This is a genomic window from Microbacterium sp. I2, assembly GCF_051364985.1.
Lineage (GTDB): Bacteria > Actinomycetota > Actinomycetes > Actinomycetales > Microbacteriaceae > Microbacterium.
Window position 1 is genome coordinate 455,915 of sequence record NZ_JBLWIH010000001.1, and the last position, 113,676, is coordinate 569,590.

Here is a 113,676-nt window from a genome sequence, read left to right on the forward strand (position 1 = left end):
GCTTCCCGGGCCGACCTGGCGCGCGAAGCTCGCCGACTTCGGCATCGCTTTCCTCCTCGACACCACGCGCGTGACGACGCCGGGACTGGTCGTGGGCACGCCGGCGTACATCGCGCCCGAGCAGGCGCAGGGCAAGGCCCCGGCCGCCGCGTCCGATATCTACGCCTTCGGCCTCATGCTCATCGAGGCTTTGACGGGAACGCGTCCGTATGAGGATGCCGAGGGCATCGGCGCGCTGGTGGCGCGACTGATCACGTCCCCTGAGATCCCCGACTCGCTGAGCCCGGAGTGGCAAGGCCTTCTTCGGGGAATGACGGCCACCCGCCCCGACGACCGCCCCACTGCCTTGGAGGTCGCCACGTCGGCGGCTCGTCTCGCCGCCGCGTCCGCGGTCGCGTCGGTCGACCTGCCCACCGAGGCCGCTCCTATTCCGACGAGCCCCACGTCGGTGCTGCCCTCTGCCACGGCCGTCGGGAGCGGAATCGTGGGCACGCACGTGGCGGAGGGCGCCGTGCCGAATGCGCCGACCAAGCCCACGGCGATCGTCCCCATCGAGGAGCCACCGCCGTCAGCTCCGGCATCCGCTTCGCCTCTCGTCACGGCCTCGACGCGGGCGGAGACACGGGAGCGTCGCGCCACGCCCCACCGGCGAAGAGTCGTGGCCGGTATCGTGGCCGCGGCAGTGCTGATCGTCGCGATCGCAGCGTTGGTGTGGGGTTTGGCCGTGGAGGCCGGAACCCCGGACCCCGGGCCTTCGGCGCCGGTCGTCGAGCCGACGCAGCAGCAGCCTAGCCAGACGCCCACGCAGCAGGCTCCGCCGCCCGCGGTGGAGGAAGAGGACGGCGGGGATGACGGGGGCACCGGAAGCGGCAACGAGGGCAACGGCAATCCGGGGAACGGCAACCAGGGCAACGGCAACGGCAACGGCAACCAGGGCAACGGCAACGGCAACGGCAACCAGGGCACGGGCAACCAGGAGACCGGCAACCAAGGCACCGGCAACCAGGGCAACGGCAACGACACCGAGACGGAGACCGGTGGGACAGGAACGGAGACGGACCCCGACACCCCGCCCGGCACCGGCACCGGTGAATCCCCTGCCCCCAGTACCATCCCGAACCCGACGAATAGCGCGCCCGCCGGGTGACATCGCCGCCGGCGCACCGGCGATCGGGACCGCAACAGAACTGAGCAGCGATTCGGGACCCTCACGTAGCCCGGTAGGCTGAAGACGAGGGCCTCTAGCTCAGTCGGTAGAGCATCGGACTTTTAATCCGCGGGTCGTGGGTTCGAGCCCCACGGGGCCCACCAATCAGGAACTGGGACCGTGTGGTGCCGCCGAGAGCCAGTTCAGAAAGCCCGGCGGGACCCGTCGCGCCTCGGGTGGTGTGGCAGTGGTTGGCGCAGTAGCAGCCGTTCATGATGCTTCGAGCCCGATCTCGTAGTGCACGAACCCGGTGTTCTTCGCCACGCGGTCGTAAAGCGCACGGGCGGTGGTGTTCGTCTCCTGCGTCAGCCAGTACACCTTCGTGCAGTCGTTGTCGCCTGCCCATGTGGTCACGTGCGCGATCAGGGCACGCCCGGCGCCCGAACCACGCGCGCCTGGGGCCACGAAGAGGTCCTCGAGATAGCAGTACGGGCGGTCCGACCAGGTCGCCGGGTGCGTCAGCCAATGCACGAAGCCGATCGCCCGGCCTGAAGCATCCGTCGCGATCGCTCCCCAGATCGGGTAGTCCGCAGCGGTGAGATGGCTCCACGTGAGTGCCGTCTGCTCGGCCGAGAGCTCGGCCGCGTAGAACTCGAGATAGCCGCGCCACAGTGCCAGCCAGGCGTCGTGGTCGGCAGGGGCGAGAGCACGGATGTCGGTCACGGTATCCGAGGCTATCGGTCCACCGTCAGGCCAACGCGGTGCATGCGGTCCGACGCGCGTGGGCACTGAGATCGGCACCGCGTCGCGCGAGGAACTGCTCGAGTCTCGCCTGGTCGATTCGCCCGATCTCACGCAGTGCCACGCCCACGCTGGTCTGCACCAGGTGCTCGGGGTCGGCAACGAGAATCTCGCACAGTGCGAGCGGATCGTCGAGGTCTCCGGAGCGGATGATCCAGAAAGCGGCAGTGATCGCTGTGCGTCGATGCCATCTATCGTCGGAACGTGCGAGGTCGAACAATACGTCGCGCGGCTTGTCGAGCAGATACCCGCCGATCACGCGAGGCGCAGCCCTATCGATGTAGTCCCACGTTTCGATGCGGTCGATTCGTCGCATCCACAGCTCGTAGAGGGCTTGCCGATCGGGCTTCTTCGCCCGCGCGGCGAAGTCCAGCACCGAGACGGCGGCCATCCGCATCTCGTATGCGTCGGAGTCGAGCAGCCGGTCGACCTCGGCCAGGGGCATCCGGCTGTTCGCCTTCGCGATATCGAAGACCGTTCCCATGCGTACGCCGATGACCTCGGTGCGTGTGTCGGTCATGCGCCGCTGGATCTTGGCGCGTTCGTCGGCGGATGCCTCGGCCTCGAGCGCCGCGCGGATGCTCTCGGCCGTCGCGTCGCTCACTCGCCGTGCCGCTGGGACGCGTCGCCTGATTCGACGAGTACCGCGCCGGCGTGTGCGATCTCGGCGAGCGCCTTCTCGCTGGAGTCGGGGTGCACCCCGGCGACGAGGTCGGTGAGAACCCGGACGTGGCGGCCCGCGCCGATTGCGTCCAGCGCGGATGCGCGCACGCAGTAGTCGGTGGCGAGGCCGACGATGTCGATGTCGAGGATGCCGTGCTGTTCGAGGAGCTGCAGCGCGGTCGTGCCGTCGTCAGCGACACCCTCGAACAGCGAGTACGCCGGCTTGCCCTGACCCTTCTTGAGGTGGTGGGTGACGGCGGATGTGTCGAACGCTTCGTCATACTCAGCGCCGGAGCTGCCGCCCACGCAGTGAACGGGCCACGTGTCGACGAAGTCGGGCTCGCCCGCGGCGAAGTGGCCGCCGTTGTCGTTGTCGCCGTCATGCCAGTCGCGTGATGCGACGATGATCTCGTACTCCTCGGCGTGCGTCCGGAGGTACGCGGTGATGCGCTCGGCGACCGCATCACCCCCCTCGACACCGAGAGCGCCGCGCTCGGTGAAGTCGTTCTGGACGTCGACGATGAACAGTGCCTTGCTCATGATTCGAGCGTACGCCGGTACTCCTCGCGTGTGAGGGGGTGGCCGTCCTCCGCGACGAGCTCGGACGAGGTGGCGGCGGGAACGCGGACGGGTTCGGAGCCCGCCGTCGCGCCGTCGTGACGCCACATCTTCGAGGGCCACCAGATCGCCCGTCCGATGTCGAATGACAGGGCGGGGACGAGGAGGGATCGCACGACGAACGTGTCGAGCAGCACTCCGAACGCCACGATGAACGCGATCTGCGCGAGGAACAGGATCGGGATGACACCGAGTGCGGCGAACGTGGCCGCGAGCACCAGCCCCGCGGAGGTGATGACACCGCCCGTCGCGACGAGACCTCGCAGGATGCCGCGCCGCGTTCCGTGGACGAGCGACTCCTCCCGCACTCGGGACATCAGGAAGATGTTGTAGTCCACACCGAGTGCGACGAGGAACACGAAGCCGTACAGCGGCACGGCGGGATCGGCGCCCGGGAACCCGAGCACCTCGTTGAAGACGATCGCGCTCACACCCAGCGCGGTGCCGAACGACAGGATGACCGTCGCGATGAGGAGCACAGGCGCGACGATCGACCTCAGCAGCACCATCAGGATCAGCAGGATGACGACGAGGATCACCGGGATGATGACCGTGCGATCCCGCGTCGAGGTGTCGTTCGTGTCGACGTCGGTCGCCGTCTCACCCCCGACGATCGCCGCACCGACGCCCAGCGTCCCGTCGAGATCGGCCCGCAGTGCGCGGACTGTGTCTTCTGCGGCGACGGAGTCCGCGGCATCCGTCAGCGTCCCGATCACGAGCACGTCCCCTTCGGCCACCGTCGGCTCCGGTGCCGGTGTTCCCGGCGGGCCGACCGCCGTGAACACCGGTTCGCCGTCGTCGAGTTCGACCGTCGCCTGACCAGTCGGCGAATCCGCCGCTGCGACGGCGACCGAGTCGACACCGTCCGCCTCGAGGAGAACCTCGACCGCCGTCGTCAGATCGTCCTCGCGCACGATGACGTAGACGGGCGATCCAGACCCGGCCGGGAAGTGCTCCGCGAGCACTTCCTGACCCTCTCGTGCTTCGGATGCCCCGAGCACGAGTTCGCTCGTGGGAACGCCGTCCGCCTTGAGCTGCGTGACGCCGACGGCTCCGGCGAGGAGCACCACTGTGCAGACGATCCACACCGTGCGTGCACGACGGGCGACCAGCCGTGCCACTCGCGGCCACACTCCGGTGACCGGCTGTGTCAGGTCATCGGGGATCGTCGCCAGCGGCGCCTTCGGGATGAAGGGCCAGAATACGGCCCGTCCGAACAGTGCCAGCAGCGCCGGGAGGAACGTCAACGCCGACAGCACTGAGAACGCGATGCCGATGGACGCGATGGGTCCGAGGGCGCGATTGGTCGCGAGGTCGGACAGCAGCAGGCACAGCAGGCCCGCGATCACCGTCCCGCCGGATGCCAGGATCGGCTCGAACGCGCCGCGCCACGCCTGCATGACGGCATCCCACCGTTCCGCGCCCTCCGCGATCGCCTCGCGGAAGCGTGCCACATAGAGCAGGGCGTAGTCGGTCGCGGCGCCGATCACCAGGATGAAGAGGATGCCCTGCACCTGCCCGTTGAGCACGACGATGCCGGCCTTCGCGAGCCACCACACCGTGAGCAGGGCGACGCACAGCGCGAAGACCGACGTCGTGAGCACCAGCACCGGCAGCAGCGGCGACCGGTAGACGATCACGAGGATCACGAATACCGCGATGAGTGCGACGGCAAGCAGAAGCCCGTCGATGCCCAGGAACCCCTCGACGAGGTCGGCCGTGAAACCCGCAGGGCCGGTCACCCAGCCTTCGAGCCCCGGCGGCAGGTTCTGGGCAACGAGGTCTCGCATCGCAGCGACCACCTCACCGACGTCCGCGGACGAGTCGATCGGGACGAACAGCTGCAGCGCCTCTCCATCCTCCGACGCGACCGGCGGCGAGACATCGTCGTGGACGCCGTCGAGCTCTGCGATGTCGTCGGCGAGCGTCTGCACGTCGGCGGCGTCCGACTCCGACAGCTCTCCCTCACCGGTCACGACGACGACGGCCGGGATGCTCTCCTCGCCCTGGAAGTCGGCGAGGCGCTCCCCCGCGCGCGTCGCGTCGGCGTTCTCGGGGAGGAACGATGAGCGGTCGTTCGTCGAGACCTCGTCGACTTTTCCGAAATACGGTCCGCCGATCGAACCCACCGACAGCCAGACCAGGACAAGGAGCGCGGGAATGCCGATCCGGAGCCAGCGGGAAGGCCCACGGCGGGCGTGATGGGGCGGCGTCATATTGCTAGCTTATCTAGCGATAGCTGGTGCGGCGACACCCTAGGCTGACGCACGATGATCTCTGCGGCACTCGCACTCCTCGGCGCCCTCGTCTACGGCTCTGCCGACTTCTTCGGCGGACGCGCCGCCACCCGCCTGCGCTCGATCGTCGTGACCGCGGTGGCCGCCCTGTCGGGCCTCGTCGCGCTCGCGGTGACGCAGCCATTCCTCGGTGGCGTCTGGACCCCGCACGATGTGGCATGGGGCGCACTCGCGGGCGTGATCGGCGTGGTGGCGGTGGCCTTGCTGTATGCCTGCCTCGCGATCGGGCCGATGAGCATCCTCTCGCCGCTGACAGCGGTCGTCTCGGCGATCGCCCCGATGCTGTGGGGGCTGCTGGTCAACGGCGAGGCGCTCGCGCCGATCGGCTACGCCGGCCTCGGCGTGGCACTGGTGGCCGTCGTGCTCGTGGGCTTCCTGCCGGGCGAGGCCGTGGTCCGGCCGCAGCTCAGGGGTGTGGTCATGGCGGTCGGCGCCGGAATCGCGATCGGCGCATTCCTCATCGTGATCGACCAGACGAGCCAGGGCAGCGGCCTCATCCCGCTCGTGACGAGCCGGGCGACGAGCAGTGTCGTCACCGCGATCGTCGTGGGGGTTCTGGCCCTCGCAGCCCTGCGGCGCGGCGCCCGCGCGCGGTCGGTGTTCGACGTCGCCGGGCCACGCCTCGGTGCGACGCCGACCGGCCACGCGGATCTCGAGCACGCTGACGATCCGACGAGCGCCTGGACTGCGGCATCCGGAACCCGTGTCAGCACTCGGCAGGCGTGGTGGCTCGCGATCGTGTGCGGGGTGGCGGATGCCGCGGCCAACGCTCTCATGCTGGTCGCGCTGCGAGCGGGCGAGCTGTCGATCGTGTCGGCGCTGACAGCCCTGTACCCGGCAGGGACGATCCTCCTGGCGGCGATCGTCCTGCGCGAACGCGTCGCCCCGGTCCAATGGGCGGGCCTCGCGCTCGCCCTGCTGGCGGGCGGCATGCTCGCGCTCGCGTGAGCCCGGCTCAGCCGCGCAGGAAGAGCAGGATGAGCGACACGGCGAGCGAGAGCGCGCCGACAGCGATGAGACCACCGGCGAGCAGCGCCACCGCACGCACGGCGGGCGATCCCTGCGTCAGGCGCATACGGTTGCGGGCTCCGCGCCGGTAGAAGACATCGGCCATGTCCTTCTGGCCGATCGCGAGCTCCTGCTCGTGAGTGAGGCCCGATTCGTTCACGCCGCCGTCCTCGTCGAACCAGCGCACGATGTGGCCGTGCTCGGCCTCCTCCACCACGGCGCGCGTGGGGACCCACGTGCCGTCGAGCAGGTACATCACCAGGGCGATGCCGGCGACGAGAGCGCCCAGGCCGAAGCCGACCCACGAGAAGATCTCGGCGATGGCATCGATCGCGTGCTCCGGCACCGTTCACCACCGTCCTTGCGATACGGAAAACGGCCACGCTGCCGTCCCTGAGAACTGCGCGGCCGCTTCCGGTTCAGAGCCACCTAAGGGAATCGAACCCTTGACCTATTCATTACGAGTGAATCGCTCTGCCGACTGAGCTAAGGTGGCGCGCTTCGCTTGCGCGATGCACGATCAACGATCTTACAGGCTCGCGAAGGCGCTCGCGAACCGCGACAGGACAGCACGCGACCGCGGACGCCGTCTCTGCCGCGACGGGACTCGGTGTCGACGTGTTACGTGCGAATTCGGAGCCGTTCGCCGGCGGTCATAGGTTCGTATCCGGTCCGCGATGCAGCGAGCGCGGTCCGAGGATCGCGCCGGCGGTCGACCGCCCACCGTCGCCGGGCCATCGATCCACAGGAGCAGACATGTCCAAGAAGTTCGTATCCGCCGCCGCCCTCGCCCTCCCCCTTGCCCTCATGCTCGCCGGGTGCGCCGGCGGCAACGCCGAAGCGGGCTCGGAATCCGGCGAGGTCGTGCGCATCGGCGTCGTCAACTCCGGCGACGCGTACTGGGAGACGTTCACCGAGACGGCCGCCGACGAAGGCATCGAGGTCGAGATCGTGAACTTCACCGAGTACACGCAGCCGAACCCCGCTCTGTCGGCCGGCGAGCTCGACCTCAACCAGTTCCAGCACGTCATCTACCTCGCGACGTACAACGTCCTGAGCGACGACGATCTGCAGCCCATCGGCTCCACGGCGATCTACCCGCTCGGCCTGTACTCGACGCAGTACGAGTCGGTCGACGACATCCCCGAGGGCTCGACCGTCGCCGTGCCGAACGACGAGTCCAACCAGGCTCGGGGCCTCCTCGTCCTGCAGTCGGCGGGCCTCATCGAACTGGCGGACGGCGGCTCGATCTTCTCCACGGTGGCCGACGTGCTTCCGGAGTCGAAGGTCGAGGTCGAGGCTCTCGAGGCCTCGTTCACCGCGACGTCGCTGCCCGATGTGGCGGCCGCGATCGTCAACAACGACTTCCTCGCCGACGCGGGACTGACCGCTGACGACGCGATCGCGCAGGACGACCCCGCCGACCCCGCGGCGATCCCGTACATCAACATCTTCGCCGCGAAGGCCGAGGACGCCGACAACCCCACCTACCTCAAGCTCGTCGAGATCTATCAGGAGACCCAGGAGATCCTCGATGGCGTGGTCGAGGCGTCCGGGGGGACCGCCGTTCTCGTCCAGACTCCGGTCGAGGACCTCGTCGCCTCGCTCGCCGAGGTCGAGGAAGCCACTCGCGACCACCAGTGATCCCGCTCGTGTGCGGCCCGGTCGGCGACTCACGCGATCGGGCCGCACTCGTGCGTCCTGCCCGAGGAGCAGCAGCATGAGCCTCATCCGCCTCACCGGCGTCAGCAAGGTCTATCCCCCGCCCGCGAAGGGCGCCGACCCCGTCATCGCCGTCGACGACGTGTCGCTGTCGGTGCAGGCCGGCGAAGTCTGCGGCGTCGTCGGCTACTCCGGCGCCGGCAAGAGCACCGTGCTGCGCCTCGTCAACGCCCTCGAGACGCCGACGGCGGGCACCGTCGAGATCGACGGCGTCGACATCACGGGGCTGCGCGAACGAGAGCTGCGGGCTCTGCGCGGTGACATCGGCATGATCTTCCAGCAGTTCAACCTGTTCGACTCGCGCACGGCCGCGGGAAACGTCGCCTACCCGCTCGAGGTCACCGGGCGCCCTCGCGCCGAGATCGCGGCGCGCGTCGACGAGCTGCTCAGCTTCGTCGGGCTCGCCGACAAGGCGCGCAGCTACCCCGAGCAGTTGTCCGGCGGGCAGAAGCAGCGCGTCGGCATCGCGCGAGCGCTCGCCACGAGCCCCCGCATCCTGCTGGCGGACGAGGCGACGAGTGCGCTGGATCCCGACACGACGCAGGAGGTGCTGACCCTCCTGAAGCGCGTCAACCAGGAGCTGGGCATCACGATCCTCGTCATCACCCACGAGATGGATGTCATCCGCACCCTCGCCGACCGGGTCATCGTCATGGAGAGCGGCCGCGTCATCGAGAGCGGCGGGGTGTTCGACGTGCTGTCGGCCCCGCAGCACGCCGCCACGCGCCGTTTCGTCGCGAGCATCATCGAGGACGTGCCGGCCGGCGAGCAGCTGCGCACGCTGCACGACCGGCACCCCGGCCGGATCGTCACCTTCACCGTCCGGGACGGCGACGTCACCCAGGGCGACATCTTCGCGACGCTGTCGTCTCACGGTGTGCGATTCGAGCTGATCCACGGCGGGATCAACGACATCCGCGGGCGCGTCTTCGGGCATCTCACTCTGGCGCTGACGGGAGAGGCGGATGCCGTCCAACAGGCCATCGAAGCGGCCTCGGCGTTCGCTCCGCTGAACGAGGAGGACGTCCGTGGATAGGCTCGTCGACCTGCTGCCGGAGCTGTGGGCGGCCACGACCGAGACTCTGTACGTCGTCTCGTTCAGCCTGCTGCTCGGTGGTCTCGGAGGCCTCCTGGTCGGACTCGCCCTCTATGCCACGCGCTCCGGCAGTCTGTTCCCGAACCGGGTGCTGTTCGCCGTGCTGAACGTCGTCGTCAACTTCTTCCGTCCGATCCCGTTCGTGATCCTGCTCGCCGCGGTCCAGCCGCTCGCGCGCGGTCTCGGCATCCCCGGAATCGGCCCGGAGTTCGGCATCTTCGCCATCACGATCGCCTCGCTGTTCGCCATCAGCCGCATCGTCGAGCAGAACCTGCTCACCGTGCGGCCCGGTGTCATCGAGGCCGCGCGCGCCACCGGCGCGAGCCGCACCCGCATCCTCTTCCGGCTGCTCCCCCGCGAGGCCCTGGGCCCGCTGATCCTCGGCTACACGTTCATCGTCGTCGCACTGGTCGACATGACCGCGATCGCCGGTGCCGTCGCGGCGGGCGGGCTCGGCGAGTTCGCGATCGTCTACGGCTTCAAGCAGTTCAACCCGTGGGTCACGTGGGCAGCGGTCCTCGTGATCATCGTGCTCGTGCAGGCCGTGCAGTTCCTCGGCAACGCGCTCGCGCGTCGCGTGCTGCGCCGCTGATCATCGGACAGACGAGAGGACGGATGCCGCGGCATCCGTCCTCTCCTTCGTCATGGCTACTCGCAGCGCAGGCCGTCCTCGGGCACGGTGCCGTCGATCAGGTAGGACTCGACCGCGCCATCGACGCACGCGTTGCCCTTGTTGTAGCCGGTGTGCCCCTCGCCGACACGCGTGACGAGGACCCCCGACGCGAGCTGCTCCGCGAGCGACACCGACCACTCGTACGGCGTGGCGGGGTCGTTGGTGGTGCCGACCACGACGATGGGCGCCGCGCCCTCGGCCGCGATGGGCTCGCGCACGCCGGTGGCCGGGTACGGCCACACCTCGCACGGGTCGGGCCCGATCCAGTACGGCGCGACCGTGGGCGCCTCGGCAGCGAGCAACGCCTCGGCCGCGGCCTCCTGCTCGGGGGTCGAATCCAGCGGGTAGTCCATGCAGTTGTACGCACGGAACGCCTCGGTCGAGTTGTCGAGGTAGACGCCGTCCTTGCGGTTGTAGTAGAAGTCGGCGAGCTGGAACGCCACGGCCGGGTCGCCGGCGAGCACATCCGTGAGCGCGGCGGTCAGGAAGCTCCAGCTGTCCTGCGAGTACAGGGCCGAGATGATGGCGGTCATGAGCGCATCCGCGCCGAGCATGCGACCGTCGGCGTTCGCGATGGGGTCGCGGTCCACCGAGGCCAAGAGCGTGCCGAGGTCGGCCATGGCGTCATCGACCGACCCGCGGAACGGACATTCGTCGTCCTCCAGGCAGGAAGCCATATACGCCCGCAGCGCGGATTCGAAGCCGATGCCCTGCGTGATGCCGACGTCGAGGCCGGGTACCGCCGGGTCGATCGCGCCGTCGAGCACGAGGCGGCCGACCCGCTCGGGGTACAGCTTCGCGTACGTCGCGCCGAGGAAGGTGCCGTAGGAATAGCCGAGATAGTTCAGCTGCGCATCGCCCAGGACGGCCCGCAACAGGTCCATGTCACGCGCGGCGTTCTCCGTCGTGATGTAGGGCAGGATCCCGTCGCTGCCGGCGTCGCAGGCCTCGGCGAAGTCGGCGTGACCGTCGAGCAGCTCGCCGGCCCAGGTATCCGTCCCCCGCTCACCCTCAGGGATGTCGAACAGATACGCGTCCATGTCAGGCGCGTCGTAGCAGTGCACGGCCGTGGACTCGCCGACACCGCGCGGGTCGAACCCGATGACGTCGAAGCGCTCCCGCACCGCATCGCCGACGGCGAACGACAGCGAGTCGCGGATCAGCCCGACGCCGCTCGCGCCTGGTCCGCCCGGGTTGGTGAGGAGCGAGCCGATCGGCTCGCCGGTCCCCTCGGCGCGGCTGCGGATGACCGAGAGCTCGATCTCGCCGGCACCGGGGTCGGCCCAGTCCAGCGGTGCCCTCACCGTCGTGCAGTCGAAGCCGCCGCACTCCGTCCAGTCCAGGCGCTGCTCGTAGAAGGGCAGCAGCTCGGCGGTCACGCCGTCGGTCTGCGGGGACTTGCTGCTCGTCGGCCGCGGGGCGGATTCGGGGATCAACGTGTACAGGCACCCGCTCAGGACGAGGGATGCCGCGGCGAGGCCCGCGATGAGCGCACCGAGTCGCCCGAATCGGCGGGCACGGGTGTTTCGGCGAGGACGGGTCGGGTTCACGGGGTCCTTCCGCTGGCGACGGTGATGAGCATGCTCTCGAGCGCGAGGATGGGTGCGGCGTTGAGTTCGACGTTCTCGCGCGTCTCGCCGATGCGGTCGACGACGGTGAGGGTGCGCTCGGGGCTCCACGCCGCGGCGAGTGCACGCAGGTCGGCCTCGAGCTCACGGTTGATGATCGTGTCGTCGCGGCCGAACTGCAGCATGAGGACGTCGCGGAACATCGATTCGAGGTCCGTGAGCACGCGGTCGATGCCGTCGCGCAGGCTGCGCGTGGCGCGCCGCTTCTGGTCGTCCTCGAGCGCGGACAGCTGCGAGCGCACCGCGGGGGGTACGGCCGCCCCCTCGGCGATCCCGAGGGTGTGGAGCAGGCTCGACCGCTCGGCCTCGTCGCGCTCCGCGGTGAGGGCCTTGGCGTCCTCGGTCGCCGCCGCCACGATCGCGCCGGCGACCTCGACGGCATCGCCCACGCCGCGCACCCCGAGGACGGCGCGCAGTGTGGCGTCCCGCCTGGCGCGGGCCGCGGCATCCGTCGCCAGTCTCTGCGCCATGCCGATATGACGCTGCGCATGACGAGCGGACTGCTCGGCGACGGCCGGGTCTGCCCCGGTGCGCTGCACGATGAGCCTCGCGACGTCGTCGACGTCGGGCTCGCGCAGGCGCAGCGTGCGCACCCGCGAGCGGATCGTGGGCAGCAGGTCGGCGTCGCTCGGGGCGCACAGCACCCACACGGTGCGTTCGGGCGGCTCTTCGAGCGCCTTGAGCAGAACGTTCGACGTGCGCTCGGCCATGCGGTCGGCGTCTTCCATGACGATCACGCGGTACCGGCCCAGAGAGGGCGAGAAGTACGACCGCTCGACGAGGGCGCGGGCGTCCTTGATCGAGATGATCACGCCCTCCGTGCGCAGCGCCGTCAGGTCGGGGTGCGTGCCCGCGAGCACCTGACGCATGGTCTGGGCCGTGCCGGCGCCGTCGGCCGGGTCGGCGATGAGCGCCGCAGCGAAGGCATAAGCGAGTGTGGAGCGACCAGAGCCGGGCGGGCCGGTGATGAGCCACGCGTGGGTGAGTGATGCCGGATCGGATGCCGCATCCCGCAGCGTCGCGACCGCCTCGTCCTGCCCCCACACGGCGCCCCACGGCAGGGCGTCGGCCTCGATCGCCGCGCCCGAGGCCTCAGCGACAGCGACCGGATCCATGTCGCCCAGCCTAACCGCGGGCCCAGACGCCCGCGTCACGCCCGTGTCGCGCCCGCGTCCTCATCCGCGCGCCCTCCCCGCCCCGCCACCACCGCGAGCCGTCGCAAGTGGCCGCTCGAACACCGCCGGAACGGCAATTCGCGACGGTTCGGCGCGTGCCGAGGGTTCGGCGCGTGCCGAGGGTTCGGCGCGTGCCGACGATCGGCGCCAGGACCGCCGTCGCTTCCCCCGGCCGCGAGCCGTCGCAAATGGCCGCTCGAACACCGCCGGAACGGCAATTCGCGACGGTTCGGCGCGTGTCCACGGTTCGGCGCGTGCCGAGGGTTCGGCGTGTACCGAGGGTTCGGCGCGTACGTGACGCGGGAGCTCAGGCGAGCAGGGCCGCTACCCGGTCCCGCACGGCGGCCGCGAGCTCGGCCGGAGCCTGGGCAGCGTCAAGCACGAGGAAACGCGCCGGCTCGGCCGCGGCGAGGGCCAGGAATTCCTCGCGCACGCGGGCGTGGAACGACTCCTTCTCGGCCTCGAGCCGGTCGAACGGCTTGTCGTCGGCGTCGAGGCGTGCGCGGGCGGTCACCGGGTCGAGGTCGAGCAGCACCGTCAGATCGGGCAGCAGCCCCTCGGTCGCCCACAGCGACAGCTGGCGGACCTCGTCTCGGCCCAGCACGCGCCCCGCGCCCTGGTACGCCACCGACGAGTCGAGGTAGCGGTCCTGGATCACGACGTCGCCGCGCGCGAGCGCGGGACGCACGACCGTCTCGATGTGGTGCGCGCGGTCCGCCGCGTAGAGCAGGGCCTCCGCGTGCGGCGACACCTCGCCGCGGTGGTGCAGCACGATGTCGCGGATCAGCACGCCCACCTCGGTGCCGCCCGGTTCGCGCGTGCGCACGACCGTGCGTCCGGCATCCGTCAGCCACGTCTCGAGCAGACTCGCCTGCGTCGTCTTGCCCACGCCGTCGCCGCCCTCGAACGTGACGAAGATCCCCGGACCTGGCCGATCGGATTGCGGGGCGGTCCCGGTCACTTCTTCGCCGCGGGTTTGCGGGCCGCGGTCTTGCGTGCGGGACGCTTGACCGGCCCCTTTGCGCGCTTGTCGGCCAGCAGCTGCACGGCCCGTTCGAAGGTGACCTCGGTCGCCTCTTCACCGCGCGGGATCGTGGCGTTGGTCTCGCCGTCGGTCACGTACGGGCCGAAGCGGCCGTCCTTCAGCTTGATCGGCTTGCCGCTGGTCGGGTCGTTCTCGAACTCCTTCAGCGCCGAGCTCGCGCCGCGCGCGCCGTACTTGGGCTGCGCGTAGATCGCGAGCGCCTCGTCGAGCGTGATGTCGAAGATCTGCTGCTCGCTCTGCAGCGTGCGCGAGTCCGTGCCCTTCTTGAGGTACGGACCGTAGCGGCCGTTCTGCGCTGTGATCTCGGCACCGGTCTCGGGGTCGGCGCCCACGACCCGCGGAAGGTCGAGCAGGCGCAGGGCCGTCTCGAGGTCGAGGGTGTCGACCGACATCGACTTGAACAGCGACGCGGTGCGGGGCTTCGGCGCGGCGGGCGCCTTCTTCGCGGCGCGCTTCTTCGGTGCGGCCGCCTCAGGCTCGGGCTCCACAGGCACGACTTCGCCGGTGGCCTCGTCGACCGCCTCTTCCGCGGGCGGATCCGTCTCTTGCACGTACGGTCCGAAGCGGCCGTCCTTGACGACCACGAGCTTGCCGTTGGCCGGGTTCTCGCCGAGAACCCGGTCGCCCGCGACGGGCGCGTCGATGAGCTCCTGCGCGCGCTCGGGGGTCAGTTCATCGGGAGCGAGGTCCTCGGGGATGTTGACGCGCCGCGGCTCCGCATCCGGATTCTCCTTGTCGGCCACCTCGAGGTACGGCCCGTACTTGCCGAAGCGCAGCGTCGCGACGTCGCCGATCGGGGTGGAGTTCAGCGCCCGCGCGTCGATCTCGCCGAGGTTGTCGACGATGTTGCGCAGGCCCACCTGCTGGTCGGAGCCGAAGTAGAACTCCTTGAGCCAGTCCTCGCGCTTCTGCTCGCCGCGGGCGATCGCGTCGAGGTCGTCCTCGAGAGCGGCGGTGAAGTCGTAGTCGACGAGGTCGGCGAAGTGCTGCTCGAGCAGTCGCACGACGCTGAACGCCAGCCAACTCGGGATGAGCGCCTGGCCTCGCTTCGTGACGTAGCCGCGGTTGAGGATCACGTCGATGATGCTCGCGAACGTCGACGGGCGTCCGATGCCCTTCTCTTCCAGCGCCTTGACCAGGCTCGCCTCGGTGTAACGCGGCTTGGGGCTCGTCGAGTGGCCCTTCGGCTCGACGTCCTTCAGGCGCAGCACGTCGCCGACCGCCATCGTCGGCAGCGACTGGTCGTCGGCCTTGTCGGAGTCGCCGCGCTTCTCGTCCCGGCCCTCTTCATACGCCTCGAGGAAGCCCTTGAACGTGTAGACGGTTCCGGAGGCCGTGAACTCGACGCGGCGGCCGCCCGCGTTCACCGCGAGGGTCACGGTGGTCGTCTCGTACTTGGCGTCCGACATCTGGCTGGCCATCGTGCGCTTCCAGATGAGGTCGTACAGGCGCAGCTCGTCGCGGTCGAGTTCGTTCGACACGTCGGCCGGGGTGCGGAAGGTCTCGCCGGACGGCCGGATCGCCTCGTGCGCCTCCTGCGCGTTCTTGCTGTTGTTGCGGTACGTGCGGGGGTTCGGCGGCACCGCCTTGTCGCCGTACATCGCGACGGCCTGCTCTCGGGCCGCGTGCACGGCCTGCGTGCTCAGCGCCGTCGAGTCGGTGCGCATATAGGTGATGAAGCCCTTCTCGTAGAGCCGCTGCGCCACGCTCATCGCGTGCTTCGCGCTCATCGAGAGCTTGCGTCCGGCCTCCTGCTGGAGCGTGGAGGTCGTGAACGGGGGCTTGGGGCTGCGCGTGCCGGGCTTGGATTCGAGCGCCGAGACGGATGCCTCGCCCGCAGCCTCGATGGCGGTCGCGAGTTCGCGCACCTGGGCCTCGTCGAGGACGAGCACGGCCTTCTTCAGCTCGCCGCGGTCGTCGAAGTCCGTGCCGCGGGCCAGGGATGCACCGTCGACTCGGGCCAGGCGGGTGGCGAAAGCCTCGTCGATGCCCTGCGGCCGGTTCGGGGCGGCGAGCGCCTCGATGTCCCAGTACGACGCTGAGACGAACGCCATGCGCTCGCGCTCACGGTCGACGACGAGCCGGGTGGCGGCGGACTGCACGCGGCCGGCCGACGTGCCCTGCTGCACCTTGAACCACAGGACGGGGCTCACGTCCCAGCCGTAGAGCCGGTCGAGGATGCGCCGGGTCTCCTGCGCGTCGACGAGAGCCAGATCGAGCTCGCGAGTGTTGCCGACGGCGGCCCGGATGGCGTCCTTGGTGATCTCGTGGAACACCATGCGCTTGACGGGCACCTTGGGCTTCAACGTCTGGAGAAGGTGCCACGCGATGGCCTCGCCCTCGCGGTCCTCATCCGTCGCGAGCAGGAGTTCGTCAGCGCCCTTGAGGGCGCGCTTGAGCTCGGCGACGGTCTTCTTGCCGCGCTCGCTCTCGACGTAGTAGGGGTCGAAGCCGTTCTCGATGTCGATCGAGTACTTCCCGTAGGCCTGCTTCTTGTCGGCCGGGATATCGCGCTTGTCCGCGAGATCGCGGATGTGGCCGACCGAGCTGAGCACCTCGTAGCCGTCGCCGAGATAGCCCTGGATCGACCTCATCTTCGTCGGGGACTCGACGATGACGAGCTTCTTGCCTTGTGACGCTGCCTTTGACACGTGGGGGCGTCCTTTCTTCGACGCAAACCATACACGTCGGTCGCCGGTGTGGTCGCTGTGAGACTGCGTTCACGACGGCGGCCCGGCCCGCGCCGACGCCGTCGCCTCGATCGGGCCGAGTCGGGTGACGACCGTGACCGTGGCGATGAGCCCTTCCACTTCGCACAACGCGATGCGGGCGCCGAACGTTCCCGCCAGCTCCGCCGCACGCTCGCACGGGGTGCCGGTCGAAGCGCCGGATGCGGTGTCGGCGGCGGCGAGCGCCGCGGCGTCGGCGGCTGAGGCGAGGCGCTGGCCGACGACCGCGGCTGATCCGGCCGCCGACAGACCGACTGTCAGCAGGGCGACGCCGGCGACGAGCCCGGCCGCGGCGACGACGCCCGCCATCACAGGCCCCCGGCCAGCGCGCACCCGTCGGCTGTGAGGCGCAATCCCAGGAGGGAGGGAGTGGATGCCGTCACGCAGACGAGGTCACCGCGCTCAGTGATCTCGGCCGTGGCTCCGGGGACGGCCGCCGAGACCGCAGCATGCACCCGCCCTGCCGGTTCGCCGCGCGCGCTCAGGCGCGCGGCATCTGCCACCGCATCCTGCAGGCGCACGTGTCGGGACCCGGCCGTAAGCGCCCCGACGCCCACCACCAGCACCAGCACGACCGCGGGCAGGGCGACCGCGAACTCGGCGACGACCGACCCGCGGTCGCCGCCCAGCCGCGGCCGCATCATGCCACCGTGAGGGCGCGGCGCACGAGGTCGGTGAGGATGCCGCGGACCTCATCGGAGCGCATGATCACGACGAGCAGCCCGGCGAAGGCCACAGCGGCCATCGTCGCGATCGCGTATTCGGCGGTGGCCGCTCCGGTGTCGTCGGGTCCGCCGGCGCGAGGCGTCGCGAACAGCTTGGCGGCGCGGCGGCGGGTGAGGCGCGGGAGCGAGGGGGGTCGGACGGGGTGGGACATGGGATCTCCATTCGGATCAGGGGCACGTGCGGGACGGCGGGTGTCTGTCCGCCGTGGTCTCGTGGGCTGGGTCAGGCCGGCGCGGCAGCGCTCGTACCGGCGTCATGAAGAAAGAGGTACGGCCGACATGACGCTGAGGAGCATCGGCGCAACGCCCAGCAGCAGGAACGCGGGGAGAGTGCACACACCGAGCGGGATCAGCAGGCGCGTCGACAACCGCGCGGCCCGAAGCCTGCCGTCGACCCGAGCCCGGTGCCGGGCGTGCGCTGCCGACGCTCGCAGCAGCTCGACGGCGGGGATGCCGGCCGACCGGGATAGCGCGAGCACATCGGCACCGCCGTCGCCGACGACCCCCGCCTGCCGCACGATGCTCGTCGCGCGGTCGATCGAGACACCGCTGCTCAGTGCGATCGCGAGCAGCTCGGCCTCCAGTCCGGGCACCGCGCCGTCGGCCCGCGCACGGCGGACCAGGCGCGAGCTCCACCGCTGCGCCGCGACGATCAGGGCGGCCCCGAGGAGAAGGCACACGATCCCGAGCGGCTGTCCGAGCAGCACGCCGAACGTGTCGAAGCCCAGCACGGCACCGAGGCCGACGGCCACGAGCGGCAGCCAACCCATGAGACGCGCGGTCGCGGCTGGCTCCGCGAGCGCCACCCGCACGTCGTCCGCGGCCTCCCGCGCATCGCGCAGCGCCGACGCGAGCCCGCGCAGGCTCTCGGCGAGCGGGGCGCCGACGGTGGTGGCCACGCGCCACGCCGCGGCGATATCGCGCCACGCTTCCGCGTCGCCCCGCGCGGCCGGCCGCTCACGACGCGGGAGCAGGCCTCCGAGAGGGATGAGGAGTCGCACCCCCGGGCGTCGGCCCGTGCCGGACGCCCCCGCCACGCGAGCGGCCGCGACTCCCGGATCCGCGGCCGCCGCGATCGCCGCAGCGAACGGCTTCCCGGCCGCCATCGCCTCGACCACGCGCCGAGCGCTTGCGTCGCCGGCATCCGCGAGATACTCCCATGCCCGCGCCGGCGCAATACCCGCCTGCAGCAGCACGGCGAGTCGTAGCACCGTCTCGGCGGCCAAGTTCCCCGCGGCGGCCGGGCGCCCCGCGGGCTCGCCCGTCACCGCGCGTCGCATGGCCGCTCCTCGATCGTGAGTCGGCCCCGCTGGTCTACGGAGGGCCTGCCGATGCCCGCGATCCGGCGCGAGCCGTCCGTCCGGCGCTCGACATGCAGCACGAGATCGATCGCGCTGGCGACCTGCCGTGCGAGGGCGAAGTCATCGAGGCCGGCGAGCGAACCCAATGCCTCCAGCCGCGCCGCCACGTCGCCGAGCCCGTTGGCGTGGACCGTGCCGGCGCCGCCGTCGTGGCCCGTGTTGAGCGCAGAGAGCAGCTCGCGCACCTCTTCGCCACGGCACTCCCCCACCACGAGCCGGTCCGGACGCATGCGCAGGGCTTCGCGCACGAGCCGCGCAAGTCCGACGCCGCCCGCGCCCTCGAGGTTCGGCTGACGTGCTTCGAGTCGCACGTGGTGCGGATGGTCGATCCGCAGCTCGGCGACGTCCTCGATCGTCACGATGCGCTCGTGCCGGGGCGCCTTTCCCAGCATCGCTGCCAGGAGCGTCGTCTTGCCCGCGCCGGCGGCACCCGACACCAGCAGGTTCGACCGGCGCGCGATCGCGTCGTCGAGGATCGCCCGGACGGCGCCGTCGAACATGCCGGTCGCCTGCAGATCGGCGAGCCCGGCGTCGGTCAGCCGCGGAACGCGGATCGAGATCGCCGTGCCACCGGCCGCGATCGGCGGCAGCACCGCGTGCACCCTGATCCCACCCTCCAGCCGGACGTCGACGCACGGCGACGCGTCGTCGATATGGCGCCCGCCGGCTCCGATGAGCGCAACGGCGAGATCGCGCACGTCGTCCTCGGTCGCACGCCACTCAGGGGCCGCTTGCGCTCCTGAGCCGCGATCGACGAAGAGTCCGGCCGATCCGTTGATGAAGAGGTCCGTGACTGCCCCGTCGTCCAGATATGGCGCCAGGGGAAGGAGCACCGGATGCCGGGGCACCGGAACGGCGGCGGGTGTCGCCATCCGGCTCGGGCGAGCATCGGGCTCCCGCTGCTCCGGAAGCCACGCCGTCGGCAGCCGAGCCGGAAGCGGGATCTCGCCCGGCAGCGCGTCGGCTCGGCGGACACCCGGCGGAATGGGTTCGCGGGCGTCTGTCCGTGCGACCGCATCCGGACGGGGCTGGACGACGAAGGGGGCGGACATGCTCCGACGCTAAGAGCGCGGCGCGAGGCGCGACATGCTGTCACCGCGATCCGTGGATGAACGCTTCGCAAGGTGCCCCTGTGGAGGAGCCGATGCACACTCGGGACCGCTCCCACAAAAGAAAGGCGGCATCCCATGGGGGGAATGGGATGCCGCCGTGCGCGGAACCCGATGTCGGGGGGTGATGTCGGGTACCGCAATGCCAGAATCGAATGTTCGGCCGGGGGACAGCATATGCGAGGCAGGTTCCCTCACAAAACAAAAATGAGCGAAAAGGAGAGGATTCTCACTGATATATCGCTCCAGTCGAACAACACGGCGCCACCTACTATCGGGGGTAGTGAGCCTGTCGGCGCCGTCGGTACATTTCGTGACAGACTCGCCGGCCACCCTCCGGCCCTCCGCCAGCCCGCAAAGGAGCGCGCTCAGATGAGCGACCAGACATCCAGCCAGATCGACCACCTCCTGAACGAGGACCGGCGTTTCGCGCCGCCGCCCGAGTTCGCCGCGAACGCGATCGCCACGGAGGAGCTGTATGCCGAGGCATCCGCTGATCGCGAAGGGTTCTGGGCGAAGCAGGCTCGAGCGCTCCACTGGCACAAGCCGTTCACCGAGGTGCTCGACTGGTCGAACCCGCCCTTCGCGCAGTGGTTCGCAGACGGCGAGCTGAACGTCGCGTTCAACTGCCTGGACCGCCACGTCGAGGCCGGCCACGGCGACCGCGTCGCCCTGCTGTGGGAGGGCGAGCCCGGCGACGAGCGCCGCGTCACCTACGCCGAGCTGACCGATGAGGTGAAGCGGCTGGCGAACGTGCTGCAGGGGCTGGGCATCGGCGAGGGAGACCGCGTCGCGATCTATATGCCGATGATCCCCGAGGCCGTCGCCGCGATGCTGGCCGTCGTGCGCATCGGGGCGATCCACTCGGTCGTGTTCGGTGGATTCTCGGCCGACAGCCTGCGCGCGCGCATCGACGACGCCGGCGCCAAGCTCGTCATCACTGCGGACGGCGGCTACCGCAAGGGCAAGGTCTCGCCGCTCAAGCCCGCCGTCGATATGGCTCTGGGCGATCGCAACGGCTCCGGCGTGCAAGAGACCGTCGAGCACGTGCTCGTCGTCAAGCGCGGCGAGAACGAGGTCGACTGGACGGACGGCCGCGACCTCTGGTGGCACGACGTCGTGCCGCAGGCCTCGGCCGATCATGAGGCGAAGGCCTTCCCCGCCGAGAACCCGCTGTTCATCCTCTACACGTCCGGCACCACCGGAAAGCCCAAGGGAATCCTGCACACCACCGGCGGCTACCTGACCCAGTCGGCGTTCACGAACAAGATCGTGCACGACATCCACCCCGAGACCGACGTGTACTGGTGCACCGCCGACATCGGGTGGATCACCGGCCACACATATGTCACGTACGGTCCACTCGCCAACGGCGCCACGCAGGTGCTGTACGAGGGCACCCCCGACACCCCGCACCCGGGTCGCTGGTGGGAGATCGTCCAGAAGTACGGCGTCACCGTCCTCTACACCGCCCCGACGGCCATCCGCTCCTTCATGAAGATCGGCCGCTCGGTGCCGAAGCAGTTCGATCTGTCGTCGCTGCGGCTGCTCGGGTCGGTGGGCGAGCCCATCAACCCCGAGGCGTGGATGTGGTATCGCAAGGTGATCGGCGGCAAGACGGCTCCGATCGTCGACACGTGGTGGCAGACCGAGACCGGCGCGATCATGGTGTCGGCTCTGCCGGGCGTCACCGAGACCAAGCCGGGCTCGGCGCAGGTGCCGCTTCCGGGCATCTCGATCGACGTGGTCGACGAGGACGGCACGCACGTGGGCAGCGGCAACGGCGGTCTGCTGGTCGTCACCGAGCCGTGGCCGTCGATGCTGCGCGGCATCTGGGGCGACCCCGACCGCTTCGTCGAGACCTACTGGGACAAGTTCCGCACGCAGGGCTACTACTTCGCCGGCGACGGCGCGCGCCTCGACGACGACGGCGACGTGTGGTTCCTCGGCCGCGTAGACGACGTCATGAACGTGTCGGGACACCGGCTGTCGACGACCGAGATCGAGTCGGCGCTCGTCGCTCACGAAGCGACCGCCGAGGCCGCCGTGGTCGGCGCATCGGATGAGACCACCGGTCAGGCCGTCGTCGCCTTCGTCATCATCAAGCAGTCGTACCTGAACGAGAACTCCGCGGAAGGTCTCGCCAACACGCTGCGACTGTGGGTCGGCGAGCAGATCGGCCCGATCGCCCGCCCCCGCGACGTCTACATCGTCGGCGAACTGCCCAAGACCCGCTCCGGCAAGATCATGCGCCGCCTGCTGCGTGACGTCGCCGAGGGCCGCGAAGTCGGCGACACGACGACGCTAGCCGACACCGCCGTGATGAGCGTGATCTCGGCGCAGGTCAAGTAGAAGACGAGAGAGCGGATGCCGCGACCCCTGGGGCGCGGCATCCGCTCTCTTCGTGGTTCACGCGGTGGTGAAGACGACCTCGACTTCGACGGGGGCGTCGAGCGGCAGCACCGGCACGCCGACGGCCGACCTCGCGTGACGGCCCGCGTCGCCGAAGATCTCGCCCAGTACGTCGCTGGCGCCGTTGATCACGCCGGGCTGCCCCGTGAACTCGGGAACGGATGCCACGAACCCGGTCACCTTGAGCACGCCCGTGAGCCGGTCCACCCCGCCGGCGGCAGCTGCGGCCGCCGCGATGGCGTTGAGCGCGCACTGGCGCGCATAGTCCTTGGCGTCGCTCGCGGGCACCAGACCCTCGCCGTCGCCGACCTTGCCGGTGGCGGGCAGGGCACCCGAGACCATCGGCAGCTGTCCGGCCGTGTAGACGAGATCGCCGTGTGCCTTCGCGGGGACGTAGGCAGCCACGGGAGGCACGACATCAGGAAGACGGATGCCGAGCTCGGCCAGTCGCTCACTCACGCTCATGGTGATCAGCCCTCGCCGAACTGCTGCGCAGCCTGGGCTGCGGCATCCAGTCCCGCGTTCGCTTGCCCGCCGCCGGACGGACGCTTGAAGTACGCGACCAGCCCGCCCTCGGGGCCGGGCACGATCTGCACGAGCTCCCAGCCCTGCTTGCCCCAGTTGTTGAGGATCGCGGCGGTGTTGTGGATCAGCAAAGGCGTGGTGAGGTACTCCCACGTCGTCATCGAGACTCCTCGAGATGGGCTCGGATCGGCGTGGATCCTCGCGCGGAATAGGGCGGATGGAAGCTGAGAAACACCTTGGCGGGCGCACGTCCGTCAGGGAATCGCCCAGGTATCTCCCTTACGATCAAGCCTATGCCTGATAAGAATCGGACGGCTAGCGGTGTGCTCGGCGGTCTCGCCGGCCTCGTCGGCCTCAGCGCAGTCGCGGGTGTCCTCATCGCCGCGACGGTGACCCCCGCTGTCGCCATCACCGGCACCGCAGCCGAGCGGGCGATCACGATGTTCGACAATCTGCCCAGCGTGCTCGAGATCGAGAAGCTCATGCTTCCGACGACGCTGTGGACCATGAACCACGACACCGGTCAGTACGAGGAGTGGACGAAGTTCTACGACCAGAACCGGTCCCCCGTCGAGTTCGACCAGATCGCTCCCGTCGTCTACGACGCGATCCTCTCCAGTGAGGACCCCCGCTACTACCAGCACGGCGGTGTGGACCTCATCGGTACGACGCGCGCGGTGCTCTCGAACGTGCAGGGCGGCGGCGAGACCCAGGGTGGCTCGTCGATCAGTCAGCAGTACGTCAAGAACATCCTCATCCAGAAGTGTGAGCAGAACGCGGAGGCCGAGTACGAGGTCGACGACAAGGGCGAGCCCGTCCTGAACGAGAGCGGTGCGCCGGTAGAGAAGGTCAGCCGCGATCAGGCGCTGCTGGACTGCTGGACCGACGCGACGACCGCTGAGGGCACCGAGGGCATCCAGCGCAAGCTGCAGGAGATGCGTTACGCGATCTCGCTGGAGCAGAAGTACTCCAAGAACGACATCCTGCTCGGCTATCTGAACATCGCCAACTTCGGCGGCACGACATACGGCATCGACGCCGCGGCCCGTTACTACTTCGGCGTGTCGGCGGCGGAGCTGTCGGTGGCGCAGGCGGCGACGCTCGCAGGTATCGTGCAGAACCCGAACACGTACCGCATCGACAAGACCGGCGGCTCGATCTTCGGAGAGGACGGCACAGCATTCAACAAGGCCCCCGACGGCCTGATCGACGACGTGCGTGCGGGGCAGCTGGCCGGGCTGGACTCGATGCTCGAGGCCGGCAAGATCACGCAGGAGCAGTATCTTGCCGCCGCGGACGGGTACACCTCTACCAAGGGTCGTCAGCTCTACGTGCTGAGCCGCATGCTCGATGACGGCAAGATCACGCAGGAGCAGTACGACGCAGCGGTGATCGAGCCGATCACCCCCAACATCACGCAGCCGAAGACCGGTTGCGCGAACGCTGCGGGCGCGGAGTATTTCTGCCAGTACGTGCGTATGGTGCTCGAGAGGGATCCCGCCTTCGGCGAGACGTCGGATGAGCGCATCAAGAACCTGCGTCAGGGCGGTCTGAACGTCTACTTGACGCTGGATTGGCGCGTCCAGAACCCCGCCCGCGACAGCGTCGCCGAATGGGCACCCAGCTCGATTCCCGGAATGCAGTTCGGTGCAGCTGCGACGAGCGTCGAGGCCACGACGGGCCGCGTGCTCTCGATCGCGCAGAACACGGTCTTCAAGGACGGCGACAATGCCGGCGACCCCAACTATTCGAGCATCGTCTATGCCGGCGACCGGCAGTTCGGCGGATCCATCGGCTTCTCCGTTGGCTCGACGTTCAAGCTGTTCACGCTGATCGACTGGCTCGAGCAGGGCAAGTCGCTGAATGAGACCGTCAACGGCACAGTGCGCCCGCCGAAGCGGATGACGAATAGCTGCACCGGCGACTGGGTCAACCAGGACAACTGGAAGCCGAACAACTTCGGTAGCGGCAACGGCTACGTCGGAACGCCGATGCGCTTCACGCGTGAGTCACTGAACTCGGGCTTCATCGCGATGGCGACCCAGCTCGACCTCTGCGACATCGCCAACGTCGCCACGAAGATGGGCGTGACGAAGGGTACCGGCGAGCCGATCACGATGCCGAATGCGAACAACGTCATCGGTTCCGACGCGGTCTCGCCGCTCGCGATGGCCGGCGCCTACGCCACGGTCGCGAACAACGGCATCTACTGTCAGCCGCAAGTGATCGACAAGGTCACCGACTCCGAGGGGACGGAGCTGCCCAAGCCGCAACGCGCGTGCACGCAGGTGCTCGACCCCGCAGTCGCGGCGACCGCGGCCACAGCCCTGCAGGGTGTGATGAACAACGGCGGCACGGGAAGCAGTGCGCGCCCGCGCGACGGTGTACCCGTGCTCGGAAAGACGGGAACGCACGAGTACTGGCAGACGTGGATGGTCGAGTCGAGCACCAAGGTCGCCACCGCGGTCTGGGTCGGCAACTCCAACGGATCCGTCCGCCTCGACCGCACCTACACTGACCGCAGACGAGCCAACGACCTCCGCTACCCCATCGCCCAGCAGATCCAGGCGGCCGCGAACGCCGTCTACGGCGGCGATCGATTCCCGGATGCCGACGCCAACCTCACGCGTCAGGTGGCCGTCGATCTGCCCAACGTGGTCGGTATGCCGGTCGACCAGGCGTCTCAGACCCTGTCTGATAACGGCTTTGATGTCGTCGTCGGCGCGCCGGTGGACTCGGATCAGGCCGAAGGTCTCGTGGCCGCGCAGAGTCCCGGCGCCGGGAAGGTCGCGGGCGGCACGGCGGTGACGATCAACCCCAGCAACGGGCAGGGCATGGCCGTTCCCAATGTCGGCGGGCAGTCGCTCGAGGACGCCAAGCGCGCCCTGCGCAGCGCCGGGTTCGGGAACGTCACCGACGGCACCTGCACGCCGGATGCAGCCACAGCTCAACCACGCGCGACGGGCACGAGCCCGGCAGCCGGAACCGTCGTGAACCGCAACTCCGCCATCACCGTGGATTACGCCTCTGCGAACTGCGGTGGGGGCGGCGGCCGCGGCAACAACGGCAACGACGACTAGTGCCGCCCCGAGCATCCGGCGGCTCACGCACCGCCCTCACCGCGCTCGGCGCGGTGGGGGCGATCGGCGCCGCCGCGGCGATCTGGGGCATCGGCATCGAGCGCTACCTGTTCACCGTGCGCTTCCACGAGGTGCCGGTGCTTCCGGCCGGCTCCGCGCCCATCCGCGTCCTGCATCTCTCCGACGCGCACATGGCGCCGTGGCAGCGCCGCAAGCAGCGATGGATCGCGGCACTCGCCGAGCTCCAGCCCGACCTCGTAGTGAACACGGGCGACAACCTCGGTCACGCCGAGGGACTGCGCGGCCTGCGCGCGGCGTTCGACCCGCTGCGGGGCGTCCCCGGGGTCTTCGTTCATGGCTCGAACGACCACACGGCTCCGTCGCCCCGTAATCCGCTCAAGTACTTCATGGGCCCCTCGAATGTCAGGCCGACCACAGAGCCGCTCGACGCCGACGCGCTCGACGGCTACCTCCGGGATGAGCTCGGCTGGATCGACCTCAACAACGCGGTGGGTACGGTGGATGCCGGCGGCCTGCGCATCCACGGGTTCGGTGTCAGCGACGCGCACTGCGACTGGGATCGACTCGAAGTCCTCCCAGAACTCGTCGAAGGCATGCGCAACGACCGCACGGCGGACCTCACAATCGGCGTCACGCATGCGCCCTATCGGCGCGTTCTCGATGCGTTCACGGACCTCGGCGCGGACGCCATCTTCGGCGGCCACACACATGGCGGGCAGGTGCGCGTGCCGGGCTTCGGCGCGCTCGTCGCCAACTGCGACATCCCCCTGCGGCAGGCACGTGGCCTCAGCACGTGGACGCATTCCGCACGCACGGTGCCGCTGAACGTCAGCGCGGGTCTCGGGCACTCGATCTACGCGCCAGTGCGCTTCGCGTGCCGGCCCGAGGCATCCCTCCTCACCCTCACCGCCCGCGAATAGGGCCGACCCGCGTCCGCTCCTCCCCAGGAGCGGTTTCGCGCGCGCCGTCCACAGATCGCTCGCATCGCTCTTGGTGGGTTGTCGGCGGCGGTCAGGATCGAGCCGTGCCGATCCGACAAGCCACTCCCCTGCATCCGCTCCACCGCCGTGTTCTCGCGCTGCTGACGACGCTCACCGCCCTGCTCGCTGTGCTCATCGGCGGAGTCGTGGTGGCAGCGCCGGCGCACGCGGCGACCCAGGGAGCCGGGTTCGGCACGTGGGCGCCGATCTCGAGATACGGCTGGCACGGCTCGATGCTCGTCGACGGCGTGCACACCTACTGCATCACGCCGGGCGCGCCTGCGCCGACCGGCGCAAGCACAGATCACGGCATCAGCGGTTCCGCAGCCGGTCTGAGCCCTGAACAGCTCACACGCATCAATCTTCTCGTCACGAAGTACGGCCAGACCTCCGACCCCGTCCAAGCGGCAGCGGTCGGGTGGGCGGTGAAAGCGATCGCGAACTGGGATGAGACGCTCCACGCGTTCGGCTACCCCGGCGACTCCCTGGCGGGTGCGATCCACTGGACCTTCTCGGCCTTGGCACCCGAACACAGTCGCGCCGTGCAGGAACGGGCCGTCGCCTACTACGACGAAGCGATCCACACCACTGCCGGCGTCGCCGCCGCGAGCGGAACTGTCGCTTTCACTACGGATGCCGCGAACCACCGCTCCGGCACGGTCAGGGTCGACGCGACCACGGCGGCCAATGGATCGTTGACCCTCACCGGCGCGGTCTTCGCCGACACGGGCGCACCGACCCGCGAAGGGGTGACGGCCGGCACGGAGTACGCGATCACGACCCAGCCGACCACGCTGGGCCGCCCCTACACCGTGAGTGCGACGGGCCGATTCTCGGCGGGCCATGCCGCCGCCGTCCGCCATTTCACGACGCCCGGCGGACAAGACACGGCCGGTCCGGCGGGGTTACTCGAGTTCGAGGTGGCCGGAGCGGACGCCGCGCCCCGCGTCCCCCCGTTCGCTCCCGCCATCTCGACACGCGTCCCGAGCCGCTACGTGCCCGGCGGGGCCTACGTCGACGAGGTGACCTTCGCGCTCGCCTCGGGAGAATGGCCGCGAGACGACGACGGCTCATTCCTGTCCGTCGCGGCGAGCGCGACCGTGTACCGCACGGATGCTGAGCCGGTGCCGGGCCAGCCGATCGCGCCGGACGGCGAGCCGATCGGCGAGCTTTCTCTCGTGACGGATGCCGCAACCGGCCCGAACGCGCCGTACACGGTGACCTCCACGTGGGACATGGCGGATCCCGGCTTCTACACGGCGGTATGGACGATCAGGGGTGCGGACCAATCGCCTGAGGTGTCAGCGCACACCGGGGCGGACTATGTGTGGGCCGAGGGGTTCGGCGTGCGCAGCCAGGTCGCCGTCGTCCCTGCGATCACGACGACGGCGCAGGCCACGGCAACGACGGGCGGCACGATCACCGACACCATCGACGTCGCCGGTGGCGTGCCCGCGGACGGCCTCCAGGTCACCGCGGCGCTCTACCGCGCCGTCGACGGCATCGCGGCGGCCGACACCTGCGTGCCCGAGAACCTGGTGTGGCAGAGCGAGCCGATCGCAGTGACGGCCATCGGGCGCTACACGGTGACTTCGCCCCCGATCGACCTCCCCGGCACGTACTACTGGCAGGAGCACGCGGTCGATGCGACGGGCGCCTCGGTCCACACCGGCATCTGCGGGATCGAGAACGAGACCTCGCGGCTCGCCGCGCCCCCGGCATCCCCGACCGCCTCACCACCGGCTCTCGCGGCCACCGGAGCGAGCATCGACGCGCTCCGCGGCCCGGCGGGCATCGCGATCGGCCTCCTCACGGCGGGGGCATCGCTCCTCGCGACGAGGCGATCCCGGTTCGGAGTACGCCCCAGCATCAGGTAGACTCGTGGGGTTGTCATCGGGGTGTGGCGCAGCTTGGTAGCGCGCTTCGTTCGGGACGAAGAGGCCGCAGGTTCAAATCCTGTCACCCCGACCACAGAGAGGCTCCGCCACATCGGCGGAGCCTTTCGCATCGAATGACCGAAGGATTCCAGACGATGACAGGCAGCATCCCTCCCCGCCTCGTGGCGTTCGATCTCGACGACACGCTTGCGCCGTCGAAGAGCCCGATCGATCCGCGCATCGGCGAGCTGCTGATCGCGCTGGCGGAGCGCGTCGAGGTCGCGATCATCTCGGGTGGGCAGCTGGCCCAGTTCACCGCGCAGGTCGTCGACCGGCTTCCGGATGCCTCGGCCGCCGTTCTCGAGCGCATGCACCTGCTGCCCACCTGCGGCACCCAGTACTACCGACTGTCGGAAGACGGCGTCGTCACGATCTACAAGCGCTCGCTGACCGACGACCAGAAGTCCCGCGCGCTGGCCGCCGTCGAGGACGAAGCGCGGCGCCTGGGCCTGTGGGAGTCCGAGACCTGGGGCGACATCCTCGAGGACCGCGGCTCGCAGATCACTTTCTCCGCCCTCGGCCAGAAGGCCCCCGTATCGGCCAAGAGCGCGTGGGATCCGACGGGTGAGAAGAAGAACACGCTCCGGGCCGCGGTCGCCGCCCTCCTCCCCGACCTCGAGGTGCGCTCCGGCGGCTCGACGTCTGTCGACATCACCGAGCAGGGCATCGACAAGGCCTACGGCATGCGCCAGCTGTCGGAGCAGACCGGCATCCCGCTCGACGACATGCTGTTCGTCGGCGACCGCCTCGACCCCGACGGCAACGACTACCCCGTGCTCGCGATGGGTGTGGCCTGCCACGCAGTCGAGGGCTGGGAAGACACCGCCGCGTACCTCGAGCAGCTCATCCCCACGCTCCCCGTCCGCGTCTGACGGCTGATCTGGCGCTCGCGCTGCCGGTTTCGGCAACCGCGCCCGAAGCAGGGCGCAGCGAATGCCGGTTCCCATAGCGGGAAGACGGCGGGCTGTCCAGAGACACCACGGCGCAGGCGAATTGCGGCGGATCCATGCTTCGTGCACCGCGCAAGCCCGGTCGGAGCCGCGGGCCTCGGCACGCGAAGCAGCGGGCTTCGCGGAACGCGATGCCGCGGCATCCGTCGTCGCGGAGGCTGCCGCCTTCGTCGCCGAGACGAAACGGGTCAACCCTTCGCGGCAGCCTTGGTGCGCGCGGCCGTGGGCTTCGTGGAACCGGAAGCGACGCCGTTGGCCGTCACTGAGGCCTTCGGAGCCCGTGCCGCCTGGCCCGATACGGCCCGTACGCGCGGCGCTCCCCCGCCCGCAGCCTCTGCGGGAGCACCGGCCAGCGGCAGGAGCCGTGTGAGCTGCGTCACGTGCTTCGGCTCGAGCTCGGCGAGAGACGCGACTCCGAGCAGCTGCATCGTGCGCTCGATCTCGCTGCGGAGAATCGCGATCGTACGGTCGACTCCCTCGCGCCCGCCGGCCATGAGGCCGTAGAGGTAGGCACGGCCGATCAGTGTGAACTTCGCGCCCAGCGCGATCGAGGCGACGATGTCGGCGCCGTTCATGATGCCCGTGTCGACCATGACCGTCGCGTCCTTGCCGACCTCGCGCACGACCTCGGGCAGCAGCCGGAAGGGGATCGGCGCGCGGTCCAGCTGGCGTCCGCCGTGGTTCGACAGGATGATCCCGTCGACCCCGGCGTCGATCAGCCGCTTCGAGTCCTCGACGTTCTGCACGCCCTTGACGACGATCTTGCCCGGCCAGATGTCGCGGATGATCGCGAGGTCGTCGTAGCTGATCGTCGGATCCATCGCCGCGTTGAGCAGCTCGCCGACGGTACCGCCGGTCGTCGACAGCGACGCGAACTCGAGCTTGGGCGTCGTGAGGAAGTCGTACCACCACCACGGCCGGGGAATCGCGTTGATGATCGTGCCGAGGGTCAGCTGGGGAGGGATCGAGAAGCCGTTGCGCTTGTCGCGCAGGCGCGCGCCCGCGACCGGCGTGTCGACAGTGAACTGCAGCGTGTCGAAGCCGGCCTCTGCCGCGCGGCGGGCCAGGCCGTACGAGATCTCGCGATCGCGCATGACGTACAGTTGGAACCAGTTGCGCCCGTTCGGGTTCGCTTTCTTGACGTCCTCGATCGAGGTCGTGCCCAGCGTCGAGAGCGTGAACGGGATGCCGGCGGCACCGGCCGCGGCCGCGCCCGCGCTCTCCCCTTCGGTCTGCATCAGCCGCGTGAATCCGGTGGGTGCGATGCCGAACGGCAGCGCCGACGGACCGCCCAGGATCTCGGTCGACATGTCGACGCGCTCGGCCGGACGCAGGATGCTGGGGTGGAACTCGACGTCCTCGAACGCCTGGCGGGCGCGCGCGAGCGACAGCTCGCCCTCGGCGGCACCGTCGGTGTAGTCGAAGGCCGCCTTGGGCGTACGGCGCTTGGCGATCGCGCGCAGGTCGTAGATCGTGAGCGCCGACTCGAGGCGTCGCTTCTTGGCGTTCAGCTCGGGCTTCTTGAACTGCATGAGCTCGAGCAGCTCTGCGGGCTTGGGCAGCTGACGCGTGACCATGGGTGGTGCCTTTCGGTTTCAGATCTGGGTGCGGGCCAGGCCCGCGTGTGCGTAGTAGCCGGTGATGTGGGCCCGCACGAGGCTGCGGGCGCAGTCGACGTCACCGGCATCGACGGCGTCGAGGATCGCGCGGTGCTCCTGCCGTAGTCGAGAGGCTGTGGCATCCCAGTCGGTGATGCGCTCAGCTCCCGCCTGCACGTACGACTCGATCGCGGTGCGAAGCCCCGCCATCGTCGACGCGATCACGACGTTGCCGGATGCCTCGGCCAGCGCGAGGTGCAGTTGAGCGTCCAGCGACAGGAACTCGGCCGGTGTGAGATCGGACGATTCCATCGCCTCGAGCACGGCACGCGCCTCGGCCGTACCTCGATCGGGGTCGGCGGCGAGCGCCTCGACCACCGCGGACTCGAGCACGAGACGGGTCGCCACGACATCGTCGAGCGGAAAACCCTGCGCGGCGACCTGCAGGCGCAGCAGCGCCGACATGCCGCCCCGCGGAGTCGCGATGATGATCGCCCCGGATGTCGGCCCCGAGCCGGTACCGGTGCGGATGAGGCCCATCACCTCGAGGACGCGCAGCGCTTCGCGCACGCTCGAGCGCCCGACGCCGAGAGTCGCGGCGAGTTCCCGTTCAGGTGGCAGCCGGTCGCCGGGCTGCAGGGCGCCGTCGAGCAGATCGGTCTCGATCTTCTCCAGCACGACGCGCCAGGCGCGCGCGGACGACGCGGCCACTGCGGGCGCCGGCAGGTTCTCGGCCACGGTTCTCCTCATCGATGTGTGGTCTGACCACGATACTCTGTGGTCTGACCACAATCAAACGCTACTCTGGCGACATGGATCCACTCGTGCTCGTCCTCATCGTCGCGGGCGCTGCGAGCGCCTTCTGCTGGATCACGTCGCTGATCACGAACGAGACGTCCTGGGTCGACCGGCTGTGGTCGATCGTGCCGGTCGTCTACGTGTGGATCTTCGCGATCGCGGCACTCGTCGCCGGTGAGGACGCGACCCGCCTGATCGTGATGGCCGTGCTCGTGACTGCGTGGGGCGCGCGACTCACGTACAACTTCGCCCGCAAGGGCGGCTACACCGGCATGGAGGACTATCGCTGGGCGATTCTGCGAGCCCGCATGACCCGGTGGCAGTTCCAGATCTTCAATCTGCTGTTCATCGTGCTGTATCAGAACGCCCTGCTTCTGCTCATCAGCCTGCCCGCGTACATCGCGTGGCAGCATCCCACCGCGTTCAACGGCTGGGACGCCGCGTTCGCCGCCCTGTTCGCCGCCTTCCTGGTGGGCGAGACGGTTGCCGATCAGCAGCAGTGGAGGTTCCATCAGGCCAAGAAGGCCGCCGGCGGGACGCTCGAGCCGGGGTTCCTCACGTCGGGACTGTTCGCGTACAGCCGGCATCCCAACTTCTTCTTCGAGCAGGCGCAGTGGTGGGCCTTCTACGCGATCGGCGCGGTCGCGCTGGTCGCCGACGGCGGCAGCTGGCTCAACTGGACGATCGTCGGAGCCGCCCTGCTGACGCTTCTCTTCATCGGGTCCACGATCTTCACGGAGTCGATCACGGCATCCAAGTACCCCGCGTACGCCGAGTACCAGCGCACCACCTCGATGCTCGTGCCGCTCCCCCACCGCCGGCGCACGAAGGCGCCCGAGACGGCCTGAACCGGCGTGGGTCAGGCGGTCGAGTAGCCGTTCGGGTTCTTCGACTGCCAGTTCCACGAATCGCGGCACGCGTCGTCGATCGTGCGGGTCGCGGTCCAGCCGAGGTCGCGCTGCGCCTTGGAGGGGTCGCAGTATGACGCCGCGACGTCTCCCGCTCGCCGCGGCAGGATCTCGCGCGGAATCTGCTTGCCCGAAGCCCGCTCGAAAGCGGCGATGAGCTCGAGCACGCTCACGGGAGTGCCGGTTCCGAGGTTGTATACCTGGTAGCCCTCACGCGCCCGCTCGAGCGCCGCGACGTGTCCTGCCGCGAGGTCGACGACGTGGATGTAATCGCGCTGACCGGTGCCGTCGGGGGTGTCGTAATCGTCGCCGAACACGCCCACCCGATCGAGCGTGCCGACCGCGACGCGTGCGACATAGGGCATGAGATTGTTCGGGATGCCGGCAGGGTCCTCGCCGATGAGACCGCTGGGGTGCGCGCCTACCGGGTTGAAGTACCGCAGGCTCACCGCGCGCAGACGCGGATCGGCGGCCGCGGCATCCTTCAGGATCTCTTCGATGATGCGCTTGGTCTTGCCGTAGGGATTCGCCAGGTCGATACCGGTCGGCGACTCCTCCGACAAGGGCAGCGACTCGGGCTCGCCGTACACCGTGGCCGAGCTCGAGAACACGATCGTCGGGATCTCCTCGGCCGCCATCACCTTGAGGATCGCCAGGGAAGAGCCGAGGTTGACGTCGTAGTAGCGCACCGGCTCCGCGACGGATTCGCCGACGGCTTTGAGGCCGGCGAGGTGGATCACCGCGTCGACGGGGGCGTGCTCGCGTACGAATGCGGTCAGCGCATCGACGTCGCGTGCGTCGGCGCTCAACAGGGGGACGGCAGCGCCGGTGATCTGCTCCACGCGGGCCACGGCCTCAGCCGACGAGTTCGACAGATCGTCGACGACGAGGACGTCATGCCCGGCTTCGACGAGGGCGACGGCCGTGTGGGCACCGATGTATCCGGCACCGCCGGCGAGGAGAACACGCATGCCTTCAGCCTAGAGCGCAGGCCCAGATCGACCCGACCGCGGGTCGGTCCATCGCGCCTTCGTCACCGCAGGCGTCCGCCTGACTCGCGCAGGTAGTCCTCGGCACACAGCGCCTCGTAGGTGACCCGCTCGGTGCTGAGTTCGTCGATGGCGACCTGGTCTCCTTCGAAGACGAAGCGTCCGCCGACCAGACGGGCGTTGAAGAGCGCCTTGCGGCCGCAGCGGCAGATCGTCTTGAGCTCCTCGAGGCTGTGCGCGAGTTCCATGAGGCGCGCTGATCCGGGGAACGCCTGCGTCTGGAAGTCGGTCCGGATGCCGTAGGCGAGGACCGGCACGCCGTCGAGCACGACGATCCGCAGCAGATCGTCCACCTGCTCGGGGGTGAGGAACTGCGCCTCGTCGATGAGGAGGCACGCGACATCGACCTCGTGCTCGTCGGACTCGGGCACGAGCGCGGCCGCGGCATCCCGTTTCACGCGTGCACGATGCTCGGCGAACAGCGACCGAAGATCGTCGTCGGGCCCGATCAGAAAGTCGACGGAGCGTTTCATGCCCAGTCGGCTGTCGATCTGCTCGGCACCCTTGGTGTCGATCTCGGGCTTGGCCAGCAGCACGTGCTGGCCCCGCTCCTCGTAGTTGTAAGCGGCCTGCAGGAGCGACGTCGACTTGCCGGAATTCATCGCTCCGTAGCGGAAGTAGAGCTTGGCCACCCCGCGAGTCTACGGCGCAGCGCGCTCCCAGGACTCGACGCCGCCTGGCACCTCGATCAGGCTCGGCGACGCGTGCGCGACCTGCGGAAGCCGCGGCAGCCACAGCGGATCGCGCACGACGACCTTGCGCCGCAGGTGCTCGAGCTCGAGGGCGAGCTGGCCGGTGGTAACGGGAATGCCGGGATTCGGGGCCTCCGTCCTCAGGACTCGTGAGGCGTCGAACCGGTACCCCCGCGCCGTCGCCTCGGCGCGCACGCGCATCAGGTAGTGCCCGATCGCGTCGAGCGGGTCATCGACCGCGCGGAATCGTTCCAGCTGGGGGTGGTGGGTGTAGCCGCGTGTGGTGCCGGTGAGCACACGTTGGGCGAGCAGACCCTCACGCCAGCACGCGACGAGCGCGACGCGGTCCAGGACCGACGGATGAAGCGACCACAGCCTCATCGGAGGTGCAGACTCATCGACCGTGGAGCTGAACGGGCGTCTACGCCGTCAGTGCGAGCGCGTCGGCCGTCTCGGACAGCACGTCCTGCGCGGCGTCGGGGCGCGCGTTGAGGGTCTCGCCGTAGCTGGGGATCAGTTCGCGCAGTCGCGGCTCCCACGCTCCGATGCGGTCGGGGAAGCAGGTCTTCAGCAGGCCCAGCATGATCGACGCGGCCGTCGAGGCGCCGGGCGACGCACCCAGCAGTCCCGCGATGGTGCCGTCGGCACCCGTGACCACCTCGGTGCCGAACTGCAGGATGCCGCCCTTCTCGGGGTCCTTCTTCATCACCTGTGCGCGCTGGCCGGCCTGGATGAGCTCCCAGTCCCCGTCCTTCGCGGTCGGAACGAAGGTGCGCAGGCTGTCGACCTTCTTCTTGTGGTTCTTCAGCAGCTCGCCCACGAGGTACGTGATGAGGCTCGGGTTGTCGACGGCGACCTTCAGCATCGGGCCGAGATTGTGCGCACGGACCTGCGTCACGATGTCGAGCATCGAGCCGTTCTTGAGGAACTTCGGACTGAAGGTCGCGAACGGACCGAACAGCAGGGATGCCTCGCCGTCGACGACGCGCGTGTCGAGGTGCGGCACCGACATCGGCGGCGCGCCCACCGACGCCTGCGAGTACACCTTGGCCTTGTGCTGCGCGACGATCGCGGGGTTGGTGGTCTTGAGGAACTGGCCGCCGATCGGGAACACTCCGTACCCCGAGATCTCAGGTATGCCCGAACGCTGCAGCAGCTTGAGCGCCCATCCACCGGCGCCGACGAACACGAACTTCGCGCGGATTTCACCGGGAGTCCGGCCGAGGGTCCGGCGATACTTCACGCGCCATGTGCCGTCGGGAAGACGCTTGAGCTTGCGCACCTCGGTGTTGGTGCGCACGTCGGCGCCGTTCTCTGCGAGGTGCGCGAACAGCTGACGGGTCAAGGCGCCGAAGTCGACGTCGGTGCCCGCCGGCACGCGAGTGGCGGCGAACGGCTCGCCCTTGCGGCGCTTCTGCATCAGCAGCGGCGCCCACTGGTTGATGACACGCGAGTCGTCGCTGTACTCGATGCCCGCGAACAGGGGCTGGTCCTTCAGCGCCTCGTAGCGCTTCTTGAGGAATGCGACATCCTTCTCACCGCGCACGAAGGTCATGTGCGGCGTGGAGTTGATGAACGTCGACGGAGCGTCGAGGACGCCCGCCTCGACGAGCGATGACCACAGCTGACGGCTCTGCTGGAACTGCTCGTTGATCGAGATCGCCTTGGCGGGGTCGACGGAGCCGTCTTCGCCTTCGGGCGTGTAGTTCAGTTCGCAGAGCGCGGCGTGCCCGGTGCCGGCGTTGTTCCACGCGTTCGAGCTCTCCAAGGCGACGTCGCTCAGCCGCTCGAACACCGCGATCTTGAGGTCGGGCTGCAACTCGTGCAGCAGGGTTCCGAGGGTCGCGCTCATGATGCCGCCGCCGATCAGCAGCACGTCGACCGTGCCGGTGGGAAGATCGCTGTCGTCGGGGTGGGGCAGGGCGTCGGAGAGCGTGTCGGTCACGTATCGATTCTATTCGCGCCCGAATCCACCCCTGACCGGGAGTGGGGCTCCCGATGGAAAGTCCCAGGGTTCTTGCGCCGGACGCAAGTGCGGCTACCTCGGCGCGGTGTTGCGGTGCAGCGGCAGCCGTGTCGGGCGTCCGTCGGAGTCGTACTCGGCCGCATCGAGATCCGGAACGTAGCCGGCCGACGAGATGGCCCCGAGCACCGCGTCCGCGAGGGCTTCTGCCAGCCGCTCCCCCGGGCAGCGGTGCGGGCCCGCCCCGAAGGGCAGGCCCGCCGCCCCGATCTCGAGGATGACTTCCTCACCCGCTGTCGCACCGTTCGCGGGCGTCGCGACACGCTTCGTGCGGGGAACGGCGGATGCCGCGGGCCCGCCGCTCGCGTCAGCCACGAGCCGTGTCGTGATCAGCGCGGCGGTCGCGTCGTGGTTCTGGTACAGCACAGAAGCTCCTTCGACGCCGTGTCGCGCGACGAGGTCCGACACGGCATCGTCAGCCTCGGGCGTGACACGCGCGCCGTGGCCGATGACCCCGACCATGGCGCTGACGGCCGCCACGACCTCTTCCCCGCTGGGCCGCGCCCGGCCGTCGGCGAGGGGCAGGCACGACGCCAATGCCGTCGTCGGGACGACCGCGGCGATATCGGCGACGGCATCGACCTCCCCGCGCCCGAGCAGCGCGTGCGTGAGGCGCGCCGCGGCGCGAGCGGCCGCATCCGGATCGATCCGCTCGATTGCGCCCACCACCGCAGCCCGGCGCACGGGATGATCCGCCGGACCGCTGAAACGCGCCATCGACGCGCGCAACTGCAGCGCGGCCCCGGCACCCGGCCGCGGCGGCGGGACGAGAGCGGGGTCTTCGAGCGCGGCGACGATCGCCGGCGCATCCCGGATCACGACGCTCATCGCGCCATCGCCGCATCGAGCTCGGCGTAGGGTGTCGCGTCGGCCTCGAAGCCGAAGGTGCCGTGGGTCTGGACCTCGTCGAGAGCGCGCTGCACTGCGCCGAACGCGACACGGGCGATCGCGCTGCCGAGCGAGATGCGCCGAACGCCCAGGCGTTCCAGCTCGGCGATCGAGGGTGTCGCGCCGCCCAGGCCGGCGACCACGTTCACCGGGCTCTGGACAGCGTCCACCACGGTGCGGATCTCGTTGCGGGTGGGCAGCCCGGGCGCGTAGACCACGTCGGCGCCGGCCGACTCGTATGCCCGCAGCCGTCGGATCGTCTCATCGAGATCGGGCTGCCCGGCCAGGAAGCACTCGCATCGCGCGGTCACGGTGAAAGGGAACGGGAGTGCATGCGCTGCGGCGACGAAGGCCTCGACCCGTTCGACGGCCTCGCCGATCGGATACAGCTCGCCGGACCGCTTCCGGTCCTCGATCGACGCCCCGACGGCGCCCGCGCCCGCGACCGCCTCCACCACCGGGCAGAGCGTGTCCGCGGTCGCGGCGAAACCGTCCTCGAGATCGACGCTGAGCGGCAGAGTGGTGGCCGCCGCCAGGTCGGAGACGTGCAGGAGCAGGGCATCCAGCGACGCGTGACCGTCGGGCATCCCCTGGGAGAACGCGTGACCGGCCGATGTCGTCGCGATGGCGGCGAAGCCGGCGCGCTCCACGAGCCGCGCTGTGCCCGCATCCCACGGGTTGGGCATGACGAACGCGCGCGGGCCGTCGTGAAGTCGACGGAAGATCCGGGCGCGGTCGGCGATGTCAGAACCTGTCATGCTTCCAGCCAACGCGACGGCGACGCATAATGAACGCGCAACTTTCTGACCCTTCCCATGCATGGGACGCATACATATGATCAGCGACGCATTCTCGACGTTCCTGGCCGTTCACGAGGCGGGCACGATCGGCGGTGCTGCCCGCGGACTCCACCTGTCGCAACCCGCTGTGTCGCGGCGCCTGCAGGCCATCGAGACAGAGATCGGCGCCCCGCTCTTCGAACGCACGCGGCGCGGCCTGCGCCTCACATCGGCGGGAGAGGTGCTGCTGCCGCACGCCGAGCGCGTGCGAGCCGCTCACCGCGACGCAGCACAGGCGCTCGCCGATCACGTCGGCGAACCGGGTGGCGCGGTGCGTCTCAGCATCGTGGGATCACTGGCCGGACGATGGTTCAGCACGGTTCTCGCGAACGTGCGCGCGGCGCATCCGCGTGTCGAGCTCATCGTTTCGACGGGGACCTCGCGCCAGGTGAACGCCCACGTCGCCCGCGGCGATGCGGTGGCGGGCATCTCGTATGTGCGGCCGGTCGGCGACGACCTTCGCAGTCGTCGTCTCTTCGACGAGCGACTGGTGCTGGTGTGCCACCCCTCGCATCCCCTGGCGGACGCGCGGGTGACCGAGATCGCCCACTTCACGGGCGAACAATGGCTGCTGTTCCCCGAGCGCGCCGACCAGTCCGAGAGCTCAGACGCGGCGGTTCGGCGGCTGCTGCGGACCCACGCGGTGCCGGAGGACAGCATCCGGCCCATCGACAGCCTCAGCGCGCAGCGGGCGCTGGCCGCGGCAGGATACGGGCTTGCGTTCCTCCCGCCCGAGGCCGCCGCCGACGCCGTCGAGGCAGGGCAGCTGCGCACCATCGCGTGGGCCGGCGAGCCGGTCGGCGCAGCGGTGCATCTGGTGACCCGCCGATCCGGATACCTCGGGCCGGCCGCGCAGGCCGCCATCGAGAGCCTGACCCGGACTCCCCCGCCGGAATGAATCGAGCGGATGCCCCGGGCCGGGGCATCCGCTCGATTCTGTGCTCTTGCGGCTGCGCGTCAGGCACTCTTCTGAACAGCACCGACGCCCAGGCTCGCCGCCACGACCTCCGCGATCTGCACGGCGTTGAGGGCCGCGCCCTTGCGGAGATTGTCGTTCGAGATGAACAGCGCGAGGCCCTTGCCCTCGGGCGCGGACTGGTCGGCGCGGATGCGGCCCACGTAGCTGGGATCATTGCCGGCTGCCTGCAGAGGCGTCGGAACCTCTTCGAGGGAGACACCCGGGGCGGACGCCAGGAGGTCACGGGCGCGCTCGGGGGTGATATCCCGCGCGAACTCCGCGTTGATCGACAGCGAATGTCCGGTGAACACCGGCACGCGCACACAGGTGCCAGCGACGCGGAGGTCGGGCAGTTCGAGGATCTTGCGGCTCTCGTTGCGGAGTTTCTTCTCCTCGTCGGTCTCGTTCCAGCCGTCGTCGACGAGGTTGCCCGCGAACGGGATCACGTCGAACGCGATCGGAGCGACGTACTTCTCCGGCTGCGGGAAGTCCACGGCGGCACCGTCGCGCACGAGGTCGAGCGTGTGGCCCTGCGCGATCACGCCCTCGACCTGGCCGAGCAGCTCCTGCGCGCCCGCCAGCCCCGATCCCGACACCGCCTGGTACGTCGAGACGATCAGACGCTCGAGGCCGGCCTCGGCGTCGAGCACCTTCAGCACCGGCATCGCGGCCATCGTGGTGCAGTTGGGGTTGGCGATGATGCCCTTCTTCGCCTCGGCGATGGCGTGCGGGTTGACTTCGCTCACGACGAGCGGAACGTCGGGGTCCATGCGCCAGGCACTCGAGTTGTCGATCACGATCGCGCCGGCCTCGGCGAAACGCGGCGCGTGCGCACGGCTGCCGGTCGCGCCGGCGGAGAACAGGGCGACGTCGATTCCGGACGGGTCGGCGGTGGCGACATCCTCGATGATCACCGTCTGGCCGGCGAACTCGACCGCCGTGCCCGCCGAGCGGGCGGTCGCGAAGAGCCGCAGCTCGCCGATCGGGAAGTTTCGCTCCGCGAGAATCTCGCGCATGACTGTGCCGACCTGGCCGGTGGCGCCGACGACGGCGACGGAGATTCCTGAATCGGAGATGCGGGTCATGGGTGAGTCCTCAGCGTGGGCACATGCGTGGAACGGACGCGCGGGCACCGTCGGACGCGCGGGATCTGCCCGATTCTACCGCCGCGCCGTGCCGGTCCGGCCCACGGTGACGTCGAACGACCGGATGCTGCGATCACGGTATCCGCAGTCCACACGTCCAGTCGTCACGACGGCACTCCTTGCGCGATCGAATTCGGCGATCGCGCCCGTTTGCTTCGGCCGCGGATGCCGATTCGGGCAGCGTGAGCGAACGTGGCGGGTCGAGTCCGACAGCGGATGCCGATCCGGGCTGCGCGAGCGGGTCAGCGCCCGGTGCCGGCGTAGACCGTCGCTTCGGCGTCGCCGTCGAGGCCGTAGGCGCGGTGGACGACCCGCGCGGCGTCGGCCAGGTCGTCGCCGCGCACCACGACCGAGATGCGGATCTCGGACGTCGAGATCATCTCGATGTTGATGCCGGCGATGCTGAGCGCCTCGAACAGGGTCGCCGAGACCCCCGAGTGCGTGCGCATGCCCGCGCCCACGACCGACAGCTTGCCGATCTGGTCGTCGTGGACCAGGTTCTCGAACCCGATCTCGGGTTGGTCGCCCGCGAGTGCCTTGAGTGCGATCGCGGCATCGGTCTTGGGCAGCGTGAAGGAGATGTCGGTGCGCCCGGTGGTCGCGGCCGACACGTTCTGGACGATCATGTCGACGTTCGCGCCCGACTTGGCGACGACCTTGAAGATCTCGGCTGCCTTGCCCGGAACGTCGGGGACGCCGGTGACGGTGATCTTGGCCTGGCCGAGGTCGGTGGCGACCCCGGCGACGATCGGCTCTTCCATCTCTTCTCCCTCTTCGCCGTCGGGAATGCTCATCCCGGGGCCGAGCACGTAGGTCCCCACGCCCGAACTGAACGTGGAGCGGGCATGGATCAGCACGCCGTGCCGGCGGGCGTACTCGACGGCACGGATGTACAACACTTTGGCGCCGTTCGCCGAAAGCTCGAGCATCTCCTCGCTCGTGACCGCCCTCAGCTTTCGCGCGCGGGGCACGACGCGGGGATCCGCGGTGAAGACACCGTCGACGTCGCTGTAGATCTCGCACGCGTCAGCGTTGAGCGCCGCCGCCAGTGCGACAGCAGTGGTGTCGGTGCCGCCGCGCCCGAGCGTGGTGATGTCGCGGGTGTCGCGGTTGAAGCCCTGGAACCCCGCGACGATGACGATCGCGCCCTCATCGAGCGCCCCGCGCAGTCGCACCGGGGTGACGTCGACGATGCGTGCCGAGCCGTGGTCGGCCGTGGTGATCATGCCGGCCTGACTGCCGGTGAACGACCGGGCCTCGAAGCCCATCGAGTGGATCGCCATCGCGAGGAGCGCCATCGAGATGCGCTCGCCGCTCGAGAGCAGCATGTCGAGCTCGCGCGGAGCAGGGATCGGCGCGACCTGCGCAGCGAGGTCGAGCAGCTCATCGGTGGTGTCGCCCATCGCGCTCACGGCGACGACGACGTCGTGGCCGGCGCGGCGCGTGTCGACGATACGCTTCGCGACCCGCTTGATGCTCTCGGCATCCGCGACCGACGACCCACCGTATTTCTGGACGATCAGCGCCACGATCAAACTCCCGGAGGTGCCGCACGTGCGGCACGCGTGTCTGTGAGGGCCGGCGAGAACGGATGCCGCACCCGACGGTCCATCTTACGGATGAGCTCATGCGCGTCCGGCCATGTGACATATAGGGCCGGGCCGGACCCGCTAGCATCCGAGCGTGGAGCAGATCGAAGCGTGGTCGGGGTTCAACGTCGCCATGGTGGGCGCGACGGCAGCGCTCGCGGGACTCGTGATCGTGGCGGCGAGTGTGAACATCGGCGCCATCATCAAGTCCGCATCACTCACGGCCAGGCTCGCCACCGGTATCGCAGGACTCGTGCTCGCACTCGCCGGATCGGCGCTCGGCCTCGTTCCCGCGATCGGTGCAATGCCCTACGGCCTCGTGCTGATCGTGCTCGCTCTGTGTGCTGCGGTCTTCCAGGTGCAGGCGACGCGCCGGATCTTCCAGAACCGCGATCCCAAGAACCGCCTGAGGCTCGGCAAGTCGGTGGTGGGGTTCGTGGCCCCGCTGGCATATCTCGTGGGCGGCGCCCTCCTCGCGGCGGGCAGCCCGGACGGGCTGATGTGGGTTGCGGCGGGCTGCGTCCTCGCGATCATCGCGGCCCTCGTGGTGTCGTGGATCGTTCTCGTCGAGGTGCTTCGCTGAGCCCGGCCGCGACAGCGCGCGCTGTCGCGGCAGCGCGCGCTGGCAGCGGGCGCTGGCCGCGAGCGCTGAGCCGCACGGAACAGGCCGTGAACGCGCAGGTCAGCCGGGGGCGACCGGAGGCAGGTCGGACTCAGCCGGTCTGCGCTCGCGGAGAGTGCCGCCGGTCGCGGCCAGCCAGCAGCCTGCGATCACGAGCGGGAAGCCCACCAGCAGCCCCGGGGTGAGCGGCTCACCGAGCACGATCAGGCCGAGCACGATCGCGACCACAGGATTGACGTACGTGAACAACGGTGCGCGAACCGGGCCGACGCGGGCGATGAGCGCGAAGAACACGATGAATGCGAGTGCGGTGCACAGCACGGCCAGCGCCACCAGCGCGACCGTGCTCGACACCGTCGGCACCTCGTGCTGCGTGAGGAAGGCGATGGGGGTGTAGAAGATCCCGACCGCGAACAGCGCGAGCGTGATCGAGCCGAGCGCGGGCACATCACGCAGCTTGGTCGCGATCACGAACGGCGCGATCGCGTAGAGCAGTGCTACCAGGAGCACCTCCCCGGCCGCGATGATCCCGCCGCCACCCTCTATGGCCAGGCCCGGGCCGGCGACGATGATCGCGACACCGGCGAACCCGACGAACAGCCCGATCGCCCTGGAGGGCTTGAGAACCGAACGATCGCCGCCGCCGAACGCGATGAGGGCCGCGAACAGCGGAACGGTCGCCACCAGCAGGCCGGTCAGGCCGGACGGCAACGTCTGCTCCGCGTGGCTGAGCAGGAGGAACGGCCCCGCCATCTCGATCGCACCGAACGCGAGCACCCAGCCGATCTTGGCGAACGCCGGTCGGAGTGCCTTGCTGCGCAGCGCGAAGGGCAGCAGGATCACGGCGCCCAGCAACGTGCGGCCCGCCACCACGGCCGCCGGCGAATACGAATCGACGGCCTGCTTGATGAACAGATACGGGATGCCCCACAGCAGTGCCATCGCCGCGAAGAGCAGCCACGCTCGGGCGTCGAAACGCTGCACGGGGTTCATGCCCGGGCCCTCATACCGACCGTCGGCCTTCGAAGGCGCGGCCGAGCGTCACCTCGTCGGCGTACTCGAGGTCACCGCCGACCGGCAGGCCGGAGGCGAGGCGGGTGACCGAGATCTCGAGCGTGTGCAGGAGCCGGCTGAGGTAGGTCGCGGTGGCCTCGCCCTCCAGATTGGGGTTCGTCGCGAGGATCACCTCCTGCACCGTGCCGTCCGCGAGGCGCTGCATCAGCTGCGTGATGCGCAAGTCGTCGGGTCCGACGCCCGCGATCGGGCTGATGGCGCCGCCGAGGACGTGATAGAGGCCGCGGAACTCCCGCGTTCGCTCGATCGCGGCAACGTCCTTGGCGTCCTCCACGACGCAGATGAGGGTCTGATTACGCCGGGGATCGCGGCAGATCGAGCAACGGTCCTGCTCCGTGACGTTGCCGCAAACCTCGCAGAAGCGCACCTTCTCGCGCACGACGCTGAGCAGCTCGGCGAGGTGGGACACGTCGAAGTTCGGGGTCTGGAGTATGTGGAACGCGATGCGCTGCGCCGACTTCGGGCCGATGCCGGGGAGGCGGCCGAACTCGTCGATGAGGTCCTGAACGATGCCGTCGTACATGCTCAGCTGAACCTCGTCGGGGGCTCGTACGGCTCCTCACGCACGAAGGTCGCGTGGAGCATCTGGCGCACCACGGCCTCACCGTACCTCTGCACGCCGTTGGTCCGTGGGGCCGGCGCCGGGCGGGACGAGGCGTCCGTTCCGGTCGCCGCGATCGGGTTCAGAGGCGGGGCGACGGTCGGGGGCACCGGCGCATCGCGCCCGATATCCGCGGGCACGTCGAGGTCTTCCTCGTCATCGCTGTCCTGGGTGATCGACGGCGCGATGTCGGCCTCGCTCAGCACCTCGCCCTCGCGGACGGGCGCGAGAGTCGCCACCCGGACGGAAGCCGACGAGGTCGCATCCTCCGGTTCTTCGTCGACCGCGAACTGGCTGGGCGCGGGCGGAACCGCCGGCCCGCCCGGATCGTCGGGCACCGCGGCCGGGCCGGGGTCGGGCGGCGGAGCGTCGGCATCCGACGGGATGCGTGCGACCGCCCATTCCGTCACGGGCGCCGCTGAGGCGGCCGCGGTCGGGGCCGGCGGTCGCGACGCCGAGGTAGTTGCGCGCGGCGCCGCGGATGCGGGAGCCGCCGAAGTACCACCGGCACGTGCCGACGGCGCCGCGCTCGAGGCAGCGGGCGATGTGCCGGGAGCGGATGCCGCACCCGCCGCATCCACCGTGGTCTTCGCCGGTACCGGTCGGGCACCGGCTCCGCCGTCTCCCGGGCGGACTCCTCCGTCGGGGTCGGGGACACCTCCGCCATGGCCGCCGCCGGCATCGTGGCGGGCGATGTACTTCACGCGGATGCCGAGCACGGCCAGGATCGCCTGGCGGAGGTCTTCGCTCGGGCCCTTGCCGGCCGCCAGCTGCTTGAACTTGCCGACATCGGCCTGGCTGGCGAACGCGAGCGTGAGCACGTCGCCGTCGAGCGAGACGATGCGCGCGCCCGACGCCAGCATCCACGACGACCGGCTGATCTCCTCGAGCCGCGCGAGGATCTGCTGCCACGCCTCGTGCATGCGCTCGAGCGTGACCGGACCCGACGGCACGGGCGTGAATGCAGGTGCCTCGGCAGCGGGCGATTCGTCACGCCGCGGCGCGCCCGTGTCGGGGGCGGTCGCGCGTTCAGTGACCGGGCTCGGGGCCCCGGACGGAGTGGACGCAGCAGCCGGCGCCGGAGCAGGCGCGGGTTGGGGGGGAACCGCTGCGGACCGGGTCTGCGTCGCCGTGGCCGGCGTCGCAGCATCCTGCGCGGACGACATGCCGAGGGCGGCGGCATCCGTCCCCCGCGCGAGCACGCGAGCGACCATCAGTTCGAGCTGCAACCGGGGCGAAGTGGCGCCGGTCATGTCGTCGAGCGTCGCGATCACCAGGTCCGCGATGCGCGAGAGCCGTGCCGTGCCGAACAGGTCTGCCTGGCCCTGCATACGCGCGAGGTCCTCGGCCGAGACACCGCGCAGCACAGCTGCCGCACCCTGACCCGTCGCGGACACGACGATGAGGTCGCGCAGCCGCTCGAGCAGGTCATCGACGAACCGGCGCGGATCCTGACCCGTCTGCACCACGCGGTCGACGGCGGCGAAGGCTGCCGCCGCGTCGGTCGCGGCGAAGGCGTCGACCACCTCGTCGAGCAGCTCGGCGTGCGTGTACCCCAGGAGGGCGACGGCGCGCGCGTATCGCACGATGACGGCGCCCGCCGTCCCGTCGGCGGGCACGACGGCCGAGTCGGAGCCGGCGATCAGCTGATCCAGGAGCGACAGCGTGTCTCGAGGTGAGCCGCCACCGGCGCGCACGACGAGCGGAAGCACGCCGGGCTCGACCTCGACCCGCTCCTGCTCGCACAACTGCTCGACGTATTCGAGCATCGCCGCGGGAGGCACCAGCCGGAACGGGTAGTGGTGGGTGCGCGACCGGATGGTGCCGATGACCTTCTCGGGCTCGGTCGTGGCGAAGATGAACTTGACGTGCTCGGGCGGCTCTTCGACGAGCTTGAGCAGGGCGTTGAACCCCTGCGGCGTCACCATGTGCGCCTCGTCGAGGATGAAGATCTTGAAGCGGTCGCGTGCCGGCGCGAACACGGCTCGCTCGCGCAGGTCGCGGGCGTCGTCGACGCCGTTGTGGCTCGCCGCGTCGATCTCGACGACGTCGAGCGATCCGCCGCCACCGCGCCCGAGCTCGATGCAGCTGTCGCACTTGCCGCACGGGGTGTCGGTCGGCCCTTCGGCGCAGTTGAGGCAACGGGCGAGAATCCGCGCCGACGTGGTCTTTCCGCAGCCACGCGGACCTGAGAACAGGTAAGCGTGGCCGACGCGATCGCTCCGCAATGCGGTCATGAGCGGCTCGGTGACCTGCGACTGGCCGATCATCTCGCCGAACGACTCGGGCCGGTAGCGGCGATAGAGGGCGGTGGTCACCCCCACAGCCTACGGCGTGGCTGTGACATCAGACTCGGCCGTCCGGCCGGCCGCCGGAGTCGTCCGCGACGACCACGGGCATGGCACTCGCTACCCATCGGCGCCGTACTCAGTATCCGCCCCGCCCACGATGATCGGGATGGAGGAGGTGACCGTCGGCACCGACGCGGACAGCAGCGATCCGTCCTCGCGGCGGGCTTCGCCCAGCTCCTGCAGGCTCGGCCGCCCCGCGATGACGGGACCCTGCCCGTCGAGGGCGACCACGACCTCCTCGCCCGGTCCGACGATGTAGCCGATGCCGCGCACGCTGAAGCCCACCGGGTCGCCGTCCGCGTCCGCGCGCAGCCGGAGCTGGTCGCGCGTGATCGTGATCTCGAGCCGGGTGCCGTGCCAGTGCAGCACGTACTCGAGCGACGGCCACGAGACCGGCAGGCGCGGGTCGAACGACAACTCGCCGAAGTGGTCTCGCATGCCGCCGAAGCCCGACACCAGCGCCGTCCACACCCCACCGGCCGATGCGACGTGGACGCCGTCGGCGGCGTTGTGGTGCAGGTCGGCGAGGTCCACGAAGATCGACTGCCGGAAATACGCCAGAGCGAGGTCCTGATACCCCACCTCCGCGGCGAGGATCGCCTGCACCACGGCCGACAGCGTCGAGTCGCCCGTCGTCAGCGCGTCGTAGTACTCGAAGTCGGCGAGCTTGTCCTCGTCCGAGAAGTGGTTGCCCTGCAGGAACAGCGCCAGCACGACGTCGGCCTGCTTGAGCACCTGGTAGCGGTAGATGACCAGCGGGTGGAAATGCAGCAGCAGCGGGCGCTTGTCGGGCGGAGTGTTCTCCAGATCCCAGATCTCGCGCTCGAGGAACACGTGATCCTGCGGATGGATGCCCAGGGCCGGGCTGAACGGGATGTGCATCGCCTCCGCGGCACGCTCCCAGCCCTCTTCCTCACCCGGCTCGAGACCGAGCCGATCCACCATCTCCCGGTAGGCCTCGCCGTCGGCCTCGGCCATGTCGCGGACGGTCCGCGCCGCGAAGCGCAGATTGAACCGGGCCATCACGTTGGTGAACAGGTTGTCGTTGACGACGGTGGTGTACTCGTCGGGACCCGTCACGCCATGAATGTGGAACGATTCGCCCTCGCCGTCGACCACACCGTCGCTGGAGCGCCAGAATCCCAGCGTCGCCCACAGCCGCGCCGTCTCCACGGCGATGTCGACGCCCTCCCGGAAGAGGAACTCGTCATCGCCGGTGGCGCGCACGTACTTCGCGAGCGCATAGCTGACGTCGGCGTTGATGTGGTACTGCGCCGTGCCGGCGGCGTAGTAGGCGGATGCTTCTTCGCCGTTGATCGTGCGCCATGGGAAGAGCGCGCCCGCCTCGTTCAGCTGGAACGCGCGACGGCGGGCGGCCGGCAGCATGAGGTACCGCATCCGCAGCGCGTTGCGCGCCCACAGCGGGGTCGTGTACGCCAGGAACGGGAGCACGTAGATCTCGGTGTCCCAGAAGTAGTGACCCGAGTATCCCGATCCCGTCATGCCCTTCGCCGGGACGCCCATGCCGTCGGCGCGCGCAGTCGCCTGCGCGAGCTGGAAGAGGCACCAGCGCGTCGCCTGCTGCAGGTCGTCGTGGCCGCCGATGCGCACGTCGGAGCGCTTCCAGAAGCCGTCCAGCCACACCCGCTGCCGCTCGTAGAGACGTGCCACGCCCTCGCTCATCGCGCGATCGAGGGTGCGACGACCCCGATCGACGAGCTCGCGAGCGGGCACGCCGCGCGAGGTGTGATAGCTCACCAGCTTCGTGACACGGACGGGCACCCCGGACTTCGCCTGCACTCGGAAGACGTTCTTGGCGATGTCGGGCTCGACCAGGGTGCGCGCGGTGTACTCGTTGTCGGTCTCGACGATGTGATCGGCGACCACCGCGAGCGTCATCCCGGATTCGGTCACCCGGTACGACAACGCCGAACGCAGCTTGTCCTGCCAGTACTCCTGCGGCTGCAGCACCCGCTCCTCCAGCTTCTCCCGCTTGCGCGGATCGAAGCCGGCCTTGCGCGGCACGCTGGGCGTGCCGCCGTAGACGTCCTCACCGTCCTGCCGGTTGATCATCTGGCAGTTGACGGTCACCGGCGCATCGGCATTGAGCACCGTCACCTCCACCGACATCAGCGCGAGGTGCTTCTCCTCGAACGACACCAGGCGCTCGAAATCGATGCGCACATGCTTGCCCGACGGCGTGACCCACAGGATGCGGCGGCGCAGCACGCCATCGCGCATGTCGAGGACCCGCTCGTACTCCCGCACATCCGCGACATCCAGCGACAGCGGCTCGTCGTCCACGTACACGCGCATCACCTTCGCGTCCGGCGCGTTGATGATCGTCTGCCCGACCTCGGCGAACCCGTACGCCTGTTCGGCGTGACGGATCGGGAAGGTCTCGTGGAAGCCGTTGATGAACGTGCCGTGCTCATGCGCGAACCGCCCTTCCGGGTGATTGCCGCGCAACCCGAGATAGCCGTTGCCGACGGCGAACAACGTCTCGGTGACGCCGGCATCGTCCAGACCGAACGACGTCTCGACAAGACGCCACGGGTCGACGGGGAAACGGTCGCGATCGATCATCGTACGAAGTCCTCCAGGTCCTTCACCACCACATGGGCTCCCGCGTCCACGAGATCCTGTTCGCCGACTCCGCGATCGACGCCCACGACGAGCCCGAAACCACCTGCGGCTGCCGAGCGCACGCCGCTGATGGCATCCTCCACCGCCGCGCTGGCCGCCGGATCCACCTGAAGCATGCGCGCCGCCTCGACGAACACGTCCGGCGCCGGCTTGGACGCGAGATGGTCGCGCTCGGCGATCACGCCGTCCATCACGACCGTGAAGCGGTCCCGGATGCCGGCTGCCGCGAGCACCTCCTCCGCGTTCTTCGAACTCGACACGACCGCGACGGGGGTCCCGGCCGCGGCGAGCACGTCGAGCAGGCGGAGCGATCCCGGATACGGCGCGATGCCCTCGGCCCGCAGGACGCGCTCGAACACCGCGTTCTTGCGATTGCCGATGCCGCAGACGGTGTCTGCGGTGAGCGGGTCGGAGGGGTCACCCCAGGGCACCTCGACATCCCGCGAGCGCAGCAGGCTCGCGACGCCGTCGTAGCGCTTCTTGCCGTCGAGATGGTCGAAGTAGTCGCGCTCGGTATAGGGCGGCGCGATGTCCCACGCCGCGAAGAGCTCTTCGAACATCGACTGCCACGCGTGCATGTGCACTTCGGCGGTCGGGGTCAGAACGCCGTCGAGGTCGAACAGCACAGCGTCATACGAGCTGAGATCGGGCAGGGCGTCGGGTGCCACAGAACCTCCGGGGAACGAGTACGGGTCGTGGGTCGGCTCGCCTTCGTGCCGCCAGGCAAGCGTAATGTCATGAGGCGCCGGGTCGACACCCCGCAGCCGGTTACGGGCGTGCGACGCTCAATGTCTGCCGAGCGATCTCGAGCTCCTCCTCGGTCGGGACCACGAGCACCGTCACGGTGGAGGCATCCGTCGAGATGATCCGGATGCCGCGCGCCCGCGCTGCGTTGCGCTCGGGGTCGAGCTGCACGCCGGCGAAGCCCAGCGTCTCGAGCGCGGCGGCACGCACCAGCGGCGCGTTCTCGCCGACGCCGGCGGTGAACGAGATGACGTCGGCGCCGCCGAGCTGCGCGAGGTAGGCGCCCGCATACGCGCGCAGCCGGTGAACGTACACGTCGAACGCGAGCTGTGCGTCCTCGTCGCCTCGATCGATGCCCGCCTGGATGTCGCGCAGGTCGTTGGAGCCGGCGAGCCCCAGCAGCCCGCTGCGCTTGTTGAGCAGGTCGTCGAGATCGTCGATCGACATGCCGGCCCGCCGCGCGAGGTGGAACAGCGCTGCCGGATCGATGTCGCCCGATCGCGTGCCCATCACGAGGCCCTCGAGCGGCGTGAAGCCCATCGAGGTCTCGACCGATCGGCCGCCGTCGACCGCGGTCACCGACGCTCCGTTTCCGAGGTGGAAGACGATCTGCTTCAGCTCATCGAGCGGACGGCCGAGGAAGGCCGCCGCCTCCTCGGCGACGAACTTGTGCGACGTGCCGTGGAATCCGTAGCGGCGGATGCGGTGGGATGCCGCCACCTCGCGATCGATCGCATACGTGTAGGCCGCCGGGGGCAGGGTCTGGTGGTACGCGGTGTCGAACACCGCCACGTGGGGGACGTCGGGGAACGCCTTCTTCGCGGCGACGATGCCAGCGAGGTTCGCCGGATTGTGCAGCGGCGCCAGTACCGACAGCTCGTCGATGTTGATCTCGACGAGCGGGGTGATCAGCGTCGGCTCGAAGAACCGCGCGCCGCCGTGCACCACACGGTGGCCGACGGCGATGGGAGCGTGCTCAGCGAGGGACGGACCGTCGGAGGCGAACGCGTCGAGCATCACCTGAAAGCCGGCGGTGTGGTCGGGGATCGGGAGCTCGCGCGAGCGCGTCGCGTCGAGGAAGGTCGGCGTCGGACCGTCGGAGGGCTGCGCGTACACGGTGTGACTGGCGATGCCGTCCGGGGCGCCGATGCGCTCGACGAGTCCCGACGCGAGGGTCGACGCGGTATCCATGTCGAGCAGCTGGTACTTGAACGACGACGACCCGCTGTTGATCACCAGGACCGGTGTCATACGACGGTCACTCCCCCTGCGCCTGGATCGCCGTGATGGCGATCGTGTTGACGATGTCGTCGACGAGAGCGCCGCGCGACAGGTCGTTGATGGGCTTGTTGAGCCCCTGCAGCACGGGGCCGATCGCCACGGCTCCCGCCGAACGCTGCACCGCCTTGTAGGTGTTGTTGCCGGTGTTGAGGTCGGGGAAGACGAACACCGTCGCGCGCCCTGCGACCTCGGATCCGGGCATCTTCGCCGCGGCCACCGCGGCGTCGGCAGCAGCGTCGTACTGGATCGGCCCCTCGACGAGCAGCTCGGGCGCCCGCGTGCGGACGAGGGCCGTGGCATCCCGCACCTTCTCGACATCGGCGCCGGACCCGGACTCGCCCGTCGAATACGACAGCATCGCGATGCGCGGTTCGATGCCGAACTGAGTCGCCGTCGCCGCCGACGAGACGGCGATGTCGGCGAGCTGGTCGCTCGTCGGGTCGGGGATCACCGCGCAGTCGCCGTACACCAGCACGCGGTCGGCGAGCGCCATGAGGAACACGCTCGAGACGACGGAGACGCCCGGCTTGGTCTTGATGATCTCGAAAGCCGGCCGGATCGTGTGGGCGGTCGTGTGCGCCGCACCCGACACCATGCCGTCCGCGAGTCCGAGGTGCACCATGAGCGTGCCGAAGTACGACCCGTCGGTGACGGTATCGGCCGCCTGGGCGAGGGTCACGCCCTTGTGGGCCCGCAGGCGCGCGTACTCCTCGGCGAACTTGGCGACGTGAACGGCATCCAGTGGCGAGAGCACCTCAGCGGCCTGGATGTCGATGCCGAGCTCGATCGCACGGGCACGCACCTCGAACGGCTCGCCCAGGATCACCAGGTCCGCGATTCCCCGCTTGAGCACCGTGGCGGCGGCACGCAGCACCCGGTCGTCGTCCCCCTCAGGAAGGACGATCTTCTTGCGCTCGGCACGCGCCCGTTCGATGAGCTGGAACTCGAACATGAGCGGGGTCACGACCGTCGCCCGCGCGACGCCGAAAGCCTGCAGCAGCTCGTCGGTGTCGACGCTCTGCTCGAAGAGGGCGAGCGCGGTGTCGTAGCGGCGCTGCGAGTCGGCGGCGAGGCGCCCGCGCGTGCCCATGACACGCACGGCCGTCTCGAACGTGCCCAGATCGGTCGTGATGATGGGCACGTTCGAGCCGAGACCGTCCAGGAGTCGCGTGACGGGCTCGGGAAGCTCGAATCCGCCGTTGAGCACGATGCCGGAGATCGAAGGGAACGTTCCCGAGGCGTTGGCCATGAGCGTTGCGAGGAGCACCTCGGAGCGGTCGGCCGGGATCACCACGACCGCACCCTCGAGCAGGCGCGGCAGCACATTGACCATCGACATGCCGGCGACGACGATCGCCAGCGCCTCGCGCGTCAGCCGGTCGGGGTCGCCCGCGAGGAGCCTGCCGCCGACCGAGCGCATGATGCCGCGGATCGACGGAGCGACGAGGTAACGGTCTTCAGGGATCGCCCAGACCGGAACCGTCGTCTGCGGGCCGGCGGCGGCCACCACGGCGGCGCGGCCGAGCGCGGACTGCACCGAGGCGCGGACCGCGGCGATCGTCTCATCGGCGCGGTCCGGGTCGGCACGGTTGGCGACCACTGCGAACAGCTGCGCGCGGCCGTGCTCCAGCTCGGTGAGAGCGAGATCGGCGATCTGCCCCATCTCGGCCGGCGTGCGCGCCAGCGACGATCCGAGCTGCTCCGGCTGCGTCTGACCCTGAGCCGAGCGACCGCCGAGCACCAGCAGCACGGGCGCCCCGAGGTTGGCAGCGATCCGGGCGTTGTACGCCAGCTCCGCCGGGCTGCCGACATCCGTGTAGTCGCTTCCGACGATCACGACCGCGTCGCACTGGGCCTCGACAGCCTTGTACCGTTCGACGATCGTCGCGAGCGCGGCATCCGGATCCCGCCGCACGTCGTCGTAGGTCACGCCGATGCACTCGTCGTAGGGCAGATCGACGCCATCGTGATCGAGCAGCATCTCGAGGACATAGTCGGGCTCGACCGTCGAGCGGGCGATTGCGCGGAACACCCCGACACGCGCTGCCGCGTGACTCAGGGCGTCCAGCACGCCCAGCGCGACCGTGGACTTGCCGGAGTGACCTTCCGCCGACGTGATGTAGATGCTCCGAGCCACGCACCCAGCCTATGGGCGGGCCGGACGCCGTCACCAGGCCGCCGGTGCTGCACAGCAGATCCATGGGAACCGCGTGGGTACACTCCGGACCATGACAAGCCCCCGTCCCGGCATCGATGTTCCCGACCACCGCGGCCGCACCGGCCTCGATCGTGCCGGACGCGATCTCGACGGCAATCCGGACGTGCGGGTGACCGACGTCGAACTGCTCGCCGCCGGCTGGCATGTGATGCGCCGCACCACCCTGCAGGTCCGGGGGCCGTCTGGCGAGTGGGAGACCCAGCAGCGCGAGACCTACGATCGCGGCAACGGCGCGACAGTCCTCCTCTACGACCCGCGACGACGGACGGTGCTGCTCACGCGCCAGTTCCGCTACCCCGTCTATGTCAACGGCCACCCCGACGGCATGCTGATCGAGACCGCGGCCGGCCTGCTGGACGACGACGACCCCGCCACGGCGATCCGCCGCGAGGCGGCCGAAGAGACCGGCGTCGACATCGGCGAGCTCGAGCACGTCTGGGACGTCTATATGAGCCCCGGATCGGTGACGGAGCGGATCCACTTCTTCGCTGCGCCGTTCGACGGCTCCACACGGCGCGCCGACCATGGCGGCCTGGCAGAAGAAGGCGAGCACATCGAGCTGCTCGAACTCGGCATCGAGGAGGCCCTCGCGATGGCGCGGGACGGTCGCATCCAAGACGCCAAGACGATCATGCTGCTGCAGTGGGCGGTGCTGGACGGCCCGTTCGCCGCGTCAACGGCGGAAAAGTAAGACTCTCCGCGAACCCGGCAGAGCCCGGTTACCCTTGCTACGTTTCCGTCCTGGGGGATTTGGCCTGGATGCCGCCTCGCGGAGAGCTGTGTCTATTCTAACCCGCTCGCGCGGGCGCCGTCGTCCCCAGGGTTCTCCCAGTGCCGCCCTTGCACCGCCGCGGTTAGGATCGAGCCGTGGGGCGAGGAAGCCCCCGCCACCCGCCACCCATCCGCGCGAGCGGGCGGAACAGGAGGCCTCGATGGTCGATACAGCGATGACGGATGCCGAGCCCGGCGTTCCCGAGACGTCGAGGGCGCTCACCGCCGAGAGCTTCGCCCGCGTCACGGACGCGATCCTCGACTCGGTCGGCAAGGTCATCGACGGCAAGCCCGAGGCTGTGCGAAGCGCCCTGGTGTGTCTGCTGGCCGAGGGGCATCTGCTGATCGAGGACGTTCCGGGCGTCGGCAAGACGATGCTCGCGCGGGCGCTGGCCACCTCGGTCGACGCCACGGTGCGCCGCATCCAGTTCACCCCGGATCTCCTGCCGGGCGATGTCACCGGCGTGAGCGTCTTCAATCCCGTCGAGCGCGAGTTCGAGTTCAAGCCCGGCGCGATCTTCGCGAACATCGTCATCGCCGACGAGATCAACCGGTCCTCCCCCAAGACGCAGTCGGCGCTGCTGGAGGCCATGGAGGAGCGCCAGGTCACCGTCGACGGGCGCACCCACTTCGTGCCCGAGCCCTTCCTCGTGGTCGCGACGCAGAACCCGCTCGAGATGGAGGGCACGTACGCGCTGCCCGAGGCCCAGCGCGACCGATTCATGATGCGCATCTCGATGGGCTATCCGGATGCCCGTTCCGAAGCGCTCATGCTGCGCCAGCGCGACACGGTGAACCCGCTGGATCAACTCCGTGCCGTGGTCTCGGCCGAGCAAGTGTCGAACCTCATCGCGTGGGCGCGTGCGGTGCACGTCGCCCCGGCCATCGAGGACTACGCCGTGGCGCTGTCACAGGCCACCCGCGTGCACACCGACCTGCGACTCGGGGCCAGCCCCCGGGCGACCCTGCAGCTGGTGCGCGCCGCCAAAGTCTGGGCCGCACTCGACGGGCGTGCGTTCGTCATCCCCGACGACGTCACCGCACTGCTCGTGCCCGTCTTCGCCCATCGCCTCATCCCGACCCGCTCGGCGGGAGGTGCTCGGGCCCGCACCGCGGCCGACGCGATCACGACGATCCTGGAACGCATCGCGGCGAGCGTCCGCGTGCCCATCGCCGCCCGTCAGTGAGACCGCGATGAGACGACTGTGGCCGCTGACCGTCCGGGGAACGGGCGCGGTCGTGCTCGCGGTGCTCTGCTTCATCGTGGCGAACGAGGTCGGCATCGGCGAGCTGATGTATTTCGGCATCCTGCTGCTCGCCGTCGTGGCCGCGAGTGTCTGCTCGCTGTACGTGGGGCGCCGCTCCGACGTCGTGACCCGTTCGCTGGTGCCCGATGTCGTGGCCGTGGGTCGCGAGACGACCGTATCGGTGCGCGTCGGCGTGCGCACGGCGGTTCCCACCCCGCCCGGTCTCTGGCAGGACACTCTGCCGGCGGGGCTGCGAGGGAGGGCCGAGGGCGCGTTCCCGGCGCTGGGCTCGGGGCTGCGCGGCGGCGAGCGCGTGGTCGATCTCACGTACTCGGTCACGGGGGCGCGGCGCGGCGTGCACCCGCTCGGCCCGTTGACCGTGCGCTCCACCGACCCGTTCGGTCTCGCGCGGCGCACGATGGTGTTCGGCCGGCGGACTCCGGTCACGGTCGCACCGGCCGTCGCCGAGCTGTCGCCGCTGGTCGACTACGCCGGCGCGACGGGTGGCACGCTGCACGCCACGACGAACCATCTCGGCCAGGGCGCCGACAATCTCGTGGCCCGGCCGTACGCCCCCGGCGACTCGATGAGACGTATCCATTGGCGGGCGACGGCGCACCGCGACGCGCTCATGGTGCGCCAGGAGGAGCAGGAGTCCACGCCCGAGGCGACGGTGATCCTCGATCGGGCGGCGCTGCGCTGGTCGATCGACGCGCTGCAGACGCCGGGCGCCGACCCGGGATTCGAGGCGGGTGTCTCGGCGTGCGTGTCCGCAGTCTCCCGGCTCGTCCGCGACGGATACGCCGTCGAGGTGATCGACAGTGATGGGACCCACCTGTACGGCGCGCCCGGGATCGCCGAGCGCATCGACGGCGGCGACATGACCGAGGTCGAGGCGATGCTGGTGCAGTTCGCAACCGTGACGGCGCGACGCGACGACAGCCTGCCGCGCCTGTCGCGCCTGTTCGCGGGAGTGTCCACCGGCCCGATCGTGCTCGTCGTCGGGAGGCTCGACCCGGCCGACGCCGACGCCATCGGTCCCGTCGCCCACCACAGCACGCTCCCGCTGGTGCTCGCCGCGGCGCCGGTCGGCGACGCACTGGACCGCGCCGCGGACCACGGCTGGAACATCGCCGCGATCGACGCCGACGCCGACCTCGGCGTCGCGTGGGCGAACGCCGTCGGGCGAGGAACGCGTCATGTCCTCTCTTAGCACCGGGGCCGTGCGCGCCGTCCGGGCCGACCGCCGCGTGCCTTCCCGGACCAGGCGCGGCGGTGAGCGCCTGCTCGCGTCGGCGGTGCTCGCAGCGCTCCTGGCCGCCCTGCTGCCGGTCACTCGCGTCGTGGAGTCCGGCGCGTGGCTGATCGGAGCCCTCATCCTCTCCGTCCTGGTGCTCGGCGCCGGGTACAACGCACGCCGGTTCCGTCTGCCCGCCGTCGCCGTCACCCTCATCGAGGCGGCCATCTGGGTCGTGTTCATGACGGTGGTGTTCCTGCGCGACACCGCCCTGCTGTGGATCATCCCGAGTCTTGACACCTTCCGCGCCGTCCCGCTGCTGGTCGAGGGCGCGATGCAGGAGATCACGCTCGGCGCCGCGCCGCTCGAGCCGTCGACGTCTCTCGCGTTCGTCGTGGTGGGCGCCATGGGCCTCCTCACGATCGTCATCGACCACGTGGTCGTGACTGCGCGGATGCCGCTGCTCGCGTCTGTCGGCATCGTCGCCGTGTCGCTCATCCCGGCGATCGCGGTGCCCAGCGAGGTGGACCTCATGGGGTTCGTGTTCCTGGCCATCACGATCCTCTTCCTCATCCGCGCCGAGACCCGCTCGCGTGAGAAGCCCGTCGAGCAGGAGGCGGAGCGCAGCGCCGGCGTGCCGGCGACCGCGCTCGGTATCGCCGCGATCGCCATCGTGGTGGCCGTCGTGGCGACCCCCATGCTGCCGCAGCCCGTCGCCCGAGCGGGCTCGGGTGTGGGTCCGGGCCCGGGCATCGACGCGACGCTCCAGCTCGGCGACGACCTGCGCCGCCCGCAGGAGGTCGAGGTGCTGCGGCTGCGCACCGATTCCCCCACGGTGCCCTACCTTCGGGCGACGACCCTGTCGCGGTTCGACGGCGGCACGTGGGAGCCCGACGGCGGCCAGACCGTCGCGCTCGACAGCGATCGTGCCCTCGGCGATGTCGCCGCCGACCCCGACATCCGCATCGCCGAATACACCACCTCGGTCGACGTCGTGAACCTCGAATCGCCCTGGGCGCCGGTTCCGTTCCCCGCGGTGACCATCTCCGGCCTCGATGGCGCGTGGAGCGCGGTGCCCTACAACCGCACCGTCATCGCACGCGCGAGCTCGACCCAGGGCCAGTCGTACGACGTGGTCTCGACCCTTCCGCGACCCACGCTCGAGCAGATCCGGGCGCGCTCCGCCGGCGGCGGCGACCAGGTCCGCGACGAGACGACCGAGCTGCCCCCCGACACTCCGCCGATCATCGCCGAGCTCGCCGCGCAGGTGACCGCGGGGGCGTCGAACGACTACGACCGCCTCACCGCCTTGCAGCGGTGGTTCCGCGGCAGCGACTTCCGTTACTCCCTAGAGGCGCCGGTCGAAGACGGGTTCGATGGCAGCGGCGCCGAAGCGGTCGCCCGCTTCCTCGAGCAGCGCGAGGGATACTGCGTCCACTTCGCCTCGGCGTTCGCCCTCATGGCCCGGACGCTGAACATGCCGTCGCGGATCGTCGTCGGCTACCTTCCGGGCGAGCCGACGACCGACGCCGTCGACTCGCAGCCGGTCTACTCGGTCGGCAGCTCACAGCTGCACGCGTGGCCGGAGGTTCACTTCAACGGAATCGGGTGGGTGGCTTTCGAGCCGACGTCGGGGCTCGGCGTACCGACATCCTTCTCCCCCGCAGCCTCCCTTCCCGGTCAGGCCGACAACCCGGGTGCCACGTCCCCCCAGTCCACGCCCACGCCGTCGACGCCCGCCGGGCTCGAGGAAGAGAGCCCCGAGGCCCGGCGCGGCGGCACAGCGAGCGGGCAGAACGGCTCTCCCGCCGACGCCCTGCCCCTTGCGGGCGTGGCACTGCTGGTCCTGGTCGTGCTGTCACTCCCGCTGCTGTTCCGCGAACTGCGCCGCCGCCAGCTCGACACGGCCGCGCGACGAGGCGATGCCGCCGCGGCGTGGCAATCGGTTCAGGATGCCGCGATCGACGTGGGCATCCCGGTCCCGTCGAGCGAGTCGCCGCGCGCGTTCGCCCAGCGCCTGATCACCGAACACGGTGTGCCGGCGTCCGACATGAACGTGGTCCTCATCGCCATCGAGCGCGTCAGCTATTCGCGTGCGGGCACCCGGTCGTATTGGATCGGGGATGCCGCGGCCGAGGCCGCGGCATCCGTCCGGGTCGCCCTTCTGGCGTCGGTACCGCCCGCCCGCCGGGTGCTGGCGCTGCTCGCGCCGCGCTCGCTCGTGATCCGGCCGGGCAGCGTGTATGCGGGCAATGCGCCCGTGAAGGCGCAGTAGTCGCGTCGGGTAGGATGGTCGCTGGCCCTCCGGGGCTGCTGGAGGATTCGCCTAGTGGCCTATGGCGCACGCTTGGAAAGCGTGTTGGGTGCAAGCCCTCAGGGGTTCGAATCCCCTATCCTCCGCCACTGCGATCCCAATGTTCTCAAGGGATCGCGCGCTGGTATCGATGGCGTGGCGCCCCGATCAGCGGGGATGGCGATGATGACGGATGCTGGAGCCACGCCGCGCGCCTAGGAACCGCTTGACCTTCGAGCGACTTCAATGCCTACCGTCGAGCGCATGACCAAGACGACCTGGGCGCCTGACGCTTGCACACTCCCCACCGTCGACCGCCCGCTCCGGGAACGTGAGTTCGCCGAGCTGTTCCGCGCCGCACTCCGCACCACCGCCCGGCCGACGCCTACGCGGGCCGAGCTGGTCCTCGACGCCCGCAGCGAAGCCATCGCACGCGAGCTCGCCGAACGCGAGACATCCTGCTGCTCGTTCTTCGAGTTCACGTTCACCACCGAGAACGACACCGTGACGATGGCGATCGAGGTGCCTGCCGCGCAGTCCGCCGTGCTTGCTGCCCTTGCCGAGTCCGCACGCCGAGATGCGCGTCTCCCACCGCGGGAGGGTGGCGCATGAGTGCACGCATGAGGACTCGAGCCGCCGGACAGGGCTCGACCTGATCACGTTCGGCGTGCTCGCGCATGGCCTGCTGCGCCGGTCCGCTGATCGCGCTGGTGAGCAGCATCGGCGGGCGGTTCGACCGGTTGGACGACCGAGCCGCCCCCGAGGGCCGCATGGGCGCAGGCGTCCGAACACGTCCCGGTCGGCGCCTCCCCCGCCAGCCGGTGCTCCGTCCGGCGAAGTTCGTCGGCCAGTCCGGTGAGCTCCGCGATCTGCGCTTCGATCTCCTCGAGCCGATGCCGCACGACGGCGCGCATGTCGCCCTGGACGTGCATGCACAGGTCCGACTCCCGCGCGCCTACGAGCTGGCGCATCTCGGGCAGGCTCAAGTGCAGTCGCTTGGCCCCAGCCAGGAAGGTCAGTCGCGCGAGATCGGCCTCCCTGTAGACCCGGTAGCCGTTCGGCTCGCGGACGGCCGGGCTAAGGAGCCCTTCAGCCTCATAGAACCGGATCGTGCTCGTCGGCAGTCCCGACCTCTTCGCCGCCTCGGCGATGCGTATTCCTGACACGCGCCAAGGCTAAACCTTCAAGCCGCTTGAAACTCCAGTCGCACAGGCACGACGTGATGGTCGCCGGGCGGGCAGGTGACGGGAACACCGCCAGGTTCTCAGCGAGCTCGACGGGGAGCCAGAGATCGTGGAGCGCGGGACCGGCGCCCTCGGCGCGGCTTGCCACGATGGAGGGGCCCGGTCGCAGCCGCCAGGGATGCGACGGGAACCACACTGCGGCCATCCACTCAGGGATGGCGCCGACGGGGTGAGGGGACGCGTCACGGACGATCACCCAGTCGCCCCCGGGAACGTCCAGGACTCCGAGGCCGTCGGGCGGCGGTGTGTGAGCGCTTGCCGCGACGCCGCACATGAACTCGAATTCGGTGCCCGCGGCATAGTCGGCGTCGACGCCGGAGCTCACCTGAAGCACGCCGGCCGGCTCGCTTCCACCCAGTCTCATCAACTCGATGTTCTCAGCCGGACGCACCGACTCGATATGCGTCTGCACGTACGGATTGATGAGTCCAGGGACCACGGTCACGCGAGTCGAGTAGCCGATCAATCGAAAAGCCGGGCGGTGTGCGATCCGGATGTCCATTCGTCGTCCTTCCGGTCAGGATGCGGAGTCGAGCGCCCACTGTCGCGGATCGATCCTCACGCTCGCCCGACAATTTCCGTCCGATCTGATCGGGAAGGCACGCGCGGCACAGTGAGAGCCTGAACCGCTTGCTTCGGGACCAAGGAGGCTGCGAGTGGGTACTGACTTGCGCATCTCGCGCCCTAACGCGCGATTCCAGCAGTGGGAGGCCTTGCTTCGCAATCGGAACAAGCGCCGGAGAGCGGGAGAGTTCCTGGTGCAAGGGGTCCGCCCCATCAGCCTCGCGATCGAGCATGGCTGGCGGATAAACGCACTGATCTTCGACTCCGAGCGATCACTCTCACCATGGGCCGCGCGGATGCTGAGGCACGCCGCGGGTGAGCGCGTCGCGATGGCAACGGATCTGGTCCGAGAACTGGGCGAGAAGGAACGTGACGCGCCAGAACTCGTTGCCGTCGTTGCCCTACCGCCCGACGACCTGTCGCGCGTACCGGTCACGCCGGCATTCCTGGGGGTGGTTTTCGACCGCCCCTCGGTGCCCGGGAACATCGGCTCCATCGTGCGGTCGGTGGATGCGTTCGGCGGTGCGGGGCTGATCATCACAGGACATGCTGCTGATCCGTACGATCCCAAGGCAGTGCGCGCGTCCACGGGGTCACTGTTCGCCGTGCCGACGGTTCGAGTGCGCTCGCATCAGGATGTCCTGGCATGGGTGCAATCGAATCGATCGGCAGGCTTTGACCTCACCGTCATCGGGACCGACGAAAACGGTGCCGTCGATATTGCGGATCTCGATCTGACCCGCCCGACGCTTCTCGTCGTCGGCAATGAGACATCCGGCTTGAGTTCGGGTTGGAGAGCGGGATGCGACGCGATTGCCCGCATCCCGATGGGCGGTGCGGCCAGTTCACTGAACGCCGCCAGCGCCGCGACTGTCACTCTCTACGAGGCCGCACGCCAACGCGCCCGCTCCCGGTGAGGTTCCGTGGGATACCGCTTCGCGCTCAGCCGTGAAAATCACGAGGATCTGTCAGCCGGTGGCGTCCTGTTCTCCGCACCGGGCTTCCCCGCATTTCCGGTGCGGCTGGCCAGCGAGATGTTTCTACGTGCGATGACGTCGGTGCCGGACGGCCCGACGATCGTCTGGGATCCGTGTTGCGGCAGCGGCTACCTGCTGACTGTCCTCTCGCTCCTCCACCGAGACCAGATCGCTGGCATCATCGGCTCGGACGTGGACGATGCAGCGCTGGAACTGGCGAGGCAGAACCTGGACCTTCTGAGCGAAAGCGGATTGGCGCTCAGGTCAGCCGAACTTCGTGAACGGGCGCTGCAGCTCGACAAACCCTCGTACGCCTGGGCCGCCGACGCGGCCCAACGACTCGCCGATCAGCTGACAGCACGAGGCGGTCCATTGCCTCATTCGGTCGCCAGAGCAGATGCGTTCGATCTTGATCAGCTCGAAACGGCACTCAACGGTCAGCGTCCCCGGATGGTGATCACCGACATTCCCTACGGTGAACAGACGACGTGGAGGGGCCCGAGCGCGGATCAGGGGCTCACCGGCATGCTTCGTTCTCTCTCCGCCGTGCTGGACGACGACGCGGTGATCGCAGTTGCGACCCGGGGTCGCAAGGTGCTGCTGGATGAACGAGTACCACGACTCACGAGATTCAAGGTCGGCACTCGAGCAGTCACGCTGTTGAACCCCGTCCGATGACATGAGGCCATGACGGCATGGAATCACCGAGCGGGGATCCGTGCCGCACTGACCCAGCGTTGGACTCTTCGGATCTCCCGACCTGAAATCTGGATCGAGTCTGAATTCCCGTGTGCTGTTTCACGGCCGATTTCCAGTGTCGGGCGCTCGCATCTCGTGATGATCGGGCGTAGGTTTCCAGAATCGGTTTGCTCTGGGGTGCACCCGGGTGGATTCGGGCATCCAGGGTGGAGAACGTATGCGACAAGACACCGTCAGGATCGGCAACGACAGGTTCGTGCTCGCGCAGGGCCACAGCATCGACGACGTGAAAGCCGCCACCGTCGCCGCGATGCGCGCGAACGGAGACCTGGTGAACCTAGTGCTCTACGGGAACAAGGAAGTATCGGTGCTCGTCTCGCCGGGCGTGCCGGTGATCTTCACTTCCGAGTTCCTCGACGCAGACGACGAAGACGACCGCAATACCGGAGACGTCAAGAACCCGTTCGACACCATCGCCGACCTCGAGTACATATAACGCCGCCGCGGCAAGGTATACGGTGTGGCTGTCTCCGGAGACCGTGAGGGACAACCCGACCGTCTGGGCTCATCGGTCCTCACGCTGCTCCCTTCAGCGGGCGTCGTGCCGGTGCTCGTCATGATCGCCCTCGTCGTCGAGCAGCATCCCGACGGACGTGGCGCATGCGTCGCCTCGCCAGGCCTCGACGCCTTCCCGGATCGCGAATGCTGCGATCACCAGGCCGGCGACCGCGTCGGCCCACCACCAGCCGAACCCGGTGTTGAGGAGCAGTCCGATGAGGACTGCGGCAGACAGATAGGTGCAGATCAACGTCTGCTTCGAATCGGCGACCGCGGTCGCCGAGCCCAGCTCCCGGCCGGTACGCCGTTCCGCGAGCGAGAGGAACGGCATGACGATGACGCTGATCGCGGTGATGACGATTCCCAGCGTGCTGTGCTCAGCCTCCACACGCCCGGCGAGCGCCAGCACCGAGCCCGCGACCACGTACATGGCGAGGGCGAAGAAGGCGAGGGCGATGACCCGCAGCGTGCCCTTCTCCCAACGTTCCGGGTCGCGGCGGGTGAACTGCCAGGCGACCGCCGCCGCGGAGAGGACTTCGATCGTGGAGTCCAGCCCGAAGGCGATGAGCGCGCCCGAGGATGCGATCGTGCCGGCGGTGATGGCGACGACGGCCTCGATGAGGTTGTAGCCGATGGTGGCGGCGACGATCCACCGGATCCGGCGCTGCAATGTCGCCCGACGCGGCGGGGTGAGTGTCGTCGTCATGCGCAACGGCAGCTCTCGCCCGTGCAGCACTCGGGATCGACCGACAGCACGACCTGAAGGAGCTCGTTCAGGGCGGGCGCCAGGTGCTCGTCGGCGAGACGGTAGGAGGACCGGCGGCCTTCCCGGACGGCCTCGACGAGGCCGCAGCCGCGCAGACAGGCGAGCTGGTTCGACATCACCTGGCGTGAGACACCGAGCGCGTCGGCAAGGTCGGAGGGGTACGCGGGTCCGTTGCGCAGTTCGAGCAGCACGCCAGTGCGGGTGGCGTCCGACAGCGCATAGCCGAGCCTCGCGAGTGCGCCGGTGTGGGTTGCGGTCGCTGTCGTCATGATCGCGATGATACATGATCGCGTGAATTAACCAGATGATGAACCCACGCGGGAGGCGCGATGCCGCACCGGATGCGAGCCACGCAGGCGGTCAGGCGGCGGTCAGTTCGCCCAGAAGCTGTTCGACGCGCTCCCGGATCTCGTCGCGCACGCGCCGCACTCCGTCGAGGTCGAGTTCGGCCGGATCGTCGAGCTGCCAGTCCAGATAGCGCTTGCCGGGGTAGAGGGGGCAGGCGTCACCGCAGCCCATCGTCACGACGGCATCCGCCGCTCGCACCACATCGTCGGTCAGCGGCTTGGGGAACTCGTCGGTGACGTCCAGACCGATCTCGGCGAGTACGAGAGCCACCTCCGGCAGGATGCGTTCACCCGGCTGCGACCCTGCTGATCGCACGTGGACCTGATCGCCCGCGGCCTGGCGAGTGAGGGCGGCTGCCATCTGCGACCTGCCGGAGTTCTGCACGCACACGAAGAGCACCTCGGGCATCTGCTTCACGATCAGACCCTTGGACTGCGCGAGCGCGGTCAGCCGATCTTGCGCGAACTTCTCGGCCAGGCTCGCGAGGTGGGTCTGCACAGCCGCCGTGCGGGCGAGTGCCGTATAGGACTCGAACACGACACGCTCCACGGTCTCTTCGTTGACCATCCCGACGAATTGACGTGCCAGGCGCTCGGCGGCGCGATGAAGAACGGAGTCCGGCGAGAGCAGCGCGCCCTGGCCCATTGGGCTGGTCACGCTGCACCGCGTGTGGGCAGCAGGTCGGCTAGGAGCGCCTCGATGCGCGTGCGGATCTCGTCGCGGATCGGGCGGACGGCTTCGATGCCCTGACCGGCCGGGTCGTCCAGCTCCCAATCCTCGTAGCGCTTGCCCGGGAAGATCGGGCACGCGTCTCCGCAGCCCATCGTGATGACGACATCCGACTCGCGGACCGCGTCGACGGTCAGCACCTTGGGGGTGTTGTCGCCGATGTCGATCCCCTCCTCGGCCATCGCCTCGACCGCGACCGGATTGATCGTGTCTTTCGGCGCGGATCCGGCGGAGAGCACCTCCACGGCATCGCCGCCGAGGGCGCGGAGGTATCCCGCAGCCATCTGCGACCGGCCCGCGTTGTGCACGCACACGAACAATACGGTGGGCTTGTCAGTCATATCCCTCTCACTTCCTGTTGCTCAGAAGCATAGACACACGTCTATGCATTGGCAAACAACACGAAGTGAACACCCGGTGTCATCCTTTCGCCGAGTTCTCCTGCTGCCCCGATACCGCTGTTCTCTCGTCTCGGACCGCGCGCTGTTCAGACCACGTCGACGAAGATCACCTCGACGGCGTTGTTGCCGTAGCCGAGGCGGTTCCACGGTGGGACCTCGGGCTGGATGTTTCCGTTGGCGTCGGTGGCTCTGGCGCGGAGAGTGTGTCGTCCGACGGAGCTCGCGTCCCAGCCGAACGACCACTCCTGCCAGTGGTACGACCCGGTCGGCGGCTCCAGGCGGACCTCGTGCCACTCGCCCTGGCCGGTGAGGCTCACCTCGACGCGCGTCACGGGGCCGGTTCCAGACCAGGCCTTGCCGCGCACGGTGGCCATGCCGGCCGGGATGCTCGAGCCGGCGGCGGGTGCCGTGATGCGCGCCGAGGAGGTGAGTAAGTGCGGGGGCCACCGCGATGCGCGCGTCCGGAGCGAGGCGGCGCGAGGCGGCGCGGCGCGCGCCGCCCCATGTGAGCATGGCTAGGAGTTGATCTGCTCCACCACGTCGTCGGCAGATTCCTGAATTGCCTTCCGCAGCTTGTCGTAGTCGTCCGAGTCGATCGCCTTGCTGATGCGCTTGTCCGCTCGCAGAAGCGCCTTCTCGACCTTGTCTGCCGACTTGTCGTCGACGACCGCGACGACCGCCGACGTCCCGGGCGCGAGGTATTCGTCGACATCCACACCGAGCTTCTTCTCCTCGCGACCTTTCTTGATCGCCCCGAGGACCGCGCCGATGCCGGCGCCGACCGCTGTTGCCGCCAGCAAAGGCGGCGCGAACAGCCCGACCACCACACCCGCACCGGCACCCCAAGCCGCACCGTGACCGACCGACTTGTCGCCGTGCTCCTTGACTCGGACCTTGCCGTTCTCGTCACGGACCAGCACGACGGCACCGATGACTTCATAGCCGCCGGCATCCTGACCGCTCCGCAGCGCCTGGTAATCGTGAGTAGCTGCCACCGCATCGTCATACGAACCGACCACCAGCGCGAGGTTATGCGTGCCCATCGATCTCTCCTTCGATTCATCCGAAGCGATCACCGACCGCTTCGGAGTGCTGCTCCATGACCCATGGATGTGTGCCTCCACCGGGGATGCACCTGCTGGCCCATGGATGGTGCGATTGTCCCAACATTCGCGGGTGCAGCCCTCACCCGCGCTGGGTGAATCGGACCGCGTGAGAACCACGTGTCCTCGCGGACCGCTCGTACGGTTTCACGGCCCGCGGCGGCGCACGCAGATCCGCGCACAGTCACGATTCGCATCACCCTCAGACGATCGACGCGTCCCGGTTCGTCGCGGAATCGGGGTCGGGGAGGCGCCGCATCCGCACAGCGTTTGCAATGCCGCCCAGCGCGGCGACGATGGGCACTGCCAGTGCGACCTGCAAGGCGAACGGCGCAGCCTCGGTGTTGATGCGGACGACCTCGGCCGCGGCAGCTTCCGGTTCGTCGGCGAGGAGTTCCTCCAGTCCGCTGTTCGACATCAGCTGCGCGTCCTCTTCCAGAACGGTCGACACCTCCGTCTTCTGCTCCGCGGACAGCACCGGGCTCGCATCGGAGAGCGCGGTGAACGCGGAAGCGAGGGCGGCGAGCATGATCGCGCCACCGAACGCGAGACCGAATGAGAGGCCGAACGAACCCGCTGCGGAGTTCACGCCGGCGGCTTCACTGACTCGCTCCTCGGAGATGGGAGAAAGCGTGTAGTTGTTCAGCTGCGACACGAGCAGGCCGAGCCCTGATCCGCTGATGATCAGCGGCACAGTCAGGTACCAGCCGCTGTCGGCCACGGGCACCAGCGGAACGAGCACGATCAATCCGACTGTGGCCAGGACGAAGCCGAGCAGGATGAGTGTGGCGGGTCGCCCCTTTGCCCGGCGGCCGGCGAGGAGCGCGATGACGAACATGCTGAGTGAGAGCGGCGCAATCGACAGCCCTGCTTCGAATGCGTCGTATTCGAGCACCATCTGCAGGTAGAGGGGAAGCACGATCATCGTGCCGCCGAGAGTGATCTGCTGCAGCAGCTGACCGGTCGCTCCGGTTCGGAACGGCTTCGACCTCAGGAGATCGGGGTCCAGGAGAGTGGCCCTGCCGCGCCGTTTTCGCGCCACGAGCCAGAAAGCGAGGCCGAGCAGGCAGAGCACACCGATCGCGATGGTCATGCCGACATAGGCCTCGCCTTCCTGCCACAGCAGGATCCCGAGCACGACCCCGCCCATCCCGACGACCGAAAACGCGGCCCCGACGAGATCGACCGAGCGGTCGCCGGTGAAAGGGACGTCCTTGACCAGCGGGGCACCGATGAGCACGACCGCGATGATGAGCGCTTCGAGCAGGAAGCCGACTCGCCACGAGAGGAAGGTGGTGATCGCGCCCCCCAGCAGCGGTCCGACCGCAGCGGCGATGGCGGCCGATGCGCCCACCAGCGCGTAGACGCGCTTCTGATGTGCGCCGGCGAAGTTGCCATGGATGAGCGATTGCATCGCGGGAAGCAGGAGAGACGCCCCCAGTCCCCCGATCACGGCCCAGAAGATGATGACCGCGGTGATGCTCTGCGCGAGAGTCATCGCGACCGCACCGATGGCGTAGCCGACCAGCCCCAAGATGTAGGCGAGCTTGCGGCCGATCAGGTCTCCGGTCTTTCCACCGATGAGGATGAACGCGGCCGAGACCAGCGCCTCGAGGGCGATCGCACTCTGCACATCGCTTGCTGTCGCACCCAGCTCCTGCACCACTGCCGAGATGGAGACGTTCATCAGTGACGTGTCGACCACGAGTACGAACATCGCCATGGCCAACAGGATGGCCAGGCGACCATTGAAGCGCTGGGCCGCATCCCCGCCGGTCATAGCGGAAGCAAAGCACAGAGCGTTCCGGCCCGTCACCGAGCCACCGGCATATCACCTCCGGAGGATGAGGGCGGCGGCCGTACACTGCCGCCATGGACATGCCAGCAGTCACCTTCGGGCAGGCCATCGATACCCACTCGCCTCGCGGAACGGAGTCCGAAGCGGTCTATTGGGCGATGGCGGCCGGTCTCGTTGGCGCGGGCTACGGGTGGGTGGTGTCATTCCTCGCATCCTCGCTCGCGCTCGCGGGCGAGGATCCCTTCGCGGTGTGGGCGGCAGTCGGTGCGGCGGTCGTCGCCGCAATCTCCTCGACCGCGGCCTACTGGCGGGCGCGTGGCAGCGCTGGGCAGGAGTGGCGCCGCCGCCTCCCGGCGTGGGCGTTCACGGTCAACACGATCTCGGTGGTCATCGCCCATACCGTGCTCGCGTTCCTGGCGACCTATGCGCTGTACCGCGTGCTCGCGATGGGGTTCGTGGGGCTGCCGGTCATCGCGTTCTGGTCGGTCGTGCTGATGGCAGTGACTCTCGGACTATCCACCTACCTCACCTTCCTTTCGTCCTCGACGGTGACGACGCAGCGAATGTCGTCGCTGCTCATGGCGTTCATCGTCATCGGCACGCTGACCGCGATGGTCACCACGCCCGATCCCGAGTGGTGGATGGTGCACTTCAGCCAGCTGGGGACGTTCGACGATCTGTCGAGCTGGGTCTTCAACGGCACGCTGATCGCGGGCGGACTGCTCGTCACGACTTTCGCTGTGTACATCGCTAATGACATGACGGCTCTCACCGCATCTGGCGTGCTGGAGGGTCACACAGGGCCACGCGTCGTCCCTGCGTTGTTCGTGGTGATGGGCGTCATGCTCGCGTGCGTCGGCGTCTTCCCTGTGGACGTGAACCTCTTGCTTCACAACGTCTCGGCCTCGGGGATGGCAGCCGTGTTCCTGGTGCTCCTGATCAGCGGGCCGCGCCTTCTGCGGGGGATGCCGAGGAGCTATTTCGTCGCCTCCTGGGTGTTTCTTGCGGCGACGGTGGCCTCCGTCGTCCTCTTCATCGTGAGGTACTTCTCCCTGACAGCGTTCGAGATCCTCGTCTTCGCCCTGATCTTCGGATGGATCGCGGTATTCATCCGGTTCCTTGGTGCGGCCGGCCGACCCACCCGCGCCCGCGGCGCACACGTTCGATCGGCGTGAATCGCCGGGCCGGCCATGCGGCTGGGGGCGGGTCTCCACTTCCCGCGGACGCGTGAAGCGCCCCCTCTCGACGCGTCCTCGTCCAAGTGCGATGATCGGGTCATTCGGGCCCTCGATCACCCGGGGAGGCGGTAGACGTGAAGGAGCCGCGCCGCATTCCCGCCCACGCAATCGATCGGCCGGCCCTTCGTGCGCGGCTCGACGCCGGGCTCGACTCCCCACTGTCCGTGGTCGTCGCCCCGGCAGGGGCGGGAAAGACCGTGTTGCTGGCTCAATGGGCGTTGTCACGTGCGGGCCAGTCAACGGCATGGGTCGACGTGGGCGCCGGCGATGCGGGCGCCGCCGCGCTCGCTGAACGAATCGCCCGTGCGGTCGCGGACGTCGACCCGTCCTTTCGCGCGCCGACGGCGCTGGTCAGCGGAACGAGGGACGCGTGGGGTGAGCCGTACCTCGAAGACCTCACCGCCGCACTTGCCGATGTCAGTCCGATCGTGGTCGTGTTCGATGACCTCGATCGCCTGACGGGATCACCCCTGCTCACCGATCTGTGGCGGATGGTCGACCTGTTGCCGTCGACGGTGCACTTCGTCTTCGCCTCTCGTGTCGATCTGCAGCTGGGGTGGAGCCGGCAGCGCGTGCAGCACGGACTCGTCGAGCTGCGGCAGGAACAGCTCGCGTTCGACGAGCGGACGACCTCGCTCGTCATTCAGGCGATCACCGGCCGACCCGTGTCCGTCGAGACCGCTCAGACGGTCGCGTCCCGCACCGAGGGATGGGCAGCCGGTGTCCAGCTGACCGCGCTGAGCCTGCGCTTCGCAGCGGATCCGTCGCGAGTGGTGGGCGCCCTCAAGGACACGGACCGGCTGGTGGTGGATTACCTCAGCGAAGAGGTGCTCGATGCCCTCGATGAACCCCGCCGCATGGCGCTCAAGCAGCTTGCTGTGCTCGACCAGTTCAGCGCGCCACTCGTCGAGGCGGTTCTTGATGTTCCCGGCATGTCGTTCATCGACGAGCTCGAGCGCGACTCCCTGTTCGTGGTGCCGGTGCCCGGGGAGCCGGGGTGGTATCGATATCATCGATTGTTCCGTGACCTCCTTCTCCTTCGGCTCCGCGCCCACGCGCCCGACGTGGAGGCCACGGTGCTGCGCAGGGCGGCGGTGTGGTGCGCCGCCGCGGACCGCGAGGACGAGGCGATCGAATATCTGCTTCGTGCGCAAGACTTCGAGCAAGCCCTTGATCGGCTGATCTCCCTCGGGCGGGAGGTCTACGAGCAGCGGCGCACGCTCGCCGTCGCCCATTGGCTTGCTGAGATTCCCGAGCACCTGCGACTGCGGCGTCCTGAAGCGGAGATCCTGCTGGCGATGACGAACGGCATGAGCGGTCGCGGGACCGACGCCGTCGACGCGTTACGTGCGCTCATCGCTGAGGGAGAGCTCAGCGTCGGGCAGCGCCAGGTTGCGCTGACCTACCTGGCCGCTTGCGTGCAGCTCCATCCGCACGCCGAGATCTTCCTCGACGTCGGGCGACGCGCGGTCGCCGCATTGAACGACGCGCCCGAAGCCGATCGCCCTTCGCTACTCGGGCTGACGTCCGGGTCGATGCTCCGCGTCGTCGCCCAGGTCTCTCTCGGCAGGGCACATCTCTTCCGCGGTGAGCTCGCTGCGGCCCGCGCGGCGATCACGACCGCACTCCAGCTCGACGGCATCGCCTATCGCCTCTATCGCGTGCACGCGCTCGGCTCGCTGGCGCTCGTAGAAGCGCTTGCCGGGCGCTTGACGGAATCGGCTGCCCTGAGCAATGAGGCCCTCGCGATCGCCCACGAGTTCGGCCTGCTCGATCATCCGGGGCCCGCCGATGCCTTCCTGGCGCGCGCCTTCGTGGCGATACAGCGCGGCGAGCCGGAGATCGGCGCTCTCGCCCTCGCCGAGGGAACGGTGCGCGCATCGTCCAATCAACGAACCCAGCTGATGTGGCTCGCACGACTGGCATCCATGATCATCGATCGCGAGGAAGCTGAGCTGCTTGCCGAGCCGGACGGTCCGCCACCGGAGATCGTGCGCGTCACCGCCACGGCGCTGGCCGTCCGCCGCGCGCGTCTGCTCGGTTCGTCTTCGCCGCCGCCGACGCCGCCGCCGGGCGGAACGTGGTCCGCCCTTGCGTTCGAAGACGTCGCCACCCAGCTGACGCTCGGGCGCCCGGAGGCAGCACGAGCGTGCCTTGCGCGCATCCGCTTCGATCTCGATCCGCTGGCAACGACGACGCTCGTGGAGCGCGACCTGCTGCTGGGCTGGCTCCACGCGCTCGAAGGCCGGCGCGTGCTGTCACGCGAGCACCTGTCGGAAGCCCTGGGCAGGGCGGAGCTGGAGTGGCTTGTGCACCCGTTCGTGCGCGCTGGGCCTCTTGTGGCCGACCTCGTCGACGAGATCCCCGGCCAGGGCGACACCTTCCGACGCGTCGTGGTGAGCAAGGCGAGGGCCGAGGCAGCCCCCGGTCGACACGCCGTCGCCGATGATCTGACGCCACGCGAGCGCGAACTGCTCGCGTACCTGCCGAGCCGCCTCACGATCGCGGAGATCGCGGGAAGGTGCTTCGTGTCCACGAACACCGTCAAGACACATCTGGGGCACATCTACCGGAAGCTCGGTGTGGCGGGCAGGGATGCCGCGATCAGCAGTGCGATCGAGCGGGGGATGCTCGCTGAGCTCGAGGTTGCCCATCCCGTGGGCTGAAGCTCAGGCGCCGAAATACTGATTCCCGAGCGCTTTGCTTTTGAGGGCGTCGAACTCCCCCTGCGTGATGATCCCCGCTTCGAGGAGTTCCTGCGCCTTGGAGATGTCCTCTGCCGGACTCGAAGACGCGGCCGGGCGGTAGTCGTCGCGTTCGGGGACGACGCTTCCCCGCGCCGCCTGCGCGCGCTGAGCCATCCCTCGGCCGCGGGCGATCACGTAGATGAGCGCCGTGAGAAACGGCACGAAGACGAGAGCGATGATCCACAGCGCCTTCAGCCAGCCGTTGAGGTGCTCGTCCCGGAAGAGGTCGGCGATGATGACGATCACCACATACAGGTATGCGACGAAGTAGAAACTCCATAGCAAGAACCAGATGAAGTCGTTGAACAGCATGGTTCACCCCTTCGGTGATGGTTCGCTCAATGTAGCCAGGTGGTGCGTGGCCTCTCCATCACCCCTGCGGGGTGATCTCACGCTCACACCCGGGTGCAGCCGCCCGCCGGCCTGAACATGGCGGCCCAGCGCGGTCGAATCATCCGGGAGGGGTGACGCGGTCGCGAAGGCTAGGCAACAGGCTGACCGCAGTCGACCCGCGCACTGCCGCTCGCCGGCCGTGGAAGGACAGCGGATGGACTCCCAGATCACCGAGATCGTCGTCCAGGGCACGCTCGGGCCCGAGTTCATGGCCGCTCTCCCCGACTACGCGTTCTCGACCGGACGAGGCGGCCGCACCCGCATCGTCGGACCCGTCGCCGATCAGGCGAAGCTCTTCGGCATCCTCGACATGCTCGAGCAATTCCACATCGAGGTGATCTCCGTGAACCCCGTCGACTCCGGATGACCAGCCTCATCCTGATCGGGTGACGACCCACGACTCGAGCGGTGGCACACTCGGCCAATGTCGACGACCTCAGATCGCCCGACGACAGTGGAGGCGTGGACGGCTCCACCGTCGCTGGCCGAGCATCTCGCGCTGGGCCGAGCGGAACGTACCCGCGTGCCGCGGGAGTCGCTCGCCGAGGTAGATCCCGCGGGTCGCGACCCCCTGGCGATCCTCGACGCGCAGGACTCGACGCGAGTGCCGGAACTCGTTCCGCTGCGTGCTGAGCGAATGGCCGCGAGTCCGTTCGCGTTCTATCGAGGCACGGCGGCGCTCATGGCCGCCGATCTCTCCCGCTCACCCGCGACCGGACTGCACGTCGGGTCGTGCGGAGACGCACATGTCTCGAACTTCGGCCTCTATGCCTCGCCGCAGCGCACCCTCGTGTTCGATCTCAATGACTTCGACGAGGCCGCGTGGGCGCCTTGGGAGTGGGATCTCAAACGGCTCGCGACCAGCGTCGTGATCGCCGGGCAATCGACCTCCCGCGACGAGACGGTGGTGAGGGATGCCGCGCTCGGCGCCGTCCGGACGTACGTGCGTGCAATGGGCAGCCGTGCCCGCCGCGACCCGCTCGAGCGGTACTTCGAGCATTTCGACGCCAATGCCACTTCGAAGGCGGAGGACCGGGAGTCGCGCGAGGCGCTGCGCAAGGCGATCAAGGACGCCGAGAAGCGCACCGCGGTCAGGGCAGCGCGCCGACTCACGACGCGGGATGCTCGCGGCCGCGTCAGATTCCTCGATCAGCCGCCGACGATGACTCACGTCGATCCCACGATCGAGGGCCGGATCGCCGAAGTGCTCGAGGGGTACACCCGGTCGGCGAACGTCGACATCCGGGTGCTGCTTCAGAACTACGTCGTGTCGGATGTCGCCCAGCGCGTCGTCGGGGTCGGGAGTGTCGGCACCCGCTGCTACCTGATCGCGATGATGGACGGCGACGGCAACGTGCTCCTTCTCCAGGTCAAGGAGGCCAACGCGAGCGTCCTGATCGAGCACGGCGGCGTGACGCAGCCGGCGAGCGTCTCGCGCTACATCAACGATCACGGCGACGGCGGCCGCGTCGTCGCGATGCAGCGGATCCTCCAGGGCGTCTCGGACCCCTTCCTCGGCCATCTTCGCGGGACGGCCGCCGGCGGCGGAGCCTCCCGAGCGTTCTACCTCCGGCAGTTCCATGACAAGAAGGGCGGGTTCGACACGGACACGCTCGAGGACGCGGCGTTCCGCTGGTATGCCGAGGCCTGCGGGGCGACGCTCGCTCGCGCCCATGGGCAATCCCCCGGAGCGTCCTCCGTCGTGGGATACGTCGGAGGCGGACGCGTCGTCGGCGAGGCGATCCTTGAGTGGGCATACAGCTATGCGGACCTGTCGCGCGGCGACTGGCGGAGCTTCCGCCGGCACCGCGGTATTGATCGCGCCGGCTGACCCGGATCCATCAATCAGGGGAAGTGTGAGCTGAACCCTCGGCCGCCAGTTCACGCAACAGCCCGCGGACCCGCGCTTCGATGTCGTCGCGAATGGCACGCACCTGCTCGATCGGCTTGCCGACCGGATCTTCGAGGTCCCAGTCGAGATACCGGCGCCCCGGATAGATCGGGCACGCATCGCCGCAGCCCATCGTGACGACGACATCCGCGGCCCGGACAGCCTCATCCGTGAGGGGCTTGGGAAACTCTCCGCCCAGCGGCACGCCGATCTCGTCGAGCGCTGAGGTGACCGTCTGACGCACGTCACCCGCCGGTTGCGAGCCGGCGGTCAGCACGCGGACTCGCTCGCCGCCGAGCTGGCGGAGAATCCCCGCGGCCAGCTGTGATCGCCCGGCGTTCTGCACGCAGACGAACAGCACGGTCGGGATGCCGTCGGGCAGGGCCGCGGCCCGGCTCATGGCATCGAGCCGCGTTGCCGCGAACGCCGCAGTCCGGCTCGCGAGCATGGGCGACGCGGACCCCTGCGCGAGGAGTTCGTAACTCTCGACCACCTTCGCACGTATCGACTCAGGGCTGAACGTCCCTCGAAAGCGGACGGCGAGATCGCTCGTGATGCGATCCAGGTCGGGCTCCGCGCCCGAGGCAGGCAGCCCTCCCAAGAGGGCATCGATCCGTTCGAGGTGATCCGGAGCTATCGAGTACCAGACCCGCCGGCCATCGGGCTCACGCACCACGATGCCCTCGTCGTGCAGCGCCTTCATGTGGTGACTGACCGTGGGCTGCCGCAGCTCGAGGGTCTCGGCAAGTCGGCCGACAAGCATCCGCCCATCATCGGACTCGCGGATCAGGCGCAGGATGCGGGCGCGCGTCGGGTCGGCGAGGGTCGTGAGATCCCGCGCAGGAGCCGTCCGATCCATAGACGAAAGCCTATGCCTCGCGTCACGGGGTGCGGCGCTCGATCAGAATCGTGTCTCGCCACTGGCCCGAGTGGGGACCGATCTGGGCCTGCGCGATGCGCTCGCGTCGACCGACGACGCGGAAGCCGACCGCTTCGTGGAGTCTCAGACTGGCGGTGTTCTCGGGGAAGATGCTGGACTGGACGGTCCAGATCTCCGCCGCGTCCGCCGCGGCGATGAACGCGTCCAGGAGGAGCCGGCCGAGGCCCCGGCCGCGCGCTTCTCTGTCGACGTACACCGAATGCTCGACCACGCCCCGGTACGCGGGCCGAGACGACACCGGCGACGCCGCGACCCAGCCGCGCACAGCATCCGATTCATCCACGGCGACGATTCTTCCCACGGGCAGCTTGCCCGCGTCGAAGACCTCCCGCGACGGCGTGGCGATCTCGAACGTCGCCTCGCCGTCCTGGATGCCCTGCGCATAGATCCTCTCGACCGACGGCCAGTCCTCCGGGGTCATCGCACGACGGTGGATCACGAGCAGCAGCCGCCGCCCTGGCCGAGGTTCGTCGAGCACACTCCCGTCGCCGGAAGGACCAGTTCGACGTTCGAGGCCGACGCGGCGTCGCCCGCGAGCCATGCGGTCACCGACCGAACCTGCTCGTAGCCGGTCGCGAGCAAGAATGTCGGCGCCCGTCCGTACGACTTCATGCCGACGATGAAGAACCCCTGCTCAGGATGCTGCAGCTCACGGAACCCGTGAGGCTCGACGGTGCCGCACGAGTGCACGTTCGGATCGATGAGCGGGGCCAGCCGCTTGGGTGCTTCGACGATCTCGTCCAGTTCGAGGCGGATCTCTCGCAGCATGTCGAGGTCAGGGCGGAAGCCGGTCGCATTGACGACGACGTCGGTGCGGTGGGCGACGACGTCACCGCCGCGGTGACCGACCAGTTCGACGCCATCGACGGCGCGGCGGCCGCGAATGATCTCGAATCCGTCGAGTACCGTGATCCGGCCGTCGGCGACGGCGCGGTCCACACGGCTGCCCAAGCGGGCGCGATCGGCCAGCTCGTCATCGGCGGCGGACGAGACGCGCACCGCCTGGGCGTTGCGGATCAGCCACGTCACGGTGGTGCCCTGCTCCTCGCGAGCCAGCTCGACGAGCCCCAGCAGCGTGTTCGCCGCCGAGTGACCGGCGCCGACGACCGTCGTGTGGCGCCCGGCGAATCGTGCGCGGTCGCGGCCCAGCACATCCGGGAGGGCCGGCGCGACGGCATCCGCGATCTCGCTCATCCCCAACAGCTCCAATCCGCTCGAGGAGAGCGAATTCGGGGAGCGAAAGGTCCCCGAGGCATCGATCACGGCGCGCGCGGCGATCTCTTCGATCTCGCCGCCGGAGGTGCGGATCCGCACGGCGAACGGCGTGGTGGCGTGCGCCCGGGTGCGCGTGCGATCCATCCCCTCTCGGGTCACTCCCCCGACTTCGACGCCGAGCCGGAACCGCGCGGCGATCTCTTCGATCTCGCCGCCGGAGGTGCGGATCCGCACGGCGAACGGCGTGGTGGCGCGCGCCCGGGTGCGCGTGCGATCCATCCCCTCTCGGGTCACTCCCACGACTTCGACGCCGAGCCGGACCCGCGCGGCGATCTCTTCCACCTCCGCGAGAGGCGCGACGTAGCGCTCGACGAGCTCGGCGCCCGTCGGTGCGCGCTCGGGTTCAGGCTGGGCCCAGCCGCCCGCTTCGAGAAGCCGACGGGATGCCGGGTCGACGAGGTGCTTCCACGGCGAGAACAGCGTCGTGTGACCCCACGCGCGGACACTGGCCGCTACCTCGTCGCCCGCTTCGAAGACGACGAAGTCGATGCCCCGCTCGACCAGATTCGCGGCCGCGGCGAGCCCGATCGGACCAGCGCCGATGATCGCGACGGGAAGGGTCGACAGACGGTCGGTGGTCACGACACGGGGCGTCAGATCGAGCAAGGTCACAGCATCCTCCGAGCGATATCGATGATCTTCGATGCCTGATTCTGCAACGGTCTATCGACGCCTGTCAATATCTACTACCATCAATATATGACCACGATGCTCGACGTGACCGACATCTCTGCCGGCAGCTGCTGTGCACCGCTCGTTCGCGAGCCGCTGAGCGCCGCGGAGGCGGAGCAACTCGCAACGACCATGAAAGCACTCGCGGACCCGGCGCGGTTGCGTCTGCTGTCCATCGTGGCCGCCTCGGAGGGCGCGGAAGCGTGCGTGTGCGATCTGATCGAGCCGGTCGGCCTGAGCCAGCCGACCGTGTCGCATCACCTGAAGGTCCTGACGAACGCGGGCTTCCTCACCCGCAGCAAGCGCGGGACGTGGGCGTACTTCAAGCTCGTGCCCGGCGCGCTGGACCGGGTCTCGCAGCTCTTCGTCGGCTCGTGAGCCAGACCGTGCGCGCTGCCGCGGGCGAGCTCGTCGGCAGCGCAGGCCTCGCCGCGGTCGTCGTCGGCTCCGGGATCGCCGCGCAGCGTCTCTCCCCTGCCGACACCGGACTGCAGCTCTTCGAGAACGCGTTCGCGACGGCTCTCGGGCTGGCCGTCCTGATCCTGGTCTTCGCCCCCGTCTCGGGCGCGCACTTCAATCCCGTGGTCACGCTCGCCGACATCGCGCTGCATCGCCGCCGGTGGTCGACGGCGGCGATCTACCTGCCCGTCCAGGTGCTCGGGTGCATCGCCGGTGCGGTGCTGGCGAACGCCATGTTCTCCGAGCCGGCCGTGGCCTGGAGCACGACGAATCGCTTCTCGTGGCCACTGCTGCTGTCGGAGGTGGTCGCGACCGCAGGTCTGGTCCTGGTCGTCTTCGCTCTGGTCCGCACCGGCCGGTCCCACCTGGCTGCGCCGGCCGTCGGGGCCTATATCGGCGCCGCCTACTTCTTCACCTCGTCGACGAGCTTCGCCAATCCCGCGATCACGATCGGACGCATGTTCAGCGACACGTTCGCCGGCATCGCCCCGGCATCCGTCTTGCCGTTCATCGCCGCGCAGCTGATCGGTGCCGCACTCGGCTGGGTTGCGGTCCGCTCCTTCTTCCCCGTCGCGGCGCCGGAGCCGGCGGTCATCGGCGGATGACACCGGCGACTGACCCCGCCCTGACTGTAGGACATCACCCGGTGGGGACCGGGGAGACCGACCGCCTGAGTGGCGCTGTGCACAGGCATCGCGAAGCTGGCACCTCGGTGGCCTAGTGTCATGTCATGGCGACGACCGCGACGGCGTACCTCACCGGCTTCGGTCGATATCTCCCCGGCGATCCGGTCGACAACGACGGCATCGCGTCGCGGCTCGGCGGCGACGACGCCGTGACGGAACGAATCCGGCGCCGTGTGCTCGATGCCAACGGCATCCGGCAGCGGCACTACGCACTCGACGAGCACGGCGAGCCGACCGAGCTCAACGAGGAGCTGGCCGTCAAGGCATTGCGGGCGGCGCTGGCGGATCGAGGCATCGACGCCGCGGATCTGCGGATGCTGGCCTGCGCCACGACGATGGGCGACGTGCTCGTGCCCGGGTTCGCCTCGATGGTGCACGGCCGCCTCGGGGGTGGGCCGATGCAGCTGCTGTCGGCGTCCGGAGTGTGCGCCTCGAGTCTTGCCGCACTGGATGCCGCGGTCAGCAAGATCCGTCTGGGGGACCACCCGCGGGCTGCGGTCGTCGGCTCGGAGCTGGCCAGCCGCAGTCTGCGTCAGCGCCACTATGACGGCATCCGTGCGGGTATGGATTCCCACTTCCTCCGCTGGATGCTCTCGGACGGCGCGGGCGCCGTCGTCGTCGAGTTCCAGCCGCATCCGACGAAACCATCGCTGCGCGTCGACTGGGTGCGGCAGGTATCGGTGGCGCACGAGTACGACGTCTGCATGCGGGCCGGGATGAGCGGCGTCGATCCTGTCGTCGGCCGCACGTGGCAGGACGTCGACATCGCCGAGGCGGAGGCTGCGGGCATGTTCCTGCTGCGGCAGGACGTGAGCGTCCTGGACGATCTCGCGGATGCCGGCATCCGTCAGTTCGAGGAGCTCGTCGACATCGGCCTCGTCGACGTCCGCCACCTCGACCACGTCATCTGCCACTACAGCACGAACGCGTTCCGGGACGTCGCGTTCGATGCGCTGCGCCGTCGCGTGCCCACCCTCGACACCGACCGGTGGTTCTCGAACCTCGAGACCCGCGGCAACACCGGGTCGGCGAGCATCTTCATCGCTCTCGAAGAGGCCTGGAGCAGCGGCCGCTTCGCGCCCGGCGACACCGTGCTGCTGGCGGTGCCGGAATCGGGCCGGTTCTCGTTCGCCTTCGCCCACCTGACGGTGGTCGCCCCACCCTCATCGCAAGGAGCCCTCACGTGACGATCAGCTCGAGCACGACCACCGACGACGCCCCGACCTCCGGTGCCGACACGCTGTTCGAGCGGCTCGCCGAGGTCTGGAGCGAGCTCGAGGAACACCTGGACCGCGTGCCGGTGCTGAACCGGCTCGCCGAGGGCACCGTGACCCTCGACGACTACATGCGGCTGCTGTTCAACCTGCGTCAGCAGGTGGTCGACGGCTCGCCATGGATCTCGAGGGCGGCATCCAACTTCGACATCGATCACTTCGAACTCCGCGCGGCAGCCATCCGCCACGCCGAGGAGGAGCACCGCGACTTCCTCATGATCGAGCGCGACTACGTCGCCGTCGGCGGCTCGCTCGACGAGCTGCGCGCCGGCCGCAAGAACATCGGGTCTGAAGCGCTCTCGGGCTTCATGTTCCACTACGCCGACCGGCCCAATCCGGTCGGACTGCTCGGGGCGATGTTCATCATCGAGGGACTGGGCGCTCAGCGCGCGGCGGGATGGGCCGCCCGATTCCAGGAAGTGCTCGGACTCGCCGACAACCAGGTGCATTTCATGACGTACCACCAGGAGGCCGACAGCGCGCACACCGGCGACCTCGAGGCCATCCTGACCTCGGGCCTCATCGACGACGACGCAGCCGACGAGATCGTCCGCTGCGCGCAGGTGGTCGCGCGGCTGTACGCGCTGCAGCTGGAAGAACTGGATCGCTGACATGCCGGCGCCGCGACCGACGGTCCCGGAGTTCGTCCGCTCCGACCCGAGCATGTGGGAGGCGATCTACGCCGATCCATCGGTGCCGCTGGACCGCGCCCTCGTGCGGCAGATCATCGACGACCAGCGACGGATGTCGCGGCGCTGGCTGTATCCGATCGCCCGCGTCTTGTCCCGCGTGCTCGTCGCACTCATCTCGATCGTCAAGCGCGTGCTCCCGTTCCGCTGGATGCCGCTGCCGGTCATGGACCGGCTGTGCGTGTGGTTCCTGCGGCGATTCGTGTCGCCCGATGCCGTCGAGCTGCTGATCCGGCACTTCGTCGTCGAGACGAATCTCGTCAACTTCATCATCCGCAACACCCAGGTCGAGATGGACCCGGTGACGCTGCGCCCCGAGACCCTCGCAGGCCTCGGCGACCAAGCGGTCGTCGAGCACGACGTCAACGTCTACGACGTGCTCATCGCGCTGGACGGCGTGCCGCTGACCCCGCCCGAGACACTCGACTTCGCGCAGCTGGACATCCCCCGGCTGGACGCCGAGCGCGGGCGCCGCAGGCTGCTGCGGCTCGACATCCAGACCGCGCTGTGCTTCATGAACATCCCGTTCTCGATGGCGCTCACCGTCGAGGAGTACCGGCGTGCGGTGCATTCGATCCGGTTCGACGACTCGTTCCTCGAGATCCTCGCCCTCGTGTGCGACGACGACACGTTCCGCCATTGGAAGCTCGCCGGCATGAGCCTGTGGATGGACTCGAACGTCGACGTGCCGCGGATGGTCTACCGCCACGCACTGGTGTGCGAGTACGCCCACGCGCAGCTGGTCAAGCTCGCCGGCGGAGCGTACCCGCGCCACACCAGCGTCGAGTTCGACTGACCGACCGGCGCCCCGCGTCAGGGCTCGAAATCCTCGGGCTCGACGTCATCCAGGAAGCGCTTGAACTCATCGAGCTTCTCGGCGGCATCCGTCTCTGTCAGCACGTCCGGTACGCCCGCCTCGGCCATCACGGCCTCGGCCACCCAGATGCTGGCGCCGACGCGCGAAGCGAGGGCGACGGCATCCGAGGGCCTCGCGTCGACGACGTGGTCGCCGAGCGCGGTGCTCAGCGTGATCTCGGCGAAGAATGTGCCCTGGTCGATGCGGGTCACCTCCACGCGCGTCACCTCGGCTCCGAGAGTCTCGAGGAGTGAGCGCATCAGGTCGTGCGCGAGCGGCCTCGGCACCGGCGCCTTCTCCACGGCGACCAGGATCGAGGTCGCCTCGAGCTGACCGATCCAGATGGGCAGCACCATCCCGTCGCCGGGGATCTCGTCCACGGGCTTCAGGAGCAGCACGTGCTGCCCTGTCGCGTCGAGCGCGACGCCGGCCACGCGAACCTGGACCATCGTGCTCCTCTCGACCGCAGTGCTGCGATTGCCTCTGCTGCCATCGTAAGCACGGCTCGAGGCCACGGGACAGGGGTTGCGCCTACCGCGGGACGATGAGCTCGTAGCGGTGGCACGACACCGTCACCACGCCGCCGTCGACCTGAGCGGCGTAGGCGATGTGCCCGGCATCATGCCAGCCCTCGCGCTCGTAGAAATGCCGCGCCCGCGCGTTGCCCGTCGCGACGGCGAGCCACGGATGCGCGTGCCCGTCCGTGAGAAGCCGCCGCGCTCCCTCGGCAAGGAGCTCGCGCGCGACCCCGGTGCCCCGTGCCGACGCATCGACGAAGAGCTGCTCGAGTTCGTCGCCCTTGAGCGTGACGAACCCGATGACCAGGCCGTCGACCTCGGCGACCACCGTCCGCTCGATCATGTCGGCCGCGCGCGTGCGGAACGAGTCCGAGCCACGATGGGCGACCAGCTCGTCCGGAACGTGTCCGAGGTGCCCGTCCAGCCACGCGGACTCCCACACCTCGGCGATGCGCGGTGCGTCGTGCGGCACAGCCGGCCGGATCGTCGTCACGGCGTCAGACTAGCGGCGGTCGTCTGGGCGAACAGAGGACTCATTCACCGGAATGGATGCCGGGGGCGTACGGTTGCACGCAGGTATGCAGCGCTTCGGAACCCTCTCTTTCGGACACTACGGCCCCTTGGGCGGCGGCCGGCAGCTCACCGCTGCCGATTCGATGCTCCAGGCCATCGATCTGGCCCAGGGCATGGACGAGCTCGGGGTGAACGGTGCGTACTTCCGAGTGCACCACTTCGCGCGTCAGCAGTCCTCGCCGATGCCGCTGCTCGCCGCGATCGCAGCGCGGACCAGGCGGATCGAGGTGGGGACCGGAGTCATCGACATGCGCTACGAGAATCCGCTGTATCTGGCGGAGGAGGCGGCATCCGTCGATCTCATCTCAGGCGGACGGCTCGCGCTCGGCGTCAGCCGTGGCTCACCCGAGTCGGTCGTACGCGGGTTCGAGGCGTTCGGCTACACCGGCTCGCGCGACCCCCGCGGCGCCGACCTGGCCCGTGAGCACTTCGAGCTGTTCCTGCGCGCCGTCGAGGGCGAGGGCCTGGCCGAGCGCGACCTGGCATCCCCGTTCGGCGGCGGCACCGGGCTGCAGCGTGTGGAGCCGCACTCCCCCGGTTTGCGCTCGCGCATCTGGTGGGGCGCGGGCAACCGCGACTCTGCCGAATGGGCCGGTCGCCGCGGCGTGAACCTCATGTCGTCGACACTTCTCACCGAGGCCGACGGCACGCCCTTCGACCTGCTGCAGGCGCAGCAGATCGACGCGTTCCGTGCCGCCTGGCGAGAGGCCGGTCACGACGGTGAGCCCCGCGTGTCGGTGAGCCGCTCGATCTTCCCGATCACGACCGCCGAAGACGAGATGTACTTCGGCGGCCGCCAGGACGGCGATCAGATCGGCGTGATCGACGGCATCCGCTCGACCTTCGGCAAGACGTACGCGGCCGAGCCCGACGTACTCGTGGAGCAGTTGAAGGAGGATGCCGCGATCGCGAGCGCCGACACGCTCATGCTCACGATCCCCAGTCAGCTGGGCGTCGAGTTCAACCTGCGCGTCATCGAGTCCTTTGCCAAGCTCGTGGCCCCGAGCCTCGGGTGGGAGCCGACGGTCGCCTGAGCCCGTCGCGTCAATCCTCCGTCCGGAACATCTCCACATAGCTCTGCGCCTCGGCGCCACGTGAGAAGACCGGGATGCGGTCGAGGGGCGTCGGCACGGTGATCGTCCGGCCGCCGGAGATGCGCTCTGCTGTCCAGACATCCGTCCATTCACCCTTGGGCAGGTACACCGACGACTCCGCCACCCCGGGCTCCAGCACCGGTGCGATCAGCAGGTCGTCGCCGAGCAGCCACTGCGTCTCGCCGGTCCAGACGGCCGGGTCGTCGGGCCACTCGAAGAAGAGTGGACGCATGAGCGGTGCGTCCGTCGCGATCGCGTGGGCCGCAGAGCGCTCGAGATACGGCACGAGGCGCTCGCGCAGCTTGGTGTACCGACGGAACAGCGGGATCACCGACTCGTCGCCGGTGCGCTCGGCGATGTTCCACGGCGTGCGGTCGCGCGACGGCGATCGGTGGTGGTTGAACTCGGAGTGGTACTGCATGATCGGCACGAACGCTGAGGCCTGCGTCGCCCGGATGAACAGCTCGGCCGTCGGGATCTCGCCGGAGAACCCCGCGATGTCCCAGCCCCAGTAGACGATGCCCGAGGCCGCTGCGGTGAGACCGGCGTTCATCGACCAGCGGAACGCCTCCCACGTCGAGTTCTCGTCGCCCGCCCAGAACGCCCCGTGCGCCTGCGAGCCGGTGAAGCCGGCCCGGCTGAAGGTCACGGGCGCCTTGCCCGCCGACTCCAGCAGCCGGCCGTAGGCGTGAGCGTAGGCGACCGGGAAGGTGTTGTTCTTCTCGTCGCCGCGCCGTCCGTCGAGGTACACCAGCTCCGAGCCCCATGCGTGCTCACCGCCGTCGGTCTTGAAGCCGTCGATGCCGACCTCTTCCACGAGGTAGCGGCGCTTCTCGGTCCACCAGGCCGCCGCCCGCTCATCGGTGAGATCCGGCATGAGGCCCAGCGGGAACCACCAGCCGCGATTGCGGTACGGACGCGTGCCGCCCTTGGGGTCGGGCTCTCGGATCAGCACGTCTTCACGGATCGCCGCGCGCGCGTCGGCAGCGACCTGCCCCTGCGGGTGCGGACGCATCTTGACGAGCGGGATCTGCCACAGATGCAGACGGATGCCGCGGGCATGCAGGTCGTCGGTCATGCCCTTGGGATCGGGCCAGGCACCGCCGGCCGGGAAGGTGAAGTCCGAAAGCCGGTGAGGCGAGCCATCTTCGTTCACGCGATACTCCGCGTCGCGGAACACGGTGAAGGTCGACTCGTCGCTCCACGCCTCGATCACGATGGAGCCGAAGGGGATGTCGTGGCGACGGTGAAGCTCGGCCTGTCGCATGACCTCCTGCTGCGTGTTCCACTCGTTGCCGCTGGCCCAGAGCCGGAACACCCACGCCGGCAGCTCGGTCGCGCGGCCGGCACGGTCGAGGAACGCCCCGAGCACCTCGACCGGCGTGCCGTCGAACGTGCGCAGGGCGAGCGGCTCGCCCTCTCCGACCTCGGCCTCGACGGCAAGCCGAGACGGGTCGGACCGGCCCACGTCGAACCAGACGCGCCGGGACGTATCGACGTGGAAGCCCCAGCCCCCGCCACCGATCACATGGGCGAACGGCATCGGCAGGTACGTCTTGCGCTCGGCGCCCTGGCGCTTGTACTGCTCGAACACGACCGAGTCCAGTTCGGCGCCGGTCTGGTCGACGGCGTCGTAGCGCTCGCCGAATCCGGTCACATGCTCGCTCGCGCCCAACGGCAGCGCGAACCGCACGCGCCACGCGCGCCGGCCATCGTGCAGCTGCTCGACCGAGCCCGGAATCACGCGGTCCCGGCCGTGCTCGACGAGCGCCTCGGGAGCGGCTGACCATCGGGCGGCGCGGAACTCGAACCACCGCGTGCGCTCGATCCTGCCGTCGCCGTGGGTGCCGGTGAAGCGGTAGCGGTAGGTGCCGCCGAACCGCAACGACGGCGTCCTCGCCTGCCACCCGCCGACGGCACGCGCCAGTCTGCTCGCCGCCGACGCAAGGTGGCCGCCGTCGGTCACGCGGCCGCGCGAGGTGGTCGCCACTCGGGCGAGCGGCAGCTTGACCGTCTCTGCTTCGGCGGAGGCGGCATCCGGCCGCCATTCGATGGTGCAGCTCGCCGAGACGACATCGGCGTCCGCTCGCAGTCCCAGCGTGGCCGTCCCGCCCTCGAGCGGGACGACGGGCCATCGCTGCTCGGTGTCGACCGAATACGGGTGGCCCGAGCCGGCGGGGCGGTGGCGGATCATCGGCTGAAGCCTTCCTGCGGGCGGGCGGTGGGCGAAGAGAGGTCTTGGGCGCGAAGACGTCCGAGCTCCAGCCCGAGCCGCAAGAACATGGCATGGCTCCACAGGAGGGGGGTCGCGACGGTGCCCCACCGGTCGATCCACGGCTGCTGCATGCGCGGGGCGATGAGGTGGTGCGTCACCTGCTCGGGCAGGTGCAGGTCGGCCGTCGCCGTCCCCGCGACCCAGTCGAAGTACTCGGCTGCACGGTCTCGATCACCGGCGGCGATGTGCGCGAGCCCGAGAAAGCAGGTGAGCAGCGGCCACTGGCCGCCCCCGAAGAACGTGTCGCCCAGGTAGCGGTGCACTCCCCCGTCGACCGCGAGGTGCGCTTCGAGCACGTCGATCGTGGCCCGGCCGAGATCCGTTCCGGCGCCCACGAACCCCAGCGGCGCGATCGCCGCGGCCAGGCTGCCGTCGACGGCCGTGCTGCCGAGCCACTTGATGAGGTGCCCGTCCGCCGTGCCACGAGTGGCCACGAGCTCGCGGATCTCAGCGGTGGTGGAGGCGATGGTCGCCGACCGCGCGTCGTCGACCAGCCCGGCACGCGCGACTGCGTCAAGGCCGGCGGCGATGCAGGCCAGCGTCGAGACGTGCACGTGCTGGGCGTGCTCCTCCCACCAGTCGTAGCAGGGGCGCTGCCAGGAGACGAGCAGGTAGTCGGCCGTGAGCGCCACGGCCTCGCGGTAGCGGTCGCCTTCCAGACCGTGACGCTCGAGGTGCTCCACGAGCGCCCACAGCCACGTGCCGTAGCCGTCGAGCTGGAAGTCCCACCACTCGTCGGCGCCATCCTCGCCCGCGAAGGTGAAGCGCGCCGGCAGCATGTGCTCGGCCGCGGGCGGCCGGCCCTCGCGCGTCTCGGCGACGATCCAGCGGATGTGGTCCGCCCGGCGCATCAGCACGTCGGCGCACCAGTCGTAGAACCGGCTCGCCGAGTCCACCTCACCGGCAGTCGACGCGGCGTCCGCGATGAACGCTCCGTCACGCAGCCAGCTGTACCCGACGTACGCCGAGAACGTGGGGCTGGCAGGGTACGCACCCTCGGGTGTCTGCAGTTCGGTGATGAGGCGGATGCTGCGGGCGGCGAGCTGCTCGACGGTGGCAGGCGCGGAGGGCATCGGCGAGGGCGCGGCGGGAAGTGTGTCAGTCACGGGGGTCCTTCGGAACGGGTCGCGTCCGCGGCGGGAATGCCGCCGCGGACGCGACCGGGGTGCTACGGGAGAAGTGCGCCGACCTCTTCGGCGAGTGCGGCGATGGCCTCGTCGGTGGTCGCGCGTCCCGCCGCGATCTCGCCGAGCGCGTTGGTGACGGCATCCTGGATCTGCTGTGCGTTCGCGCCCAGCTCAGGTGCCACAGCCACCGCTTCGAGCGAGTCGAACACGGCCTGCCGGTTGGCCGGCGGCGTCTTCTCGAGGTACGGCGCGAGCAGCGCCTCGTCGCTGATCGCCGGAAGCTCCCAGCCCGCCTCGAGACGCACGTCGACCATCTCCTTGGAGCTGCTGAGGTACTCGGCCCACTTCTGCGCGGCCTCCTTGTGCTCGGAGTCGCCCGAGACCACGACGGCGTTCGAGAAGGTGGCGCTGGCCTTCTGCGCGTCACCGGGCTCGACGGCGATGTCCCACTCGAACGGCAGCTCGCCGACGAGACCGATCATCCAGATGCCGGTGTGCCACATCGCCAGCTTCCCGTCCTTGAACAGGTTGAGGTCGAAGTCGGGCGTTCCGGCACCGTCGGCGGCGGTCGGCATGACCGTCCCCGACTTGCCCGCGAGCCAGTCCGCGGCGGCGATGCCGGCCTCGGAGTCGAACGCGACGGCGCCGTCCTCGACGAACTGGCCTCCGGCCTGCTGCACCGTCTTGTAGTACTCGTGGTAAGAGATCGGCTGGTAGTCGCCCCACACGCCGGCTGCGGCATCCGTCAGCTGCTCGGCCGCGGCCTGCTCATCGGCCCACGTCCAGTCGGCGGTCGGGTACTCGACGCCGGCCGCGTCGAAGAGCTCCTGGTTGTAGAACAGCACGACGTTCGAGAACGACGTCGGCAGGCCGTACTGCGCGCCGTCGACGTTGTAGGCGTCGAGCACCGACGTGCGGTAGACCGCGTCATCCACGCCCTCCAGCTCGGCGAGCACGCCGCTGGCCTGGATGTTCGCGAAGCTGCCGGCGTCGACGTCGAAGACGTCCGCTGCCGTGCCCGCCGCGAGGTCGGTCTGCAGCTTCGTGAAGTAGTCCGCGTATGCGGAGGTCGTCACATCGACGGTGATGTCGGGGTTCTCCTTCTCGAACGCGTCGACGATCGTCTGCAGGTTCTCCTCGTTCCCGCCGTTGGCGATGAAGTTGGAGTACGTGATGGTGACGCCGTCACCGTCACCGGCGTCGCCCCCGGAGGTCGAGCAGCCGGTGAGGCCGATCGCGGCGAGTGTCGCGACGGTCGTCGTCGCGATGAGTGTCTTCTTCATGTGAGTGCAATCTCCTTCGATCTGTGTGGTGCGGGTCGGGTGTTGAATCAGAGGGCGGATGACGGAGGTCCTACTTGAGTCCGGTGCCCGCGACGCCCTGCACGATGTACTTCTGTGCGAAGACGTAGAGGGCGAACATCGGGATGATGCTGATGACGGAGCCCGCCATGAGCACGTCCCACTCGGTGGAGTACTGGCCTTGCAGGCTGGACAGGGCGACCGGCAGGGTCTGCATGAGCGGGTCGCGCAGGATGATGAGCGGCCACAGGAAGCTGTTCCACGTGTTGAGGAACGCGAAGACGGCGAGGGTGGCGAGCGCCGGCCGCACCAGGGGCAGCACGATCTGGAAGAACACGCGGAAATGTCCTGCGCCGTCCAGCGTCGCGGCCTGGTCGAGGTCGCGGGGCACGGTGTTCATCGCCTGCCTCAGCAGGAAGACGCCGAACGCCGACGCGATGGTGGGGAGGATCGCACCGAGGTAGGTGTTGATGAGCCCGAGCGCCTTCATCTCGGCGAACAGCGGCACGATGAGCACCTGGAACGGGATCATCATCGTCGCCAGGTACAGCACGAAGATCGCGCCACGGCCGGGGAACGGCATCCGGGAGAAGACGTATGCCGCCATCGCGCTCGTCACCAGCTGCAGCACCGTGCTCACGACCGCGATGAGCAGCGAGTTGACGATCACCTGGCCGAACGGCACGCGATCGAACAGTTCGAGGTAGGGGGCGAGCGACGGATTGTCGGGGATGAGCGTGGGCGTCGTCGTGAGTGACGCCCCGGGCGTGATCGAGGTGACGATCGTCCACACGAACGGGAAGACCATGATGAGGGCCCCGACGATGAGCACCGCGTACAGGAGGCCGCGGCGGACGGACGGCCTGCGCGAGACCGCGCCGCGGGAGGTGCGCGTGTCAGTCATAGTTCACCCACCGGCGCTGGCCGTAGAACTGGATGAGCGTGACGACGAGGATCACGAAGAACAGCAGCCACGACAGCGCCGAAGCCATGCCCGCCTGCCCGTAGCGGAAGGTGAGGTCGTACACCTGCTGCACGACGACCTGGCTGGAGTTGTTGGGACCTCCCCCGGTCATCACGAACACCTGGTCGAAGACCTGGAAGCCGTTGATGAGCGACAGCACGATCACGAAGAACGTCGACGGCGAGAGCATCGGCAGCGTGATGCCGAAAAGGCGCCGCCACCATCCCGCGCCGTCGATCTCGGCGGCCTCGTACAGGTCTGGGTTGATCGCCTGCAGCCCGGCGAGCAGGATCACCATGACGAACCCGAGGTCTTTCCACGCCGATGCCAGGATGATCGAGGGCATCGCCCACGCCGGGTCGGCCCACCAGCCGGGACCCTCGATCCCGAACCACGCGAGCACTGTGTTGACCACGCCTGTGCTCGGGTTGAGCAGCCAGCGCCAGACGAGGGCGACCACGACCCAGCTCGTGATCACCGGGAGGAAGTACACGCCGCGCAGGAAGGCGCGCCCGCGCAGTCGCGTGTTCAGCGCCAGCGCGAGAGCAAGTCCGCCGATGTACACCAGCGGCAGGTAGCCGACGATGTAATACACGGTGTGCAGGAACGCCTGGTGCATCGCGGGATCTGTCAGAAGGTGGGCGTAGTTGTCGAGCCCGACCCACTGCATCGGGCCGATGAGGTTCCACGAGTGCAGGCTCGTCCACGCCGCCGAGATCATGGGACCGATGACGAACGCCAGCAGTGGGATGAGGCTCGGAAGCAGGAAGACCGCAACGGTGAGTGCGTAGGCGGTCCGGCGGCGCCGCGAGCGAGGGCGAGGTGCGGGGGCGACGTCGGTGGGCGGGGAGTCGGATGCCTCGGCCACGACGGCGAGCGTCGTCATGGCTTGGCCTCGATCGAGGCCACGAGCCGCTCGCGCACGAGGCGACCCTGATCGCCGGCGACACCCTGCGCGTCGAACGGGGTCGCGAGCACGAGGGCCGCGGCCCCTTGCGCCCACCGGTCGTCCTGCCACCGTTCGACCACGACGGGCGTTCCGCGCTTGCCGGGGACCAGGGCGCTGCGCAGCGCGCGGTCGAACGACGAGGCCCAGTGGTTCCACGCCTCGACGCCTTCGCCGAGCAACACGACGATCTCGGGGTCGAGGAGGTTCACCGCGCCCGCGAGGGCACGGCCCAGCTGGTGCCCGGCGTGCGCGAAGATCTCGCGTGCGTCGGCATTCCCGGCATCCGCGAGGGCGCGCAGCTCGTCGATGCCCTCATCGGCGCCTACGAGACGGATCGACCGGGCGTCGTTGACCAGGGCGGCTTGGCCGATGATCGCTTCGAGGCATCCGCGATTGCCGCATTGGCACAACGGGCCGTCCTCGCGCACCGGGACGTGGCCGAGATCGCCTGCTCCCCCGGCCCGCCCGCGCACCATCGCTCCGTCCGAGACGAGACCGGCGCCCACACCGTTGCCGATCGTGACCACGAGCACGTTGCGGAACGAGCGGCCCTGGCCGAAGAGCTGCTCGGCCACGCTGAGCGCGTTGACGTTGTTCTCGACGACGACGGGCAGGTCGAGAGCACGACGCAGGAGCTCACCGAGCGGCACCTGATTCCAGCTCAGCTGGGTCGAGTCCACGATGCCGATGCCGCGCTCGGCGACCGTGCCGGGCAGCCCGACGCCCACGCCCAGGATGCTGCCGGCCCCCTCGGCATCGACGAAGGTCCGCACCAGCTCGACGAGGGCGGAGGTAGCCAGCGGAGACACGGCGTCGAACGGGCTGGTCCCGGAGCGACGGACGGTGCCGTCGATGCCCACTTCGACCAGGGCGACATGATCGGGGGCGACCTTGACGCCGACCGCCGTGAGGTCCTGAGACACGAGCCCGAGCATGCGGGCCGGGCGTCCGCCGTTGCTGCTGGCCTGTTCGAGTTCTTCGAGCAGGCCGTCCGCGAGGAGGTCGCGCGTCAGCTGGGTGACCAATGCCGGCGAGACGTCGAGCGCGCGCGCCAGGTCGGCCCGCGAAGCCGGCCCATGCGCTCCCAGGTGGGCGAGGATCGCCGTGCGGTGCACGTCGGCCTGTCGCGCTGGCGTCATTACTTCACTCCTTTGTTAAGTCGTGAACAAAGGGTACGAACGACCGCGACGATCTGTCAAGCCGCGATTCGAATCACGCATCATTCGACGCTGGAGCCGGCGGAGGAGGATGCGGAAGTGCGCACACCCCGCGCCGACGCTATCGCCGCGATAGACTCCGGCCACCGACCGACGGAGGACGGATGAACAGCACCGATCTGGCCGATCTCACGGAAGAGCTCATGGCGAAGGCGCTCGTGACGTCCAGCGGGCGCGCGGCGCGCACGATCCGTGGTGGACACGAGCACGCACTGCGCGAGACGGTGATCGCTCTCCGCGCCGAACACGAACTCGCCGAGCACGCCGCGCCACACGAGGCGACACTGCAGGTGCTCCGCGGCCGAGTTCGGCTCATCGCGGGTGCGGATGCGTGGGAAGGGGCATCCGGAGACCACCTCACCATCCCGCCCCAGCGGCACAGCCTCTTCGCGATCGAGGACTCGGTCGTTCTCCTCACCGTCTCGAACGACGTGCCTTGAGTCAGTCGCCCCCGCTCACGGCAGGCCCGTGACGGCGACGCCGAGCCACTCCGCGAGGTCGGAGACCTCGGCACGCACCATCTCGGATTCCTCGTCCTCGAACGGGAGGAACTCGTGGATCGCGTTGATCTGCAGCACGTCGCGCTTGCGATCGACCTCGGCGTCCAGCATCCCGACGAACCGATCCCCCATCAGGATCGGATGCGCGAAATACCCGTACCTGCGCTGCGGCTTCGGTTTGAACTGCTCGAGCACGTAGTCGAACTCGAAGATCTCCGACAGGCGCGGCCGATCGAAGAGGATGCCGTCGTACGGGTTGAGGAGCGCCACACGGCCGCCTTCTTCCTCCCCCAGAGCGGCGAGTGCGGCCGGGTCGACGCGGAACTTCCATTTGCTGCCCTCGACAGTCGCCGGCTCGCCGGCCTCGCCGACGGGCGTCCACGGCGACTTCTGCTTCACGATGCCGGCTGCCTGGAGTCGCCGCTCATCCAGCAGGCGTGCCGCCTCGGCCTGGTCATACTGGGGCAGATCCTGCGGATAGACGCGCTCGGCGAGATCCCAGATACGGTTGCGGCCCTCACGACCGGCCACGGCGACCTCGCCCTGCCGCATGAGGAACTCGAGCATGTGAGGCACCTGGTTCGTGCCGTACCAGCCGTCGGGCGCCCGACTGACCTGCGCCGTGTCGGGGATCGCGCTCGTGAGCAGCGGGCCTTCGGCGCGCAGGCGTGCGAGCACATCGACGCGGAACCGCGCGTTCGCCTCGAGCCATTGCCTGCTGCTCTCGCGCTGCGGCCAGCGCCGCATGCCGGGAAGCATGAGCGGCAGCAGGCTCACCGGGCGGAAGGCGCCCTCGAACTCGAACAGCAGCCGGTCGAGCTCCACGGCCTTGGTGAGCTGACCCGGTTCGTACGACCAGCCGATCCGCGACCACAGCACGGTCTGCTCGCACGGCGCGATCGTCGCCGTCGGGTCGATCTTGACATAGCCGAGTTGTTCCGCGACCTCGACCACATCCCCGGGTCGGTCGGCGTCGAGCAGCTGCGCGCGCACGATGAGCCGACGCGCGTCGTCGCGGGTGAGCCGGTGCGCAGTCATCCCGACGAGGCTATGCCACGCGACGCACGAAGTCCCGAAGGAGGAGGTTCACCCGCACCGGATCACGCGCTTGCGGAAGATGCCCGCCGCCGTCGATGACGACGTGCTCGCCGCGCGTGATCTCTGCCAGGCGCCTGCCCCGCTGTGGATTCTGGCAGCGGTCGAGCGAACCGGTGATGACGAGCACCGCACATCGGACCGCTTCGGCGATCGCGACCGTCTTCGCCTCGTCGCCGGGATAGGGCGGCGAATAGCCGGCCAGGATCATGGCCTCGGGGGTCGTCTGCAGCGCCCACCCGACGCAGTCCTCGCGCTGCTTGGTCGAATGCGGCTCCGGGAACATCTCGGTGAAGAAGAACCGGGCGAAGTCCGGCCAATCCTGCAGCCAGTAGTGGCGATTCATCTTCTGCCAGCCCTCGTAGCGCTCGCGCGGCGCGTCGAAGTCGAACGCGACTTTGTGGGGCAGCGGCGCTCCGAGCTGCAGTCCGGGGTTGATCGCGCAGACGCCGAGCACGCGTTCCGGTCTCTCTGCTGCCATGAGCACGGCGTACCCGGCACCCGTGCAGAGCCCGACCAGCACCGCCTGCTCGGCGCCGACTGCATCCAGCACCGCCCACGCGTCGCCGATCATGAGCCGGTCGTCGAACCCGTCGCGGGTCGGAGGCGTGCCGCTCCCCCCGTTTCCGCGCGGATCGCTCACGACGACGCGGAAGTGACGCGCCAGGAAGGGGACCTGTGCCTTCCAGCCTCGGCTCTCCACGATCGTGTCGGGCATGAGCAGGTACACCGTCGGCGAGCCGTCGCCGTAAACCTCGTAATGGATCGAGACATCGCCCCGGTCGACGTAGCCGGTTTCGCGAGGCTCCAGGACACGCATCAGATCAGCTCCGCGAGTAACTCGGCGGCGCGACTGGCGCCGTTCGTCTCGACGGGGCGGTAACGCACCTCGCGCGATGCCTCGGCGACGAGCGCTGCGGCGAGCGCGTCAGGGTCGACCGCCTCGGCGTAGCGCATGCAGGTGCCCGCGCCGTACCGCTCCAGGCGGTGGCGCACGTGGAGGTTCTGCTCGAAGTGGTTCTCGAGCGGAACGTACACGAAGGGTCGCCGCGCCGCCGCGAGCTCCATGCACGTCGTCAATCCCCCCTGGACGAGGGCGACATCGCAGGCTGCGAGCGTGCGGTAGAGATCGGGGACGAATCCGCGGATGGATGCGGCGCGCCGGCGCGGCATCGACGCCGGATCGATCCGCGGGCCTGTGACGACCAAGAAGCGCAGTCCCGGCAGCATCCGTCGCGCCGCCGGCACGGCATCCATCACACGACGCAGGAGTGCGCCGCCGACACCCGATCCTCCGACGGTCACCACGCACAGCAGTTCGCCGGGTCTGATGCCGAGCCTTGCACGGACCGCGGCACGCTCCTCCTCGGACGGCGGCGTGAACCCGGTGACGTAGCCGGCGAAGTCGTAGTTCTCCTCCGTCCACTCACGGATCCGCGGCAATCCGGGGCCGAACGAGGCTTCGACGATGTCGTCGGGATTGCCGACGAAGACCGACCGATCGCGAAGACGACGGTAGCGGGCTCGCTGCTCGATCATCTCGGCGTTGTAGTCGGCGGTGAGCTCGGCTTCGGCATCCCCTCCTGCCGGCATCGGCAGCCATCCGACGAAGTCGGTCATCCACGCGAACGCGAACCGCTTCAGCTCCGGGTTCTCGTGCAGGAAGTAGTCGACGTCCCACGCCTCGTCGCCGATCACCAGGTCGTAGTAGGTCTCGTCGACGACGTCGTTGAAGACCATGAAGTTGTTCACCAGGATCTCGTCCATCCGCCGGATCGCCTGGAACGCGTGCAGGTCGTGGTCGGCGGACTCGTCTTCGATGTGCGCCGACTCATTGGCGAGGAAGGCGGATGCCGGATGCACAGGTTCTCCGGCATCCGCCAGCACGCGCGTGACCGGATGCTGCGCCAGCCACTCGATCTGCAGGCCGGGGTGGATTCTGCGCAGCTCCTGGGCGACCGCGACATCGCGCCGCGCGTGACCGAGCCCGATCGGGGACGAGAGGAACAGGGCCTTCTTCGGACGGCGCTGCGCCCGCACCCAGGTATGGCTCTTCCCCATGGTCGCCATCCCACACTCCTCTGACGGGTCCAGTGTGCCCCTCTCGCCCCCCGGTGTCAGGGCCTTGCCTCGATCACGCGGTTGAACGGCGTCTCGGCGACACTGCGGAACCGGGTGAATCCTCCGGCGGCGGTCACATCGCGGATGCGCGCCGGACCGGCTTGCGTGCCGAGCGCGAGTCCGACCTCCTGGGACAGCGACGAGGGCGTGCACAGCAGCGTCGAGAACCCGTAATAGGCGCGTCCGACCGGGTTGAGGTTGTCTTCGACGTGGTCACCGGCCATCGGCTCGACGATCATCCACGTGCCGTCCTGCGCGATGACCTCCCGCACGCGTTGTGCGGCGCCGACGGGGTCGCCCATGTCATGCAAGCAATCGAACATCGCCACCAGGTCGAACCGCTGTCCTCCCGGCGCGGCTCCGAAGTCCTGCGCTGAGGCGACCTCGAAGCTCACGTTGTCGACACCGGCCTCGGCGGCGCGTGCCCGAGCCGTGCGGATGGACTCGGCGTGGTAGTCCGAGCCGACGAACGTCGAATTGGGGAACGCCTTCGCGAGCAGGATCGTGGACGCCCCGTGCCCGCAGCCGACGTCGGCCACGAGCGCCCCTGCCTCGAGCTTGGGCTGCACCCCCTCGAGCGCCGGGATCCACGAACCGACGAGGTTCGCGTGGTAGCTGGGACGGAAGAACCGCTCGCAGCCGACGTGCACGTCGGAGTCGTGCTGGTGCCAGCCGTAGCCGGCACCGCTGCGGGCAGCATCGACGATGTGCTGCGTGTCGTGCACCGTGCCGAGCGCGATCTGGAAGAAGCCGGGGAGGAACGCCGGGCTGTCGGCATCCGTCATCGCAAGCGCGTGCTCGGGCGGCAGCGTGTAACGCTTGGTGGACGGGTCGTACGTGACGTAGGCGCCCGCGGCCTGCGCGTTCAGCCACTCGCGGGCGTACGGCTCGGCGGTCTGCGTGCGCTCCGCGAGCTGAGCAGGCGTCGTGGGGCCGTGCGCGGCGAGGTCGCGGTAGTAGCCCAGTTTGTCGCCCATGACGACGAGCGCGGCGTTGAGTGTGGCCCCCACCTCATCGACGGCCCTGAAGACGAAGCCCATGAGCTTGTCGGTGTCGATCGCGGGAGCATCCGCCGATATGCCGGCGGTGGTTTCGGTGGTGGACATCATCGTCTCCTTCGTGGAATGTCCGGATGCCTCGACCGTAGGAATCGCCCGTTGCACACCGCATCCGGGAACCCCCCTAGTCGTTTTCGGCCGGGTGCCTAGACTCAGGGCATGCTGGTGGGTCGGCAGGCCGAGCAGCAGGCGATCGATCAGGTCTTGGCGGCCGCGCGCCTGGGTACGAGCGGCGTGCTCGCGATCACCGGTGAGGCGGGTGTCGGCAAGACCGCGCTGCTCGACGCCGCCATGGGCGGCGCGACCGAGATGCGGATGCTGCGGGCGACGGGCATCGAGTCCGAGCGCGAGATCCCGTTCGCAATGCTGCTGCAACTGCTGCGCCCCGCACTCGGCGCGCTCGAAGGCATCCCCACCGCCCAGGCCGACGCTCTGGCGACCGCACTCGCGCTTCCGGGGCCCGACGCCGCCGCCGTCCCGGGAGGACGCGACCGGTTCACGATCGGAGCGGCGGCGTTGAGCCTGATCTGCCGTTTCGCGGAGGACGGGCCGGTGGCAGTGGTCGTGGACGACCTTCACCTGGCCGACACGCCGTCCGTCGACGCGCTCTTGTTCGCCGCCCGCCGGCTGGCTGCCGACCCGGTCGTCGTGCTCGTCGGCGTCCGCAGCCCCGAGGGCGATGAACTGGTCGCCGGTGTCCAGGTGCTGCGGGTGAGCGGCCTCGACCTCGAGGCCGCCCGGCTGCTCATCGAGCAGGAGAGCGGGCGCGCAGAGTCCGACGATCACGTTCGCCTGCTCCACCGCGCGACCGCGGGCAACCCGCTCGCCCTCCTCGAGCTCGGCAGCGACCGCGTTGTCGTCGAGAGCCTCGAGACCGAGTTTCCGCTGCGGGTTCCGCCGGCGCTCGTGGCAGCGTTCGGCCGCCGGCTGGAGCGAGTGGGTGCCGAGTGCCGCGCAGCGCTGCTGGTCGCGGCGGTGTGCGGCGGAGGCATCCGGCTGATCACCGACGCGTGCGAGGTCCTCGGGATCGATGTGAGCCGTCTCGGCGAGGCCGAGGACGGTGGACTGGTCGCCCTGACGCAAGGACGGGTCGAGTTCCGGCATCCGCTCGTGCGGTCCGCCGTCTACTCGGGTGCCTCGGTGCAGGCGCGGCGGGCCGCGCATCGTGCGGCGGCCGATGCGCTACCGACGGCGGACGTGGACCGACGGGCGTGGCACCTGTCAGAGGCGGTGTGGTACGCCGACGAACACGTCGCCGCCCTGCTTGCGCAGGCGGGCGATCACGCCGTCGCCCGTGCCGCGTACTCGGTCGCCGCCAGCGCGTTCGAGCGATCGGCGAGCTTGACTCCTGAGGCGCACGAGCGCCGCACCCGGTTGCTGCGCGCCGCGGACGCGGCGTGGACAGCCGGCGACGGGGCGCGCTCACTGACACTGCTGGATCAGCGCAGCGCGGTCGGATCGTCGCCCGTGGAGGACGGTGATGTGCGTGAGATCGAGCTGCGGGCGTCGATCGCTGCGCGCAGCGGCTCGTTGCGCGAGGCGCTCGAACTGCTGGTCTCCGCCGCGGACCGCGCTCCGTCGGCGGATGCCGAGGCTCTCGCGCTGGCCGACGCGGTGCACGCGACGTTCTACCTCGGCGACGCACGCACCGCGGCCGCCCTCGCGGACCGGATCGATGCGCTCCAGCCGCGGATCGCCGGCACCCGCGCTCGGGCACTCGGGCTGATGGCGATCGGCATGGCCCGCACGCTGGCCGGTTCAGGCGGCGCGGCGGAGATCCGCGCCGCTGTTCCGCTCCTCGAAGCCGACCCCGAACTGCGACACGACCCGCGTCGCCTGTCGTGGCTGCTTCTTGCACCCCTGTTCCTGCGCGATGCGACCGGAGGCGGGCACCTGCGTGGACTCGTCGAAGAGGTGCGCGGCGCGGCCGGGGTCGGGGCGCTGCCGGCCGTGCTCTTCCATGTCGCCCGTGATCAGTCGACCACGGGCGCATCGTGGGCGCGGGCCGAGGCGAACTACGCCGAGGCGATCCGGCTGGCGACCGAGACCGGCCAGGAGACCGAGCTCGCGATGTCGCTCGCCGGGGCGGCCTGGCTCGACTCGCGCGCAGGACGGCCCGCTGCCTGCCGCGCGCACGCAGCCGAGGCTCGCGCACTCTGCGCGGCGCGCGACATCCACGTCGGAGAGGCGTGGGTCTCTCACGCCGTCGGTGACCTCGAGCTCTCACTCGGACGCACCCAGGCAGCCGTCGACCACTTGTCGGAGCTCGTCGCGCTCCTGCAGCGACTGAGCCTCGACGACGTCGACCTCTCGCCGGCACCCGAACTGGTCGACGCCCTGCTTCGCGTGAACCGAAGATCGGATGCCGCGGCTGCCGCGTCGGACTACCACGAGCGCGCCGCGCGCAAAGGGCAGCCCTGGGCGCTCGCCCGTGCCGACCGCGCGCGAGGGCTGGTTGCAGAGGTCGACTTCGATTCGCTCTTCCACTCGGCGCTGGCGTCGCACGAAGCGACGCTGGACAGATTCGAGACCGCGCGCACGCGCCTCGCTTTCGGCTCCCGGCTGCGGCGTGCCGGGCGGCGCGTCGACGCGCGGACACAGCTGCGCGAGGCGCTCGACACCTTCGACGAGCTCGGCGCTGCGCTGTGGCGCGACCACGCGGCCACTGAGCTCAGGGCGACCGGCGAGCGCGTCCGCGCCGCGGGCGCGAGCGTGCTCGACGCCCTGACGCCGCAGGAACTGCAGGTGAGCCTGGTGCTCGCCGAAGGCAGGACCACGCGCGAGGCCGCCGCGGCACTGTTCCTGAGCCCGAAGACGATCGAGTATCACCTGCGCAAGGTGTACACGAAACTCGGGATCGGCTCGCGGTCCGAGCTTGCCGATCTGCTGGCGCCCACTGATCGCACGCAGCGAGAGGACCCGCGCGCCCCGTGACGCCGGTCAGTGACCGGGACGCCGCCCAGGCCGGTCCGGCGTGCGCGGGATCCTCACGATCCGCCTTCTCCGTCCTCGTGCCGGGCATGCCGCAACGGGGATGCGACGGCGACGACTCCCGCCGCGATGAAGACGACCACAACCCCCACGAGGGCGGGCGCGATCCCTGCGGCCGCCACGACCACTCCGGCGACCAGCGCGCCGAGAGCGGCCATCGTGCGGTTCGCCGAGCGCATGGTCGCATTCGTCCGTCCGAGAAGCGCGTCGGGGGTCACCGCCTGGCGATACGCCATCTCGTTCGGATTCTCCAGGCCCGCGACGAAGCCCTGCAGGGCCATCGCCACGAAGAGCGCGACCAGGGCGCCGGTGCCGCCGATGCCTGTGAGTGCGGCCGCGGCGATCAGCAGCCATGCCACGGGGTACACCATGCGGGCGATCACGATCGAGCGACCGGCGCCGATCGCGCGGCCGGCCCACGGCGCCACCACTGCGCCGACGAGCGTCGTGATGCCGGCGACGGCGAACAGCAGTCCGTAGGCCGCCGGCGAAAGCGCGAGGTCGCGCAGCGCGAACAGTGCAAGGACGGTCAGCGCGCCCGCGTTCGCGGAGAACCACAAGTGAGTCGAGATCGCGAGCGGCGCGAGAGAGACGTGCCGGTAGGTCCAGCGCAGACCCTGCCCGATCTCGCGCCGCACGCTTCGCCGCTGCGGCGGCCCATCGACTGCGGTGACACGCGCGGGCTCGGTCAGCCGCAGCCGCGCAATCAGGGCGGCCTCCACGAGATAGCTCACCGCGTCGATCGCGATCGTGACCGGAGCACCCAGCAGCCCGACGAGGCCGCCACCCAGCGCAGGGCCCGCGGTCTGGGCCGCCGCATCCGTCTGATCCAGTCGCGAGTTCGCAGAGAGCAGGCGCGCACGCGGCACGATCTGCGGAAGGAGGGACTGGGATGCGGCGAGCCCGAACACCGCGAGTGATCCGAAGATCAGCAGCAGCGCCACGAGCGACCAGATCTGCAGCGCGCCCGCGAGCCACAGCACCGGGATGAGTCCCAGAGCCACACCGCGGCCGACGCTCGCCCGCACCAGTACGCGCGCGCGACGCCAGCGATCCACGTATACGCCCGCCAGCAGTCCGAGCACCGCGTACGGCACGAACTGCGCCGCGTTCACGATCCCGACCTCGACGGGCGACGCACCCAGCACCTGGACCACGAGCACGGGCATCGCGACAGCCGTGATAGCGGTGCCGAACGAGCTGATGGTGGCTGCGACCCAGTAACGGGTGAAGGACCTGCCGGACCCGGATCGTGCCGCTGCCATCGAGACGTGCTCCTCCCCTGCGCTCACTCCACCCTAGGCAGTGCCCTCGCTGGCGAACGCCTCGCGCAGCACACGCACCCATTCGGAATGGAACGCACGGGTCACGCCGGCGTTGCGGAACACCGCGTCGAACCCGTGGAACGCGCCTGGCACAACCAGCACCTCGCACGGCACGCCGGCCTCCTCGAGACGCCGCGCGTACTCGAGGTCCTCGTCGTGGAAGAGGTCGAGCGTGCCCACGCCGATCCACGCCGGGGGCAGGCCGCTGAGGTCCTCCCGGCGTGCCGGAACAAGGGATGAGGGGATGCCGGGGGCTCCGGCATCCGTCCCCAGATACGCCGACCACGCGAACCGGTTGCTCTCAGGAGACCACATGCGCATGTGACGCCGGTCGACGTCGTCGCGGAGCACGGTGCGGTCGTCGAGCATGGGGTAGACGAGCAGCTGAAACACCGGCTGGGTGCCGCCTTCGTCGTGCAGTCGCTGGGCGAGCGCCGCCGCCAGTCCGCCACCCGCGCTCGCGCCGCCGATCGCGATGCGAGACCGGTCGATGCCGAACTCATCGGCCCGTGCGACGAGCGCCCGGAAGCCGGCGACGAGATCGTCGAGCGCGGCAGGGGCGGGATGGTCGGGGGCGAGGCGGTACGCCGCCGAGAACACTGCGATGTCGAGCTCGCGCGCGAGAGCGAGATTCGAGGCGTCGTCCTGCTGCGGTGTGCCCAGGATCAGCCCGCCACCGTGGATCCACAGCAGCGCCGGAGTGGGAGTCGGGGAGTCGACCGGGCGGAACACGCGGTACGGCAGCTCCCCCGCGGGACCGTCGAAGGGCACGGTCTTGACGTCCATGTCGGGGATGGGTCGGATGCCAGGTGGGCTCAACCGGAACATCCACAGCGTCCGAGGTGCGGCGCTCACCAGCGGCAGCCAGCGCGCGAGGCGCAGGTCGGGATGGAACGGCTCGGGTTTCGTCCTCGTCGGCACCGGACGATGCTATCCGGGATCCCGGATGCTCTGGTCGGCTCTGGTCGCTGCGCGGATCGCCGATACGATCGGGCACCATGACGACGCACCTCGCCGGTTTGCCTGCCCTCGATTGGACGAACGGCGAGGGGCATCTCACGGTGCACGACGACGGCAGTATTCAGCTGACCGCCACGGCAGGCGTGGACTGGACGAACGACGCGTCGGGTGCCGACCCTCAGCATGGAGCCACGAGCCTGGCATTCACCGTGAACGACGACTTCCAGCTCTCGGCCCGCGTTCGCGTCGAGCACCCGCGCACCACATTCGATGCCGGAGCGCTGTCGCTGTGGGCGGACGAGGACCACTGGGCGAAGCTGTGCTTCGAATGGTCGCCGCAGGACGCCGCGATGGTGGTCAGCGTTGTCACCAACCAGTACTCCGACGATGCGAACGCCATCGACATCGACACGGCGGAGGTCTGGCTGAGGGTGTCGAAGATCGGTCCGGCGTTCGCCTTCCATTCATCGCCGGATGGCCGCGCCTGGCGGTTCGTGCGTCTCTTCCGGCTCTGCACCGACAAGCCGGTGCAGGCCGGATTCCTCGCGCAGGCACCCCTCGGCGACACCGCGACGGCGACCTTCTCCGATATCCGCTTCATGAGCGAGAGGCTCACCCAACTGCGCTGACCTGTTCCGGGCGGATCGAACTACGCTCTGACCATGACCACGCACGCCGACCCCGGGTGGTACGACGACGGCACCGGCAAGCAGCGATGGTGGGATGGCGCGCGCTGGACCGAGGAGTACATCGACCTACGCGAACACGACGTGGAGCTGCACCGTGATGCCGCTCCCGCCGTGGGCGCGGCCGCTGCCGGATGGTACGACGACCAGCGCGGGCGGCTCCGCTGGTGGGACGGCCGGCAATGGACGACCGCGGTGCGGTACAGCGGCGAGGAGCAGGAGTTCGCCGGCGTGATCATCGACGGCCGCTGGATCCATTTCGGCGAGTCGAGCCAGCCCGTGGCCGGAGCGCAGGCATCCGTCGAGACGGGCGATGCCCTGCTGCGACGGCCGGCATTCACCCGCAACGCCGTCGACCGTCGCCTCGTCGGCCGGGCCGGCGCGATCACTCCGCGAACCCTGAACCGCATCATCCAGCGGCCGCTCCTGTACCTGGTCATCACAGGCACGGAACAGGTGTGGGTGACGGCCGTACCCCAGGGGCACGATGCCGAAGCAGGGCGCTTCGCAAGCTGGGTCAACACCAGCGCCGAGCACTACCGCTACCGCTGAACAGGGACGCCCGACCGGGCGGCCGAGAGCCGCTGATCGGCCGTTTTCAGCGACCGCACTCTCACCAGACGTTCAGGAAACACACGGGAACCGTCCAGACAACCCCGGCAGACTCGCTGACTTGTGCCCGCCGGAGCGGTTGCACGGCGCCGTACCCGACGGCGTGGATATATACGGAACTCAGGTTTTCATGCGCTCGATCACGTCCTCCGCCCCCATCCGCCGCCTGCGCCGACAGGCCGCCCGCCGCTCCCGCCGCCGCCCCGCGATCCTCGCGACCGGACTGGCTTTCGCCGTCCTCGTGACCGTCGGCGTGACCGCGACTGCCCCGACCGCGCAGGCCGAGGCATCCGGATCCTTCGGGAATTTCGCACTCGCGTCGCTCAGCACCCCGATCGCTTCGGACGGAGCGGCCGCGGCCATCGGCGCCGACGAGATCTCGACCGCCGCGCGCGACGCGCTGGTCGCCGCAGACGCCTCGGTCACGGCCGCCGCGACCGTCGCCGCCGACATCGCGACCTCCGGCCTCGACATCGGCCGGCCCGACACGTCCGTCGACACCGCGGCGCTCGAAGCAGCCGCCGAGCGCCTCGAGGCGGGCGACCTTCTGCCTGCACCGCTGGTGCCCGACCTGACCGAGGATGTGACCACGCTCATCGCATCGGTCGACGAGCATGTTGCAGCTCTTCGCGGCAGCCTCGACGCCGCCATCGCGCTGAAGGCCGAGCAGGAGGCCGCAGAGAAGGCCCGGCTCGAGGCCGAGGCCGCAGCAACGGCCGCCGCTGCCGCAGAGGCCGCCGAGGCGAAGCAGTCCGCCTCGTCGAGTTCGTCGGGTTCGTCCGCGCCCTCGCCCGTCTACGCCGCCGCCGGCACGAGCGCCGCCGACGCCCAGGCCATCGCGCGCACCATGATCGCCGGCTACGGCTGGGGCGACGACCAGTTCGCGTGCCTCGTGTCGCTGTGGCAGAAGGAATCGGGCTGGAACACGCTCGCGCACAACCGCTCGAGCGGGGCCTACGGCATCCCGCAAGCACTCCCCGGCAGCAAGATGGCCACTGCCGGTGCCGACTGGCAGACCAACGCCGCCACGCAGATCTCGTGGGGCCTGGGCTACATCTCGGGCCGCTACGGCACGCCGTGCGGTGCCTGGTCGCACTCGCAGTCCGTCGGCTGGTACTGATCCCGGGCGGCGGGCTCAGCCCGCGGGACCCTGGTATCCGAGGCCGGAGCTGATCCGGTCCGCGGTCTCGACGACGGTGCGACCGAGCTCCGCCTCGCGGCTCTCGAGATCGATGGTCGTGCGCGGCCCCGAGATGGACACCGCCGCGGTGATTCTGCCGAACTGATCGAGGATGGGGGCAGCGACCGACGCGCGCCCCAGAACGAACTCCTCAACCTCGGTCGCGTAGCCGCGACGCGAGATCAGTGCCACCTCGCGGTCGAGCGCCTCGTGCGACGTGATGGTCGCCTCGGTGAAGCGAACGAGCTCGGGCATGAGCTTCGTCCGCTTGTCGCGCGACGTGCCGACGAGGGTTGACTTGCCGATGCTCGTCGCGTGCAGCGGCACGCGCTGGCCCATCAGCGTGTGCGACTTGGGCGACAACGGACCCTCGAAGTTGCAGAGGTAGACGAGCTCGGCGTCGCGCAAGAGTGCGATGTTCACTCCCAAGCCCAGCTGGCCGGCGAGGTTCTGCGCGATCTGCCGGCCCGCACGGTGGACGCGGTTCTGGTTGATCGCCACGCCGGCGAGAGTCAGCAGCTCGGAGCCCAGAAAGTACAGGGTCGTCTGCGGATCGCGTTCGACGAGGCCACCGGACTCCAGGGTGGCGAGCAAGCGGGATGCCGTGGACTGGCCGATGCCGGCCGCGCGAGCGACCTCACCCACCCGCATCGGCTCACCGCCGGCGAATGACTCCAGTACCGAGATCGCCTTCTCTACGCTCTGGTTCGCACCGTTCTCCGCGGGCATCGTGCCTCCGTAATTCGCGCGCCCCTTCGTCGGGACGCCTCCAGTATGCACCATCTTGTGCACATAATGCATGGCACTTGCATCTATTGCGCATGTCGTGCACTCTGATCTCGGCGCTGAACGGTGGCGCCGGATCCGCGGCTCACAGCTGAGCCCCGAACCCGAGTTCCGAAGGACGACGATGACCTCATCCAGCGTGGTGCATCCCGACACCGCCGCTCGGCGCAAGCGAGGTGCGCCCCTCAGCGAGCGCACCTTCCTGACCTTCCTGCTGCTTCCCGGCGTGGTGCTGCTGTGCGCCATCGTGCTGTATCCGCTCATCCGGTCGCTCGCCTCGGCGTTCTTCGACGAGAGCCTGCTCTACCCGGGCATGACCTTCGTCGGGCTCGACAACATCGTCGCGGTGCTCGCGGACGATTTCGGTCGCCTCGTGGAGCAGACCCTCATCTTCACCGTCGGTGCGACGGTCGCCCCGTTCCTGATCGGGCTCGCGCTCGCACTCGTGCTGAACCAGCGCTTCCCGGGTCAGCGATTCCTCCGCGGGGCATTCCTCATCCCGTGGCTCATCCCGGGCGTTGTCGTGTCGTTCCTGTGGATGTGGATCTTCGACGCGAATTACGGCGTCCTCAACGGCATGCTCATCACGCTCGGCGCGATCGACAGCCCGGTCGCGTGGCTCTTCCAGACCGACACCGCGCGGGCGGCGCTCATCGTCGCGAAGACCTGGAACACCTTCCCGTGGATCATGGTGATGATGCTCGCGGCGCTGCAGACCGTGCCGGGCGAGCTGCACGAAGCGGCCGCAATGGACGGCGCCGGAACCGTCCGCCGCTTCTTCGCCGTCACGTGGCCGCACATCCGCGGCGTCGCGGGGCTCGTCATCCTGCTCGAGTTCATCTGGAACTTCCAGCATTTCGACACCATTTTCGTGCTCACCGGCGGTGGCCCGGCCGGCACGACGAGCACGTTCGCCACCGAGGTGTACGACACCGCATTCAAGGGCTACGACCTCGGGCACGCCGGCGCGCTCGGCATCCTCTGGATGGCGCTGCTCACGATCCTCGTGGTGCTGTACGTCTGGCTCTCCGAGCGTGGCGAGAAGGGAGCCCGCCGATGACCGCCGTCGCCCCCGCACCCCCGGTCCTCCGCTCCGAGGACGCCCCACCCGAGACCGTGCGGCGCCGCCGCGGCCGCGTCCGGTGGGGCATGTGGATCTCACTCGCGGTCATCGCGCTGTTCGGGTTCGCTCCGGTGTACTGGCTGCTCGTCACGTCGCTCACCCCGACGAACATGGTCTTCACGTTCCCGCCGACGCTGTTCCCGCGCGAGATCACCTTCGACCATTATGCGACCGTGCTCGGCAACCCCGTGATCTTCGGATACCTGCGCAACAGCGTGATCGTCTCGGTGATCACCGCCGTGCTTGCGGTCGCGGTCTCCATGTACATGGGATACGCGTTCTCGAAGTACCGCTTCGCCGGCCGCAAGTCGCTCATGTACTTCGTGCTGTCGAGCCAGATGTTCCCGCAGGCGCTGCTGCTGGTGACGCTCTACCTCGTCTTCGCCCAGTTCGGCCTGCTCAACACCTACCTCGCACTGATCCTGTCGTTCACGACGTTCACGCTGCCGCTGTGCGTGTGGATGCTGAAGGGCTTCTTCGACGCGCTGCCCGACGACCTCATCGAGGCCGCGCGCATCGACGGAGCGGGTCCGTGGCGGATCTTCCACTCCGTCGTGTTCCCGCTCGCTGCGCCGGGACTCGTCGCTGCAGGGCTGTTCGCGTTCGTCCGCGGCTGGAACGACTTCATCTTCGCGCTCACGCTCGCGGGGCCTGACCGGCAGACGCTTCCTCCGGGCCTCGTGAACACGTTCATCTCGGAGGCCAGCACCTCGTGGCCGGCGCTCATGGCCGCGTCGCTCATCGTGTCGGTGCCGGTGTGCGTGGCCTTCATCTTCCTCCAGCGCTACCTCGTCGGCGGCATCACCGCAGGCGCGGTCAAGGGCTGATCCCGTCCTGCATCACCTCCCATCCGATTCGAAGGAGAACTCATGGCAACGGAAATCTCGCGGCGCTCGCTGCTGCGGTACTCGGTGTTCGGGCTCGGCGGCGCTGCCGTGCTCGGCCTGGTCGGCTGCGCACCGGACGGCTCATCCGGTCCTGCCGCGACGCTTGGCGGCGCCGGCACCCCGACCGACTTCGCATTTGCGTCGTGGAGCCTGTCGGAAGAGGCGGCCAAGCCCGCCGTGCAGTCGGCGCTCGACACCTTCGCCAAAGCGGACGGGATCTCGATCGACACCAGCACGTACCCCTACAACGAATACCTGAACCAGCTCACGCTCCAGGTGCGAGGCGGCCAGTTCGCCGGCGCGGCACAGCTCGACGTGGCGTGGCTGTCGGCGCTGGCCGCGCTCGGCAAGCTGACCGACCTCTCGGCCCTCGCCGACGGCCGAGGCTACACCGACGCCGCGCTGGGCGCCGGCGCGCTCGATGGCAAGCAGCTGGGGCTGCCGTGGACGATCGGCGCGATCGGCCTGATCGGAAACGCCGAGCTGTTCGACAAGGCTGGCGCCTCGCTCACGCCGAAGACGATCGAGGAGTTCGAGGAGGGTCTTCGCGCGCTCAAGGGCATCGGCGTCATCCCGTACGCCGCGAGCACGAAGGCCGCCCAGCTCAAGGACATCGTCGTCTGGATGCAGACCTTCGGCTCCCCGATCATCGAGGGCGGCGAGTCGACGATCGGGGACGAGGCGTCCGTCAAGGCCGTCGAGTGGTACAAGAAGCTGTACGACGACGGACTGATCGCTCCCGACGTCGACCGCGCCGCCGCCCGCACCTTGTTCGCGCAGGGGGCGACCGCGCTCTATGACGACGCGCCGGTCGGCAAGTCGTCGGTCGTCTCGCAGTCGCCCGACGCGGGCCTCGGCGACAAGATGACGCCCATCGCGCGCCCCGTGCTGAAGTCCGGCGACACGCCGCAGCACGTGCTCTGGGGACACCTCGTCGTCGTGGTGGACGGCGAGGGCGCCGGCACCGCCGCCGACTTCGCACAGTGGCTCACGAGCGACCCGCAGCAGAGCGAGGCGTACTTCACCGAGCTCGGCCTGCCGCCGACCACCGAGGAGGCGCTCGCCTCCGACGCGGTTGCGCAGAACGCGTTCGTCGAGGCGTTCACCTCGACGATCACGTCGACTGCGAAGCCCAGCCCGCTGTGGACATACCCCTCGTACGCACAGATGGAGACCGCCATCGCCGAGCAGGTCCAGGCGGTCCTGATCGGGCAGGCATCGGCATCCGCCGCCATGAAGACCGCGGGAGACACCATCTCGGGCCTTCTCTGACGATCATTCCGCTCTCCGGCCCGGGGAGCTCGTTCCCCGGGCCGGACAGCGACCCTGCCCTTTGCTGCCCTCACCCTCCCCGTCCCTCCGAAGGAATCATGCGCACTCGTCACGTCGAATCCGATATCACCGTCGTCGGCGGTGGCCTCGCCGGAGTCTGCGCCGCCATCAGCGCGGCGCGGCTCGGAAAGCGCGTCGCGCTCATCGGGAATCGGCCGGTCCTCGGCGGCAACTCGTCGTCGGAGGTGCGCGTGTGGGTCGTGGGTGCCACCGCCCACGGCGTGCAGCGCTTCGCACGCGAGAGCGGTGTGATCGGCGAGCTCTACGTCGAAAACCAGTACCGCAACCCCGAGGGCAACCCGATCATCTGGGACGAGGTCGTGCACGACGCCGTGCGCGCCGAGCCCAACATCACGGTGTTCCTCAACACCGACGTGCGCGAGGTCGACGCCGCCGGCATCGACGGCGAGCGCGTCGTGACCGCGGTGCACGGCTGGACGATGGGCTCCGAGACCCTCACGACCTTCACGAGCCCCTACTTCCTGGACTGCACGGGCGACGGCCTCGTCGGCCACCTCGCCGGCGCCGACTACCGCATCGGACGCGAGGCATCGCGCGAGTTCGGCGAGTCGTGGGCACCCGACGAGGCCGACGACGAACTGCTCGGCTCGACGATCCTCTTCTACACGAAAGACCTGGGGCGCCCCGTCGACTTCGTCGCGCCCGACTCCGCGAAGGACATCACGCAGACCCCGATCCCGACGTCACGCATCCTGCGGTCGGGCGACAAGGGCGCGCACTATTGGTGGATCGAGTGGGGCGGCCACCTCGACACTGTGCACGACAACGAGATCATCCGCGACGAGCTGCGCTCGGTCATCTTCGGCATCTGGGACTACATCAAGAACTCGGGCCGCTTCGACGCCGCGAACCTCGATCTCGAATGGGTGGGTGCGCTCCCGGGCAAGCGCGAGTACCGGCGCTTCCTCGGCGATCACGTGCTGACCCAGAACGACATCCTCGACCAGGTCGATCACCCCGATGCCGTCGCGTTCGGCGGATGGTCGATCGACCTGCACCCCGTCGACGGGATGTACGCCACCGTGGCCGGCGCGCATCAGCGCTACTCGAACGGCATCTACGGCATCCCATTCCGCAGCTACTACTCGCGCAACGTCGCCAACCTGCTGCTGGCGGGCCGCGACATCTCGGCGACGCATGTCGCGTTCGGCTCGACGCGCGTCATGGCCACGTGCGGGGCGGGCGGCGAGGCGGCCGGCACCGGGGCGGCTCTCGCCCTCGACCTCGGCGTGCGTCCGCGCGAGCTCGCGACAGGTCACAACGAGACGCTCCGCCAGACGATGCTGCGACAGGATGCCTCGGTCTTCGGCATCCGCAACTCCGATCCCGACGACCTCGCGCGCCGGGCCGTCGTCACCGCGTCGAGCACCGCCCGCACCCTCGACGCGGCGGAGCTCGTACCCGGCGCCGACGAGGCGCCGTTCGCCCTCGAACGGGATCTCGGCATCCTGCTGCCCGTCGATCCCCGCCTCGACCACGTCGACGTGCTACTGCAGGTCGAGCGCGACACGACCGTCGCCGCGTCGCTGTGGACGACAGGCCACCGGCAGAACGCGGTGCCCGTCGACGAGCGCGCGCGCGTCGAGGTCGCCGTCGAAACAGCCGCCGAGCCGCAGTGGGTGCGGCTTCCGCTCTCGTGGACGCCGGCTGAGTCGTCCGCGCCCGAGAGCGTCGTGATCGTGCTCGAAGCAGCCGCGGGCGTGTCGGTCGTGTTGAGCGCCGCCCAGATCCCGGGCGTGCTCGCGCTCCCTCACCGGCCGCAGGCCGACGGTGACGCGAACGTCGCCGTCGAGGAGTCCGAGAGCGTCATCGCGTGGCCCGCGATCGCGCTCCGCGGACGCACGCCGCGCGTGCGCGTGAGCCCCGCGACCGAGGCGTTCGACGAGTCGAAGGCGGTCGGCGGTTACCACCGCTTCTACGGCGGACCGAACCTCTGGATGTCGCAGCCGGGAGGCGCCGATGCCGAGTCGCTCACGCTCGAGTGGTCCGAGCCGCAGCGGGTGCGCAGCATCCGTCTGGTGTTCGACGACGACACGGACGTCGAGCTGAACACGCTCCACCACCACCGCACACCCGACCGCATCTTCCCCGAGCTCGTGCGCGACTACGCGCTCGACGTCCAGGAGGGCGGCGCGTGGCGCGAAGTGGTGCGCGTGGAGGCCAACCGCCGCCGGCAGCGCGTGCACGCGACGGATGCCGCGACCGCGACCGCGCTGCGGCTGCGGGTGCTCGCGACCAACGGCGTCCCCCAAGCGCGCGTGGTGTCGATCCGCGTGTACTGACCGGCGCGGACCGCCGCGCGAGAACCCGATCGAAGGAGATCCGGATGTCCCCGACAGCAGCTCGCCCGGTGTCGCGCCGCGCCCGCAGGCGCGGCCTCGCGGCCGTCGCCACGGTCGCGATCGCAGCCCTCACGGTGATCGTCGCCCCCGCTGCCACCGCGGCGCCGACCGCAGTCACCGTGCCGGTGACCGCGACGACGCCTCGCACCGATGGGTCGGTGCCCTTCTCGACGACGGGCACGTGGCATTCGAGCGCCGTGACGGGTCCGGATGCGGCCCCGACCCTCTACAGCACCAGCGCCGGCGCGGCCGCGACCTGGACGCTGCCCGTCTCCGAGGCGGGCACCTACCGGGTCGAGGCGGGCATGCCGGATGCCGGCAACTCCGAGACCACCGCCGTGTACACGGTGTCGGGCGGCAGCGGCGCGCCGGTCACGGCGACGGTGGACCAGACCGCCGAGCGCGGGGCGTGGGCGGCGCTCGGATCGGTCGAGCTGTCGGCGGGCGAGACCGCGACCGTGAGGCTGAGCCGCCAGGCCACGACGACCGCGATCAACACGCGCGCGGCGAGCGTGCGGCTCGTGCCGCACGAGACCGGCACTCCCGGATCGACCGGTCTGCCCTTCTCCGAGACGTGGTCGAGCGGCACCGGCGGCTGGACGCCGCTCGCGGGCGCGCTCGGCTCGTGGAGCGTACAAGGCGGCGAGGTCGACGCCGTGACGATCGACAACCTCACGGCGTCCTCGGGCAGCTACCTGCGGCCGACCGCCCAGATCGACCTGCCTGACGCGTACACGCTGCGCACCTCGGTGCGTACGGACCAGCTCGCGGCGAACGGCACCGTGTCGCTGCTCGTCGACGCGGCCTCGCCCTACAGCCACATCGCTCGCAACACGGCGATCCAGCTCACGGCCACCGGCATCAAGCTTGCGAGGCCCAACGGCGGCACGGTGCTCTGCACGGGTCGTGCGCCGGTGGAGCTCGGCGAATGGGCGAACATCGAGGTCACCCGCGCGAACCGAATCCTCGCGGTATGGGTCGACAGTGCACTCGTCGCTGCGGTCCCCGCAGGGGAAGCCGGCGGCACGATCGGCATCGGGGCCTACCAGGCCGATGCGCGCATCGGCGGCATCGGCGTGGAGCAGCTCGACGCGTCGCCCACGGGCCACCCGACCACGGCATCCGGGTGCGCGTGGACGCCGTCCACCGGCACCGGCGCCCCGCAGCCGGTGGTGATCAACCAGTCCGGATACGACCTCGGGGGTCCGAAGCGGTTCACCGCCCCGAACGCAATCGACGGGGAGGCGTTCCAGGTCGTCGATAAGTCCGGCGCCGCCGTCTACGAGGGCACCGTCCAGGGCAAGGTCGGCGACTTCGGCGACTTCGACCCGGCCGGCACCGGCCCGTATCGCATCCTCGTCCACGGCGTAGCGGGCGAGGGCGACTCGTACGAGTTCGGCATCGGGGCGAACTGGACCGAGCGCGTCAGTTACGACCACGCCATCGCCTTCATGAGCGACGTGCGATGCTTCTTCGGCGACCTGACCGGCAAGCCGCTCAACGGAACGCATCCGCAGTGCATGCGCGGCCTCGGATGGCGCGACTCGCACCAGATGTCCTTCGAGCTCTCGAGCCTCGTCGACCTGTACGTGGCGAACCCGACCCCCATCGCTGCGATCCGGATGCCCGACGCCGTCTACGAGGGCCTCGAGTATCCGACCGCGGAGGGTAGCCCCGAGATCGCACGACTGCTCGCGTGGGGCGCCGAGATCTACCTCCGCGGCCAGTACGACCACGCCCTCGTCAAGGAGCAGCTGGCGTCGTTCCTGTGGGCGTACCCGGAGTTCGCGGAGTGGATCCCCCGGTCGCTGTACGAGGACGTCCGCGACTACCTGTTCCCGATCTGGTCGAAGGCCGAGTACAACCGGTACTTCTGGCACGACTACACGCCGCATACGGCGGACCTGCTGCAGGTGTACACGCAGATCGGCACCGGCAAGGGTGAGTTCCCGCCCGGGCACTCGATCGTCCCGAACCTGCGGATGTGGGAGGTCGCCGTACGCGAGGGGCGGGGCGACGCGGAGTCGTACCGCGATGCCGCACTCGCACAGGCGCAGTGGCTCATCGACAACGTCGACCTCGCCGACCCCGGAACGACGAAGGGTCAGCGGCAGGGCGAGTACCACCTGATGACGTCGCTTGCGACGCTGGCGGCGATGCTGCCGGCCGAGGCACTGGAGGGCATTGCGGCGTTCGCGGAGGAGTGGGCGGGCGTCGCCGTCGCCCGGTCGGCGAACATGTGGGACTTCCGGCGGTATAGCGACGATCGCTGGACGATCCCGAGCTTCACCGGCGGCGGGTCCGGCGAGGACCCGAACGAGTCGGGCAACGTGCTGGGGTTCCCCGCTGCCGCGCTGGCGGCGACGACACTCATCGACGACCCCGCGACCGACGCTCGCCTGACCGAGATCGCCCAGGCCCACGTCGACAACGTCTTCGGGCGCAACCCGACCGGCCGCGCGGCGCAGTACCGGATCAACGACCTGGAGCTGGCGTTCGAGGGCCTCGACCTCGGCTGGTTCTCGGAGTACCAGGGCGGCTACGGCCTGCTCCAGGGCGCGCACGGCGTGTTCGACGGCAGCCCTAAGAACGGCCACTACCCGTTCAAACCCGGCGTCGCGAACATCGGCCACACCGAAGGCTGGGTCACGTTCACGACCGCGTGGATCGAATCGCTCGCGTGGCGGGCCTTCACGTCGAGCTCGATCACCCTCGACCGCGCCGAGGCGCCTGCCGACGGATCGGCGGTCGTCACGCTACGAGCGCCGCTGAACCTGGATGCCGAGGGCGGCAACACCGGCGAGGTGCGCGTGACCGTCGACGGCACGCCGGCCGCCCCGGTGACGGTCTCGCAGACGGGCGTCAACGCGCTCGACTACACCGCCGAGCTCGACCTGGCCGCGCTCGGCGCGCGGCCTGGCGACATCGTCGCAGTCAGTCACGGCGTCGGGTCCTTCGCCCGCACCGCGTCGCTCGTGGTCACCGCTCCGGCCGACGACACGCCGCCCGTGATCGCGGGGCTCCCCGCCGACGCCGCGCTGCTGAAGGACAGCGACAT

The 113,676-nt window shown here is 69.4% G+C and carries 102 protein-coding genes, 4 tRNA genes and 1 other RNA gene (2 of these 107 only partly in view); 44 read left to right on the forward strand and 63 right to left on the reverse strand.

The features are described 5' to 3' along the window. Nucleotides 1-1,147, forward strand: partial view of a serine/threonine-protein kinase gene (locus ACLKM7_RS02100; protein WP_436445361.1) — the 3' portion only. The gene continues 461 nt to the left of window position 1, outside the view; only the last 1,147 of its 1,608 coding nucleotides appear in the window; its start codon lies beyond the left edge, outside the window; it ends in the stop codon at nucleotides 1,145-1,147. Between the two features lie 88 nt (nucleotides 1,148-1,235). Then, a tRNA-Lys gene (locus ACLKM7_RS02105) sits at nucleotides 1,236-1,311 on the forward strand. A 106-nt stretch (nucleotides 1,312-1,417) separates the two neighbouring features. On the opposite strand, the gene ACLKM7_RS02110 is transcribed toward ACLKM7_RS02105, so the two are convergent. The 4 genes from ACLKM7_RS02110 to ACLKM7_RS02125 are packed head-to-tail and all read right to left on the reverse strand — an operon-like array spanning nucleotide 1,418 to nucleotide 5,445. After that, nucleotides 1,418-1,870, reverse strand: a complete 453-nt coding sequence (locus ACLKM7_RS02110) for an N-acetyltransferase family protein (protein ID WP_436445362.1) — start codon at nucleotides 1,868-1,870, stop codon at nucleotides 1,418-1,420. A 25-nt stretch (nucleotides 1,871-1,895) separates the two neighbouring features. Then, nucleotides 1,896-2,552, reverse strand: coding sequence for a DNA alkylation repair protein (locus ACLKM7_RS02115; protein WP_436445363.1), 657 nt, complete (start codon nucleotides 2,550-2,552; stop codon nucleotides 1,896-1,898). Continuing rightward, on the reverse strand, nucleotides 2,549-3,151 hold the full coding sequence (locus tag ACLKM7_RS02120; protein WP_436445364.1) for an isochorismatase family protein: 603 nt from the start codon (nucleotides 3,149-3,151) through the stop codon (nucleotides 2,549-2,551). The genes ACLKM7_RS02115 and ACLKM7_RS02120 overlap by 4 nt, the downstream gene beginning before the upstream one ends. Beyond that, nucleotides 3,148-5,445, reverse strand: a complete 2,298-nt coding sequence (locus ACLKM7_RS02125; protein ID WP_436445365.1) for an MMPL family transporter — start codon at nucleotides 5,443-5,445, stop codon at nucleotides 3,148-3,150. Before ACLKM7_RS02125 ends, ACLKM7_RS02120 begins: the two co-directional genes overlap by 4 nt. 54 nt (nucleotides 5,446-5,499) lie before the next feature. On the opposite strand from ACLKM7_RS02125, the gene ACLKM7_RS02130 reads away from it, so the two are divergent. Then, entirely contained in the window at nucleotides 5,500-6,474 is a 975-nt protein-coding gene (locus ACLKM7_RS02130; protein ID WP_436445366.1) for an EamA family transporter, read from the forward strand. Between the two features lie 7 nt (nucleotides 6,475-6,481). Here ACLKM7_RS02130 and ACLKM7_RS02135 read toward each other — a convergent pair whose 3' ends face one another. After that, on the reverse strand, nucleotides 6,482-6,880 hold the full coding sequence (locus ACLKM7_RS02135; protein WP_436445368.1) for a hypothetical protein: 399 nt from the start codon (nucleotides 6,878-6,880) through the stop codon (nucleotides 6,482-6,484). A 77-nt stretch (nucleotides 6,881-6,957) separates the two neighbouring features. Then, nucleotides 6,958-7,030: transfer RNA gene (locus ACLKM7_RS02140), tRNA-Thr, on the reverse strand. A gap of 260 nt (nucleotides 7,031-7,290) precedes the next feature. Here ACLKM7_RS02140 and ACLKM7_RS02145 point away from each other — a divergent pair. The 3 genes from ACLKM7_RS02145 (at nucleotide 7,291) to ACLKM7_RS02155 (ending at nucleotide 9,944) form a co-directional block, all read left to right on the forward strand. Continuing rightward, complete coding sequence (locus ACLKM7_RS02145; RefSeq protein WP_436445369.1) at nucleotides 7,291-8,178, forward strand: MetQ/NlpA family ABC transporter substrate-binding protein; 888 nt, start codon at nucleotides 7,291-7,293, stop codon at nucleotides 8,176-8,178. A gap of 76 nt (nucleotides 8,179-8,254) precedes the next feature. Beyond that, the gene (locus tag ACLKM7_RS02150; protein ID WP_436445370.1) at nucleotides 8,255-9,292 is read left to right on the forward strand and encodes a methionine ABC transporter ATP-binding protein; all 1,038 of its coding nucleotides are present in this window, start codon (nucleotides 8,255-8,257) and stop codon (nucleotides 9,290-9,292) included. Continuing rightward, entirely contained in the window at nucleotides 9,285-9,944 is a 660-nt protein-coding gene (locus ACLKM7_RS02155; protein WP_436445371.1) for a methionine ABC transporter permease, read from the forward strand. Before ACLKM7_RS02150 ends, ACLKM7_RS02155 begins: the two co-directional genes overlap by 8 nt. A 56-nt stretch (nucleotides 9,945-10,000) precedes the next feature. On the opposite strand, the gene ACLKM7_RS02160 is transcribed toward ACLKM7_RS02155, so the two are convergent. From ACLKM7_RS02160 to ACLKM7_RS02200, 9 genes are all read right to left on the reverse strand, one after another. Then, nucleotides 10,001-11,575: an alpha/beta hydrolase gene (locus tag ACLKM7_RS02160; RefSeq protein ID WP_436445372.1), complete on the reverse strand. Its 1,575-nt coding sequence runs from the start codon at nucleotides 11,573-11,575 to the stop codon at nucleotides 10,001-10,003. After that, nucleotides 11,572-12,768: a DNA polymerase III subunit delta' gene (locus ACLKM7_RS02165; RefSeq protein ID WP_436445373.1), complete on the reverse strand. Its 1,197-nt coding sequence runs from the start codon at nucleotides 12,766-12,768 to the stop codon at nucleotides 11,572-11,574. Before ACLKM7_RS02165 ends, ACLKM7_RS02160 begins: the two co-directional genes overlap by 4 nt. A 367-nt stretch (nucleotides 12,769-13,135) precedes the next feature. Next, complete coding sequence (gene tmk / locus ACLKM7_RS02170) at nucleotides 13,136-13,789, reverse strand: dTMP kinase (protein WP_436445374.1); 654 nt, start codon at nucleotides 13,787-13,789, stop codon at nucleotides 13,136-13,138. Continuing rightward, entirely contained in the window at nucleotides 13,786-16,524 is a 2,739-nt protein-coding gene (gene topA / locus ACLKM7_RS02175) for a type I DNA topoisomerase (RefSeq protein WP_436445375.1), read from the reverse strand. Before topA ends, tmk begins: the two co-directional genes overlap by 4 nt. A gap of 69 nt (nucleotides 16,525-16,593) precedes the next feature. Beyond that, nucleotides 16,594-16,911, reverse strand: coding sequence for an Rv3654c family TadE-like protein (locus tag ACLKM7_RS02180; RefSeq protein WP_436445376.1), 318 nt, complete (start codon nucleotides 16,909-16,911; stop codon nucleotides 16,594-16,596). Continuing rightward, the gene (locus tag ACLKM7_RS02185; RefSeq protein ID WP_436445377.1) at nucleotides 16,911-17,246 is read right to left on the reverse strand and encodes a TadE family type IV pilus minor pilin; all 336 of its coding nucleotides are present in this window, start codon (nucleotides 17,244-17,246) and stop codon (nucleotides 16,911-16,913) included. Before ACLKM7_RS02185 ends, ACLKM7_RS02180 begins: the two co-directional genes overlap by 1 nt. Continuing rightward, entirely contained in the window at nucleotides 17,243-17,479 is a 237-nt protein-coding gene (locus ACLKM7_RS02190; protein ID WP_436445378.1) for a DUF4244 domain-containing protein, read from the reverse strand. The genes ACLKM7_RS02185 and ACLKM7_RS02190 overlap by 4 nt, the downstream gene beginning before the upstream one ends. Nucleotides 17,480-17,581: 102 nt before the next feature. Then, the gene (locus tag ACLKM7_RS02195; protein ID WP_436445379.1) at nucleotides 17,582-18,607 is read right to left on the reverse strand and encodes a type II secretion system F family protein; all 1,026 of its coding nucleotides are present in this window, start codon (nucleotides 18,605-18,607) and stop codon (nucleotides 17,582-17,584) included. Continuing rightward, nucleotides 18,592-19,740: a TadA family conjugal transfer-associated ATPase gene (locus tag ACLKM7_RS02200; protein ID WP_436445380.1), complete on the reverse strand. Its 1,149-nt coding sequence runs from the start codon at nucleotides 19,738-19,740 to the stop codon at nucleotides 18,592-18,594. The genes ACLKM7_RS02195 and ACLKM7_RS02200 overlap by 16 nt, the downstream gene beginning before the upstream one ends. Nucleotides 19,741-20,169: 429 nt before the next feature. Here ACLKM7_RS02200 and acs point away from each other — a divergent pair, with 429 nt between their 5' ends. Next, nucleotides 20,170-22,149 (forward strand): acetate--CoA ligase, encoded by a 1,980-nt coding sequence (gene acs, locus ACLKM7_RS02205; protein ID WP_436445381.1) that lies wholly within the window; start codon nucleotides 20,170-20,172, stop codon nucleotides 22,147-22,149. Between the two features lie 57 nt (nucleotides 22,150-22,206). Here acs and ACLKM7_RS02210 read toward each other — a convergent pair whose 3' ends face one another. Then, on the reverse strand, nucleotides 22,207-22,674 hold the full coding sequence (locus ACLKM7_RS02210; protein ID WP_436445382.1) for a RidA family protein: 468 nt from the start codon (nucleotides 22,672-22,674) through the stop codon (nucleotides 22,207-22,209). Nucleotides 22,675-22,679: 5 nt separating this feature from the next. Then, nucleotides 22,680-22,895 carry a DUF4177 domain-containing protein gene (locus ACLKM7_RS02215; RefSeq protein ID WP_436445383.1) on the reverse strand — a complete coding sequence of 72 codons (216 nt, stop codon included), beginning with the start codon at nucleotides 22,893-22,895 and terminating at the stop codon, nucleotides 22,680-22,682. Nucleotides 22,896-23,027: 132 nt separating this feature from the next. On the opposite strand from ACLKM7_RS02215, the gene ACLKM7_RS02220 reads away from it, so the two are divergent. The 5 genes from ACLKM7_RS02220 (at nucleotide 23,028) to ACLKM7_RS02240 (ending at nucleotide 29,624) form a co-directional block, all read left to right on the forward strand. Then, nucleotides 23,028-25,814, forward strand: a complete 2,787-nt coding sequence (locus ACLKM7_RS02220) for a transglycosylase domain-containing protein (RefSeq protein ID WP_436445384.1) — start codon at nucleotides 23,028-23,030, stop codon at nucleotides 25,812-25,814. Next, the gene (locus ACLKM7_RS02225) at nucleotides 25,814-26,755 is read left to right on the forward strand and encodes a metallophosphoesterase (RefSeq protein ID WP_436445385.1); all 942 of its coding nucleotides are present in this window, start codon (nucleotides 25,814-25,816) and stop codon (nucleotides 26,753-26,755) included. The genes ACLKM7_RS02220 and ACLKM7_RS02225 overlap by 1 nt, the downstream gene beginning before the upstream one ends. Before the next feature lie 104 nt (nucleotides 26,756-26,859). Further along, on the forward strand, nucleotides 26,860-28,692 hold the full coding sequence (locus ACLKM7_RS02230) for a hypothetical protein (protein WP_436445386.1): 1,833 nt from the start codon (nucleotides 26,860-26,862) through the stop codon (nucleotides 28,690-28,692). Nucleotides 28,693-28,709: 17 nt separating this feature from the next. Beyond that, a tRNA-Pro gene (locus tag ACLKM7_RS02235) sits at nucleotides 28,710-28,786 on the forward strand. 61 nt (nucleotides 28,787-28,847) lie between these two features. Next, nucleotides 28,848-29,624 carry an HAD-IIB family hydrolase gene (locus tag ACLKM7_RS02240; RefSeq protein WP_436445387.1) on the forward strand — a complete coding sequence of 259 codons (777 nt, stop codon included), beginning with the start codon at nucleotides 28,848-28,850 and terminating at the stop codon, nucleotides 29,622-29,624. Between the two features lie 266 nt (nucleotides 29,625-29,890). Here ACLKM7_RS02240 and ACLKM7_RS02245 read toward each other — a convergent pair whose 3' ends face one another. Both ACLKM7_RS02245 and ACLKM7_RS02250 read right to left on the reverse strand, forming a co-directional pair. Continuing rightward, nucleotides 29,891-31,279, reverse strand: coding sequence for an alpha-hydroxy acid oxidase (locus tag ACLKM7_RS02245; RefSeq protein ID WP_436445388.1), 1,389 nt, complete (start codon nucleotides 31,277-31,279; stop codon nucleotides 29,891-29,893). Nucleotides 31,280-31,297: 18 nt separating this feature from the next. Continuing rightward, nucleotides 31,298-32,038 carry a FadR/GntR family transcriptional regulator gene (locus tag ACLKM7_RS02250; RefSeq protein ID WP_436445389.1) on the reverse strand — a complete coding sequence of 247 codons (741 nt, stop codon included), beginning with the start codon at nucleotides 32,036-32,038 and terminating at the stop codon, nucleotides 31,298-31,300. A 74-nt stretch (nucleotides 32,039-32,112) separates the two neighbouring features. Between ACLKM7_RS02250 and ACLKM7_RS02255 the strand changes: the two genes are divergently transcribed. Beyond that, complete coding sequence (locus tag ACLKM7_RS02255) at nucleotides 32,113-32,946, forward strand: DUF1295 domain-containing protein (protein WP_436445390.1); 834 nt, start codon at nucleotides 32,113-32,115, stop codon at nucleotides 32,944-32,946. 11 nt (nucleotides 32,947-32,957) lie between these two features. Here the strand turns inward: ACLKM7_RS02255 and galE are convergent, their stop codons facing one another. The 6 genes from galE to ACLKM7_RS02285 all read right to left on the reverse strand — a co-directional run bounded on the left by galE (nucleotide 32,958) and on the right by ACLKM7_RS02285 (nucleotide 38,416). Further along, nucleotides 32,958-33,977 carry a UDP-glucose 4-epimerase GalE gene (gene galE, locus ACLKM7_RS02260; protein WP_436445391.1) on the reverse strand — a complete coding sequence of 340 codons (1,020 nt, stop codon included), beginning with the start codon at nucleotides 33,975-33,977 and terminating at the stop codon, nucleotides 32,958-32,960. Nucleotides 33,978-34,039: 62 nt separating this feature from the next. Next, a complete protein-coding gene (locus tag ACLKM7_RS02265; RefSeq protein ID WP_436445392.1) occupies nucleotides 34,040-34,687 on the reverse strand; it encodes a thymidine kinase in 648 nt (215 codons plus the stop codon). A 9-nt stretch (nucleotides 34,688-34,696) separates the two neighbouring features. Then, complete coding sequence (locus tag ACLKM7_RS02270) at nucleotides 34,697-35,128, reverse strand: pyrimidine dimer DNA glycosylase/endonuclease V (RefSeq protein ID WP_436445393.1); 432 nt, start codon at nucleotides 35,126-35,128, stop codon at nucleotides 34,697-34,699. Nucleotides 35,129-35,168: 40 nt separating this feature from the next. Further along, nucleotides 35,169-36,668 (reverse strand): malate:quinone oxidoreductase, encoded by a 1,500-nt coding sequence (locus tag ACLKM7_RS02275; protein WP_436445764.1) that lies wholly within the window; start codon nucleotides 36,666-36,668, stop codon nucleotides 35,169-35,171. 117 nt (nucleotides 36,669-36,785) lie between these two features. Next, nucleotides 36,786-37,598 (reverse strand): hypothetical protein, encoded by an 813-nt coding sequence (locus ACLKM7_RS02280; protein ID WP_436445394.1) that lies wholly within the window; start codon nucleotides 37,596-37,598, stop codon nucleotides 36,786-36,788. Next, nucleotides 37,595-38,416: an isocitrate lyase/PEP mutase family protein gene (locus ACLKM7_RS02285; protein ID WP_436445395.1), complete on the reverse strand. Its 822-nt coding sequence runs from the start codon at nucleotides 38,414-38,416 to the stop codon at nucleotides 37,595-37,597. Before ACLKM7_RS02285 ends, ACLKM7_RS02280 begins: the two co-directional genes overlap by 4 nt. 61 nt (nucleotides 38,417-38,477) lie before the next feature. Here ACLKM7_RS02285 and ACLKM7_RS02290 point away from each other — a divergent pair, with 61 nt between their 5' ends. Continuing rightward, nucleotides 38,478-39,395 (forward strand): LysR family transcriptional regulator, encoded by a 918-nt coding sequence (locus ACLKM7_RS02290; protein WP_436445396.1) that lies wholly within the window; start codon nucleotides 38,478-38,480, stop codon nucleotides 39,393-39,395. A 59-nt stretch (nucleotides 39,396-39,454) separates the two neighbouring features. Here the strand turns inward: ACLKM7_RS02290 and ACLKM7_RS02295 are convergent, their stop codons facing one another. Then, nucleotides 39,455-40,540, reverse strand: coding sequence for an aspartate-semialdehyde dehydrogenase (locus tag ACLKM7_RS02295; protein ID WP_436445397.1), 1,086 nt, complete (start codon nucleotides 40,538-40,540; stop codon nucleotides 39,455-39,457). 302 nt (nucleotides 40,541-40,842) lie between these two features. Then, a complete protein-coding gene (locus tag ACLKM7_RS02300) occupies nucleotides 40,843-42,129 on the reverse strand; it encodes an aspartate kinase (protein WP_436445398.1) in 1,287 nt (428 codons plus the stop codon). 154 nt (nucleotides 42,130-42,283) lie between these two features. Between ACLKM7_RS02300 and ACLKM7_RS02305 the strand changes: the two genes are divergently transcribed. Then, nucleotides 42,284-42,772 carry a hypothetical protein gene (locus ACLKM7_RS02305; RefSeq protein WP_436445399.1) on the forward strand — a complete coding sequence of 163 codons (489 nt, stop codon included), beginning with the start codon at nucleotides 42,284-42,286 and terminating at the stop codon, nucleotides 42,770-42,772. A gap of 99 nt (nucleotides 42,773-42,871) precedes the next feature. Here ACLKM7_RS02305 and ACLKM7_RS02310 read toward each other — a convergent pair whose 3' ends face one another. The 7 genes from ACLKM7_RS02310 to pta form a co-directional block, all read right to left on the reverse strand. Next, entirely contained in the window at nucleotides 42,872-43,804 is a 933-nt protein-coding gene (locus tag ACLKM7_RS02310) for a DMT family transporter (RefSeq protein WP_436445400.1), read from the reverse strand. Nucleotides 43,805-43,814: 10 nt separating this feature from the next. Further along, nucleotides 43,815-44,408 (reverse strand): recombination mediator RecR, encoded by a 594-nt coding sequence (gene recR, locus ACLKM7_RS02315; RefSeq protein WP_436445401.1) that lies wholly within the window; start codon nucleotides 44,406-44,408, stop codon nucleotides 43,815-43,817. A gap of 2 nt (nucleotides 44,409-44,410) precedes the next feature. Beyond that, complete coding sequence (locus ACLKM7_RS02320; protein ID WP_436445402.1) at nucleotides 44,411-46,804, reverse strand: DNA polymerase III subunit gamma and tau; 2,394 nt, start codon at nucleotides 46,802-46,804, stop codon at nucleotides 44,411-44,413. Nucleotides 46,805-46,894: 90 nt separating this feature from the next. After that, nucleotides 46,895-49,423 (reverse strand): glycoside hydrolase family 65 protein, encoded by a 2,529-nt coding sequence (locus ACLKM7_RS02325; protein ID WP_436445403.1) that lies wholly within the window; start codon nucleotides 49,421-49,423, stop codon nucleotides 46,895-46,897. Continuing rightward, entirely contained in the window at nucleotides 49,420-50,151 is a 732-nt protein-coding gene (locus ACLKM7_RS02330) for an HAD family hydrolase (protein WP_436445404.1), read from the reverse strand. The genes ACLKM7_RS02325 and ACLKM7_RS02330 overlap by 4 nt, the downstream gene beginning before the upstream one ends. 100 nt (nucleotides 50,152-50,251) lie before the next feature. After that, nucleotides 50,252-51,478, reverse strand: a complete 1,227-nt coding sequence (locus ACLKM7_RS02335; RefSeq protein WP_436445405.1) for an acetate/propionate family kinase — start codon at nucleotides 51,476-51,478, stop codon at nucleotides 50,252-50,254. A 7-nt stretch (nucleotides 51,479-51,485) separates the two neighbouring features. Further along, entirely contained in the window at nucleotides 51,486-53,645 is a 2,160-nt protein-coding gene (gene pta, locus ACLKM7_RS02340; RefSeq protein WP_436445406.1) for a phosphate acetyltransferase, read from the reverse strand. Nucleotides 53,646-53,736: 91 nt separating this feature from the next. On the opposite strand from pta, the gene ACLKM7_RS02345 reads away from it, so the two are divergent. Then, nucleotides 53,737-54,417: an NUDIX domain-containing protein gene (locus ACLKM7_RS02345; protein WP_436445407.1), complete on the forward strand. Its 681-nt coding sequence runs from the start codon at nucleotides 53,737-53,739 to the stop codon at nucleotides 54,415-54,417. Here ACLKM7_RS02345 and ffs read toward each other — a convergent pair. Continuing rightward, nucleotides 54,412-54,508: signal recognition particle sRNA small type (ffs, locus tag ACLKM7_RS02350), an RNA gene on the reverse strand. The genes ACLKM7_RS02345 and ffs overlap by 6 nt on opposite strands. Before the next feature lie 150 nt (nucleotides 54,509-54,658). Here ffs and ACLKM7_RS02355 point away from each other — a divergent pair. The 5 genes from ACLKM7_RS02355 to ACLKM7_RS02375 all read left to right on the forward strand — a co-directional run bounded on the left by ACLKM7_RS02355 (nucleotide 54,659) and on the right by ACLKM7_RS02375 (nucleotide 59,886). Continuing rightward, the gene (locus tag ACLKM7_RS02355; RefSeq protein WP_436445408.1) at nucleotides 54,659-55,684 is read left to right on the forward strand and encodes an AAA family ATPase; all 1,026 of its coding nucleotides are present in this window, start codon (nucleotides 54,659-54,661) and stop codon (nucleotides 55,682-55,684) included. Nucleotides 55,685-55,691: 7 nt separating this feature from the next. Next, nucleotides 55,692-56,957, forward strand: coding sequence for a DUF58 domain-containing protein (locus ACLKM7_RS02360; protein ID WP_436445409.1), 1,266 nt, complete (start codon nucleotides 55,692-55,694; stop codon nucleotides 56,955-56,957). Further along, entirely contained in the window at nucleotides 56,944-59,256 is a 2,313-nt protein-coding gene (locus ACLKM7_RS02365) for a transglutaminaseTgpA domain-containing protein (RefSeq protein ID WP_436445410.1), read from the forward strand. The genes ACLKM7_RS02360 and ACLKM7_RS02365 overlap by 14 nt, the downstream gene beginning before the upstream one ends. A 40-nt stretch (nucleotides 59,257-59,296) precedes the next feature. After that, a tRNA-Ser gene (locus ACLKM7_RS02370) sits at nucleotides 59,297-59,384 on the forward strand. Between the two features lie 154 nt (nucleotides 59,385-59,538). Next, nucleotides 59,539-59,886: a hypothetical protein gene (locus ACLKM7_RS02375; protein WP_436445411.1), complete on the forward strand. Its 348-nt coding sequence runs from the start codon at nucleotides 59,539-59,541 to the stop codon at nucleotides 59,884-59,886. A gap of 44 nt (nucleotides 59,887-59,930) precedes the next feature. Here ACLKM7_RS02375 and ACLKM7_RS02380 read toward each other — a convergent pair whose 3' ends face one another. Together ACLKM7_RS02380 and ACLKM7_RS02385 are read right to left on the reverse strand one after the other, a co-directional pair. Beyond that, the gene (locus ACLKM7_RS02380; RefSeq protein ID WP_436445412.1) at nucleotides 59,931-60,440 is read right to left on the reverse strand and encodes a MerR family DNA-binding transcriptional regulator; all 510 of its coding nucleotides are present in this window, start codon (nucleotides 60,438-60,440) and stop codon (nucleotides 59,931-59,933) included. After that, entirely contained in the window at nucleotides 60,370-61,020 is a 651-nt protein-coding gene (locus ACLKM7_RS02385; RefSeq protein WP_436445413.1) for a GyrI-like domain-containing protein, read from the reverse strand. Before ACLKM7_RS02385 ends, ACLKM7_RS02380 begins: the two co-directional genes overlap by 71 nt. Before the next feature lie 154 nt (nucleotides 61,021-61,174). On the opposite strand from ACLKM7_RS02385, the gene ACLKM7_RS02390 reads away from it, so the two are divergent. The 3 genes from ACLKM7_RS02390 to ACLKM7_RS02400 all read left to right on the forward strand — a co-directional run bounded on the left by ACLKM7_RS02390 (nucleotide 61,175) and on the right by ACLKM7_RS02400 (nucleotide 63,254). Then, complete coding sequence (locus ACLKM7_RS02390) at nucleotides 61,175-61,999, forward strand: TrmH family RNA methyltransferase (RefSeq protein ID WP_436445414.1); 825 nt, start codon at nucleotides 61,175-61,177, stop codon at nucleotides 61,997-61,999. Nucleotides 62,000-62,005: 6 nt separating this feature from the next. Further along, the gene (locus ACLKM7_RS02395; protein WP_436445416.1) at nucleotides 62,006-62,737 is read left to right on the forward strand and encodes a hypothetical protein; all 732 of its coding nucleotides are present in this window, start codon (nucleotides 62,006-62,008) and stop codon (nucleotides 62,735-62,737) included. Nucleotides 62,738-62,975: 238 nt separating this feature from the next. Next, a complete protein-coding gene (locus ACLKM7_RS02400; RefSeq protein WP_436445417.1) occupies nucleotides 62,976-63,254 on the forward strand; it encodes a hypothetical protein in 279 nt (92 codons plus the stop codon). A 93-nt stretch (nucleotides 63,255-63,347) separates the two neighbouring features. Here the strand turns inward: ACLKM7_RS02400 and ACLKM7_RS02405 are convergent, their stop codons facing one another. The 7 genes from ACLKM7_RS02405 to ACLKM7_RS02435 form a co-directional block, all read right to left on the reverse strand. Beyond that, nucleotides 63,348-64,022 (reverse strand): cation diffusion facilitator family transporter, encoded by a 675-nt coding sequence (locus ACLKM7_RS02405; RefSeq protein ID WP_436445418.1) that lies wholly within the window; start codon nucleotides 64,020-64,022, stop codon nucleotides 63,348-63,350. Continuing rightward, the gene (locus ACLKM7_RS02410; RefSeq protein WP_436445419.1) at nucleotides 64,019-64,351 is read right to left on the reverse strand and encodes an ArsR/SmtB family transcription factor; all 333 of its coding nucleotides are present in this window, start codon (nucleotides 64,349-64,351) and stop codon (nucleotides 64,019-64,021) included. Before ACLKM7_RS02410 ends, ACLKM7_RS02405 begins: the two co-directional genes overlap by 4 nt. A 91-nt stretch (nucleotides 64,352-64,442) precedes the next feature. Then, entirely contained in the window at nucleotides 64,443-65,087 is a 645-nt protein-coding gene (locus ACLKM7_RS02415) for an arsenate reductase ArsC (RefSeq protein WP_436445420.1), read from the reverse strand. Beyond that, entirely contained in the window at nucleotides 65,084-65,500 is a 417-nt protein-coding gene (locus tag ACLKM7_RS02420; RefSeq protein WP_436445421.1) for an arsenate reductase ArsC, read from the reverse strand. The genes ACLKM7_RS02415 and ACLKM7_RS02420 overlap by 4 nt, the downstream gene beginning before the upstream one ends. 146 nt (nucleotides 65,501-65,646) lie before the next feature. Beyond that, on the reverse strand, nucleotides 65,647-65,973 hold the full coding sequence (locus ACLKM7_RS02425) for an Ig-like domain-containing protein (protein ID WP_436445766.1): 327 nt from the start codon (nucleotides 65,971-65,973) through the stop codon (nucleotides 65,647-65,649). Between the two features lie 102 nt (nucleotides 65,974-66,075). Beyond that, entirely contained in the window at nucleotides 66,076-66,636 is a 561-nt protein-coding gene (locus ACLKM7_RS02430) for a DUF1269 domain-containing protein (RefSeq protein ID WP_436445422.1), read from the reverse strand. A gap of 229 nt (nucleotides 66,637-66,865) precedes the next feature. Beyond that, nucleotides 66,866-68,443 carry an MFS transporter gene (locus ACLKM7_RS02435; RefSeq protein ID WP_436445423.1) on the reverse strand — a complete coding sequence of 526 codons (1,578 nt, stop codon included), beginning with the start codon at nucleotides 68,441-68,443 and terminating at the stop codon, nucleotides 66,866-66,868. Nucleotides 68,444-68,535: 92 nt separating this feature from the next. Here ACLKM7_RS02435 and ACLKM7_RS02440 point away from each other — a divergent pair, with 92 nt between their 5' ends. Both ACLKM7_RS02440 and ACLKM7_RS02445 read left to right on the forward strand, forming a co-directional pair. Beyond that, nucleotides 68,536-69,636 (forward strand): DUF998 domain-containing protein, encoded by a 1,101-nt coding sequence (locus ACLKM7_RS02440; protein ID WP_436445424.1) that lies wholly within the window; start codon nucleotides 68,536-68,538, stop codon nucleotides 69,634-69,636. Between the two features lie 137 nt (nucleotides 69,637-69,773). Next, nucleotides 69,774-72,365, forward strand: coding sequence for a LuxR C-terminal-related transcriptional regulator (locus ACLKM7_RS02445; RefSeq protein ID WP_436445425.1), 2,592 nt, complete (start codon nucleotides 69,774-69,776; stop codon nucleotides 72,363-72,365). A 3-nt stretch (nucleotides 72,366-72,368) separates the two neighbouring features. Here ACLKM7_RS02445 and ACLKM7_RS02450 read toward each other — a convergent pair whose 3' ends face one another. Beyond that, complete coding sequence (locus ACLKM7_RS02450; protein WP_436445426.1) at nucleotides 72,369-72,758, reverse strand: SHOCT domain-containing protein; 390 nt, start codon at nucleotides 72,756-72,758, stop codon at nucleotides 72,369-72,371. Between the two features lie 235 nt (nucleotides 72,759-72,993). Between ACLKM7_RS02450 and ACLKM7_RS02455 the strand changes: the two genes are divergently transcribed. Then, nucleotides 72,994-73,206, forward strand: a complete 213-nt coding sequence (locus ACLKM7_RS02455; RefSeq protein WP_436445427.1) for a hypothetical protein — start codon at nucleotides 72,994-72,996, stop codon at nucleotides 73,204-73,206. Between the two features lie 57 nt (nucleotides 73,207-73,263). Beyond that, on the forward strand, nucleotides 73,264-74,670 hold the full coding sequence (locus ACLKM7_RS02460; protein WP_436445428.1) for a DUF2252 domain-containing protein: 1,407 nt from the start codon (nucleotides 73,264-73,266) through the stop codon (nucleotides 74,668-74,670). A gap of 10 nt (nucleotides 74,671-74,680) precedes the next feature. Here the strand turns inward: ACLKM7_RS02460 and ACLKM7_RS02465 are convergent, their stop codons facing one another. The 3 genes from ACLKM7_RS02465 to ACLKM7_RS02475 are packed head-to-tail and all read right to left on the reverse strand — an operon-like array spanning nucleotide 74,681 to nucleotide 77,557. Then, nucleotides 74,681-75,589, reverse strand: a complete 909-nt coding sequence (locus ACLKM7_RS02465; protein ID WP_436445429.1) for a metalloregulator ArsR/SmtB family transcription factor — start codon at nucleotides 75,587-75,589, stop codon at nucleotides 74,681-74,683. A 22-nt stretch (nucleotides 75,590-75,611) separates the two neighbouring features. After that, on the reverse strand, nucleotides 75,612-76,091 hold the full coding sequence (locus ACLKM7_RS02470; protein ID WP_436445430.1) for an N-acetyltransferase family protein: 480 nt from the start codon (nucleotides 76,089-76,091) through the stop codon (nucleotides 75,612-75,614). Nucleotides 76,092-76,105: 14 nt separating this feature from the next. After that, complete coding sequence (locus ACLKM7_RS02475) at nucleotides 76,106-77,557, reverse strand: FAD-dependent oxidoreductase (RefSeq protein WP_436445431.1); 1,452 nt, start codon at nucleotides 77,555-77,557, stop codon at nucleotides 76,106-76,108. An 87-nt stretch (nucleotides 77,558-77,644) separates the two neighbouring features. Here ACLKM7_RS02475 and ACLKM7_RS02480 point away from each other — a divergent pair, with 87 nt between their 5' ends. From ACLKM7_RS02480 to ACLKM7_RS02500, 5 genes are all read left to right on the forward strand, one after another. Beyond that, nucleotides 77,645-77,995, forward strand: coding sequence for a metalloregulator ArsR/SmtB family transcription factor (locus ACLKM7_RS02480; RefSeq protein WP_436445432.1), 351 nt, complete (start codon nucleotides 77,645-77,647; stop codon nucleotides 77,993-77,995). Next, nucleotides 77,992-78,681, forward strand: coding sequence for an aquaporin (locus ACLKM7_RS02485; RefSeq protein ID WP_436445433.1), 690 nt, complete (start codon nucleotides 77,992-77,994; stop codon nucleotides 78,679-78,681). The genes ACLKM7_RS02480 and ACLKM7_RS02485 overlap by 4 nt, the downstream gene beginning before the upstream one ends. 125 nt (nucleotides 78,682-78,806) lie before the next feature. Then, nucleotides 78,807-79,949 (forward strand): 3-oxoacyl-[acyl-carrier-protein] synthase III C-terminal domain-containing protein, encoded by a 1,143-nt coding sequence (locus tag ACLKM7_RS02490; RefSeq protein ID WP_436445434.1) that lies wholly within the window; start codon nucleotides 78,807-78,809, stop codon nucleotides 79,947-79,949. Further along, nucleotides 79,946-80,647, forward strand: a complete 702-nt coding sequence (locus ACLKM7_RS02495) for an iron-containing redox enzyme family protein (RefSeq protein WP_436445435.1) — start codon at nucleotides 79,946-79,948, stop codon at nucleotides 80,645-80,647. Before ACLKM7_RS02490 ends, ACLKM7_RS02495 begins: the two co-directional genes overlap by 4 nt. Before the next feature lies 1 nt (nucleotide 80,648). Beyond that, complete coding sequence (locus ACLKM7_RS02500) at nucleotides 80,649-81,521, forward strand: DUF6999 family protein (RefSeq protein WP_436445436.1); 873 nt, start codon at nucleotides 80,649-80,651, stop codon at nucleotides 81,519-81,521. A 17-nt stretch (nucleotides 81,522-81,538) separates the two neighbouring features. Here the strand turns inward: ACLKM7_RS02500 and ACLKM7_RS02505 are convergent, their stop codons facing one another. After that, nucleotides 81,539-82,030 (reverse strand): bifunctional nuclease family protein, encoded by a 492-nt coding sequence (locus ACLKM7_RS02505; protein WP_436445437.1) that lies wholly within the window; start codon nucleotides 82,028-82,030, stop codon nucleotides 81,539-81,541. A gap of 82 nt (nucleotides 82,031-82,112) precedes the next feature. Continuing rightward, complete coding sequence (locus ACLKM7_RS02510; protein WP_436445438.1) at nucleotides 82,113-82,592, reverse strand: N-acetyltransferase family protein; 480 nt, start codon at nucleotides 82,590-82,592, stop codon at nucleotides 82,113-82,115. Nucleotides 82,593-82,677: 85 nt separating this feature from the next. On the opposite strand from ACLKM7_RS02510, the gene ACLKM7_RS02515 reads away from it, so the two are divergent. After that, on the forward strand, nucleotides 82,678-83,706 hold the full coding sequence (locus ACLKM7_RS02515) for an LLM class flavin-dependent oxidoreductase (RefSeq protein ID WP_436445439.1): 1,029 nt from the start codon (nucleotides 82,678-82,680) through the stop codon (nucleotides 83,704-83,706). A gap of 10 nt (nucleotides 83,707-83,716) precedes the next feature. Here ACLKM7_RS02515 and ACLKM7_RS02520 read toward each other — a convergent pair whose 3' ends face one another. The 6 genes from ACLKM7_RS02520 to ACLKM7_RS02545 all read right to left on the reverse strand — a co-directional run bounded on the left by ACLKM7_RS02520 (nucleotide 83,717) and on the right by ACLKM7_RS02545 (nucleotide 91,521). Continuing rightward, entirely contained in the window at nucleotides 83,717-85,960 is a 2,244-nt protein-coding gene (locus tag ACLKM7_RS02520) for a TIM-barrel domain-containing protein (protein WP_436445440.1), read from the reverse strand. After that, nucleotides 85,957-87,147: a glycoside hydrolase family 15 protein gene (locus tag ACLKM7_RS02525; RefSeq protein WP_436445441.1), complete on the reverse strand. Its 1,191-nt coding sequence runs from the start codon at nucleotides 87,145-87,147 to the stop codon at nucleotides 85,957-85,959. Before ACLKM7_RS02525 ends, ACLKM7_RS02520 begins: the two co-directional genes overlap by 4 nt. A gap of 62 nt (nucleotides 87,148-87,209) precedes the next feature. Further along, nucleotides 87,210-88,451, reverse strand: coding sequence for an ABC transporter substrate-binding protein (locus tag ACLKM7_RS02530; protein ID WP_436445442.1), 1,242 nt, complete (start codon nucleotides 88,449-88,451; stop codon nucleotides 87,210-87,212). Between the two features lie 70 nt (nucleotides 88,452-88,521). Continuing rightward, entirely contained in the window at nucleotides 88,522-89,373 is an 852-nt protein-coding gene (locus ACLKM7_RS02535; RefSeq protein WP_436445443.1) for a carbohydrate ABC transporter permease, read from the reverse strand. Next, complete coding sequence (locus tag ACLKM7_RS02540) at nucleotides 89,366-90,319, reverse strand: carbohydrate ABC transporter permease (RefSeq protein ID WP_436445444.1); 954 nt, start codon at nucleotides 90,317-90,319, stop codon at nucleotides 89,366-89,368. Before ACLKM7_RS02540 ends, ACLKM7_RS02535 begins: the two co-directional genes overlap by 8 nt. After that, nucleotides 90,316-91,521: an ROK family protein gene (locus ACLKM7_RS02545; RefSeq protein WP_436445445.1), complete on the reverse strand. Its 1,206-nt coding sequence runs from the start codon at nucleotides 91,519-91,521 to the stop codon at nucleotides 90,316-90,318. The genes ACLKM7_RS02540 and ACLKM7_RS02545 overlap by 4 nt, the downstream gene beginning before the upstream one ends. A 182-nt stretch (nucleotides 91,522-91,703) precedes the next feature. Here ACLKM7_RS02545 and ACLKM7_RS02550 point away from each other — a divergent pair, with 182 nt between their 5' ends. Continuing rightward, the gene (locus ACLKM7_RS02550) at nucleotides 91,704-92,039 is read left to right on the forward strand and encodes a cupin domain-containing protein (protein WP_436445446.1); all 336 of its coding nucleotides are present in this window, start codon (nucleotides 91,704-91,706) and stop codon (nucleotides 92,037-92,039) included. Nucleotides 92,040-92,054: 15 nt separating this feature from the next. On the opposite strand, the gene ACLKM7_RS02555 is transcribed toward ACLKM7_RS02550, so the two are convergent. The 4 genes from ACLKM7_RS02555 to ACLKM7_RS02570 are packed head-to-tail and all read right to left on the reverse strand — an operon-like array spanning nucleotide 92,055 to nucleotide 96,421. Next, nucleotides 92,055-93,137, reverse strand: a complete 1,083-nt coding sequence (locus tag ACLKM7_RS02555) for a DNA glycosylase AlkZ-like family protein (protein ID WP_436445447.1) — start codon at nucleotides 93,135-93,137, stop codon at nucleotides 92,055-92,057. Nucleotides 93,138-93,147: 10 nt separating this feature from the next. Continuing rightward, nucleotides 93,148-94,014: an alpha/beta fold hydrolase gene (locus ACLKM7_RS02560; protein WP_436445448.1), complete on the reverse strand. Its 867-nt coding sequence runs from the start codon at nucleotides 94,012-94,014 to the stop codon at nucleotides 93,148-93,150. Beyond that, nucleotides 94,014-95,264, reverse strand: a complete 1,251-nt coding sequence (locus ACLKM7_RS02565; RefSeq protein ID WP_436445449.1) for a glycosyltransferase — start codon at nucleotides 95,262-95,264, stop codon at nucleotides 94,014-94,016. Before ACLKM7_RS02565 ends, ACLKM7_RS02560 begins: the two co-directional genes overlap by 1 nt. A gap of 47 nt (nucleotides 95,265-95,311) precedes the next feature. After that, complete coding sequence (locus ACLKM7_RS02570) at nucleotides 95,312-96,421, reverse strand: class I SAM-dependent methyltransferase (protein WP_436445450.1); 1,110 nt, start codon at nucleotides 96,419-96,421, stop codon at nucleotides 95,312-95,314. Nucleotides 96,422-96,532: 111 nt separating this feature from the next. Here ACLKM7_RS02570 and ACLKM7_RS02575 point away from each other — a divergent pair, with 111 nt between their 5' ends. Beyond that, nucleotides 96,533-99,307 (forward strand): helix-turn-helix transcriptional regulator, encoded by a 2,775-nt coding sequence (locus ACLKM7_RS02575; protein WP_436445451.1) that lies wholly within the window; start codon nucleotides 96,533-96,535, stop codon nucleotides 99,305-99,307. Between the two features lie 53 nt (nucleotides 99,308-99,360). Here ACLKM7_RS02575 and ACLKM7_RS02580 read toward each other — a convergent pair whose 3' ends face one another. Together ACLKM7_RS02580 and ACLKM7_RS02585 are read right to left on the reverse strand one after the other, a co-directional pair. Beyond that, on the reverse strand, nucleotides 99,361-100,656 hold the full coding sequence (locus ACLKM7_RS02580; RefSeq protein WP_436445452.1) for an MFS transporter: 1,296 nt from the start codon (nucleotides 100,654-100,656) through the stop codon (nucleotides 99,361-99,363). Nucleotides 100,657-100,662: 6 nt separating this feature from the next. Then, the gene (locus tag ACLKM7_RS02585; protein WP_436445453.1) at nucleotides 100,663-101,610 is read right to left on the reverse strand and encodes an alpha/beta hydrolase; all 948 of its coding nucleotides are present in this window, start codon (nucleotides 101,608-101,610) and stop codon (nucleotides 100,663-100,665) included. Nucleotides 101,611-101,687: 77 nt separating this feature from the next. Here ACLKM7_RS02585 and ACLKM7_RS02590 point away from each other — a divergent pair, with 77 nt between their 5' ends. The 3 genes from ACLKM7_RS02590 (at nucleotide 101,688) to ACLKM7_RS02600 (ending at nucleotide 104,067) form a co-directional block, all read left to right on the forward strand. Beyond that, nucleotides 101,688-102,278, forward strand: a complete 591-nt coding sequence (locus ACLKM7_RS02590) for a DUF1349 domain-containing protein (protein ID WP_436445454.1) — start codon at nucleotides 101,688-101,690, stop codon at nucleotides 102,276-102,278. 33 nt (nucleotides 102,279-102,311) lie between these two features. Then, nucleotides 102,312-102,887 (forward strand): DUF2510 domain-containing protein, encoded by a 576-nt coding sequence (locus ACLKM7_RS02595; protein ID WP_436445456.1) that lies wholly within the window; start codon nucleotides 102,312-102,314, stop codon nucleotides 102,885-102,887. Nucleotides 102,888-103,077: 190 nt separating this feature from the next. Next, nucleotides 103,078-104,067 carry a lytic transglycosylase domain-containing protein gene (locus tag ACLKM7_RS02600; RefSeq protein ID WP_436445457.1) on the forward strand — a complete coding sequence of 330 codons (990 nt, stop codon included), beginning with the start codon at nucleotides 103,078-103,080 and terminating at the stop codon, nucleotides 104,065-104,067. A gap of 15 nt (nucleotides 104,068-104,082) precedes the next feature. Here ACLKM7_RS02600 and ACLKM7_RS02605 read toward each other — a convergent pair whose 3' ends face one another. Beyond that, entirely contained in the window at nucleotides 104,083-104,856 is a 774-nt protein-coding gene (locus ACLKM7_RS02605; RefSeq protein ID WP_436445458.1) for an IclR family transcriptional regulator, read from the reverse strand. Between the two features lie 181 nt (nucleotides 104,857-105,037). Between ACLKM7_RS02605 and ACLKM7_RS02610 the strand changes: the two genes are divergently transcribed. From ACLKM7_RS02610 to ACLKM7_RS02630, 5 genes are all read left to right on the forward strand, one after another. Then, nucleotides 105,038-105,973, forward strand: a complete 936-nt coding sequence (locus ACLKM7_RS02610; RefSeq protein WP_436445459.1) for a carbohydrate ABC transporter permease — start codon at nucleotides 105,038-105,040, stop codon at nucleotides 105,971-105,973. Next, a complete protein-coding gene (locus ACLKM7_RS02615) occupies nucleotides 105,970-106,863 on the forward strand; it encodes a carbohydrate ABC transporter permease (protein WP_436445460.1) in 894 nt (297 codons plus the stop codon). Before ACLKM7_RS02610 ends, ACLKM7_RS02615 begins: the two co-directional genes overlap by 4 nt. 42 nt (nucleotides 106,864-106,905) lie before the next feature. Continuing rightward, nucleotides 106,906-108,195, forward strand: a complete 1,290-nt coding sequence (locus tag ACLKM7_RS02620; protein WP_436445461.1) for a sugar ABC transporter substrate-binding protein — start codon at nucleotides 106,906-106,908, stop codon at nucleotides 108,193-108,195. Between the two features lie 98 nt (nucleotides 108,196-108,293). Next, the gene (locus tag ACLKM7_RS02625; RefSeq protein WP_436445462.1) at nucleotides 108,294-110,558 is read left to right on the forward strand and encodes an FAD-dependent oxidoreductase; all 2,265 of its coding nucleotides are present in this window, start codon (nucleotides 108,294-108,296) and stop codon (nucleotides 110,556-110,558) included. A gap of 44 nt (nucleotides 110,559-110,602) precedes the next feature. Next, on the forward strand, nucleotides 110,603-113,676 hold the 5' portion of the coding sequence (locus ACLKM7_RS02630; RefSeq protein WP_436445463.1) for a hypothetical protein. The gene runs 784 nt beyond the window's last position; only the first 3,074 of its 3,858 coding nucleotides appear in the window; its start codon is at nucleotides 110,603-110,605; the stop codon falls past the right edge of the window.

Excerpts from the sequence above, each read along its gene's own strand:
- ACLKM7_RS02535 (WP_436445443.1), bottom strand. The coding sequence starts at position 89,373 with ATGACTGACACGCGCACCTCCCGCGGCGCGGTCTCGCGCAGGCCGTCC.
- ACLKM7_RS02480 (WP_436445432.1), top strand. The coding sequence starts at position 77,645 with ATGACCACGATGCTCGACGTGACCGACATCTCTGCCGGCAGCTGCTGT.
- ACLKM7_RS02200 (WP_436445380.1), bottom strand. The coding sequence starts at position 19,740 with ATGTCCGCCCCCTTCGTCGTCCAGCCCCGTCCGGATGCGGTCGCACGG.
- ACLKM7_RS02490 (WP_436445434.1), top strand. The coding sequence starts at position 78,807 with ATGGCGACGACCGCGACGGCGTACCTCACCGGCTTCGGTCGATATCTC.
- ACLKM7_RS02590 (WP_436445454.1), top strand. The coding sequence starts at position 101,688 with ATGACGACGCACCTCGCCGGTTTGCCTGCCCTCGATTGGACGAACGGC.
- ACLKM7_RS02360 (WP_436445409.1), top strand. The coding sequence starts at position 55,692 with ATGAGACGACTGTGGCCGCTGACCGTCCGGGGAACGGGCGCGGTCGTG.
- ACLKM7_RS02450 (WP_436445426.1), bottom strand. The coding sequence starts at position 72,758 with ATGCTGTTCAACGACTTCATCTGGTTCTTGCTATGGAGTTTCTACTTC.
- ACLKM7_RS02410 (WP_436445419.1), bottom strand. The coding sequence starts at position 64,351 with ATGACGACAGCGACCGCAACCCACACCGGCGCACTCGCGAGGCTCGGC.
- ACLKM7_RS02295 (WP_436445397.1), bottom strand. The coding sequence starts at position 40,540 with ATGACCCGCATCTCCGATTCAGGAATCTCCGTCGCCGTCGTCGGCGCC.
- ACLKM7_RS02555 (WP_436445447.1), bottom strand. The coding sequence starts at position 93,137 with ATGACTGCGCACCGGCTCACCCGCGACGACGCGCGTCGGCTCATCGTG.
- ACLKM7_RS02500 (WP_436445436.1), top strand. The coding sequence starts at position 80,649 with ATGCCGGCGCCGCGACCGACGGTCCCGGAGTTCGTCCGCTCCGACCCG.
- ACLKM7_RS02345 (WP_436445407.1), top strand. The coding sequence starts at position 53,737 with ATGACAAGCCCCCGTCCCGGCATCGATGTTCCCGACCACCGCGGCCGC.
- ACLKM7_RS02385 (WP_436445413.1), bottom strand. The coding sequence starts at position 61,020 with ATGGACATCCGGATCGCACACCGCCCGGCTTTTCGATTGATCGGCTAC.
- ACLKM7_RS02255 (WP_436445390.1), top strand. The coding sequence starts at position 32,113 with ATGGATCCACTCGTGCTCGTCCTCATCGTCGCGGGCGCTGCGAGCGCC.
- ACLKM7_RS02515 (WP_436445439.1), top strand. The coding sequence starts at position 82,678 with ATGCAGCGCTTCGGAACCCTCTCTTTCGGACACTACGGCCCCTTGGGC.
- ACLKM7_RS02420 (WP_436445421.1), bottom strand. The coding sequence starts at position 65,500 with ATGACTGACAAGCCCACCGTATTGTTCGTGTGCGTGCACAACGCGGGC.
- galE (WP_436445391.1), bottom strand. The coding sequence starts at position 33,977 with ATGCGTGTTCTCCTCGCCGGCGGTGCCGGATACATCGGTGCCCACACG.
- ACLKM7_RS02220 (WP_436445384.1), top strand. The coding sequence starts at position 23,028 with ATGCCTGATAAGAATCGGACGGCTAGCGGTGTGCTCGGCGGTCTCGCC.
- ACLKM7_RS02440 (WP_436445424.1), top strand. The coding sequence starts at position 68,536 with ATGGACATGCCAGCAGTCACCTTCGGGCAGGCCATCGATACCCACTCG.
- ACLKM7_RS02240 (WP_436445387.1), top strand. The coding sequence starts at position 28,848 with ATGACAGGCAGCATCCCTCCCCGCCTCGTGGCGTTCGATCTCGACGAC.
- ACLKM7_RS02625 (WP_436445462.1), top strand. The coding sequence starts at position 108,294 with ATGCGCACTCGTCACGTCGAATCCGATATCACCGTCGTCGGCGGTGGC.
- ACLKM7_RS02560 (WP_436445448.1), bottom strand. The coding sequence starts at position 94,014 with ATGCGTGTCCTGGAGCCTCGCGAAACCGGCTACGTCGACCGGGGCGAT.
- ACLKM7_RS02570 (WP_436445450.1), bottom strand. The coding sequence starts at position 96,421 with ATGTCCACCACCGAAACCACCGCCGGCATATCGGCGGATGCTCCCGCG.
- ACLKM7_RS02545 (WP_436445445.1), bottom strand. The coding sequence starts at position 91,521 with ATGACGCCAGCGCGACAGGCCGACGTGCACCGCACGGCGATCCTCGCC.
- ACLKM7_RS02405 (WP_436445418.1), bottom strand. The coding sequence starts at position 64,022 with ATGACGACGACACTCACCCCGCCGCGTCGGGCGACATTGCAGCGCCGG.
- ACLKM7_RS02530 (WP_436445442.1), bottom strand. The coding sequence starts at position 88,451 with ATGAAGAAGACACTCATCGCGACGACGACCGTCGCGACACTCGCCGCG.
- ACLKM7_RS02400 (WP_436445417.1), top strand. The coding sequence starts at position 62,976 with ATGCGACAAGACACCGTCAGGATCGGCAACGACAGGTTCGTGCTCGCG.
- ACLKM7_RS02120 (WP_436445364.1), bottom strand. The coding sequence starts at position 3,151 with ATGAGCAAGGCACTGTTCATCGTCGACGTCCAGAACGACTTCACCGAG.
- ACLKM7_RS02180 (WP_436445376.1), bottom strand. The coding sequence starts at position 16,911 with ATGGCGGGCGTCGTCGCCGCGGCCGGGCTCGTCGCCGGCGTCGCCCTG.
- ACLKM7_RS02520 (WP_436445440.1), bottom strand. The coding sequence starts at position 85,960 with ATGATCCGCCACCGCCCCGCCGGCTCGGGCCACCCGTATTCGGTCGAC.
- ACLKM7_RS02325 (WP_436445403.1), bottom strand. The coding sequence starts at position 49,423 with ATGATCGATCGCGACCGTTTCCCCGTCGACCCGTGGCGTCTTGTCGAG.
- ACLKM7_RS02290 (WP_436445396.1), top strand. The coding sequence starts at position 38,478 with ATGGGACGCATACATATGATCAGCGACGCATTCTCGACGTTCCTGGCC.
- ACLKM7_RS02285 (WP_436445395.1), bottom strand. The coding sequence starts at position 38,416 with ATGACAGGTTCTGACATCGCCGACCGCGCCCGGATCTTCCGTCGACTT.
- ACLKM7_RS02165 (WP_436445373.1), bottom strand. The coding sequence starts at position 12,768 with ATGGATCCGGTCGCTGTCGCTGAGGCCTCGGGCGCGGCGATCGAGGCC.
- ACLKM7_RS02595 (WP_436445456.1), top strand. The coding sequence starts at position 102,312 with ATGACCACGCACGCCGACCCCGGGTGGTACGACGACGGCACCGGCAAG.
- ACLKM7_RS02540 (WP_436445444.1), bottom strand. The coding sequence starts at position 90,319 with ATGACGACGCTCGCCGTCGTGGCCGAGGCATCCGACTCCCCGCCCACC.
- ACLKM7_RS02465 (WP_436445429.1), bottom strand. The coding sequence starts at position 75,589 with ATGGATCGGACGGCTCCTGCGCGGGATCTCACGACCCTCGCCGACCCG.
- ACLKM7_RS02145 (WP_436445369.1), top strand. The coding sequence starts at position 7,291 with ATGTCCAAGAAGTTCGTATCCGCCGCCGCCCTCGCCCTCCCCCTTGCC.
- ACLKM7_RS02575 (WP_436445451.1), top strand. The coding sequence starts at position 96,533 with ATGCTGGTGGGTCGGCAGGCCGAGCAGCAGGCGATCGATCAGGTCTTG.
- ACLKM7_RS02130 (WP_436445366.1), top strand. The coding sequence starts at position 5,500 with ATGATCTCTGCGGCACTCGCACTCCTCGGCGCCCTCGTCTACGGCTCT.
- ACLKM7_RS02455 (WP_436445427.1), top strand. The coding sequence starts at position 72,994 with ATGGACTCCCAGATCACCGAGATCGTCGTCCAGGGCACGCTCGGGCCC.
- ACLKM7_RS02150 (WP_436445370.1), top strand. The coding sequence starts at position 8,255 with ATGAGCCTCATCCGCCTCACCGGCGTCAGCAAGGTCTATCCCCCGCCC.
- ACLKM7_RS02125 (WP_436445365.1), bottom strand. The coding sequence starts at position 5,445 with ATGACGCCGCCCCATCACGCCCGCCGTGGGCCTTCCCGCTGGCTCCGG.
- ACLKM7_RS02605 (WP_436445458.1), bottom strand. The coding sequence starts at position 104,856 with ATGCCCGCGGAGAACGGTGCGAACCAGAGCGTAGAGAAGGCGATCTCG.
- ACLKM7_RS02355 (WP_436445408.1), top strand. The coding sequence starts at position 54,659 with ATGGTCGATACAGCGATGACGGATGCCGAGCCCGGCGTTCCCGAGACG.
- ACLKM7_RS02600 (WP_436445457.1), top strand. The coding sequence starts at position 103,078 with ATGCGCTCGATCACGTCCTCCGCCCCCATCCGCCGCCTGCGCCGACAG.
- ACLKM7_RS02280 (WP_436445394.1), bottom strand. The coding sequence starts at position 37,598 with ATGAGCGTCGTGATCCGGGATGCGCCGGCGATCGTCGCCGCGCTCGAA.
- recR (WP_436445401.1), bottom strand. The coding sequence starts at position 44,408 with ATGTACGACGGCATCGTTCAGGACCTCATCGACGAGTTCGGCCGCCTC.
- ACLKM7_RS02565 (WP_436445449.1), bottom strand. The coding sequence starts at position 95,264 with ATGGCGACCATGGGGAAGAGCCATACCTGGGTGCGGGCGCAGCGCCGT.
- ACLKM7_RS02460 (WP_436445428.1), top strand. The coding sequence starts at position 73,264 with ATGTCGACGACCTCAGATCGCCCGACGACAGTGGAGGCGTGGACGGCT.
- ACLKM7_RS02270 (WP_436445393.1), bottom strand. The coding sequence starts at position 35,128 with ATGAGGCTGTGGTCGCTTCATCCGTCGGTCCTGGACCGCGTCGCGCTC.
- ACLKM7_RS02335 (WP_436445405.1), bottom strand. The coding sequence starts at position 51,478 with ATGACACCGGTCCTGGTGATCAACAGCGGGTCGTCGTCGTTCAAGTAC.
- ACLKM7_RS02365 (WP_436445410.1), top strand. The coding sequence starts at position 56,944 with ATGTCCTCTCTTAGCACCGGGGCCGTGCGCGCCGTCCGGGCCGACCGC.
- ACLKM7_RS02505 (WP_436445437.1), bottom strand. The coding sequence starts at position 82,030 with ATGGTCCAGGTTCGCGTGGCCGGCGTCGCGCTCGACGCGACAGGGCAG.
- ACLKM7_RS02375 (WP_436445411.1), top strand. The coding sequence starts at position 59,539 with ATGACCAAGACGACCTGGGCGCCTGACGCTTGCACACTCCCCACCGTC.
- ACLKM7_RS02195 (WP_436445379.1), bottom strand. The coding sequence starts at position 18,607 with ATGCGACGCGCGGTGACGGGCGAGCCCGCGGGGCGCCCGGCCGCCGCG.
- ACLKM7_RS02310 (WP_436445400.1), bottom strand. The coding sequence starts at position 43,804 with ATGAACCCCGTGCAGCGTTTCGACGCCCGAGCGTGGCTGCTCTTCGCG.
- acs (WP_436445381.1), top strand. The coding sequence starts at position 20,170 with ATGAGCGACCAGACATCCAGCCAGATCGACCACCTCCTGAACGAGGAC.
- ACLKM7_RS02550 (WP_436445446.1), top strand. The coding sequence starts at position 91,704 with ATGAACAGCACCGATCTGGCCGATCTCACGGAAGAGCTCATGGCGAAG.
- ACLKM7_RS02185 (WP_436445377.1), bottom strand. The coding sequence starts at position 17,246 with ATGATGCGGCCGCGGCTGGGCGGCGACCGCGGGTCGGTCGTCGCCGAG.
- ACLKM7_RS02210 (WP_436445382.1), bottom strand. The coding sequence starts at position 22,674 with ATGAGCGTGAGTGAGCGACTGGCCGAGCTCGGCATCCGTCTTCCTGAT.
- ACLKM7_RS02190 (WP_436445378.1), bottom strand. The coding sequence starts at position 17,479 with ATGTCCCACCCCGTCCGACCCCCCTCGCTCCCGCGCCTCACCCGCCGC.
- ACLKM7_RS02615 (WP_436445460.1), top strand. The coding sequence starts at position 105,970 with ATGACCGCCGTCGCCCCCGCACCCCCGGTCCTCCGCTCCGAGGACGCC.
- ACLKM7_RS02215 (WP_436445383.1), bottom strand. The coding sequence starts at position 22,895 with ATGACGACGTGGGAGTACCTCACCACGCCTTTGCTGATCCACAACACC.
- ACLKM7_RS02435 (WP_436445423.1), bottom strand. The coding sequence starts at position 68,443 with ATGACCGGCGGGGATGCGGCCCAGCGCTTCAATGGTCGCCTGGCCATC.
- ACLKM7_RS02245 (WP_436445388.1), bottom strand. The coding sequence starts at position 31,279 with ATGGTCACGCGTCAGCTGCCCAAGCCCGCAGAGCTGCTCGAGCTCATG.
- ACLKM7_RS02470 (WP_436445430.1), bottom strand. The coding sequence starts at position 76,091 with ATGACCCCGGAGGACTGGCCGTCGGTCGAGAGGATCTATGCGCAGGGC.
- ACLKM7_RS02610 (WP_436445459.1), top strand. The coding sequence starts at position 105,038 with ATGACCTCATCCAGCGTGGTGCATCCCGACACCGCCGCTCGGCGCAAG.
- ACLKM7_RS02620 (WP_436445461.1), top strand. The coding sequence starts at position 106,906 with ATGGCAACGGAAATCTCGCGGCGCTCGCTGCTGCGGTACTCGGTGTTC.